The organism is Cupriavidus gilardii, from assembly GCF_013347325.1.
GTDB classification, from domain to species: Bacteria; Pseudomonadota; Gammaproteobacteria; order Burkholderiales; family Burkholderiaceae; genus Cupriavidus; species Cupriavidus gilardii.
Genome location: NZ_CP054626.1, coordinates 2128681 through 2244023, shown reverse-complemented (window position 1 = coordinate 2244023; position 115343 = coordinate 2128681). Strand labels below are relative to the sequence as shown.

The following is a 115343-nucleotide window of genomic DNA, read 5'->3' as shown; positions in this document are numbered from 1 at the left end:
CACAACGACAAGGCCGGACCACCGGCCAGCTGTACACCAAGGAGACCAGCCACGCCTTGTTTCGACTGGAAATGACGGGATCGATTTGCGCTCCAGGGGCCCGCGGGCTGCCCTGCGAGTCGCCGAGCGTTACCTGTGTCGCCGGCGCGCCCCAAGCGGGCCGCGCCGATTTCGGATGACGTTTCTCTTGTTGCCATGCAGAACACAAGCCGCCGTACCTTCGCGCGCCGCCTCGGCGCCGCCATGCTGACCGTTTCGCTGCCGCTGTGCGCCACCCAGGCGTTCGCCGACAGCTATCCCGCCAAGCCGATCCGGCTGGTGGTGCCGTTCCCGCCGGGCGGCCCGACCGATACCGCCGCACGCATCATCGGGCAGAAGCTCAGCGATTCGCTGAAGCAGCCGGTCGTCGTCGACAACCGCCCCGGCGCCTCGGGCACCATCGGCGCCGAAACCGTCGCCAAGAGCGCGGCGGACGGCTATACGCTGCTGGTGCTGGCCACGCCCACGCTGATCGCGCCGCACCTGATCAATCGCAAGGGCTACGATCTGTTCAAGGACTTCGCGCCGATCGGCGCCGCCTACGATCTGCCGATCGTGATGGTGGTCAATCCGAACGCGCTGCCCGACGTGACCACGCTGCAGCAGTACATCGCCAAGGCCAAGGCCAAGCCGGGCGAGATGAACTACACCAGCGCCGGCAACGGCAGTTTCGGCCATCTGTCGACCGAGCTGCTGCAGAACCTCGGCGGCTTCGACGTGCAGCACGTGCCGTACAAGGGCAGCGCGCCGGCGATCTCGGATCTGCTCGCCGGCCAGGTGCCGATGATGTTCTCCGACATGATCGCCGCGCTGCCGCACATCAAGGCCGGCAAGCTGCGTCCGATCGCGGTGGGCTCGGCCAAGCGCGTCAGCTTCACGCCCGAGGTCAAGACCGTGGCCGAGCAGGGCTTCCCAGGCTTCGAAGCGACCGCCTGGGGCGGCCTGCTGGCGCCGGCCGGCACGCCGAAGGAGATCATCGCGAAGCTGTCCGCCGAGCTGAAGGCGGCGCTGGCCGATCCGACCGTCCAGCAGAAGATGCTGGGCGCGGGCACCGTGGCGGCCTATATGCCGCCCGAACAGTTGGCCGCGCGGATGCGCGCCGACGACAAGAAGTGGGGCAAGGTCATCCAGGACAACGGCATCAAGGGCGACTGATACGCCCGCGCCCGTCATGGGCGCACCGTGGCTTGCCTGTCTTGGCGGGGTAGGGTGAGGGCCGGCGATCGTATGGTCGCCGGCCCTTGCTCTTTGTGGCGGCCATCGATGGTCGCCAGCGATGGCCGCCGTAAATGTCTGCGCTCGATGTCCGCGCTCGCCGACCGCGCTCGCTGGCTGCGCTCGATGGCTGCAGCCGATCGCGGTCTGCTCGGGTCCTTACTGCCGTGCCGACGAGCCCGCCAGCGCCTCGCCGCGCGCGAGAAAGTGCCGGTATTCCTCCGGTGGAACGAACAGGCCGCCGGTGGTCCAGACCAGATGCGTGGCGGTGCCCATCGCGTCGGCCAAGCCATGGCGGGCCAGATAGGCCTGCCCGGCCTCGGTGCCTGTCAGCATCGCCGGCCCGCTGAAGCCGGCGGCGGCCGAAGGCTCGATCTCGATGCCGGCATCGCGCCTGGCCAGGTACAGGTCGCGGAACAGCCGATCGTCCGCCACGGTGTAGACGCCCGACAGCAGTTCGCGCATCGCCGCCGCGGCCAGCTCGGAGGCGCGCGGCACCGCCAGGCCATCGGCCTCGGTGCGATTGCTGAGCCCGTAGTCGTAGACCGAGGGATTGCCGCCGGCACCGTTGACCTCGGCGCCGATCATCTGCACCAGGAAGCACGGCGACTGGGTCGGCTCGGCGAAGAAGCAGTGCGCGTGCGGACCGTACAGCTGCTTCAGGCCGAAGGCGATGCCGGCCGGGGCGCCGCCGACGCCGCAGGGCAGATAGACGAACAGCGGCCGCTTCGCGTCGGGCGCGATGCCATGCTGGCGCAATTGCGCATCGAGCCGCAGTACCGCGGCGCTGTAGCCCAGCAGCAGCGACAGCGAGCGCTCGTCGTCGACGAAGTGGCAGGCCGGGTCCTGCTGCGCCTGCGCGCGGCCGGCGGCCACCGCCTGCTGGTAGTCGCCGGCGTGCTCGATCACCTCGACGCCGCGCGCGCGCAGCCGGTCCTTCTTCCACGGCTTGGCGTCGGCCGACATGTGCACCACGGCGCGAAAGCCCAGCGCGGACGCCATCACGCCGATGCTCAGGCCCAGATTGCCGGTCGAGCCCACCGCGACCTGGTAGCGCGAGAAGACCGCGCGCGCCGCCGGTTCGGCCAGCCGGCGATAGTCGTCGGGGCCGGCATCGTTGGTCACCAGCCCATGTTGCACGGCCAGCCGTTCGGCGAATTCCAGCACCTCGTGGATGCCGCCGCGCGCCTTGATCGAGCCGGCCACCGGCAGGCTGTGATCGGCCTTGATCCACAGCGCGCCGCTGCCGGGCGGCAAGCCGATGGCGGACGCCAGCGCGGCGGCCGGCAGCACCGGCGATTCGATGGCGCCGGCGCTGTCCACCAGTTCCGGAAACAGCCGCTGCAGCAACGGGGCAAAGCGCCCGAAGCGGGCGTGGGCCGCGTGGACATCAGCTAGACTAATATCCTTCGCGCCCGCGCGGACCGCGGCCGGGGTTTGCGGCGCCAGCAGCGGATTGGTCCACAGGCATGGCCGGGCCGCGCCGAGCGCCGCCAGCAGCGTGGCATCGGCGGCGGGCACCGGAGCGCTTGCCGCCGCGGAATGGGTGTTTCCGCGTGGGGAAAATGCGGCGTTCTGGTTGGAGTCGTTCATTTCGGTGGTCGGCGGGGAACGCTACGGGAGGCGCGGTCGGCGTTGTTCTTCGGCGATCGGGCAGGCCGGCCCTCGGCCGGCGGCTTTTCCGCATTGTTCTCCCGGGCACCGATTCCGGCAAACCATTCGTGCTCGGCCACGCATTAGTTTGACTAATGAAAACGATGACAACGACGCTCTCCTCCTCGCTGCTGGCCTGGCTGCGCTGCTTCGAAGCGGCTGCGCGCCACCACAGCTTCACCCGCGCCGCCGAAGAGCTGTGCGTGACACAGGGCGCGGTCAGCCAGCAGGTCAAGCAGCTGGAGCAATGGTTGGGGCGCCCGCTGTTCGTGCGCACGCCGCGCGCGCTGACGCCGACGCCCGAGGGCGAGCGGCTGCGCCTGGTGCTGCGCGAGTCGTTCGAAGCGATCGCGGGTGCGCTGAGCCAGTTGCGCAGGCGCGGCGAGGCCGGGCCGGTCTCGCTGTCGTGCTCGCCGTCGTTCGCGATGCGCTGGCTGACGCCAAGGATGGGCAGCTTCTTTCGCGACCATGCCGATATCGGGCTGCGCGTGCAAGGCGAATTCCAGGCGCTGGACCGCGGCCGGATGCTGCGCGAGGGCATCGACGCCGCGGTGCGCTTCGACCCCGGCGCGTATCGCGACGTGCACGCGCGGCGCTTCCTCGACGAATGGCTGCTCCCGGTGGCGAGCCCCGCCTTCGTCGCCGCGCATCCGGAACTGCGCTGCCCGGCCGATCTGCGCGGCGAACTGCTGCTGCACGACGCCAGCCCCTGGGATGGTGCCGGCGAGTTCGACGAATGGGGTGCGTGGCTGCAGCAGGCCGGCGTCACGGTGCCGGATCTGGAGCAGGGCCAGCGCTTCAACCTGTCGCAACTGGCGATCGGCGCGGCGCTGGCGGGGCAGGGCGTCGCGATGGGACGGACCGCGCTGGTGCTGGAAGACCTCGAGGCGGGCCGGCTGGTCGACCTGTTCGGCCTGCATCTGCCGAGCCAGGCCGCCTATTACTTCGTTTCGGCGCAGGGGCAGCGGCCCGAGGTGGCCGCGATCGAGGCGTGGCTGGTGACGGAAGGGGCGGCATTCGGCGCGCAACGGGACCAGTGGCGCAAGGCCTCTGGCAAGGCGCGGACACCGGCGACGCACCCGTTCCGTACTCCCCGTACGCGACGGCCAGGGCAATGAGTCGTCGCGCCGCGGCGCTACCACAGTGCCGCGCGCCGCACTACCCCGCATCTGCCCGCTGTTGTAGAATCTAAGTCTTTGATTCTGTAGCGCTATTGATCGGCGTGCCCAGATATTGCCGATCTGGTTGCCGATCTCGGCGCGGCAGGGGCCTCGAAGCCGGTGCCGGAATGCGGCGCCAGCCCCTCATCCGCCCGATCAGCCCTTGCCGACCAGGCCAAGTACTGCGCGGCTACCGCCAGTTCCATTGCGTTCGATCGATGCGTGTCCGCTGGCGCCGGGTTCGCCTTCGCCAGACGCCGATACCATGACCACCACCACGAACACGAACACCACTGCCGTACCGACTCCCACCGACATCACCTTCGACAGCTTCGGGCTGGACCCGCGCGTGCTGCGCGCGCTGTCCGAGCAGGGCTATACCAAGCCGACCCCGATCCAGGCGCAGGCAATCCCGGTGGTGCTGCTGGGCAAGGACGTGATGGGCGCCGCGCAGACCGGCACCGGCAAGACCGCGGGCTTTGCGCTGCCGATCATCCAGCGCCTGCTGCCGCTGGCCAACGCGAGCGCCTCGCCGGCGCGGCACCCGGTGCGCGCGCTGATGCTGACGCCGACGCGCGAACTGGCCGATCAGGTCTACGACAACGTGGCCCGCTACGCGCGCCACACCGATCTGCGCAGCACCGTGGTGTTCGGCGGCGTCGACATGAACCCGCAGACCGACGCGCTGCGCCGCGGCGTCGAGATCCTGGTCGCGACCCCGGGCCGCCTGCTCGACCACGTGCAGCAGAAGTCGGTCAACCTGTCGCAGGTGCAGATGCTGGTGCTGGACGAGGCCGACCGCATGCTGGACATGGGCTTCCTGCCGGACCTGCAGCGCATCATCAACCTGCTGCCGGCCAAGCGGCAGACGCTGCTGTTCTCGGCGACCTTCTCGCCCGAGATCAAGAAGCTGGCGGCCAGCTATCTGCACCAGCCGGTGACGATCGAAGTGGCGCGCAGCAACTCGGCCAACGAGAACGTGCGCCAGACCGTGTACCAGGTGCAGGACGGCCAGAAGCAGGAGGCCGTGGTGCATCTGCTGAAGCAGCGTGCCGACCAGGGCCTGTCGCGCCAGTGCATCGTCTTCGTCAACAGCAAGATCGGCTGCTCGCGGCTCGCCCGCCATCTGGAGCGCGAGGGCATCAATGCCGCCGCGATTCACGGCGACAAGACCCAGACCGAACGGATGCAGACGCTGGAGGGCTTCAAGCAGGGCACCATCGACGCGCTGGTGGCGACCGACGTCGCCGCGCGCGGCCTGGACATCGCCGACATGCCCTGCGTGATCAACTTCGATCTGCCGTTCAATGCCGAGGACTACGTGCACCGGATCGGCCGTACCGGCCGCGCCGGCGCCACCGGCGATGCGCTGTCGATCTTCGTGCCCGGCGACGAGCGGCTGCTGGCCGATATCGAGAAGATGCTGAAGCGGCAGATTCCGCGCGCGCAGCTCGAAGGCTTCGATCCGTCGGCAGCGCGCTTCCGTGCCGCCGACGACGACCGCCGCCGCGGCCGCTCGAACGAGCCGCGCCGCCCGCGCGCCGACAGCGAGGACCGTCCGCGCAAGGCCGACCACGGCAATGCGCGCAATGCCTTCCGGGCCTCGGACGATCCGTTCTTCTCGCGGCCCTATGAACCCAGCCCGAGCGCGTCGTCGGCGTCGTCGACTTCCAGCGAGGCGACGCTCGATCCGCGTCAGGTCGGTCTGGCGCGCGCGCGGCCGAAGCGTCCGGTCGCCGCGCTGCTCGGCGGCGTACCGCGCAAGTCCTGATCGCGCCGCGGCGAGCCGATCCGTCTTTCCCGCCAACGCGGGAAGCCAGCGTCTTCCATTCCGCCGGGTCCCGCCTGCGCGGGGAGGCAAGACCGCTCAGCTCGCCCCCCACCGCGCCGCCCACTGCGCGGTCGCTTCGGCCAGCCAGCCTGCCACGTCGGCGCGGCCGCTGCGCAAGTCCAGATGCGCGCCGGCGGCGCGCAGCGCGTCCAGCGGCGCCAGCGCGTCGATCGCTTCGGCGCCGGTCTGCTTGCTCAGTTTTTCCCCGATCTCGTTGACCACGACCGGCACATGCAGATAGGCCGGCGTCGGCAATCCCAGCAGCCGCTGCAGATGGATCTGGCGCGGGGTCGAATCCAGCAGGTCGGCGCCGCGCACGATATGCGTGATGCCCTGCAGCCCGTCGTCGACCACCACCGCCAGTTGATACGCCCACAGGCCGTCGGCCCGGCGCAGCACGAAGTCGCCGAGCTCGGTGGCCAGGTCCTGGCATTGCCGGCCCTGCCAGCGGTCGTCGAAGCACAGCAGCGCCGCCTCGCCGTCCGGCACGCGTACGCGCCAGGCGCGCGGCAGCTTGCCGTGCAGGCCGCCGCGGCAGGTGCCGGGGTAGGCCAGCGTCTGATGGCGTTCCCGGACATGGCGCAGCGAGTCGGCGATCTCCTTGCGCGAGCAGCCGCAGGGATAGACCAGCCCGGCCGCCTCGAGCCGGTGCAGCGCGTCGGCGTACAGCGGCTCGCGCCGGCTCTGCCAGACCGGCGCCTCGTCCGGATGCAGGCCGAGGCGCTCGAGCGTATGCAGGATCTGCCGGTCGGCGTCGCGCACGCAGCGCGGATAGTCGATGTCCTCGATGCGGACCAGCCACTGGCCGCCGTGGGCGCGGGCATCGAGCCAGCTGGCCAGCGCGGTGACCAGCGAGCCAAGATGCAGCGGGCCGGTGGGGGAGGGGGCGAAGCGGCCGCGGTATTGCGGGTTTGACGGCCGACGATGGGTCGGCGGACGATCGGACGGCTGATCGGTCTGCCCGGGTACTGCGCTCATCTCTGGCTACTCCGGCGCGCCCGGTTGTTGCGATAGCAGGGCCTGCGCGAGCCGGGGATTCTGCAGCTTGTCGGTCCACCACTGCAGCGCCTTGCCGCGATTGCTGGTGCGCCAGGCGATCGTGAAGGTGCCGGGCGCGCGTACCTCGACGGTCTCGCGCACCTGCAGCACGCCGCTCTCGATATGCGGCTGCGCCATCGGCGCCGGCAGCCAGCCGCAGCCCAGGCCGCGGATCTGCGCATCGAGCTTGTCGCGCATGGTAGGCACCACCAGCATGTCCTGCCCGGCCAGCACGCCGTGCGTGCGGGCCGGCAGGTTGCGCGAGGTATCGCCGACCGCGACGATGCGGTGGCGGGCGATCTGCGTGCTGGTCAGCGGCCCCGGTTCGCTGGCGAGCGGATGGTGGGAGGCCACGGCGAACACGAAGGGCATCGCGCCGAGCGAACGGATCTGGAAGCCTTGGGTGCTGGGCGCATCGTAGGCGCCGCCGATCACCAGGTCGGCGCGGTTGCTGACCAGTGCGTCCCACGAGCCGCCCAGCACCTCCTTGGCGAAGCGCAGCCGCGTGGCGCTGTTTTCCGCGTAGAAATCCTGGATCACCGGCAACAGCGCGCGGAAATTGATCAGGTCGTCGACGACGATATTGAGGCTGGCCTCCCAGCCGGTGGCCAGCCGCTTGACGCGGCGCGCCAGGTCGTCGGCCGCGTGCAGCAGGTGGCGGCCCTCGTCGAGCAGCGCGCGGCCGGCCGGCGTCAGCTCGGCGCGGTGGCGGCGCCGGTCGAACAGCAGCACGTCGAGGTCTTCTTCCAGCCGGCGCACCACATAGGTCAGCGCCGACGGCACCTTGCCCATTTCATGCGCGGCGGCCGCGAAGCTGCCCTTGCGTTCGATCGCGTCGAGAACTTCCAGGGATTCGAGAGAGAGTGGCATATTCAGAAATTCTGAATGAGTGCTTGCAAATGGCCCGCCGCAAATATAGCGCAGCCGTCCTAAACTTCCTAGCATCGTTGCAGAACAGACGGTCCATATGCAAGTCCGGCTGGACGAAGCAGCGGACCACTCGCCAGGAAGGACATCAAAATGATTGAAATTCGCAAGTCCGCAGAACGCGGTTACGCCGACCATGGTTGGCTGCAGTCGTATCACAGCTTCTCGTTCGCCGACTACTTCGACCCGCGGCATGTGCAGTTCGGCCCGCTTCGAGTGATCAACGAAGACCGCGTCGCGCCCGGCATGGGCTTCGGCACCCATGGTCACCGCGACATGGAGATCATCAGCTATGTGCTGTCGGGCGAACTGGCGCACAAGGACAGCATCGGCAACGGCAGCGTGATCCGCCCCGGCGACGTGCAGCGGATGAGCGCCGGCACGGGCGTGCGGCACTCGGAGTACAACCACGCCGCGCACGACACCACGCACTTCCTGCAGATCTGGATCGTGCCCGATCGCAACGGCATCGAACCTGGCTACGAGGAGAAGCACTTCGACGCCGCCGACAAGCGCGGCCGGCTGCGCCTGGTCGGCAGCCCCAACGGTGCCGACGGCTCGGTGCGGATCCACCAGGACGTGCGTCTGTTTGCCGGCCTGTTCGACGGCGACGAGGCCGCCACGCTGGCGCTTGCCCCGGGACGGCGCGCCTATGTGCATGTCGCCCGCGGCGCCATCACGGTCAACGGCCAGGCGCTGGAGGCGGGCGACGCGGCCAAGCTCGAGGGCGTCGATGCGGTCAGCCTGGCACAGGGCGACGCCGCCGAGGTGCTGGTGTTCGATCTGCCGTGAGGCGATGCCGTGATGCGCGACGCGCCGTCCCCGAAGCGCGGTGGCGGCGAGTCGTAACGGAAGGAAAGGGCGAGTCAGGCGGCGGAAGCGCTGTGCTATCTTCTCGCTATAGATAAGCGCCCGGGCCAGCACATGGTCCGGGACGGCCCGGCAGCACGCGCCGCCGCCTATTTCCGATCCGAGATGACCTTCGTTTCCGTCCTTCTTGCGCTGATCGCCGAGCAGTTCCGCGCCCTGGGCCGCAACAATCCCATTTATGAAATGGTGCGGGCGCTCGCCGAACGCGCCGAGCGCGCCTTCGACACCGGCCGGCCGCGCGACGCGGCGCTGGCGTGGATGACGGTGGCGCTACCGCTGACGCTGGCGGCGCTGGCGGTCCACCATCTGCTGGCGACGATCAGCGTGGCGCTGACGCTCGCCTGGAACGTGCTGCTGCTGTACCTGACGCTGGGCTTCCGCCAGTTCAGCCACTACTTCACCGATATCCACGACGCGCTGAACCGCGACGACCCGGCCACCGCCCGTGCCCTGCTGCACGAGTGGACCGGGCTCGATACCGTCGACATGCCGGTCAGCGAGATCGTCCGTCACACGCTCGAGGCGGCCATCGTCGCGGTGCACCGGCATGTGTTCGGCGTGTTCTTCTGGTTCCTGCTGCCGATCGGCCCGGCCGGCGTGGTGCTGTACCGCGTCGCCGAATACCTGTCGCGGCAATGGAATCTGCCGTCGTCCGAGCGCAGCCCGGCGTTCGGCCGCTTTGCCGCGCGCGCCTTCCATCTGATGGACTGGGTGCCGTCGCGGCTCACCGCGATCGGCTTTGCGATCGTCGGCAACTTCGAGGATGCGGTCTACGCCTGGCGCAACCATGCGCGCAAGTGGCGCGACGAGACCAACGGCATCCTGCTGGCCAGCGGCGGCGGCGCGCTCGGCGTGCGGCTCGGCACGCCGCTGCCCGAGGACGACACCAGCGTGGTGCTGGCCACCCCGGGCACCGGCGCCGCGTTCGACTATGCGCCTGGCATGGAGGATGACGGCGCGCCGGAGCCGGCCGCGCCGGAGCTCGGCGCCGATCCCGGCGTACGGGCGCTGCAGTCGGCGGTCGGCCTGGTCTGGCGCGCGGTGGTGCTGTGGATGCTGCTGCTGGCGATGCTGTCGCTGGCCAGCTGGGTCGGCTGAGGTTCGCCCAGGGGTACGGCCAAGCTTGGGGGCAAGTTCCGGCAGGCCGGGAGGGCGGCCGGAACAGCGGCCGGAACAGGTCTCGCCTCCGATTCACGGCCGCGGGCTGCCGCACTGCCAGCAGGCGCCGAACTGCGCCTCGTGCCATTCCCCGCAGCGCGCGCAGTGCCAGCGCGGCCCCGGCGCCGGATTGGCCGCGGCATCGAGCACGGCCCACGCTTCCTCTTCGCGCGCATCGTCGAGCAGCCACACCTGCGGCGCGCTCTCCTGAAACGGAATATCGCCGGTCGCGCCGGCCAGCCACGTATTGCGCAATTGCGCGCGGATGCCCGCGGCCAGCAGCAGATTGCGGCAATGGGCCGCATGCACCAGCGAGGGCGTCGACAGCAGCAGTTTCATCGGCGTCACCGGCAGTGGGGATGCTTCAGACCTTAGCACGGGTGCGCCGACATGGCGCAAGACGTGGGTGTCCGCCCCTCTCCCGCAAGCGGGAGAGGGAGTCCCTCGTCGCTTCAACGAGCTCCGTTGCTGTCCGCCGAACGCGGCACTGCTACCACGGCTTCTGCTGCCGCGACTCGTGCAGCAGCTGCAGATACAGCTGATGCCGCCGCGGCGCGATGCCGCCGGCTTCGACCGACGCCAGCACGCCGCAGCCCGGCTCGTTGATATGGTGGCAGTTGTAGAAGCGGCATTCGGTCAGCCGCGGGCGGAATTCGGGGAAGGCGCGCTCGAGCATGCCTTCGGACAGATGGTGCAGGCCGAACTCCTGGAAGCCGGGCGAATCGATCAGGCTGCCGCCCTGGCCCCAGTCGTCGGGCAGGTGATACAGCCGCGTGAAGGTCGTGGTGTGCTTGCCCGAATCGAGCTTGGCCGAGATCTCGCGCGTCTGCGCCTCGACGCCGGGAATCAGCAGGTTCAGCAGCGACGACTTGCCCATGCCGGACTGCCCGATCAGGATCGTCGCGCGCCCCGCGGTCAGCGGACGCAGCTGCGCCAGCGCGTCGTCGGGATTGCCGTGCACCGACAGCTCGACGGTGCGATAGCCCAGCTGCCGGTACAGCGTCAGCCGGCGCCGGGCCTCCTCCAGCCGGTCGGTCAGATCGGTCTTGTTCAGCAGGATCAGCGGCGCGATCTCCAGCGCCTCGGCGGACACCAGCGCGCGGCCGAGCAGGTCCTCGGAGAAGCTCGGTTCGGTCGCCAGCACGATCGCGACCTGGTCGATATTGGCGGCCAGCAGCTTGGACTTGAACTGGTCGGAGCGGTGCAGCAGGTTGCGGCGCGGCTCGACCTCGACGATCACGCACTGGTCGGCCGCGGCGCGCTCCACGCGCACGCGGTCGCCGACCGCGCATTCGCTCTTCTTGCCGCGCGGAAACGCATGCATGCGCGTGCGCTCGCCATCGTCGAGCTCGATCACATAGTGGCGGCCGTGCGCGGCCACGATCAGCGCGGATTCGCGCGCGGCGGCGTTGGGCACGGCGGCGCCGGCGGGTCGGCGCTGGGCGTCGCCGCCGCGTAGTCGGGCGGGGCGGCTCATGCGTGCGCCAGCAGACGGTCGATGCGCTGCGCCGCGGGCGGGTGCGAGTAGTAGAAGGCGCTGTAGAGCGGATCTGGCGTCAGCGTCGAGGCGTTGTCCTTGTACAGCTTGACCAGCGCCGAGACCAGATGGCCCGCATCGGCATGCTCGGCGGCAAATGCATCGGCCTCGAACTCGTGCCGGCGCGAGGTCAGGCTCGACAGCGGTCCCAGCAGGAACGTGAATACCGGCAGCGTCAGGAAGAACAGCACCAGCGCCAGCGCGTGGCTGTCGGACATCAGGTTCGGCAGCACGCCCAGGCCGGTGTAGAACCACGCCTGCGTCGACAGCCAGCCGAGCAGCGCCAGGAAGGCCAGGCTCAGCGCGAACGTCACGACGATGCGCTTGACGATATGGCGCCGCTTGAAGTGGCCGAGTTCGTGCGCGAGCACGGCCTCGATCTCGTCGGCGTTCAGCCGCGACAGCAGCGTGTCGAAGAAGACGATGCGCTTGGCCGCGCCGAAACCGGTGAAGTAGGCGTTGCCATGCGCGCTGCGGCGCGAGCCGTCCATCACGAACAGGCCCTTGCTGGCGAAGCCGCAGCGGCGCATCAGCGCTTCGATGCGCTGCTTCAGCGTCTCGTCGGTCAGCGGCTCGAACTTGTTGAACAGCGGCGCGATCCAGGTCGGGAAGATCACCAGCAGCACCAGGTTGAAGCCCATCCAGACCACCCAGGTCCACAGCCACCACCATGCGCCGGTCCGGTCCATCAGCCACAGCACCGCCAGCAGCAGCGGCAGGCCCAGCACCGCGGCGACCACCAGCATCTTGATGGTGTCGACCAGCCACAGCCGCCACGTCATCCGGTTGAAGCCGAAGCGCTGCTCGATGCCGAACTGCGCGTACAGCGTGAAGGGCAGCTCGGCCAGCCCGCCGATCAGCGCGACGCTGGCGATCAGCGCGACGCCATAGGCATAGCCCGGGCCGAAGGTGCCATACCAGAACTGATTCAGCCAGTGCAGGCCGCCGAGCAGCGTGAAGCCGATCAGCACGGCGGCGCCGGCCAGTACCTCGAGCATCGACAGCCGCGTGCGCGCGATCGTGTAGTCGGCGGCCTTGCGGTGCGCGGCCAGCGAGATCGTGTCGGCGAAGCGGGGCGGCACGGTGTCGCGATGCAGGCCGACATGGCGAACCTGGCGCGCGGCCAGCCACAGTTTGGTGAGCACCATCACCACCAGGGCGACGAGAAAAAGCAGCGTGAACATCGGGTCCTTGCCTTGTGGGGCGGTCTAGTGCCTTCGATATGCGAGAATTATATGACTTCGCGCCGGGCCGCCGTCCGTGCCGCGAAGCCACCATCCCTCCCGAACGATCCTCACGCAGTCCGATGACAAGCTCCAGCCCCGCCGCCCCAGTCCCTGCGGCCCCCGCCGCTCCCGCCTCCGCCCCGGTTTCCGCCGCGCCCGTCAAGTCGGTCAAGAGCGAAAACAATCTGGTCTGGCTCGATATGGAGATGACCGGGCTGTCCCCGGAGAACGACCGCATCATCGAGGTGGCGGTGGTGGTCACCGATTCCGAGCTGCATATCCTGGCCGAGGGCCCGGTGCTGGTGATTCATCAGGACGACGCCGTGCTCGACGCGATGGACAACTGGAACAAGGGCACCCATGGGCGCTCGGGCCTGATCGACAAGGTCAAGGCCTCGACGCTGACCGAGGCGCAGGCCGAAGCCGAACTGCTTGCCTTCCTCAAGCGCTGGGTGCCGGCCGGCAAGTCGCCGATGTGCGGCAATTCGATCTGCCAGGACCGCCGCTTCATGGCGCGCTACATGCCCAAGCTCGAGGCGTTCTTCCACTATCGCAATCTCGACGTGTCGACGCTGAAGGAGCTGTGCAAGCGCTGGGAGCCGGCGATCCACAAGGGCTTCATCAAGCGGCAGCTGCATACGGCGCTGGCCGATATCCTCGAGTCGATCGAGGAGCTGCGCTACTACCGCACGCATTTCATTCGCAGCAGCCAGCAGGCGACGCCGGCGCAGGACGCGGCCGGCTCCACCGGCGCCGCCTGACGCCGCAGTTCGTCGTTCCCGCGAACGCGGGAACCCGGTGACTGGCGATGAGCCGCCGCGTTCCCGCCTGCGCGGGGACGACAGGCATCGCGCCTCGATTCGACCCTTCCTCCCCATCCCGCCATGCTTGAGCGCATCGTCTCGATCATCACGCCGGTCATCCTGATCATCCTGGTCGGCTGGCTGTACGGGCGCAAGGCCCATCCCGACATGGCGGGCATCAACCGCGCGACGCTCGACGTGATCGCGCCGCTGCTGGTGGTGTCCGCCTTCGTCAGCAAGGAGTTCGTGCTGGCCGATCAAGTGGCGCTGCTGGCCTGCGCGGTGGGCGTGGTGCTGGGCTCGGGGCTGCTGGCGCTGGGCGCGGCGCGGCTGATGGGCGCGGACCCGCGCACCTTCGTGCCGCCGATGATGTTCAACAACTCGGGCAACATGGGGCTGCCGCTGTCGGTGTTCGCCTTCGGGCCCGCCGGGCTGGCCCCCGCGGTGGCGCTGTTCGCGGCCTCCAACCTGATGCACTTCACGCTGGGGCTGAAGATCGTCAACCGCCATGCCTCGCTCGCGCAGATCTCGCGCAACCCGATGGTGCTGGCGACGATCGCCGGCGTCGGCCTGTCGCTGGCGCGGCCGTGGTTCGCGCTGCCCGATCCGGTCTATCAATCGATCAAGCTGCTGGGCGACGCCACCGTGCCGCTGATGCTGTTCGCGCTCGGCGTGCGGATGAAGGACGTCAATCTGCGCAACTGGGGCATGGGGCTGGCCGGCGCGGTGATCTGCCCGCTGACGGGCATCGCTTGCGCGCTGGCGCTGGCGGCGGTGGTGCCGCTGACCGAACTGCAGCGCGGCCTGCTGTTCGTGTTTGCCGCGCTGCCGCCGGCCGTGCTGAACTTCCTGGTGGCCGATCATTTCCGGCAGGAGCCGGACCAGGTCGCGTCGATCGTGCTGCTGGGCAATATTGCCGCGGTGGTGTTCGTGCCGGTCGGGCTCTACCTGGGTTTGCGGTAGGGCGATTCGCTCGGAGGGGGCTGCCCTCTCCCGGAAGCCCTCTTCCCGAAGCCCTCTCCCCAGGCCCTCTCGCAAGCGGGGCGGGGAGCGGGCGCCAGGCGCACGCGGCCAGCGCTTTCGGTGTGCCCCTGTGCCGCGTGCGGGTGAGGGGCAGGGGAGAGGGCAGCCTCGGCGCGCGCTCAGCCCTTCTGCCGGATCGCGTGCTTGGGCCGCCAGGCCTTGACCACGGCCTCGTCGGTCTCGATGTAGGGGCCGCCGATCAGATCGATGCAGTACGGCACCGCGGCGAAGATGCCTTGCACCAGCGGCTTGCCGTCGTCGCCGCGCAGCCCTTCGAGCGTCTCGCGGATCGCGCGCGGCTGGCCCGGCAGGTTGATGATCAGCGCCGCATGGCTCGGCGTTTCGCGGATCACCGCCACCTGACGCGACAGGATCGCGGTCGGCACGAAATGCAGGCTGACCTGACGCATCTGCTCGCCGAAGCCAGGCATCTGCTTGGTGGCGACCGCCAGCGTGGCTTCGGGCGTCACGTCGCGGCGCGCGGGGCCGGTGCCGCCGGTGGTCAGCACCAGATCGCAGCCGGCCACGTCGACCAGCTCGATCAGCGTGCGAGAGATCTGCGCCTGCTCGTCGGGGATCAGCCGTTCCACGCCCTGCCACGGCGAGGTCAGCGTGCGGCCGAACCAGTCGCGCAGCGCGGGGATGCCTTCGTCCTGATAGGTGCCCGCGGAGGCGCGGTCGGAGATCGACACGAAGCCGACCAGCAGCTCGTCGGGATGGTTGCGGGCAATAGGCTGGGTGAGATCGCTCATGCGGGCTCCTGGTCCTCTCCGGTTGACGGCGCCGCGGATGCCGCGCCGGGCTGTTCGCGCGCCTCGAGCGCGCTCTTGATGGCCTGGAACAGCTCGCGGAAATGCTTCGGGGGCTTGGCCAGCTGCTGCTCCTTGCGCGCGTTGCGGATCAGGCTGCGCAGCGCCTGCACGTCGACGGCCGGATGCTCGGCGAGGAAGCGCGTCAGCGCCTCGTCGTCCTTGAGCAGCAGCTCGCGCCAGCGCTCGATCAGATGCAGGCGTGCGGTCTCGGCCTTGCTGGTGCCCTTGAAACCGTCCAGGGCGCGCCGGATCGCATCGATCTCGTCGTCGTTCAGGCCGCGCATCACCTTGCCGACATACTGCATCTGGCGGCGCTTGCCTTCGTGGCTGGTAATGCGGCGGGCCTCGCGGATCGCGTCCTCGAGCACCTCGGGCATCGGCACGCGCGCCAGCCGGTCCTTGGGCAGCGCCTCGAGCTCGCTGCCCAGGTCCTGCAGCGCATGCATGTCGCGCTTGCGCTGCGACTTGCTCTTGGGCGTATCGTCTTCGGGCTCGGGGGCGAAGGCGCCGGGAAAGCCGGCGCCGGGGGAGTGGCGGGGATGTCGCGTCATGGGCGGCATTTTATCTTGCTATGATTCCCGTTTGGGTTTCCGTTTGCCCTTCCCGGCTCCCATGGCGCCCCGGCTCGCCGCCGGAATCGCCTCTGCTACGCCCCCGACCTTCGCCAGACCTACCAGGCCAGACTTACGCATGTCCGATCTCATGACCGACCAGAACGTCCACTTCACCTACACCCAGGCGCAACTGAGCGAAATGGCAGCCGACGTGCTGCGCGTCGCCCGCGAACTGGGCGCCACCGATGCCGCTACCGAGATTTCAGAGGGCAGCGGCCTGTCGGTCTCGGTGCGCAAGGGCGAGGTCGAGACGATCGAGCAGAACCGCGACAAGGTGGTCGGCGTGACCGTGATGATCGGCAAGCGGCGCGGCAATGCCAGCACGTCGGACTTCTCGCCGGCCGCGCTGCGCGCCACCGCCGAGGCCGCCTACAACATTGCGCGCTTCACCGCCGAGGACGACTGCGCGGGCCTGGCCGAAGAGGAGCTGCTCGAACGCGATCCGCTCGACCTGGACCTGTTCCACCCGTGGGCCATCGACGCCGAGCAGGCCATCGAGATCGCGCGCCGCGCCGAGGCCGCCGCCTTCGCGGTGTCGCCGCGCATCCGCAACAGCGACGGCGCCAGCGTGTCGGCGCAGCATTCGCAGTTCGTGCTGGCCACCACGCGCGGCTTCGTCGGCGGCTATCCGTATTCCCGCCATTTCGTCTCGTGCGCGCCGATCGCCGGCAGCGGCAGCGGCATGCAGCGCGACGACTGGTATTCGTCCAAGCGCGCGCCCGAGGCGCTGGCCGAGCCCGAAGCGATCGGCCGCTACGCCGCCGAACGGGCGCTGGCGCGGCTGCATGCGCGCAAGCTGTCGACGCGCCGCTGCCCGGTGCTGTTCGAAGCCCCGCTGGCGGCGGGGCTGCTCGGCGCCTTCGTGCAGGCGGTCTCGGGCGGCGCGTTGTATCGCAAGTCGACCTTCCTGTACGACACGCTGGGCAAGGCCGTGTTCGCGCCGCATATCGACATCCACGAGCGTCCTCACGTGCCGGGCGCGATGGGCAGCGCGCCGTTCGACGAGGAGGGCGTCAAGACCCGCGCGCGCGACGTGGTGCGCGACGGCGTGGTGCAGGGCTATTTCCTGTCGACCTATTCGGCCCGCAAGCTCGGCATGCAGACCACCGGCAACGCCGGCGGCTCGCACAACCTGGCGCTGACCAGCAAGCTGACGCAGCCGGGCGACGATTTCCCGGCGATGCTGCGCAAGCTGGGCACCGGCCTGCTGGTGACGGAACTGATGGGGCAGGGCGTCAACTACGTGACCGGCGACTATTCGCGCGGCGCCTCGGGCTACTGGGTCGAGAACGGCGTGATCCAGTACCCGGTCGAGGAGATCACGATCGCCGGCAACATGGCCGAGATGTTCCGCCAGATCGTCGCCATCGGCGCCGACACGCTGGTGCGCGGCACCAAGGAGACCGGCTCGATCCTGATCGAGCAGATGACGATTGCGGGGAATTGAGGGGGCAGCTCGGCAGCAGTCGGGAAACCCGGCCCTCTGCCCAACCCTCTCCCGTCAGCGGGAGAGGGGGGAAACCCAGATTACTCCGGCGCCCGTTCGTACGTCACGAACGCATAGTCGAAGCCGTTCGACTCCGAACGATGGCGCTCCCGTTCGGTGGCGATCCAGCGCCGCGGGTCGATCTCGGGGAAGTGCGCATCGCCCTCGATATCGGCGTCGATCTCGGTGACGATCAGCCGGTCGGCGCTGGGCAGCGCCTCGGCGTAGAGCTGCGCGCCGCCGATCAGGAACACCTGCTCGACACCGACGCACAGCCGCAGCGCATCCTCGAGCGAGCACGCGGTTTCCGCGCCATCGAGCCGCAGTCCGGGATTGCGGCTCACCACGATATTGCGGCGGCCCGGCAGCGGCCGGCCGATCGATTCCCAGGTCTTGCGGCCCATGATTACCGGCGCGCCCATCGTGGTGCGCTTGAAGTGCGCCAGGTCCTCGGGCAGCCGCCACGGCAGCGTGTTGTCGCGGCCGATCACGCCATTGCGCGCGCGCGCGACGATCAGCGTCAGCAGCGTCATACCGCGACCGGGGCCTTGATGGCCGGATGCGATTCGTAGCCGACCAGCGCGAAGTCCTCGTAGCGGTAGTCGAAGATCGAATCGGGCTTGCGCAGGATTTCCAGCTTCGGCAGCGCCATCGGCTCGCGCGCGAGCTGCGTGCGGACCTGTTCCTCGTGATTGCTGTAGATGTGGCAGTCGCCGCCGGTCCAGACGAAATCGCCGACTTCGAGGTCCGTCTGCTGCGCGATCATGTGCGTCAGCAGCGCGTAGCTGGCGATATTGAACGGCACGCCGAGGAAGATGTCGGCGCTGCGCTGGTACAGCTGGCACGACAGCCGGCCGTCGGCCACGTAGAACTGGAAGAACGCGTGGCAGGGCGGCAGCTTCATGCGCGGGATGTCGCCGACGTTCCAGGCCGACACGATCAGCCGGCGCGAATCCGGATTGCTGCGGATCTGTTCGATCAGCTGGGCGATCTGGTCGATATGCTCGCCGTTGGGCGCGGGCCAGGAACGCCACTGATAGCCGTAGATCGGGCCGAGCTCACCGTTCTCGTCGGCCCATTCGTCCCAGATCGTGACGCCGTGCTCCTGCAGCCAGCGCACATTGGTCGAGCCCTGCAGAAACCACAGCAGCTCATGGATGATCGACTTCAGGTGCAGCTTCTTGGTGGTGACCACCGGGAAGCCTTCGCGCAGGTCGAAGCGCATCTGATAGCCGAACACCGAGCGCGTGCCGGTGCCGGTGCGGTCCGCCTTGACGGTGCCATGCTCGTACACATGGCGCATGAAGTCGAGATACTGTTTCATCGGCGTCGGAAAGGAAAAAGGGCCGCAGCGCGGGGGCATGCGGGCCAGGCCGTCATTCTAGCCGATGCGCTCGCAAGGGGCGCCGGCATGAAAAAAGGGCGGCCCCGATGGAGCCGCCCTTTGCCCGGATCGTTGTCATTCCCGCCTGCGCGGGGACGACAGCTTGCCGCTTACTGGCTTTCCACTGCCGGCGCGCGGCGCTTCTGCACCATATAGCCGGCTCCCAGCACACCGCCGATGATCACGGCATACAGCAGCCAGGCCAGCGCCGGGTTGGCGGCGAAGAACGGCTTGACCAGCGGTTCGCCCAGGATCATCTTGGCCGCGGTGAAGGCCAGCACGCCGGCGCCCAGGTAGATGATGACCGGGTAGCGGGCCATCAGCTTGAGCACCAGGCGCGAGCCCCAGACGACGATCGGGATGCTGATCAGCAGGCCCAGCACCACCAGCAGGAAGCTGCCGTGCGCGGCGCCGGCCACGGCCAGCACGTTGTCGACGCCCATCACGGCGTCGGCGATGATGATCGTCTTCATCGCGCCGGCCAGCGTGGTCGCCGGGGCGCCATGTTCGTCCTCGCCGTTTTCGTCGGACAGCAGCTTGTAGGCGATCCACACCAGCGCGAGGCCACCGACCAGCATCAGGCCAGGAATCTTCAGCAGCCAGACGACACCGATGGTCATGGCCGAACGGACCACGACGGCACCGATGGTGCCCCAGACGATGGCCTTCTTTTGCAGATGCGGCGGCAGGTTACGCGCCGCCAGCGCGATCACGATGGCGTTGTCGCCAGCGAGCACCAGGTCGATGACGACGATCGACAGCAGTGCCGTCAGAAACTGCATCGTGAACAGATCGGTAAGCCACTCCATGAACTCTCCTGTTGGAAACGTGAAATATCGGTTCGCCTGGAGTCATGCAGCCGCGGACGGGAGCCTCTGCAAACCATGAATCCAGGTTGCAAAGGTCTTGCTCGACCGAACTGCGATATTGCCGATAACGCTGACATCGCCGGTACGGTCAGCACAACCGGAGGCCGCAATGGGGGCGCGGCGCTCGTAATGACGATTGTGCTAAGGGCGGGCTGCCCTGGAGCTACTCCCCTTTGAAGGGGCTTGGCCGTGGTCGGCCTTGCTTGGGCACGGATTATAAACGAGGTCGATGGCGATTGTCGCCTTTGCGGCAAATGGCGTTTACCCGGCCCCGTGCCACGCCCCCGGCCGCTTCTTGCCCCGCCATGGCCCGGGCAAAGCGCCCGGCGCGTGTCGGAGGCAGGCGGGCAGGCAGACGGGCCCGATAGCGCCTATTCTTACCGGATCGGCAGTGGCCGATGCGCCGCCGGACAGCGATGGCGGCGTGTCCTCTGCCCGCACCGGCCGTTTGTCGGCGTTTGCCCCGATGGCAGCGGCGGTGTGACCGGGGTTCGGGGTTGCGCAGCGCTCGACGCTCGATACGGAATGCGGACAGCGCAGTGCTCAGTGTCATCCAGCCACATCAACCGACCAGAAGGAACAAGAACCCTATGCCGGCTGACCCGATCGGTATGCCATCGCGCCACATCCGCCAGGACAACGGATCCGCGGCGCGCGCCACCTCTTCATCGTCCCCGTCTTCCGCATCGCCTTCACCGTCCTCATCGTCTTCCTCTTCCTCGTCTTCTCCGCCCGCGGCCGTGGCCTCATCGCTGGCCAGGGCACGCTCGCGCTTCGGCGATCCGCTCGCCTTCGTGCAGCAGTACCGCCACGACGACGAGGCCGAGCGCGCCGAGCTGATCGACGGTCTGCTGGCTCCGCACGCCAGCGTCCAGCCCAAGCACTTCTACGACGTGCTCGGCTCGCGGCTGTTCGAGGCGATCACCGCGTTGCCCGAGTACTACCCGACCCGCACCGAGGCCGAGATCTTCGCCGCGCACGCGAGCGCGATCGGCGCGCGCTGCGGCAGCGGCGGCGTGCTGATCGACCTTGGCGCCGGCAACTGCCAGAAGGCGGCGCGGCTGTTCGGCGTGCTGCGCCCCGCGCAATACGTCGCGCTCGATATCTCGGTCGAATTCCTGCGCGACACGCTGGCCGGACTGCAGCAGCAGCATCCGCAGATTCCGATGCTGGGACTGGGTGCGGACCTGTGTGCGCCGCTCGCGCTGCCGGCGCCGATCCGTCAGGGCCGGCGGCTGTTCTTCTATCCGGGCTCCAGCATCGGCAACTTCGCGCCCGATGCCGCGCTGGCGCTGCTGCAGCGGCTGCGCGCGGCGGCGCGCCAGGGTGACGGCGTGCTGATCGGCGTCGATCTGATCAAGGACGAGGCGCAGCTGGTATCGGCCTACGACGATGCGCTCGGCGTGACCGCGGCGTTCAACCGCAACGTGCTGCGCAACGTCAATCGCGCGATCGACGCCAACTTCGCGCTGGCCGACTGGCGCCATGTCGCCAGCTTCGACCGGCCCGGCTCGCGTATCCAGATGCATCTGCAGGCGGTGCGCGACGTCGAGGTCCACTGGACCGGCGGCGGCCGCGCCTTCCATGCCGGCGAACGCATCCATACCGAGGACTCGCACAAGTACCGCGTCGACGGGTTTGCCGCGCTGCTCGAAGAGGCGGGCTTTGCCGATCCGGTCTGCTGGACCGACGCGCGGCAATGGTTCGCGGTGTTCCACGCGCGCGTGCCGGCCTGAGGGTCGAACAGGCCGGCGCAAGGGAAGGAAAAAGCCGCGGTGTCATAATGGCCGCTGACATGCCGCTCGCGCTGCGCGCGGTTTCCCAGCGGCTTTTGACGAGGCGGGCAATCCGATGAGCGGCTTCACCATGCTTCCCGATCTGTATTTCGCCGGCGGCCGGCACGACTGGAGCGATCCGCGGCGGCTGCCGCGCGAAGGCGTGGCGCAGGCGCTGGTCGACAGCCGCAACCGCACGCTGGCCTGGCTGGCCGCGTTCGGCGCGTCCAGGCGCGGCTGGATCGTGCCGCGCCAGTACGATGCCGATCCGCCGCTATGGACGCTGGGCCATCTCGCCTGGCACGCCGAATGGTGGTGCCTGCGCGACGTCCAATGGCAAGAGCGCGGCGGCGTGCTGCTGCCGGTGCCGGCCGCGCCGGCGATGCTCGACGGTGCCGACGAATGGTTCGATCCCGAGCGCATCGGTCCCGATGCGCGCTGGGAAGCGGCGTTGCCCGATGTCGCCGCGCTCAAGCACTATGCGGCCTCGGTGCTCGACGCGGTGCTGCGGCGGATCGCGCTGCTGCCCGACGATGGCGACGACACGCTGTATCCCTTCCGTCGGGCCCTGCAGCACGAGGACGCGCAGATCGAACGGATCGCGGCGCTGCTGCAGGCGCTGGCGACGGCGCCCGACGATCCCGCGCTGACCCGCCCGCCGGTCAGCGTGCCCGACGCCGGCACGCTGCAGTTTCCCGGCGGCCGTTTCACGCAGGGCTGGGGCGAGCCCGACGGCTTCGCGATGCCCGACGAGCTGCCCGCGCAGCCCACCTATGTGCCGGCCTTCGAGATCGACGCCGCGCCGGTCACCAATGCGCAATTTCTGGAGTTCGTCGACGACGGCGGCTACGAGCGCCCCAACTGGTGGTCGCCGGCCGGCCGCCAGTGGCTGATGACGCAGGAGCGCTCGGCGCCGCGCTACTGGGAGCGCCATGCGCAGACGCGCGCCTGGATGGCGCAGCGCTTCGACACGCTGCGCACGCTCAATCCCGACGAGGCGGTGCGGCACGTGACGCTGTACGAGGCGCAGGCCTGGTGCGCCTGGGCCGGCCGCCGGCTGCCCGACGAGGCCGAGTGGGAAATGGCTGCGGTGCAGAACCGCGGCGGCTTTCGCTGGGGCATGGTGCGCGAATGGACCGCGACGCCGTACGAGCCCTATGCGGGCTTTGCCGACGTGCCGTCGCACCCCGGCCCCGGGGACAGCGCGATGCAGGCGCGGTTCGGCGTCTGCCAGGCCGTGCGCGGCGCCTGCTTCGTCGGCCCGGCGCGGCTGCGCCATGCGCGCGCGCGGCTGGCGCTGGCGCCGGAGGAAGACGCCGCCTTCGTGGGCTTTCGTACCTGCGCGCTGTGAGCCCGGCCGCGCCGATCGTCCGGCAATAAAAAAGGTTCATCGAGGAATACCGGGGAAGGCAGCGCGGATTTTGAGGAAGAAGTACTCCTCATCGCGATAGCCGTAAGCGCGCCGCTTGATGACCTTGATGGTGTTATTGATGCCTTCGACGACGCTGGTGTTCAGCGGGTGCCGGCACCGGGCCACAATGCCGTGCCAGTAGCCGCTCAAGCGATGGGCGAACTGCTGTAACGGACCAATACCGCTTTGCTGCGCTTGCTCAAACCAGTTGTGCCATGCCCGCTGCGCCCATCCCGGGCGGCGGTAGAACCACAGCCGCTTGAGTTCGTCGCGCAGGATGTAGACCGTCATCAACGGTCGGTTCGCAGCCAACACCTCGTTCAGATGAATGGCCTGACCCTCGCTCAGATTGGCCCGATTGCGCAGCAGCAGCCAACGCGTCGACTTCAGAACGCGTCGGGCCGGCCTGTCGTGGCGTAGCCGATTGGCTTGATCGACCCGAACCCGATCAATGACCTCGCGTCCATATTTGGCCACGATATGGAACAAGTCATAGACGACTTCGGCCTGCGGGCAATGCTCGCGGATCTCGAGTTCATATGCCGTCGTCATGTCGATGGCAACCGCTTCAATCCGCTCTGCCGCGCCCGCTGGCAGTTGCTCGAAGAAGGCGCGCGCCGTCTCGCGTGAACGGCCCTTGCCAATCCACAGCACCTGCCGGCCGATCGGGTCCACGACGACCGTGGCGTAGCGGTGGCCCTTATGCAGCGCAAATTCGTCCATCGCCAGATAGCGGATGTTGGCCCAGTCCGGCTCCGTCACCGCCTCGCGCAAGCGCGCCTTGTCGATGGACTTGATCGTGTGCCACCCAAGCTCATAGAACGCGGCGACAGCGCGCACCGAGCAGTCGCGCAACAGTCGACCACAAGCCTCGGCCAGGCGCGCTGTCACGCGCTGATAGCGCCCGAGCCAATCCAGGCGCTCCAGCCGCGGGCCGCCACATTGATCACACCAGACACGCCGGCGCGGCACGTGTAGAACGACGCGATAGTCGAAAATCGGCAGGTCTCGTACCCGCCGAACGGTGGTCTCGTGTACCTGCTTGCAGCGCGCACCGCATTCCTGGCAGTGCATGACCTTGCTGGTCGGCTTCAGATAAAGCGATAGCGTCCGACTGTCGCCTTCGGGCCAGACTACCCGCTCAAGACGGTATCCGGTCCAGCAACCCAGCGCCTGCAACGTCTTCCGATCCAGCATTCCCGCTCCTGACCCCTGAAATAACAGGCATCAAGCATACGAAAAACCGGAACCCTTCACGGAATTCTGCGAAGAACCATAAAAAAGCCCCGCCGAAGCGGGGCGCAGTTGCCGTTGGCTTGGTCGTCCCCGCGCAGGCGGGAACGGTAGCGACGTCAGTGAATCACCATCCGCGTGAACGGCTCCACATAGGCCTGCAGCGTGACGAACAGGCCGACCAGAATCGCCAGCACGATCGAGTGGAAAAACACGTAGCGCAGGATGTCGCCCTCGTGGCCGTACCACTTGGTCGCGGTCGAGGCCACCACGATCGACTGCGCATCGATCATCTTGCCCATCACGCCGCCCGAGCTGTTGGCCGACGCCATCAGCACCGGCGACAGCCCGAGCTGCTCCGCGGTGGTCTTCTGCAGCCCGCCGAACAGCACGTTCGACGCGGTGTCGGAGCCGGTCAGCGCGACGCCCAGCCAGCCGAGCATGGTGCCGAACAGCGGGTAGAACACGCCGGTGTGCGCAAAGGCCAGGCCCAGCGTCGCGTCCAGGCCCGAGTAGCGGGTCAGGTAGCCGACGCCGAACATCGCGCAGATCGTCAGCAGCGAGTAGCGCACCAGCTTGATCGTGTTCCAGTACTCGCGCAGCAGGCGCGGCACCGAATAGCCCATCAGCAGCCCGCCGACCACGGCGGCGACCAGGATGCCGGTGCCTGCCATCGACAGCACGTTGAAGTTGAACACCGCGGCCTCGGCGACCTGCTGCGGCACCACCGGCGGCACCTTCAGCACCGCCTTGTCCAGGCCCGGGATCGCGTACTTCCACGACCAGATCGCGTCGAACGCCTTCTTGATCTGCGGCACGCCCCAGATGAAGACGAACACGGTCAGGATCACCCACGGCATCCAGGCCTTGGCGGTCGAGATGCCGGCGGCAGCGGCGTTGGCGCGCGCCTCGGCGGCGACCGCCTCGGGATCGTCGACCTTCGACTCGTCGTGGCGGCCCAGGATCTTGGTGGTGGTCCAGATCTTCTTCGGCTTCCAGACCTTCAGGAACAGCGCCAGCGAGCCCATCGACACCAGCGCGGCGATCACGTCGACCAGCCACGGGCCGTGGTAGTTCGACACCAGGAACTGCGGGATCGCGAAGCTGACGCCGGCCACCAGGATCGCCGGCCAGACCTCGAGCATGCCGCGGAAGCCGGCAAACGCCCAGATCAGCCAGAACGGCACCAGCACCGAGAACAGCGGCAGCTGGCGGCCGATCATCGCCGACAGGTCGAGCAGATCGAGACCGGTCACCGCCGACAGCGCAATGATCGGCGAGCCGAGCGCGCCGTAGGCGACCGGCGCGGTATTGGCGATCAGCGCCAGGCCCGAGGCCGCCAGCGGCGAGAAGCCCAGGCCGATCAGGATCGCGCCCGTGACCGCCACCGGCGTGCCGAAACCGGCCGCGCCCTCGAAGAAGGCGCCGAAGCTGAATGCGACCAGCAGCAGCTGCAGGCGCCTGTCCTCGGTGATGCCGGCGATCGAACCTTGCAGCACCTTGAACGAGCCGTTCAGCGTGGTCAGCCGGTGCAGGAAGATGATGTTCAGCACGATCCAGCCGATCGGGAACAGGCCGGAAGCGATGCCCAGGCCGGCGGCCTTGCCGGCCATCGCGGCGGGCATGCCGAAGATCGCCGAAGCGACCACGATGCCCACCACCAGCGCCAGGCCGGCGGCCAGGTGAGCTTGCAGATGAAAGAACGCCAGTGCGCCCAACAGCACAGCGACCGGCACGCCCGCGGCGAGCGTGGACAGGGCCATGCTGCCAAGCGGGTCGTAGACTTGACTCCACACGATTGAATCCTCCTCAGTGATGGGCCGGCGAGCCATCCTTCTGCGGGCGATCCTCGCCGGTTTGCCTGCGCACGCGAGGGACGCGCAGGGGTGACCCAAGCTTCGCGCACGAGCAAGCGGACGATTTTAAGGACGGCTATACATCACCCGCGATACATCGCGTCATGGTGGGCGTGAACCGGATTCAGGAATCAGGGTTTGCCCGGGGCGCGCGTCCGGTGTGCAGCGTACTCCAATTGTTGCGGAACGGAAATGTCTGCTTGCCGGCACGGCGGCGATGGAACGGCGAGGAAAGGCCGCGCCGGGAGGCGGGCGGCCGGCATCGACGGCGGCGCCCAGGCGGTACGGATCGGCGCTTGCGCGGTGCTCAGGCGAGCGGCAGCACCAGGATGCCCGAGGCGGCCGGCCGCGCGCGCATCTTCGCCAGCCAGCGCTCCAGTTCCGGACGCGGCTCGCGCTGGATCGGCATGCCCATCCAGCGGTGCGCGGCGCAGGCCAGCGAGATGTCGGCCATGCTGAAGCGGTCGTCGCAGATGAACTCGCGCCCGGTCAGCGCCTTGTCGAGCAGCGCGGCAAGCGGCTCGGCGCGCGCGATCGAGCGGGCGACCGCATCGGCGTCGCGGCGCTCTGCCGGCGTGCGCACCGTCTGCACGAAGGCGTCGACCATGGCCGGCGTGAAGGCGGTGTTCTGCCAGTCCATCCAGCGGTCGGCGGAGGCGCGCGTGCGCACGTCCTCCGGCCACAGCGTGCCTTCGCCATACTGCGCGCACAGGTAGCGCACGATCGCATTCGATTCCCACAGCACGAACGGCTCGCCGCCGATATCGGTGCCGCGGAAGTCTTCGATCACCGGGATCAGCCGGTTCGGGTTCAGGCGGACGTAGGCCTCGGTGTCCAGGTCGCCGCGCGTGACGCCGATATCGATCCGCTCGTGATCGAGATGCAGTTCACGCGCGCACCAGACGACCTTCTGGACGTTGATCGAAGAGAGCCGGCCCCAGATGCGCAACATATCGGTCTTCCTTGTTCTGGACGGTGCCGCGGCCTGTCGATCCCGATCAGGCGGCCCTGGCCTGGCCGGCCTGCGCCGCGATGGCCTCGGCGAACAGCTTGCCGAGGATCGCCACCCCTTGCTCGATGCGCTCGGGGGGCACCGTGACGAAGGCCAGCCGCAGCGTATTCTGGCGCGGATTGGTGGCGAAGAACGGGGCGCCGGGCACATAGGCGACATGGCGCTTGACCGCCTCCTGCAGGATCGCCATGCTGTCCAGCCCCTCGGGCAGCGACATCCAGATGAACATGCCACCCTCGGGCTGGTTCCACTTGACGCCGGCCGGCATGTGGCGCGACAGCGCGTCCAGCATGTAGCGGCACTGGCTGCCGTACAGCTCGCGGATGGTCGGGATATGCGTATCGAGCAGGCCGTCGCGGATGGTTTCGTAGGCGACGCGCTGGGTGAAGCTCGGCGTATGCAGGTCGGAGGCTTGCTTGGCCTGGCACAGCTTGAAATGCAGATCGGGCGGGGCGATCACATAGCCCAGGCGCAGGCCCGGGGCCAGCACCTTGGAGAACGAGCCCATGTAGATCACGCCGTCCGGGTTCATCGACAGCAGCGTCGGCAGCTGGTTGCCGGTGTAGCTGAGCTCGCCGTAGGGATCGTCCTCGATCAGCAGCACGTTCAGTTCGCGGGCGCGCTGCACCAGCGCCTGGCGGCGCTCCAGCGGCATGCGGCGGCCGGTCGGGTTCTGGAAGTTCGGCAGCGCGTACAGGAAGCGCGCGCCCGCGGTCAGCTCGGCGGTCAGCGCCTCGGGCTGCAGGCCCTGGTCGTCGCTAGGCAGCGAGACGAACTCGGGCTCGAACAGCGAGAAGGCCTGCAGCGCGCCGAGATAGCTGGGCGTCTCGACCAGCACCGGGCTGCCCGGATCGATCAGCACCTTGGCCAGCAGGTCGAGCGCCTGCTGCGAGCCGGTGGTGATCAGCACGCGCTCGACATCGACGCCATGGCGGCGCGCGATGAATTCGCGCAGCGGCAGATAGCCTTCGGTGGCGGTGTACTGCAGCGCGGCGTGCGGGTTGTCGGCGAATACACGGGCCACCGCCTGTTCCATCGCGGCGACCGGGAAGGTCGCGGGCGACGGCAAGCCGCCGGCGAACGAAATGACTTCCGGACGCTCGGTGACCTTGAGGATTTCGCGGATGGCCGAGCTGGTCAGTTGTTGCGCCCGGCGGGAGATGGCCCAATGCATGATGGTCTCTTGTGTGGTTCTCGCGCGGCGGCGCCGCGCGATGTCGGTCAAATCGATGTGGCGATGCGCGGCGCGCACGCCTGAAACGGTGGGGCTGGTCTTATTGGGCGGCTTGCACCTCGACGATCATCTCGATCTCGACGCAGGCGCCCAGCGGAATCTGCGCGACGCCGAACGCGCTGCGCGCATGCTTGCCCTTGTCGCCGAACACTTCGGCCAGCAGCTCGGAACAGCCGTTGGTGACCAGGTGCTGCTCGGTGAAGTCCGGCGTCGAATTGACCAGGCTCATCACCTTGACGATGCGCGTCACGCGGTTCAGGTCGCCGACATGCGCGTGCAGCGTCGCCAGCAGGTCGATCGCGATCGCGCGCGCCGCCGCCTTGCCCTCTTCGGTGCCCAGCTGGTCGCCGAGCTTGCCGACCCACGGCTTGCCGTCCTTGCGGGCGATATGGCCCGACAGGAAGACCGTGTTGCCGGTCTGCGCGGCCATCACGTAGGCGGCGGCCGGGGCGCCGGCGGCCGGCAGTTCGATGCCCAGGCGGGCGAGGGTGTCGTAGACGGACATGAAGACTCCTGTTTCTCGAGAGTTCGGGGTGGTTCAGCGGGATCGTGCCGGCGGCAGGCCGGTGGACGCGGCGGCAGCGGCCGTAGCGGCAGCAGCGGGCGCGGCGCGTACCGCGGTGCGGCGGCCCAGCGCCACCACCGCGATCACCGCGACGGCGAAACCGATGGTGGGCGCGTCGAGCGGCTCGGCCAGCAGCCAGGCGCCGCCGGCCAGCGTCATGAACGGCTGCAGCAATTGTATCTGGCCGACGCGGGCCACGCCCCCTTTCGCCAGTCCGGCGTACCAGAAGACGAAGCCGATGAACATCGAAAAGAGCGAGACGTAGGCCATGCCCAGCCATGCGCGCGCCGACGCCGCGGCGATCTGCGGCAGCGTCTGCGCGGCCAGCCACGCGACCGTCGGCAGCACCACCGGCAGCGAGACCACCAGCGCCCAGCTGATCGTTTCGAGGCCGCCGAGCTCGCGCGACAGCTTGCCGCCTTCGGCGTAGCCGAGCGCGCCCAGTACCATCGCGGCGAACAGCAGCCAGTCGGCGTGCTGCAGCGCGCCGGCGCCTTGCCACAGCGCGAAGCCGACCACCAGCGCGCTGCCCGCGAGCGCCGCGGCCCAGAATGCGGTCGACGGCCGCTCGCGGCCGAACCAGGCGGCGAATACCGCGGTGGCCAGCGGCAGCAGCCCGATCACGATCGCGCCATGGCTGGCCGGCACCTCGCGCATCGCCAGCGACGAGAACAGCGGAAAGCCGATCACCACGCCCAGCGCGGTCACGGCGAGCCGCAACCATTGTCCGCCACGCGGGCGGCGCGCCGCCGACAGCGCGCCGCGTTGCCACAGCAGCGCCAAGGCGAGCAGCGTGGCGACCAGCGCGCGGGCCAGCGCGACGAAGGTGGCGTCGAGCTCGGCCACCGCCATCCGCGTGAACGGCAGCGTCTGGCTGAAGATCGCCACGCCGATGAAGCCGAGCAGCATGCCGCCGCTCGGGGTGTCGGCCGGCATGGCCGCGCGCGATGAACAGGTCGCGGCGGAGTCGCGTTGCGTCATGACAGGGTCCTGGTGGCGTTCATGCGGGGCCGCTTGTGCAGCGTCAAGAAATCGCGGGCCGCCCGGCGAAGGCGATCCACAGCGCGGTGGCCGCCAGCGCCAACCCCATCGCGCGGTTGAACCAGCGGATGCGCTGGCCGACCTGCAGCCACTGGCGCAGCGACGCGCCCATCGCGCCGTAGGCGCCGTTGCTCAGAAAGCCGAACACGCCGAACACCGCGCATACCAGCAGACCGCGCTGCAGCGGCGACGCGGCGCCCGACATGTAGGAGGCGGCGATCGCCAGCGCCAGCATCCAGGCCTTGATGTTGGCGTACTGCAGCGCCACCGATTGCCAGACCGACAGCGGCGCCAGCACCTGCCGCTCGCTGAGCGCGGCGCTGCGGCCGATCTTCGCGGCCAGCCACAGCAGATAGGCCACGCCGGCCAGATGGACGATCGTGGCCAGCACCGGGCTTGCCACGATCAGCGCGCCGACGCCGGCCGCGCACAGCGCGAGGATGCTGGCAAAGCCGAGCGCGACGCCGATGCAGTGCGGCAGCGTCGCGCGCAGGCCGAAATTGGCCCCGGTCACCGCGGCAATGGTGGTGTTGGGTCCGGGCGTGAACAGGCCGACCGTCATCAGCGACAGCAGCGCGGCAAACTGCGTCACGCTCAGCCCGGCGAGCCAGCCGGCCGGCGCGGCATCCATCGGCATCGCACTCATGCCGCGGCGCGCGCCGGCCTGGCGTCGGAGCCGGCCTGGGCAGCCGCGGCCTGTCCGGCCGCCTCGGCGAAGTTGACGACCACGCGCCGGTTGGTGCGGCTCTTCTTCTCGATCTTGGTCACCGCCACCGGGCCGATCTCGCCGACCGCGGCAACATGGGTGCCGCCGCAGGGCTGCCGGTCGATGCCGGGGATCTCGATGATGCGGATCTGGCTGGTGCCCGCGGGCGGCGCCGCGCCGATGGTGCGTACCAGTTCCGGCTCGGCCGCCAGCTGCTCCGGCGTGATGCGGTCGATCCGGACCGGTGTATTGGCGGCGATCAGCGCATTGAGCCGCTCGCTGAGCTCGGCCTTGTCCAGCGTCGATTCGGGCAGGTCGAAGTCGATCCGCGCCGTGTCCGGGTTGATGTTGCAGCCGGTCACCGGCACGGGGATCAGCGAGCCGAGCAGATGCAGGCAGGTGTGCAGCCGCACCAGCCGATGGCGGCGCGCCCAGTCGATCGCGACGGTGACGCGCTCGCCCGGGGCCAGCGCCGGCAGCGGCTGGTCGGGCGCGGGCACGTGCAGGATCGCGCTGCGGTCGGCCGCGTACAGGGTTTCGCCCAGCGCGATCGTGCTGCCGTCGGCCAGCGTCAGCGTCCCGGTATCGCCGGCCTGGCCGCCGCTGCGCGCGTAGCAGACGGTTTCGTCGAGCACGATGCCTTCGGGCAGTACCGCGAGCACGGTGGCGTCGCAGCGGTCGAGATAGGCGTCCTCGTCGAAGCGCTTGCGCGTCGGCGGCAACGGGGTGTCGGACATCGGGAGTCTCCTGTCGTGCGGGTGCGGGTTATCTGGATCGGTATGGGTCGTCCGCCGGGGCCTGTACCGGTGCGGCGGCCTGTCGCGGCATGGCCTTGCCGGCCGGACAGTCGGCGCCGGTGCGCCGGGTGACGCCGGACCGGCTTTTATCGTGTGTCGATGTTAGACAAGGTTGTCGGTACAGTACCGATACAGTTATTCTGCTGATCCTCAGTACAGTTTTCGGGGACCGTCCATGGAAACAGGAAATCAGGCCGGGTCGCCGCACGGCGAGACCGGGCAAGCGCCGCCGGCCGGGCAAGCGACCGAGGCGGCCGGCAGGCCGGCGCGCGCCGCCAGCCGCCGTCCGCTGCGGCTGGTCCTGCCGTCGGCCCCTCCGGCATCGGGCGAGCTGTCGGCCGCCGACAGCCTGCCGGACCCGGTGCCCTCGGCGCAGATGACGCTGGTCGGGCAGCTGACCGAATGGGCGCGGATGCGGATCGAGGAGCGGGTGTTCCGCCCCGGCATGCGCATGCCTTCGATCCGGCAGCTCGCCCAGGACAAGGGCATCTCGCGCTTTACCGTGGTCGAGGCCTATGACCGGCTGGTCGCGCTGGGCTATCTGGAATCGCGGCGCGGCTCCGGCTTCTTCGTGCGCGAGCGCGGGCCGTCGATCGGCCCCGGCCCGGGCACCGGCCTGCCAGCCGAGGGCGCCTCGACGGCGCCGCATGCGTCGCGCAACATCGACGTGCCCTGGCTGCTGCGCAACATGTTCCACCGTGCCGAGCCGCGCAAGGCGCCGGGCCTGGGCTTCCTGCCCAACGACTGGCTCGACGGCGAACTGATCGGCAGCGCGCTGCGCGGCCTGGCGCGCCAGCCGGGCAGCCATTTCCTGGCCAGCGGCACGCCCGAAGGCTTCCTGCCGCTGCGCCAGCAGCTGCGCACGCGGCTGGCGGAGCTGGAAATCGGCGCCGCGCCCGAGCAGATCGTGCTGACCTCGGGGATCACGCAGGCGCTGGACCTGATCGCGCGGCTCTATGTTCGTCCCGGCGATCCGGTGCTGGTCGGCGATCCGGCCTGGTTCGTGATGTTCGCGCGCTTCGCCGCCCAGGGTGCGCAGGTGATCGGCGTGCCGTACACGGCCGAGGGTCCTGACCTCGAAGCGCTGGAGCGCATCGTGCAGGCCCATCGTCCGCGGCTGCTGGTCCTCAATTCGGTGCTGCACAATCCGACCGGCACCTCGCTGTCGGCCGCCAAGGCCTTCCAGCTGCTGCGGCTGGCCGAGCAGTACGACTTCCTGGTGGTCGAGGACGACATCTACTGCGACCTGTGCCCGCCCGGCCATCCGGCCACGCGGCTGGCCAGCCTGGACCAGCTGCGCCGCGTGATCTACCTGGGCAGCTTCTCCAAGACGCTGGCCGCCAATCTGCGGGTCGGCTTCGTCGCGGCGCGCCCCGAACTGGCGCAGAGCCTGACCGACACCAAGCTGCTGGCCGGGCTGGCCACGCCGGAGATCAACGAGCGCGTGCTGTACAAGGTGCTGACCGAAGGCCACTACCGCAAGCACGTCGAGCGCGTGCGCAATCGCCTCGAGCGCGCCCGCGACGAGACCCGGCACGCGCTGGAGAAGCTGGGGCTGACGCTGTTCCCCGGCCAGCATGCCGGCATGTACCTGTGGGCCGATACCGGCCGCGATACCAACGCGATCGCCACCGCCGGACACGAGGAGGGCTATCTGTTCGCGCCCGGCAGCCTGTTCTCGCCGTCGCAGCTGCCGTCGGGCTGGATGCGCTTCAACGTCGCCTGCGGCCACGATCCGCAGATGCTGGATTTCCTGGCCCGCCAGCTGGACCGGCTGTAGCCCGCGGCCGCCCCGGGGCGGCCTCGAGCGCCGGGCCGCCACTTGAAAATCCGCCGGGGCGTCCCTATCTGGCCGCCACCGGCGCCGCCATGCCACCCACCCCGGCGCACCGGACCGAACGATGGGCGCTGCCGCCTTTGCGCGGCGGCGGCGCCGGGATTCATTGACGAGGAGAACCATGAACGCCACGCACGAGACGATGAGCTTCCAGGCGGAAGTCAAGCAGCTGCTGCATCTGATGATCCACAGCCTGTACAGCAACAAGGAGATCTTCCTGCGCGAGCTGATCTCGAACGCCTCGGATGCCACCGACAAGCTGCGCTTCGAGGCGATCGCCAATCCCGCGCTGCTCGAGAACGACGCCGACCTGGCGATCCGCATCGAGACCGACAGCAAGGCCCGCACCATCACGATCACCGACAACGGCATCGGCATGAGCCGCGACGAGGCGATCCGCAACCTCGGCACGATCGCGCGTTCGGGCACCAAGGAATTCTTCGAGCAGCTGTCGGGCGACCAGCAGAAGGACGCGGCGCTGATCGGCCAGTTCGGCGTCGGCTTCTACTCGGCCTTCATCGTGGCCGACCGCGTCACCGTCGAGACCCGCCGCGCCGGCCTGGCCGCCTCCGAGGGGGTGCGCTGGGAGAGCGCCGGCGACGGCGAGTTCACCGTCGATGCGATCGAGCGCACCGAGCGCGGCACCGCGATCACGCTGCATCTGCGCGAGGGCGAGGACGACTTCCTGTCGGCATGGAAGATCAAGGACATCATCCGCAAGTACTCGGACCATATCTCGCTGCCGATCCGCATGCCCAAGGAGGTCTGGGACGCCGACACCAGCGCGTACAAGCGCACCGACGAGTGGGAGAGCGTCAACCAGGCCAGCGCGCTGTGGACGCGGGCCAAGAGCGACATCACCGACGAGCAGTACGTCGCCTTCTACCAGCACATCGCGCACGACCACGAGAAGCCGCTGGCGTGGACGCACAACCGCGTCGAAGGCCGCAACGAATACACGCAGCTGCTGTACATCCCGGCGCGCGCGCCGTTCGACCTGTGGGACCGCAACCATCGCGGCGGCCTGAAGCTGTACGTCAAGCGCGTCTTCATCATGGACGATGCCGAGCAGCTGCTGCCGAACTACCTGCGCTTCGTCAAGGGCGTGATCGATTCGTCCGACCTGCCGCTGAACGTGTCGCGCGAATTGCTGCAGGAAAGCCGCGACGTCAAGGCGATCCGCGAAGGCAGCACCAAGCGCGTGCTGTCGATGCTCGAAGCGATGGCCGACAGCGAGGACCAGGCCGAGCGCGACAAGTACGCGAGCTTCTGGCAGCAGTTCGGCCAGGTGCTCAAGGAAGGCCTGGGCGAGGACACCGCGAACCAGGAGCGTCTCGCCAAACTGCTGCGCTTCGCCTCGACCCATCAGGATTCGGCCGAGCAGACCGTGTCGCTGGCCGACTATGTCGGCCGCATGAAGGAAGGGCAGGACAAGATCTACTACGTGACCGCCGACACCTGGAATGCCGCCAAGGCCAGCCCGCATCTGGAGGTGTTCCGCAAGAAGGGTATCGAGGTGCTGCTGCTGACGGACCGCGTCGACGAATGGATGCTGTCCTTCCTGAACGAGTTCGACGGCAAGGAGCTGGTGTCGGTCGCGCGCGGCGGCCTGGACCTGGGCGCCCTGGCCGACGAAGAGGAAAAGGCCGAGCAGCAGAAGGCCGAGGACGAATGGAAGGACGTGCTGACGCGCGCCAGGGAGGTGCTGGCAGACAAGGCCAAGGACGTGCGCGTGACGCTGCGCCTGACCGACTCGGCCTCGTGCCTGGTGTCGGACGAGGGCGAGATCAGCGGCTATCTGCAGCGGCTGCTGAAGCAGGCCGGCCAGAAGGCGCCGCAGACCAAGCCGATCCTCGAGCTGAACCCGTCGCACGCGCTGGTCGGCAAGCTGCGCCAGCTTGGCGAGAGCGATGCCGATGCCTTCGCCGATCGCGTGCACGTGCTGTTCGACCAGGCGCTGCTGGCCGAGGGCGGCATGCTGGAAGACCCCGCCGCCTACGTGCAGCGGATCAACAAGCTGCTGGCCTGATGCCGGCCCGGCGCGGCGGGTCAGTGGAGGCGGCACCGGCAGACCTGCAGCAGGGCCTGCCGCCGGTGATCGACCGCCATACCCGCGTGCTGATCCTCGGCAGCTTCCCGGGCGCGGCGTCGCTGGCCGCGCGCCAGTACTACGCGCATCCGCGCAACCAGTTCTGGCCGCTGCTGGGGGCGCTGCTCGGCGAGCCGCTGCCCGAGCTGCCCTATGCCGAGCGGCTGACGCGCGTGCTGGCGCATCGCGTCGGCATCTGGGACGTGCTGGGCGCCTGCGTGCGGCCCGGCAGTCTCGATTCCAATATCCGCCACCCGCAGGCCAACGACTTCGAGCGCCTGCGGCAGCTGGCGCCGGCGCTGCGCCGCGTCGGTTTCAACGGCGGCACCTCGGGCCGCTTCGCGCCGCAATTCGCCGCGGCCGGCTACGAGACCGTGGTGCTGCCCTCGTCCAGCCCCGCCCATGCCGCGCGCACCTTCGAGCAGAAACTGGAGCTGTGGCGCGCGCTTCTGTCACAATCGCGGCCGTGATTGACGCCGGACCGCCTCTTCGAATGGGGCGGTCTTTCCGTAGCCCGCCGCATTGCTGACTGCGTTGCGGACCGCATTGCCGACCGCATTGCCGACCCATGACCCTGTTGAAAAGAAAATCGATCGAAGCCGTGGCTTCGCGCCGCCCCGCGCGCGGCGAACGCGAGCGCGCCGAGCGCCGCCACGATCGCGACACGGCCGCCGACCGTGACCCGAGCGACGAGAAACGGATGACGCCGCGCTTTGCGCCGGTGACCTTCTCCGAGTGGAACGGCGTGCGCTATCTGCATTTCGGCACGGAGTGGGTGCAGGGCGCGATGCGGCTGCGCAAGCCCGATGCGATCGAGCTGGAGTACGCGCAGCAGATGATGGCCTGGCTGTTGTTCCTGTCGCCGTCGCAAGCCGATTTCCATATCGCGCAGCTGGGCCTGGGCGCGGCCTCGCTGACGAAGTTCTGCCACCGGCATTTCGCCAAGGCGCGTGTCACTGCGGTGGAGCTGAATCCCGCGGTGATCGTTGCCGGCCGCAGCATGTTCGGCCTGCGCGAGAACGATGCGCGTCTGACCGTGCGCGAGCAGGATGCCTGGGACTATGTGATGGACCCCGCCAACACCGCCGCGCACGACGTGCTGCAGGTCGACCTTTACGACGCCACCGCGCGCGGGCCGGTGCTCGACACCACGGCGTTCTACAAGGCCTGCCGGCGCGTGCTGAAGGCCCCTGGCGTGATGACGATCAACCTGTTCGGCGACCACGACAGCTTTCCGAAGAACATCGTGCGGATCTGCGAGGCCTTCGACGATCGCGTGCTGGTGTTCCCGGAGGTGCATGACGGCAACGTGATCGCGCTGGCGTTCAACGGGCCGCCGATCGATATCGACTGGGAGAGCCTGGACCAGCGCGCGCGCGTGGTGCAGGAAGCGACCGGCCTGCCGGCGCGGCAATGGGTCAAGGGCCTGCGCCGCGCAAACGCGCGGCAGGAGGCGCGCTTGCGGATTTGACGCGGCAGCGCGTTCGATCCGCCTGATGGTGTTCTCCCTCTCCCCTCAGGGGGAGAGAGTTGGGGAGAGGGAGGTGGTTTTCGACTGCGGTAGTGTCTGGACCGCCGTTGGCCTCTCCCCCAAGAGGGGCGCCTGCCCGCCTGATTCGGGAGCCGCCTGTCGCTATTCCTTGTGGAAGAACTGCGCCAGCGACCATTCGTCGGTGCGCGCTTCGTAGCGGATGCCCTTGCGCATCGCCCACATCGCCAGCTGGCTGTGCGACGGAATGATGGCGTGGTCGGCCAGCGCGAACTTCGCCGCGGCGCGGGCGTTCTCCTCGCGCGCCTTGTCGCTGCTGATTGTGGTCAGCGAGGTCTCGATCAGCTTGTCCAGCTGCGGATTGCTGTAGCGCCCCCAGTTCCACGTGCCGTAGCCGGTCTTGGGATCGGGCGTGCCCGTGATCGAGCGCAGCGCGACGTCGGCCGCTGCCGAGCCCCAGCCCAGCATCTGGAACGAGAAATCGCCCTGGCGCGCGCGCGTGAAGTAGGCCGCCACCGGCATCGTCTCCACCTTGGTCTGGATGCCGATGCGCGTCAGCATGCTGGCGGTGGCCTGCGCCACCTGCGCGTCGTTCAGGTAGCGGTTGTTGGTCGCATGCAGCGTCAGGCCGAAGCCGTCGGGGTAGCCGGCCTGCGCCAGCAGCTGCCTGGCGCGCTGCGGATCGTAGGCGTCGGGCCTGGTGCCCGGATGGCCGAAGATCTGCGGCGAGACGATCGACGAGGCCGGCACCGCCAGGCCTTCCATGATGCGCGAGACGATCGCGTCGCGGTTCAGCGCGTGACTGATCGCGGCGCGCACGCGCGCGTCCTTGAACGGGTTCTTGCCGAGCGGCTTGCCGGCGCGGTCGGTCACATAAGGCGGGTTGTCGCGCGACTGGTCCATCTGCCAGAAGATCGTGCGCCACGAGACCTGCTGCTCGATGCGAAAGCGTGCGTCCTTCTTCAGCTTCGCCACGTCGGCCGACGGCACGCTCTCGATCACGTCGACATCGCCGGCCAGCAGCGCCGAGGTGCGCGCGCCGCTGTCGGTGATGATGCGGAACACCGCGCGGTCCCACTCGGGCTTCGGCCCCCAGTAGTCCGGATTGCGCTCCATCACGATCTCGCTGCCGCGCGCGAAGCGGACGAACTTGAACGGCCCGGTGCCGATCATCGCCTTGCCGCTGTCGAAGTCCGTCTGGTTCAGCGTGGCGGCGATGCGCTTGGGCATGATCGGTACGCTGTTCAGGTCGTTGGCGAGGTTGGCGTAGTTGCGCACGTTCATCGTCAGCCGCACCGTCAGCGGGTCGGGCGTATCGATCCGCGCGATCGGCTTGGTGTAGCTGGTGAACGAGCCCGGCGCGTTGGTCAGCTTCTCGGGGCGCTGCAGCGACGCCTTGACGTCCTCGCTGGTGAACGGCGCGCCGTCGTGCCACTTGACGTTGGGACGCAGCTTGATTTCCCAGGTGGTGGCGTCGATCGGCTTCCACGACAGCGCGAGCCCCGGGATGTAGCGGGCGTTCTTGTCCATGAACACCAGCGATTCGAAGATATGCAGCGCGATCGCGTTGTTGGGCCCCGCGTTGTTCCAGTGCGGGTCCATCGACGTGACGTCGGCCGCCAGGCCGATGCGCAGGTCTTCGGCCTGCGCGGCGCCGGCCGGCAGCAGCGCGAAGGCCGCGCTCGCGCCCAGCGTGGCCAGCAGCGCGGCGCTGGCCTGCAGCCAGCCGCGGCGCGACGGCAGGGCAGGGGTGGTCTGGCGAGACGGGTGAAGAGGGCGTTGGCGGTGCGGCATCGTTCGTTGGCTCCTGGTACGGGCCTGCGCGGTGGCTGCTGCGGCTGCGGCCGAGGCGGGCAGGCGGGTTCGCGGATGGCTTTGTTGCGCATTGTGCCGATAAATCGCGGGGCGCGTGCGATGCGTGCGTCATATGCTTATGGCGGCCGCAGGCGTCCGGGCGGGCAGGCACAACGCACTCATCCGAAGGGCACCCACCGAAGCGCAGCCCCCGAAGCGAGATTGGCGAAGCGCGACCATCGAAGCGCACCGGCGGCAAAGCGTGTCGACCGGAGCGCGCCCGGTAGAATCGCGCCCATGTTCGCCAACTCCCGTCCGATCGCATCGGCCCAGACCGATGCCCACCAGCAGCTCGCCACCCGCGTCGCCCGTCATCTCGCCGAGCCGTTCCGCAAGCCGATCGGCGAGGTCAGCCGGCGCGCGCTCGATGCGGCGCTGGCCAGCTGGCAGGCGGCCGGCGGGGCGCCGCTGATTCTCGATGCCGGCTGCGGCGTCGGCGAAAGCACGCTGCGGCTGGCGCAGGCACATCCGGACCACTTCGTCATCGGCGTCGATCAGTCGGAAAAGCGGCTGACGGCCGGCAAGGACTGGTGGCACGACGCGCTGCCGGGCAACTTCGTCTGGGCGCGCGCCGATCTGGTCGATGTCTGGCGCCTGCTGCAGCGCGACCGCATTGCGGTGGCGCGCCACTACGTGCTGTATCCGAATCCGTGGCCCAAGATCGGTCACCTGGGACGGCGCTGGCACGGCCATGCGGTGTTTCCCGCGCTGGCCGCTTGCGGCGGCTACCTGGAGTGCCGCAGCAACTGGCCCGTCTATATCGACGAATTCGCGCAGGCGCTGGCGCTGGTGGGCCGGCCCGCGCGTACCGAGCCGTGGCATCCGGAACAGCCGATGACGCCGTTCGAGCGCAAGTACCGGGCCTCGGGCCACCCGCTGTGGCGCTGTGTCAGCGAGGGGCCGGCGCCCCAATGAAAACGGCCCGCATCGCTGCGGGCCGTGGACCTGTCTGTCGTCCCCGCGAAAGCGGGGTTCCAGTGACTGCAGTGGTTCGCAAGACGCTGGGTCCCCGCCTGCGCGGGGACGACCGGATGCGAAACCTCAGTGGAACAGCGGCTGCTGCGTCGGCGCGTCCTCGGGCAGCTCGGCGTGCACGATCTCGCCGGAGCGGTCGGCGTACAGCGGCGTGCCGCAGTCCTCGCAGTATTCGGGATCGAACAGCGACGCGTGGCGGAAGATGTCGTCGACGCCGGCGTTGCGCAGTTCCTCGCAGATCTGTTCGAGCGGATTGCCTTGCCCGCTGTCGTCGATCTCGCCTGACTCGCGGCCGTAGACCGGCCAGACGATGCCGTAGATCACGTCCTTCTCTCCGCGCATCGTGAACGCGACGCGGTATTCCTCGACCTCGTCCTCGCCGAAGGCCGCGGTGACCGCGGCCAGCTGGCCGGCGGTGATATCGAGCGTGCCGCACAGGTAGTTGACCGCCGCGCGCACCGTCAGCGGACGGATGCTCTTGTCCGACTCGCGGCACGACAGGAAGAAGGCGTCGGGCAGCAGCAGCTCGAACTCGCAGCCGGGCAGCAGCAGCGCCAGCGAGGGCTGGACCTGCGTGCGCCATTGCTCCAGGCACACCGAGCGCTCGGCGTGGTGTTCCTTCGATTCCTCCTGCCAGCGGAACAACGGCTGCTCGTGCTCGGCGACCACCACCGCCAGCAGATAGCGCGGGTCGGCCAGGATCGGCGCGGTCTCGGGCAGGTCGCGCAGATCGACCTTGGGCGCGACGCCGGCCAGCGCGGCCGAGATCAGCTTGTGGGTCAGCGCGAAGGTGTCGCTATGGGTGCGCGGCAGCTGGTCGATGCTGTACAGATACGGCGACAGCGCCATCCGCGCATTCGAGGCCAGCACATGGGCCTGCAGGTGCACGGCGAGCGTCTGCGCCTGCTCGGGCTTGAGCGCGCCCGACGGAATCGCGTAGCGGGTGTGGGCCAGGATCGGCGCCGCGATCAGCAGCGCGTCGTAACGCACGCCGTCGATTTCGACCGTGGCCGACTCTGCCAGCGTCTCGGCCTGCTCGGCCAGCACGTCGGAGGCGTCGACGTTGTGCTTGAACAGATGCTCGAGCGCGGCGTCCAGCGCGGATTGGCTGCCGTTTTTCAGCAGCCGGCCCAGGCGTTGCGATAGGCGCCGTTCCCAATACGCGTCCTCCATGCGGCTACCCGACGCATCCAGTGCGAGCGCATCGGCGACGAGACGCTCCGCGTCCGGCGACAGTCGTTGAGAGGCCTTGGGGCGAAAACCTGCCATATGCTGAGTTCATCCGTTTTTCGGTAAAACGGTATTCTACTCGTTGCGTTGACACGGCCCAGCGAACGCATGGGCAAACCCTGATGGGTCTGGCATGCGTCCGCATGATCGGCGTGTCGGCGTCGCCTGCATCTTCCCCGCATCCGTCGGGGCGTGCAGCGTGTCCCTGTTGGACCGGCGCGGTATCGCCGCGCGACGCATCGGAACGGTGTCCGCCTTGACACAAGCCCGTCAGGGCTGCCGGGTCACTTCTGGGTCTTGGCCTCGCCCGAGGCCGGCGCGTGCGTCTCGGTGCCGTGTTGCTCGCCACCCATCGAGACGTCGCCGCCTCCCTGCATCAGCAGCATCAGGGCGGCGCCGGCAATGACGATAAAGGCGATCAGGATCTTGGCCATGCTTTGTCTCCTAGGTCTCGTTGGCGGCCGCCGGGGCGGGGCCGCGCTGTTCTGTGGATGAGACCGAGTGTGGCAGCGCAGTCTTGCGTGGAACTTACATGGCGGCCTGGAGCAGCGCTGAAGCGGCCATGACGAACCATGACCGAAGCACGGCGGCTTCGTGACAAATTCATGACGGCGCCATGGCGCCCCGGTCAACCGCAACCGGGAGCCATGGCGCGGCGCTTACGCCACCAGCAACTGCCGCAGCACGAACGGCAGGATGCCGCCGTGGTTGAAGTAGTCGACCTCGATCGGCGTGTCGATGCGCAGCAGCAGCGGCACGCGCTGGGTCTGGCCGCCGTCGCGGTGGATCACCAGCGTGACGTCCTGTTGCGGCCGCAGCTCGCCCTCGATGCCTTCGATGTCGAAGGTCTCGGTGCCGGTCAGGCCCAGCGACTGCGCGCTGTCCTCGCCCTTGAACTGCAGCGGCAACACGCCCATGCCGACCAGGTTCGAGCGGTGGATCCGCTCGAAGCTGCGCGCGATCACCGCCTTGACGCCCAGCAGCTGCGTGCCCTTGGCCGCCCAGTCGCGCGACGAGCCGGTGCCGTATTCCTCGCCGCCGAACACCACCGTCGGCGTACCCTCGGCGATGTACCGCATCGCTGCGTCGTAGATCGACAGCTGTTCGCCCGACGGCTGGAACAGCGTGTAGCCGCCCTCGACGCGGGTGCCGTCTTCCCGCGGCGGGATCATCAGGTTCTTGATGCGGACATTGGCGAAGGTGCCGCGCATCATCACCTCATGGTTGCCGCGGCGCGAGCCGTAGCTGTTGAAGTCGGCCTTCAGCACGCCGTTCTCGAGCAGGTACTTGCCGGCCGGCGAGGTGTCCTTGATCGAGCCCGCGGGCGAGATATGGTCGGTGGTCACCGAGTCGCCGAAGATGCCGAGCGCGCGGGCGCCGCGGATGCTGCGCGCGCCGCTGTCGGGCTCCATCGTGAAGTTCTCGAAGAACGGCGGCTGCGCGATGTAGGTCGACTTCGGCCAGTCGTAGACCTGGCCCGAGGTGCCCTTGATCTTGCCCCACAGCGTGCTCGGCTTCTTGACCTTCTCGTAGTTGTCCTTGAAGGTCTCCTCGTCCATCGCGAAGCGCATCAGCGCGTTGACCTCGTCCGAGGTCGGCCAGATGTCGCCGATATAGATGTCGCGCCCGTTCCTGCCCTTGCCCAGCGGCTCGGTCATCAGGTCGCACAGGATGTTGCCGGCGATCGCATAGGCCACGACCAGCGGCGGCGACGCGAGGAAGTTGGCGCGGATGTTCGGATGGATGCGCGCCTCGAAGTTGCGGTTGCCGGACAGCACCGCGGCGGCCACCAGGTCGTTCTGCACGATGGCCTCGTTCAGCGACGGGGCCAGATCGCCGGCATTGCCGATGCAGGTGGTGCAGCCGTAGGCGGTGACGCCGAAGCCCAGCTTCTCCAGGTACGGCAGCAGGCCCGCGGCCTTCAGGTATTCGGTCACCACGCGGCTGCCGGGGGCCAGCGACGTCTTGATGTGCGGGGCCACGTTCAGGCCCGCCTGCACCGCCTTCTTGGCCAGCAGGCCGGCGGCCAGCATCACGCTGGGGTTGGAGGTGTTGGTGCACGAGGTGATCGCGGCGATCAGCACATCGCCGTTGCGCACCGAAATGCCGTCCGAGGTCTTGTAGACGCGCTCCAGGTCGGCCGGGTCCTTGCTGAAGCCGTTCTCGGCGACCGGCTTGCTGAACAGGTCGGCGAAGGTCTGCTTGACGTTGCCGATCTCGATCCGGTCCTGCGGACGCTTCGGGCCCGCCAGCGAGGGCGCCACCGTCGACAGGTCCAGCGTCAGCACCTTGGTGTAGTCGATCTCGCCGGCGCGCGGCACGCCGAACAGTTGCTGCGCGCGGAAATACGCCTCGAACGCGGCGATCTCCTCCGGCGTGCGGCCGGTGCCGCGGAAATAGTCGATGGTCTTCTCGTCGACCGGGAAGAAGCCCATGGTCGCGCCGTACTCCGGCGACATGTTGCCGATGGTGGCGCGGTCCGGCACCGACAGGCTGGCGGTGCCTTCGCCGAAGAACTCGACGAACTTGCCGACCACCTTCTCGCGGCGCAGCATCTCGGTGATCGTCAGCACCAGGTCGGTGGCGGTGACGCCCTCGCGCAGCCGGCCCTGCAGTTCCACGCCGACCACGTCCGGCGTCAGGAAGTAGACCGGCTGGCCCAGCATGCCGGCCTCGGCCTCGATGCCGCCGACGCCCCAGCCGACCACACCGATGCCGTTGATCATCGTCGTGTGCGAGTCGGTGCCGACCAGCGTGTCGGGGTAGTAGACGCCGTCCTTCTGATGGACGCCGCGCGCCAGGTATTCGAGATTGACCTGGTGCACGATGCCGAAGCCGGGCTGCACCACGCCAAAGGTGTCGAACGCCTGCATGCCCCACTTCATGAACTGGTAGCGCTCGTTGTTGCGCTGGAATTCGAGCTGCATGTTCAGGTCGAGCGCCTTCTTCTCGCGGAAGTGGTCGACCTGCACCGAGTGATCGACCACCAGGTCGACCGGCACCAGCGGCTCGATCTTCTTCGGGTTCTGGCCCATCTTCTCGGCGACGTTGCGCATCGCGGCCAGGTCGGCCAGCAGCGGCACGCCGGTGAAGTCCTGCAGCACCACGCGGGCGACCACGAACGGGATCTCGTCGACGCGCGCGCCGTTCGGGTCCCAGTTGGCCAGCTGGCGCACGTGTTCCTCGGTCACCTTCTTGCCGTCGCAGTTGCGCAGCACCGACTCGAGCACCAGGCGGATCGACACCGGCAGGCGCTCGATGGCGACGCCCAGGGCCTTGCCCAACTGCGGCAGCGAGTAGAACTGTCCCTTCGAGGAAGGGCCGATCTGGAATTCTTTGAGCGTGTCGTTCAAGTTGTGGGGCATTGCCTGACTCCAATCGAAGAGGTGCTGTTTGCGGGACTTCGTGCGGGACGTTGTGCGAACCTGGTGCGCGTCGGCTTCAGGTGGGGCGGCCACCGCGGCCACCGCGGGCCCGGCGTGACGGCATCAGCATTACTTTATGCGTCACCTTCGGCGCGGGCAACCCGCACGCCACTTGGGCCTTTGCGCATGCTATACCAGTAAAAGAGCGTAACAAATCACATCTTGGGGTGCTTACCCGAGGCGCCGGAACGGCGACCCCCAGGATGCCGCGTCGGCGCCGATACCGCTGTTGACGGCGCTATATGACGTACAGATCGACGTACTCGTGCACCGGCATGGCCTCCAGCGCCGCCTGGTCCAGCGACACGTCGAGAATCGCCTGCTGCTGTTTCGGCGGAAAGCGCCGCGCCAGGTTCGTGCGGAATTTCTCGACCAGCAGCGGGATGCCGTCCTCGCGGCGGCGCCGGTGCCCGATCGGATATTCGACCGCGACCTCGGGCAGTACCGTGCCGTCGGCCAGCTCCACCGTCAGCGCATTGGCGATCGAGCGCTTGTCCGGATCGTGATAGTCGGCGGTAAAGCCGGCATCCTCGACGCAGACGATCTTTTCGCGCAGCGCATCGATGCGCGGATCGGCGGCGACGCTGTCCTCGTAATCCTCGGCGGTCAGACGGCCGAACAGCAGCGGCACCGCGACCATGTACTGGATGCAATGGTCGCGGTCGGCGGGATTGGCCAGCGGCCCTTTCTTGTCGATGATGCGCAGGCACGCTTCGTGGGTCCGGATGGTCACGCGCCGGATCTCCGCCGCGCCGCGGCCCATGGCGTTCAGCAGCCCGTGCAATGTCATCGCGGCTTCGACCGCGGTCTGGGCGTGGAATTCGGCCGGGAACGAGATCTTGAACAGCACGTTTTCCATCACGTAGGAGCCGTACGGACGCTGGAAGCGGAAGGGCTTGCCGTCGAACAGCACGTCGTAGAAGCCCCAGGTCCTGGCCGTCAGCACCGAGGGATATCCCATTTCGCCGGTCCTGGCGATCAGCGCCAGCCGCACCCCGCGGCTGGTGGCATCGCCGGCGGCCCAGCTCTTGCGGCTGCCGGTGTTCGGCGCATGCCGATAAGTGCGCAGGCTCTGGCCGTCGACCCAGGCCAGCGACAGCGCATTGACGATCTCGTCGCGCGACAGGCCCAGCATCTGCGCGACCACCGCGGTCGTGGCGACCTTGACCAGCACCACATGGTCCAGCCCGACCTTGTTGAACGCATTCTCCAGCGCGATGCAGCCCTGGATCTCGTGGGCCTTGATCATCGCGGTCAGCACGTCCTTCATCGTCAGCGGCTTCCTGCCGCCCGCGACGCGCTGGCGCGACAGCCAGTCGGCGGTGGCCAGGATGCCGCCGAGGTTGTCGGACGGATGGCCCCATTCGGCCGCCAGCCAGGTGTCGTTGAAGTCCAGCCAGCGGATCATGGTGCCGATGTTGAAGGCGGCCTGTACCGGGTCGAGCTGGAACTGGGTGCCGGGGACCCGGGCGCCGTGCGGAACCACGGTACCCGGTACGATCGGGCCGAGCAGCTTGGTGCAGGCGGGGTAGGACAGCGCCTCGAGGCCGCAGCCGAGCGTGTCGATCAGGCAGTTGCGGGCGGTGTCGCAGGCGAGGGCGCTCTTGACCTGGTACCGGGTCACATAGTCGGCGATGTCGACCAGTACCCGGTCCGGCTCGGGGCGGAGGTCCGGCCCGGGATTGGAATGGAGATGCGGATTGGCTGCGGACACGACACTTCCCCTCGGTGTGGTGCTGCGTGGCCCCGCGGGCATGACCCACGGGGCCGGGTGCCGCGTCTTACTGGCGCGGCGCCGCTTGCTGCTCGGTGGCGCCGGCGGCCGGAGCCGCGGCTGCCGGCGCTGCCGGAGCGGCCGGGGCGGTCGCGCCTGGCTCGCTGCCCTGGGCCGGCGCCGACGGCGCAACCAGCAGCGGCTTGGTCACCGGGGCGCGCAGCGCGCCGGACTGGGTCGGCGCGGCGGCGCCGGCCAGCATCGCGGAGGTCTGGCACTCGTCCGCCAGGCGCTGGCCGTGGTTGCGGTCGAACAGCATGGCCTTGCTCGGGATCACCACCAGGTCCAGGCCCGATTGCGGGTCGAAATAGCGGTCGGCACCGGTCACCGTGGCCTGGCGCGGCAGGCGGTGGTTGCGGCCGTCCCAGTGCACGGTGATCACTTCGTCGCGCAGCATGTTGCCGGCGACGTACAGCGACTTGCCGAGTTCGCACTGCCACTTCTCGCCTTCCGGCACCACCGGGGCCGCGGCGGCCGCGGCCTTGGTCGTGCGTTTCTTGCTGCTGGCCTTGGCCTTCGGTTTGGCGGCGCTCTTCTTGGCCGTGCTGGCCTTCTTGGCGGTTTCCTGGGCGATGGCGGCGCTGCCTGCCGACAGCGTGAAGACGCCGAGGCAGGCGGCGAGCAGGAGGTGTTTCATCGGATACTTCCTCGAGATGATGGGTGGATGCGGAAATTGCAGGTCTGAGTCTGCGGATTCTGCGCTGTCGCGCTTGTTGTTGTTGGCCTTGGGGGCATGCCGGTCCGGATTCGCCCCGGACGCGGCGCCGCTATTCTCTCCGATTTGCCGGACCGCCGGCGCACCGTCTTTCGCGATGGCTGCGATGGCTCCGGTCGTGGGCCCGGCAGCCGGCTCAGCCGAAAAACAGTTCCGTCACATTGGCCGGCAGCGTGGCGCCGGTCGCGTGGGCACGCTGCAGCAGCGCCCAGTAGTAGCGGTAGCTGGCGCGGTCGTGCAGCTCGCCGTCGTGCCGGATCGGCGCCCAGTTGTTCTCGTGCGCGGCCAGCAGGATCGCACTGGCCAGGTCGATTTCCTCGTGGCCCGGCTGGAAGGCCCGCACGATCGGTCCGATCTGCGCCGGATGGATGCTCCACTTGCGCAGGAAGCCCAGTTCGGCGCGGGCGCGACGGGCGTCCTCGCCGGCGCGCTCGGGGTTCTGGATATCGGTGCTGACGTTGTGCGACGGCACCTTGCCGTGCCGATGGCAGGCGGCCGCGATCTCCAGCATCGCGCGGCGCACCAGCGGATGCTCGAACTGCTGCGGCGAGCGCATCGCCTCGCCGGGAATCGCGCCGTGATGCGCCGAGACGAAATCCATCAGGCCGAAGCTCAGGCATTCGACCTGCACCAGCGAGGCGATGCGGAACACCTGCTCGAGCGCCGCGTGGGTTTCGATCAGCACGTGGATCGGAATATGGCGGGCGATGCCGGCCGCGCGCGCGGCCTGGTTGACGCGGTCGGTCACGCGCGCGACCTCGACCACGTCGGTGACCTTGGGCACCGTCACGTAGGCCAGCCGCGCGCCGGCGCCGGCCACCAGGATATCGACGTCGTCGCCCCAGCTCGGATGGGCCGGGTCGTGGATGCGTACGCCGACGCGGTTGAACAGGTTCAGCGGGCTGTTGATCAGCTGCGCGCACAGCTGCGCGTGCTCGCGTTCGCTGCCGACCGCGGCGCCGTCCTCGCAATCGAGGGTCAGGTCGAACACCGGGCCGAGCTCCTGCTGCAGCGCCAGCGATTTGCGCATCAGCTTCTCGCTGCCGGCATAGTGGTCGCAGACCGGCAGCTGGACCGGTACGGCTTCGCCCTGGAACAAGACTTCGGATGGATGCACGTCGTCTTCGTCTTTAACGGTGTCAGAGGAAATCGGAAACTTCGGAAAGCGGGTTGGCCCGCCTCGCCGTCCCGCGGCAGGCGAGGGCAACGACGGCAAACGCCGAACAACCTTGACGGCAAACGCCGAACAACCCGTTTACAGCGAAGGCGGCGCGGCCGGTATCGGACGTACGCCTACGCGGGGACCAACAAAAAACCGGGGCCCGCTTCGATGGTTCGATGCGGTGCCCCGGTTTCGCATGCGGCGAAGGGAAGGGTATCAGCCCAGCAGGTGCTGCACGCCGGCGCGTTCCTCTTCCAGTTCCTTCAGCGTGATGTTGATCTTTTCCTGGCTGTAGGCGTCGATCTCGAGGCCCTTGACCAGTTCGTACTTGCCGTTGGCGGTGGTGACCGGGAAGCCGAACATCACGTCCTGCGGAATGCCGTACGAGCCGTCCGACGGGATGCCCATCGTGACCCACTTGCCGTTCGAGCCCAGCACCCAGTCACGCACGTGGTCGATCGCCGCATTGGCGGCCGACGCGGCCGACGACAGGCCGCGCGCCTCGATGATCGCGGCGCCGCGCTTGCCGACGGTCGGCAGGAACACGTCGTTGTTCCAGGCGTGGTCGTTGATCAGGTCCTTGACGCTCTGGCCGTCGACGGTCGCGTAGCGGTAGTCGGCGTACATGGTCGGGCTGTGGTTGCCCCAGACGAACAGCTTCTCGATCGACGACACCGGCTTGCCGGTCTTGGCGGCGATCTGCGACAGCGCGCGGTTGTGGTCCAGGCGCAGCATCGCGGTGAAGTTTTCCTTCGGCAGGTTCGGTGCCGACTTCATCGCGATATAGGCGTTGGTGTTGGCCGGGTTGCCGACCACCAGCACCTTGACGTTCCGGCTGGCGACTTCGTCCAGCGCCTTGCCCTGCACCGTGAAGATCTGCGCGTTCGCTTCGAGCAGGTCCTTGCGCTCCATGCCCTTGCTGCGCGGACGGGCGCCGACCAGCAGCGCGACGTCGGCGTCCTTGAACGCGACCTTGGGATCGTCGGTGATCACCACGCCGGCCAGCAGCGGGAACGCGCAGTCTTCCAGCTCCATCACGACGCCCTTGACGGCGTTCTGGGCCTGCGGCAGGTCCAGCAGCTGCAGGATGACCGGCTGGTCTTTGCCGAGCATGTCGCCGTTGGCGATGCGGAACAGCAGGGAGTAGCCGATCTGGCCAGCGGCGCCGGTCACTGCGACGCGCATGGGGGCTTTAGCCATCTGTAAGTCTCCAAACGAAGAAAGGGAAACCGGCCGGTGCGGCACGAGGCGCGGCGCGCGATCTGTCGCGCGATCGCGCCGGGGCACACCGGGAGGGAGGTTGTCGCCACGGGCGGCGGCGCACCGTCCGGCGCCGGGCTCGGCAGGGCGGGCGGGGGTGCGGCGGCTGCGAAAGACCGCGGATGACGACAAGGCGTAAGTCTACTGCGAAGCCGCGGACCGCATCCAGCCGTATTCCGGCGCAGGCGGGAGCGACAGCACCAAAGCGAGCGCCACGGCGCACCCCGGAGTGCGCACCGCGGGCGCACGACACGGCGCGAGTGTAGGCGCCGTGGCATGGGCTGTCAATTCATATGTCTTATATAAGACATAAGACATTTGATGCAGCGCTGGACGCGCTTTGCCGATCTGTGGTGAAATCCGCCTATGTCCACATTGCCCACGTCCCTCGCCGCCGCCGTGCCGGCCGCGCAAGATGGCGCCGCCACGCCCGGCGCCGGGACGTCGGCGTCCGCGCCCGCCAGTGCCCCGGCCGCCTCGAGCGCCGCCAGCGCGGGCGTCTCCCCGACCTTCAGCCCGCTGTACCAGCAGATCAAGTCGCTGATCCTGCAGAGCCTGCAGTCCGGCGAATGGAAGCCGGGCGAGATGATTCCCAGCGAGATGGAGCTGGCGGCCCGCTACAAGGTCAGCCAGGGCACGGTGCGCAAGGCCATCGACGAGCTCGCGGCCGAGAACCTGGTGGCGCGCCGGCAGGGCAAGGGTACCTTCGTGACGACCCATCACGAGGACGTGGTCAAGTTCCGATTCCTGCGGCTGGTCCCGGACGAGGGCGAGCCGCACTACGGCGCCAGCCGGGTGCTCGAATGCAAGCGCCTGCGGGCGCCGGCCGAGATCGCGCGGCTGCTCGATATCCGCACCGGCGACAGCGTGGTGCAGATCCGCCGCGTGCTGTTCTTCTCCGGCGAAGCCACCGTGCTCGACGACATCTGGCTGCTGGGCGCGAACTTCAAGGGCCTGACGGCGGAGAAGCTGACCGAGTGGAAAGGGCCGATGTACGCGCTGTTCGAGGCCGAGTTCGGTACGCGCATGGTCCGCGCCACCGAGAAGATCCGCGCGGTCAGCGCCGACGAGACCGCCGCCGCGCTGCTGTCGGTCGAGCCGGGCTCGCCGCTGCTGTCGGTCGAGCGGGTTTCATTCACCTATGGCGACCGTCCCGTCGAAGTACGGCGCGGGCTGTATGTGACCACGCGGCACTATTACCAGAACGATCTGAGCTGAACGGCCCCGCGCACCCACGCGCGAGAACGCCGCATGACGCGGACGATTGTTGCGCGCCTCGCCGTCAACGGCGGCCGGCATTGCGCGGGGCGATTGGAATGCGCGGCGAAGGTGGCGCAAGGTGCCGCGGACGCGCGGCGGCGGCGTGAAATCCGGTGCCGCCAGATCGTTGCGCGATCGTCGTCGAACGGCGTTGCGAGCGATTGTCGCGGCCGCCATGTTGGTGTGCGATAGTCGAAAATTATTGGTGCGCCGCGCAACAAAGGCGCTAAAATCACGTGGATTTGCACATTGTGCATTCGGCTCTTTCGTTTTTTTTCGCTAATGGGGTCTCGCATGGCTGAAGCCGTCAAACAAGCCAGGCCGGAGTTCCGGAATATCGGTATCGGGCAACTCGCACGCTACCGGTTGCCCTGGGCCGGCAAGGTGTCCATCCTGCATCGCGTCAGCGGTGCGCTGCTGTTCCTCCTCCTTCCTTTCATCCTCTACCTCTTCGAGCAGAGCGTCACTTCCGAACTGAGCTTCGCAAAGTTCTCGGCCCTTCTGTCCGGTGGCTTCGTCAAGCTGGTTCTGCTGGTTCTGATCTGGGGCTATCTGCATCACTTCTGCGCCGGTATCCGCTTCCTTCTGCTGGACATGCACGTCGGCGTGGACAAGCCGTCGTCGGCCAAGTCGGCCATCGCCGTGCTGATCGTCAGCCTGCTGCTGACCGCGGTGTTCGGCCTGAAGCTGTTCGGCGTGTTTTGAGGAGCATGCAAGGTGGCAAATAACAATATCGGTCCCAAGCGTCTGGTCGTCGGTGCCCACTACGGCATGAAGGAATGGCTGGTCCAACGCGTGACCGCCGTGGTGATGGTGATCTACACCGTCGTGCTGGCGGTGGCGTTCCTGTTGTCGAACGGTGCCTCGTATGAGGGCTGGGCAGGCCTGTTCGCCAATCAATGGATGAAGATCCTGACGTTCGTCACGATCCTGTCGCTGCTCTATCACGCCTGGATCGGCGTGCGCGACATCTGGATGGACTATGTGAAGCCGATGGCGGTTCGCCTCGTGCTGCAAGTTCTTACGATTCTGTGGCTCGTCGGATGCGCGGGCTACGCTGCTCAGATTCTCTGGAGGGTGTAATTCATGGTCGCAGTCAAGACTGGATTGCCGCGTCGGCGCTTTGACGTGGTCATCGTCGGGGCGGGCGGCGCCGGGATGCGCGCATCCCTCCAGCTCGCGGAAGCCGGCCTGAACGTCGCCGTGCTTTCCAAGGTGTTCCCCACGCGCTCGCACACGGTGGCGGCGCAGGGCGGCATCGGTGCCTCGCTCGGCAACATGAGCGAGGACAACTGGCACTATCACTTCTACGACACCGTCAAGGGCTCGGACTGGCTGGGCGACCAGGACGCCATCGAGTTCATGTGCCGCGAAGCGCCGAAGGTGGTCTACGAGCTCGAACACTTCGGCATGCCGTTCGACCGCAACCCCGACGGCACGATCTACCAGCGTCCGTTCGGCGGCCACACCGCCAACTACGGCGAGAAGCCGGTGCAGCGTGCCTGCGCCGCGGCCGACCGTACCGGCCACGCGCTGCTGCACACGCTGTACCAGCGCAATGTCCGCGCCAAGACCCACTTCTTCGTCGAATGGATGGCGCTGGACCTGATCCGCGACCAGGACGGCGACGTGCTGGGCGTGACCGCGCTGGAAATGGAAACCGGCGAGGTCTACATCCTCGAGGCCAAGACCACGCTGTTCGCCACTGGCGGCGCCGGCCGCATCTACGCCGCGTCGACCAACGCCTTCATCAATACCGGTGACGGCCTGGGCATGGCGGCGCGCGCGGGCGTGCCGCTGGAAGACATGGAGTTCTGGCAGTTCCACCCGACCGGCGTGGCCGGCGCGGGCGTGCTGATCACCGAAGGCGTGCGCGGCGAAGGCGGCATCCTGCGCAACAAGGACGGCGAGCGCTTCATGGAGCGCTACGCGCCGACGCTGAAGGACCTGGCGCCGCGCGACTTCGTCTCGCGCTCGATGGACCAGGAAATCAAGGAAGGCCGCGGCTGCGGCCCGAACGGCGACTACGTGCTGCTCGACCTGACCCACGTCGGCGCCGAGAAGATCATGAAGCGCCTGCCGTCGATCCGCGAGATCGGCCTGAAGTTCGCCAACGTCGACGCGATCAAGGAACCGATCCCGGTCGTGCCGACCATCCACTACCAGATGGGCGGCATTCCGACCAACTACTACGGCCAGGTCGTGGTGCCGAAGAACGGCAATCCGAACGAGGTCGTCAACGGCTTCTACGCGATCGGCGAATGCTCGTGCGTGTCGGTGCACGGCGCCAACCGCCTGGGCACCAACTCGCTGCTGGACCTGGTGGTGTTCGGCCGCGCCGCCGGCAACCACATCATCTCGACCGCGCTCAAGCAGAAGGAACACAAGCCGCTGCCGGCCGACGCCGCCGACCGCGCGCTGTCGCGCCTCGCGAAGCTGCAGTCGTCCTCGTCGGGCGAGTATGCGCAGGACGTCGCCAACGACATCCGCCGCAACATGCAGTCGCACGCCGGCGTGTTCCGCACGCAGAAGCTGATGGACGAAGGCGTGCAGCGCATCCTGGAAGTGGCCGAGCGCGCCGACAGCATCCACCTGAAGGACAAGTCGAAGGTGTTCAACACCGCGCTGGTCGAGGCGCTCGAAGTGGCCAACCTGGTCGAAGTGGCCAAGGCCACGATGATCTCGGCGGCGGCCCGCAAGGAATCGCGCGGCGCCCACGCCCACAGCGACTTCCCGACCCGCGACGACGAGAACTGGCTCAAGCACTCGCTGTTCTACAGCGAAGGCAACCGTCTCGACTACAAGCCGGTCAAGATGCAGCCGCTGACGGTGGAGAGCGTTCCGCCCAAGGCCCGCACCTTCTAAGCACCGCGTAGGCGACTACAGACGACTACAGGACCCACAGAAATGAAGCGTATTTTCGAAGTTTACCGCTACGATCCGGACAAGGACGCGGCGCCCCGCATGCAGACCTACGAGGTCGAGCTCGACGGTCACGAGCGCATGCTGCTCGATGCCCTGGTCAAGCTGAAGAAGCTCGACGAGAGCATCTCGTTCCGCCGCTCCTGCCGCGAAGGCGTGTGCGGTTCGGACGCGATGAACATCAACGGCAAGAACGGCCTGGCGTGCCTGACCAACATGCGCGAGCTGCCGGACCGCATCGTGCTGCGTCCGCTGCCGGGCCTGCCCGTCGTGCGCGACCTGATCGTCGACATGACGCAGTTCTTCAAGCAATACCACTCGATCAAGCCGTTCCTGATCAACGACGAGCCGCCCCCCGAGAAGGAGCGCCTGCAGACGCCGGAAGAGCGCGACGAGCTCGACGGCCTGTACGAGTGTATTCTGTGCGCGAGCTGCTCGACCTCGTGCCCGTCGTTCTGGTGGAACCCGGACAAGTTCGTCGGCCCGGCCGGCCTGCTGCAGGCCTACCGCTTCATCGCCGACAGCCGCGACCAGGCCACCGGCCAGCGTCTGGACGACCTGAACGACCCGTATCGCCTGTTCCGCTGCCACACCATCATGAACTGCGTGGATGTGTGCCCGAAGGGACTGAATCCGACCAAGGCGATCGGCAAGATTCGGGAATTGATGGTTCGCCGCGCGGTCTGAACCTGCTGGACCGGACGACGCCGCGCGGCGTCGTCCGTGAAGGCCAAGCCATATGACGGATCACCCCACCCCTTTCTCCCATCAGGCCGACCCGCACAAGCGGGCGCGACTGCGCTGGCGCGCGCGCCGCGGCCTGCTGGAGAACGACATCATCGTCGAACGTTTTTTCAACCGTTACGAGGAGAGCCTGTCCGACGAGGACGTGGCATCGCTGAGCCAGCTGCTCGAGCTCAGCGACAACGAGTTGATGGACCTGCTGCTTGCCCGCAAGGAGCTGGACGGTGAGCTCGACACGCCGCCGATGCGCAAGCTGCTTGGCCTGCTGCGCTCGGTGTGAGTTTGGTCAACACTATTATTCTTAGCATTTGAAGGAACCGACATGACGCCGTCCGATGTGAAAGCCACGCTATCGTTCTCCGATGGGTCCCCCAGCGTCGAGCTGCCGATCTACAAGGGTACCGTCGGCCCGGACGTGATCGACATCCGCAAGCTGTACGGCCAGACCGGCAAGTTCACCTACGACCCGGGATTCATGTCGACGGCCTCCTGCAATTCCCGCATCACCTATATCGACGGTGACAAGGGCGAACTGCTGTACCGCGGCTATCCGATCGAGCAACTGGCCGAGAAGTGCGACTTCCTCGAAGTCTGCTACCTGCTGCTCAAGGGCGAACTGCCCAACGCCAAGCAGAAGGAAGAATTCGTCGGCCGCGTGATGAACCACACGATGGTTCACGAGCAGATGCAGTTCTTCATGCGGGGCTTCCGCCGCGACGCGCACCCCATGGCCGTGCTGACCGGCCTGGTGGGCGGCATGTCCGCGTTCTATCACGACGCGATGGACATCAACGATCCGCACCAGCGCGAAATCTCGGCGATCCGCCTGATCGCCAAGATGCCGACCCTGGTCGCGATGTCCTACAAGTACAACATCGGCCAGCCGTACATCTACCCGCAGAACGACCTGTCGTACACCGGCAACTTCATGCGCATGATGTTCGCCACGCCGTGCGCGCCGTTCCAGGTCAACCCGGTGCTCGAGCGCGCGCTGGACCGCATCTTCATCCTGCATGCCGACCACGAGCAGAACGCGTCGACCTCGACCGTGCGCCTGGCCGGTTCGTCGGGCACCAACCCGTTCGCGGCGATCGCCTCGGGCGTGGCCTGCCTGTGGGGCCCGGCTCACGGCGGCGCCAACGAAGCGGCGCTGAACATGCTGGAAGAGATCGGCAGCGTCGACAACATCGGCGAGTTCATCAAGCAGGTCAAGGACAAGAACTCCGGCGTGCGCCTGATGGGCTTCGGCCACCGCGTCTACAAGAACTACGACCCGCGCGCCAAGCTGATGCGCGAGACCTGCCACGAGGTGCTCAACGAGCTGGGCCTGCACAACGACCCGCTGTTCAAGCTGGCGATGGAGCTGGAAAAGATCGCGCTGGAAGACGAGTACTTCGTCAGCCGCAAGCTGTACCCGAATGTCGACTTCTACTCGGGCATCGTGCAGCGCGCGCTGGGCATCCCGACCTCGATGTTCACCTGCATCTTTGCGCTGGCCCGCACCGTGGGCTGGATCTCGCAGTGGGAAGAGATGATCACCGATCCGGAGTACAAGATCGGCCGTCCGCGTCAGCTGTTCAACGGCGCCGCGACCCGCGACGTGCCGGAGATGGGCAAGCGCTGATCCGCGCCTTTCCTCCCGCGCCGAAGAACGCCCCGTGCCCCGCACGGGGCGTTTTTTTGCGCCGAACTTGCTCCGCGGATTTCTGAACGGGGATTTGCCCCTACTGATTTGTCCCTACTCAACCCCTTCGTCCGGCGCGCCGTAAATCGATGCAGCAATCGTCTGCTTCCGGCCCATAAAAAGAGAAGGGGTATTCACATGTTTGCCTCGCTGCGCGCGCGCATCGTTGGATTTTCGGTGGCCATCGTCGTCGTCGCGCTGGTCTGCAACGCCCTGGTCAATCATCTGGTTGCCTCCCGCTACAACGACGAAGCCATCCGCAACAACTTGCGCGCGGTGCAGGCCGGCCATGTCGACGCGATCGCAGAATGGGTGTCCGCCCACACGGCGAGCATGGCCGCGCTGCACGAGGCCGCGCTGCAGGACGACCCGGGTCCGGTGCTGAAGCTGATCGTCGAGGCTGGCGGGTTTCTGAACACCTTCGTCGGCTACCCCGACAAACGCCACCATTTTTCCAATCCCGAGAGCGTCAAGCCGGGCTTCGACCCGACCTCGCGGCCGTGGTACAAGCTCGCCTCGGCCGCGGGCAAGCCGGTGGTTACCCCGCCTTATGTGTCGGCCAGTACCGGCAAGATGGTGGTGACGTTCGCGGTGCCGATCGTCCGCGGCGGCAGCCTGCGGGCGGTGGTCGGCGGCAATGTGCCGATGGACGGCGTCGTCGAGAACGTGCGTTCGATCCATCCGACCCCGAGCAGCTTCGGCATCCTGGTGGCGCGCAACGGCCAGATCGTCGCGTATGGCGACGACAAGCTGATGCTCAAGCCGATCGGCGAACTGATTCCCGGCCTGGACGGCGACAAGCTGGCCGCGCAACTGGGCATCGACACGCCGATGGAGGTGATGGTCGGCGACGAGGCCAAGTTGCTGGGCGTGACGGCGGTGCCGGGCACCGACTGGATGGCGGTGATCGCGCTGGACAAGGCCGAGGCCACCGCCGGCATGCGCTCGGTGCTGCTCGCCTCGGTGATCTCGCTGGTGGTGGTGGCGCTGGCCGCCGCGCTGATCATGGCGGCCGTCACCGCGGTCTCGTTCCGTCGCCTGTCGTCGATCCGCGATGCGATGGCGGCCATCGGCAGCGGCGACGGCGACCTGACGCGCCGGCTGCCGGCGCAGGGCAAGGACGAGGTGGCGCAGATCGCCGGCGCCTTCAACGCCTTCGCCGACAAGCTGGTCGGCGTGATGCGGCAGATCCGCGATGCCAGCGAGGCGGTGCACGGCGCCGCCAACGAGATCGCCGCCGGCAATGCCGACCTGTCGCGCCGCACCGAATCGGCGGCCGCGAGCCTGCAGCAGACCGCCGCGTCGATGGAGCAGATCACGGCCACCGTCGGGCAGTCGGAGGCCTCGGCCCGCGCCGCCGAGCGCTCTTCGGTGCAGGCCAAGCAGGTCGCCGACGAGGGCGGCCACGCGATCCAGGCCGCGGTCCGGACCATGGGCGACGTGCAGCAGGCGGCGGTCAAGGTGTCGGACATCACCGGCGTGATCGACGGCATCGCGTTCCAGACCAATATCCTCGCGCTGAATGCGGCCGTGGAAGCGGCGCGCGCCGGCGAGCAGGGGCGGGGCTTCGCGGTGGTGGCGGGCGAGGTGCGCTCGCTGGCGCAGCGCAGCTCGCAGGCGGCCAGGGAGATCAAGACGCTGATCGAGTCGACGGTCAGCAGCGTCAACGCGGGCTCCGAGCAGGTGGAGCGCAGCGGCGGCACCATGCGCGAGATCGTCGGCAACGTGAACAGCGTGTCGCAGGTGATCTCGGAAATCCTGCATGCGGCGCAGGAGCAGACGCGCGGCATCCAGGAGGTCAACGCCGCGGTGGGGCAGCTCGACCAGATGGTCCAGCAGAACGCGGCACTGGTCGAGCAGTCGACCGCGGCGGCGACGATGCTGCAGGACCAGGCGGGCCGGCTGGCCGGCGTGGTGCGGACTTTCCGGCTCGATTGAAGGGGGGCGGGGGCGGCCTGCGCGGCGCCTTGTCGACGAAAACGCCGCGAAAAAACGGCGTTTTCGCCATCCGCGAAATCCCCCTTTCGCCAATCACATTACACCGGCGCCGGCGGCAAACCCTTGTTTCGCCGGGCTTTCCGGCATAATTCCCCCCGAAGTCAAGCAAACGCAGCCCCGCAGCCCCGCGCTGCCTTCGACGCTGCGAAGACCTCCTCCCCGCAACTTCTATCAGCGGTGCCGGCCCGCTTCGGCGAGGCTGTCGCCGCCCCCCGCGACATGGCCAAGACGCTCTACGACAAACTCTGGGACGACCATACCGTGCACGTCGAGGAAGACGGCACCACGCTGCTCTATATCGACCGGCACCTGCTGCACGAGGTGACCAGCCCGCAGGCGTTCGAAGGGCTGAAGCTGGCCGAGCGGCCGGTGTGGCGCATCAGCGCGAACCTGGCGGTGTCGGACCACAACGTGCCGACCACCGACCGCAGCCACGGCATCGCCGACCCGATCTCGAAGCTGCAGGTCGACACGCTGGACGCCAACTGCGACGCCTACGGCATCACGCAGTTCAAGATGAACGATCATCGCCAGGGCATCGTGCACGTGATCGGACCGGAGCAGGGCGCGACGCTGCCGGGCATGACGGTGGTCTGCGGCGACTCGCACACCAGCACGCACGGCGCCTTCGGCGCGCTGGCGCACGGCATCGGCACCTCCGAGGTCGAGCACGTGCTGGCCACGCAGACGCTGCTGGGCAAGAAGGCGAAGAACATGCTGGTCAAGGTCGAGGGCAAGCTGCCGCGCGGCTGCACCGCGAAGGACATCGTGCTGGCGATCATCGGCAAGATCGGCACCGCGGGCGGCACCGGCTACACGATCGAGTTCGCCGGCTCGGCGATCCGCGACCTGACGATGGAAGGGCGCATGACCGTCTGCAACATGGCGATCGAAGCGGGCGCGCGCGCCGGCCTGATCGCCGTCGACGACGTCACGCTGGAATACGTCAAGGGCCGCCCCTACGCGCCGCAGGGCGCCGAGTGGGAGCAGGCGGTCGCCTACTGGCGCACGCTGCATTCGGACCCGGGCGCGCATTTCGACCGCGTGGTCGAGCTGCGTGCCGAGGAAGTGCGTCCGCAGGTCACCTGGGGCACCTCGCCCGAGATGGTGATCAGCATCGAGGACCGCATTCCCGATCCCGACAAGGAGAAGGATCCGAACAAGCGCAACGCGATCGAACGCGCGCTGCAGTACATGGGCCTGCAGCCGAACGTGCCGATCCAGGACGTGCGCATCGACAAGGTCTTCATCGGCTCGTGCACCAACAGCCGGATCGAGGACATGCGCGCCGCCGCCTGGGTGGTGCAGAAGCTGGGCCGCCGCATCGCCTCGAACGTCAAGCTGGCGATGGTGGTGCCGGGCTCGGGCCTGGTCAAGGAGCAGGCCGAGCGCGAAGGGCTGGACAAGGTCTTCAAGGCCGCCGGCTTCGAATGGCGCGAGCCGGGCTGCTCGATGTGCCTGGCGATGAATGCCGACCGGCTCGATCCGGGCGAGCGCTGCGCCTCGACCTCGAACCGCAACTTCGAGGGCCGGCAGGGCGCCGGCGGCCGCACGCATCTGGTCAGCCCGGCGATGGCCGCGGCGGCCGCGATCGAAGGCCATTTTGTCGATATCCGCCAGCTCGGCTGACGCCTCGCCGACCCCGGAACCAAGGACGAGACCATGGAAAAGTTCACTGTACACAAGGGCCTGGTGGCGCCGCTCGATCGCGCCAACGTCGATACCGACGCGATCATCCCCAAGCAATTCCTCAAGTCGATCAAGCGCACCGGATTCGGTCCGAACCTGTTCGACGAATGGCGCTATCTCGATGTCGGCCAGCCGGGCCAGGACAACAGCAAGCGCCCGCTGAACCCGGACTTCGTGCTGAACCAGCCGCGCTACCAGGGCGCGTCGATCCTGCTGGCGCGCGACAACTTCGGCTGCGGCAGCTCGCGCGAGCATGCGCCGTGGGCGCTGACGCAGTACGGTTTCCGCGCGGTGATCGCGCCGAGCTTCGCCGACATCTTCTTCAACAACTGCTACAAGAACGGCCTGCTGCCGGTGGTGCTGACCGAGGCCCAGGTCGACCAGTTGTTCAACGAGACCAATGCCTTCAACGGCTACCAGCTGACCATCGACCTGGAGCGCCAGGCCGTGATCACGCCGTCGGGCGCCGGCTTCGAGTTCGACATCGCGCCGTTCCGCAAGTACTGCATGCTGAACGGCTTCGACGATATCGGCCTGACGCTGCGCCACGCGGACAAGATCCGCGCGTTCGAGGCCGAGCGCGTGGCGAAGATGCCGTGGCTGAACCACCGGCTGGTCGGCTGACGCCGGCGTAGCACCGCGCAGCGCGCTGCCTGCATTGCAGGCGAACCGCAACGAACCGAAACGACAACAAGGCAAACACAGCATGAAGATCGCAGTCCTGCCGGGCGACGGCATCGGCCCCGAGATCGTCGAACAGGCCGTCAAGGTCCTGAACGCGCTCGACGAGAAGTTCGAGATGGAAACCGCGCCGGTGGGCGGCGCCGGTTACGAGGCCAAGGGCCATCCGCTGCCCGAGGAGACGCTGAAGCTCGCGCAGCAGGCCGACGCGATCCTGTTCGGCGCGGTGGGCGACTGGAAGTACGACAGCCTGGAGCGCGCGCTGCGCCCCGAGCAGGCGATCCTGGGCCTGCGCAAGCATCTGCAGCTGTTCGCCAACTTCCGCCCGGCGATCTGCTATCCCGAGCTGACCGGCGCCTCGAGCCTGAAGCCGGAGCTGGTCGCGGGCCTGGACATCCTGATCGTGCGCGAGCTGAACGGCGACATCTACTTCGGCCAGCCGCGCGGCGTGCGCACGGCGACCGACGGGCTGTTCCCCGGCGCGCGCGAGGGCTTCGACACGATGCGCTACAGCGAGCCGGAAATCCGCCGCATCGCCCACGTCGCGTTCCAGGCCGCGGCCAAGCGCGGCAAGAAGCTGTGCAGCGTCGACAAGGCCAACGTGCTGGAGACCTTCCAGTTCTGGAAGGACATCATGATCGAGGTGTCGAAGGAATATCCGGACGTCGAGCTGTCGCACATGTACGTCGACAACGCCGCGATGCAGCTGATCAAGGCGCCCAAGAGCTTCGACGTGATCGTCACCGGCAACATGTTCGGCGACATCCTGTCGGACGAGGCCGCGATGCTGACGGGCTCGATCGGCATGCTGCCGTCGGCGTCGCTGGACGCCAACAACAAGGGCCTGTACGAGCCCTCGCACGGCTCGGCGCCGGACATTGCCGGCAAGGGCGTCGCCAACCCGCTGGCGACCATCCTGTCGGCCGCGATGATGCTGCGCTATTCGCTGAACAAGGCCGAGCAGGCCGACCGCATCGAAAACGCCGTCAAGACCGTGCTGGCCCAGGGCTACCGCACCGCGGACATCCTGACGCCGGGCTGCAGGCAGGTCGGCACCCGCGAGATGGGCGAGGCGGTGCTGGCGGCGCTGTAAGGAATCCGGGCGCGGGTTGCCCTCGCCCCGACCGTCTTCCGCGGGCGGGAGAGGGAGCACTCCAGCGGCACGCATCGATGCCTGCGGTGTTCTCTCCTCTGCCGCGCGCGGCAGAGGGGGCGGGGGAGAGCGGGCCAGGAGAGAGGGGCAGCCCCCGACCCTCGCCACAGCCCCAGCCCAACCCCGCAAAATCGTGTAGACTGCGCCGATGCCCCGAATCGCCCGATTCCTCCCGACGGAAATTGCCTCGCCGGCCGCTTTGCGTGCCACGGCGGGCGCGGGTACGCGCGGCGCCATCACCGCAACGACGATTAAAACCATTATCAAAACCACGATCGCCTAGATCGTTCGTCGTGCCTGCCCGTCTTCCCCGCGCAGCCACGCCGGGCGAGGAAAATGCGGGGAAGTTTTCAATCACATCCGAGGTTAGTCATGATTGTAGGTCTCGTCGGTTGGCGAGGAATGGTCGGCAGCGTGCTGATGCAACGCATGCAGGAAGAGCGCGACTTCGACCATATCGAGCCGGTTTTCTTCAGCACGTCCAACGCAGGCGGCAAGGCGCCGGCGATGGCCAAGAACGAAACCACGCTGCAGGACGCCAACGACATCGAAGCGCTCAAGCGCTGCGACGTCGTGCTGACCGCCCAGGGCGGGGACTACACCAACGAGGTCTTCCCGAAGCTGCGGGCCGCCGGCTGGAAGGGCTACTGGATCGACGCGGCCTCGTCGCTGCGGATGAAGGACGACGCGATCATCGTGCTCGATCCGGTCAACCAGGGTGTGATCAAGGACGCGCTGTCCAAGGGCGTCAAGAATTTCATCGGTGGCAACTGCACGGTCAGCTGCATGCTGATGGGCCTGGGCGGGCTGTTCCAGCACGACCTGGTCGAGTGGATGACCTCGATGACCTACCAGGCCGCCTCGGGCGGTGGCGCCCAGCACATGCGCGAGCTGCTGACCCAGTTCGGCACGCTGAACGCCGCGGTCAAGCCGCTGCTGGATGACCCGGCCTCGGCGATCCTGGAAATCGACCGCACCATCCTGGCGACCCAGCACGGCCTGTCCGCCGACGAAACGAAGCAGTTCGGCGTGCCGCTGGCCGGCAACCTGATTCCCTGGATCGACAAGGACCTGGGCAATGGCGTGTCGCGCGAGGAATGGAAGGGCGGCGCCGAGACCAACAAGATCCTGGGCCGCGGCGACGGCTTCCTCGGCGCCACCGGCGCCACGCCGATCGCGGTCGACGGGCTGTGCGTGCGCATCGGCGCGATGCGCTGCCACTCGCAGGCGCTGACCATCAAGCTGCGCCGCGACGTGCCGCTGGACGAGATCGAAGGCATGCTGGCCGCCCATAACCCGTGGGCCAAGGTCGTGCCGAACACCCGCGAAGCCAGCATGACCGACCTGACGCCGGCCGCCGTGACCGGCACGCTGACGATCCCGGTCGGCCGCCTGCGCAAGATGCAGATGGGCGGCGAATACCTGTCGGCGTTCACCGTCGGCGACCAGCTGCTGTGGGGCGCCGCCGAACCGCTGCGCCGCATGCTGCGGATCCTGATCGAGAGCTGATCGCTTGCCGATCGGCTGACGTGGCGTTGCGGCGAGCCGACATCCTGGCCGCCGCGCCGCCACCCGCTGGCCAACGACGCCGCGCCGATGCGCGGCGTCGTCGTTTCCGGACATTGTCCGGTCGGGGTCTTGGGTCACAATACCGTGCTTTCGCGCGATCGCCCGTCGAACCCCTACCCCGCATGAGGTACCAGTGAGCCACCATCGCCGCCTCCCCACGACAGAGCACCCACACCGCCCGCCTCGTCCGCACGGCCCAAGCCGGCCGCGCCGCCACGCGCTGGCGGCCGCCGTCCTCGGCGTGCTGCTGAGCCAGGCGCTGCTGCCTGCGCCCGCCGAAGCGGCGTCGCTGGGATCGCTGCAGGTGCGCTCGGCGCAGGGCCAGCCGCTGCAGGCCGAGATCGAGCTGCGCGACGTCGCGGCCGGGGAGGCCGAGGGCTTGACGCTGGCGCTGGCCTCGCCCCAGGCCTATGCGGCGGCGGGACTGACCTATCCGGCGGGGGCCGGCGGGCTGCAGATCCAGCTGGCGCGCAACGCCGACGGCCGCCATGTGGCCCTGCTGCGCTCGGCGCAGCCGATCGGCGAGAACTTCATCGATCTGCTGCTGGAGCTGCGCGGGCCGGGCGGGGCGACGGGGACGGGCGGGGCGATCGGGACGTCTGCCACGACAACGCGGGCCTACACCGTGCTGCTGGCCGCGCCACCGGCCGATCCCGCCATCGCGGCGCAGCCCGACACCGGCGCAGCGCCGCTGGTGCAGGCCGCCACGCCGGAGCCGGCCGCGCCGGCGGCCGCCACTGCCGTGGAGCAGCGGCCCGCGGCCGCGAACTCCGCAGCAAAGCCGGCCACGAAGCCGGCCACAACGCCGCCCGCGGTGGCCGGCGGCAGCTACACGGTCCGCCGCGGCGACCATCTGTACGGCATCGCGCGCGAACTGGTGCAGCAGCGCGACGCCGTCTCGCTCGATCAAATGGTGGTCGCGCTGTACCGCGCCAATCGCGACGCCTTCATCGCCGGCAACATGAACCGGCTGAAGGCCGGCGCGGTGCTGTCGCTGCCGTCGGCGCAGCAGGCCGGGTCGATCGCCGGGCCCGAGGCGCGCCGCGAGGTCGTCGCGCATACCCGCGCCTTCGATGCCTACCGCAACCGGCTGGCCGATGCGGCCGCGGCGATGCAGGTGCAGCCGCAGAGCGGCCAGCAGCAGCGCGGGCAGATCACCGCGCGGGTGCGCGACGCCGCCGTGCCGGAGCAGGCCCGCGATGAGCTGCGGCTCAGCAAGCCGGAGGCGGGCGCCGTGGCGCCCAGCGGCGAGAGCGCCGAGGCGAAGCTCGCACGCGAGCGCCAGTTGCGCGAGGCGGAGGAGCGCCTGACGCAGTTGCGCAAGAACGTCGGGGACATGCAGCGCCTGCTCGAGATGAAGAGCGCCGAGCTGGCCAGGCTGGGGCAGGACGGGCAGGGTGCTTCTCAGCCGCAGGCGCAGGCGCAAGCGCAGACGCAGACGCAGACGCAGACGCAGACGCAGGCGCAGGCGCAGACGCAGGCGCAGACGCAGACGCAGACGCAGGGCGCCAGCACGCCGGCGGCCCCCGCGGCAGTGGCATCAGCGACGCAGCCCGCCGCGGCTGCGCCGGCGATGTCCGCAACGGCCGCACCGGCCCCCGCCGCCTCGGCGCCCGCCAATTCGCCGCGGCACGCCTCGTCCTCGTGGTTCGACACGCTGCTGCAGAGCCCCTGGACGCTGCCCGGCGGGGGCCTGGCGATCGCACTGCTGGGCGGCTATGCGCTGTACCGCCGTCAGCGCCGGCCGCTGGCCGGGCAGGTGGGGGCGCCGGCGACGCCGGCCGGCGACGATATCCTGGCCGGTGCGCCGGTCGCGCTGACCGGACTGAGCCTGCCGCTCGACGCCTTCCCGGCGCCCGCCGGCGACCAGCCGATCGCCGCGCCGGCGTCCGCGGCGCAGGCGTTCGCCGAAGTTCCGACAGAGGCTGACGACGGTCAGGACATCGAGCCTGACGAGCCGCACGCCCCGCGCACGACCGCGCCCCGTCCGCTGGCCTTCGACCTCGGCGGGATCTCGCTCGATCTCGATGGCGGCGATGCCGGCAACCGTTCCGCCAAGGGCTCGCCTGATATCATGGCGCCCCCCGATACGTCCCCCGGCACGCCGCCTCGTCCGTGATCCTGCATCCATGACCCGTCTCGCTCTCGGCCTCCACTACGACGGCACCGCCTTCTCCGGCTGGCAGTCGCAGCCGCACCGCAATACCGTGCAGGACGTGCTCGAGGACGCCATCGCGCAGTTCGCCGGCGAGCGGCTGCCGACCACGGTGGCGGGGCGGACCGACGCCGGCGTCCATGCGCTGGGGCAGGTGATCCACCTCGATACCGTGCTGTCGCGCGAGCCGTTCTCGTGGGTGCGCGGCGTCAATGCCTTCCTGCCGCCGACCATCGCGCTGCAATGGGCCAAGCCGGTCGACGAGGCGTTTCACGCGCGCTTCGCCGCGTTCGAGCGGACCTATTACTACGCGCTCTACACCGGCCCGCACCGCGCGCCGCTGGTGCACGGCCGCGCCGGCTACCTGATGCTGCCGCCGGGCAAGCGGCTGGACGTGGAGGCGATGCGCGAGGCTGCCGCCTGCCTGATCGGCGAGCATGATTTCTCGGCCTTCCGCGCCGCCGAATGCCAGGCCAGGTCGCCGGTCAAGACCATGTACGAGATCCGCATCCACGCCGACCGCGACTGGGTGTTCCTGCGTTTTCGCGCCAGCGCCTTCCTGCACCATATGGTGCGCAACCTGATGGGTTGCCTGGTGGCGGTGGGGCGCGGGCGCTATCCCGCCTCGTGGCTGGCCGAGGTGCTGGCTTCGCGCCAGCGCAGCATGGCCGCGCCGACCTTCATGCCGGACGGCCTGTATCTGGCCGGCGTCAGGTATCCTGAGCCCTATGGCATCCCGGCCGCCGATCCGGCCGGCAGCCTGTTTCATGGAGTGTTTGCCGATGCCTTCGCCAACTAGCGTGCCCGGCGCCGAGGCGCAGTTCGTGCCGGTCCGCCCGCGCACCCGCATCAAGATCTGCGGGCTGACTCGCGAGGAGGATGTGCGCGCGGCCGTCGATGCCGGCGCCGATGCGATCGGGCTGGTGTTCTATCCCGGCAGCCCGCGCCATGTCGACGTGGCCCGTGCCGCCGCGCTGGCCGAGGCCGCCGGCCCCTTCGTCGCGGTGGTCGGCCTGTTCGTCAATGCCGACGCCGAGGAGGTCGCGCACGTGGCCGAACGCGTGCCGCTGTCGCTGCTGCAGTTCCACGGCGACGAGAGCGCGCAGGACTGCGCGCGCGCCGCCCAGCGCTGCCGGCTGCCGTTCCTGCGGGCCGCGCGCGTGCGTCCCGGCCTCGATTTGGTAGAATTCGGCGATCAATATCGTGACGCCGCGGCCATCCTGCTCGATGCCTTCGTCGAAGGCTATGGCGGCGGCGGTCACGCCTTCGACTGGACCCTGATCCCTCCCGGATGGATTGCGCCTGAACCCGGCACATCACCATGCAACGGCAATCGAACCGCAAGCGCCGCTCCTCGCATCGTTTTGAGTGGTGGGTTGAACGCGCAAAACGTGGCTGGCGCGATTGAGCGCGTGCGCCCCTACGCCGTCGATGTCAGCAGCGGCGTGGAGGCGGCCAAGGGCGTCAAGGATCCCGCCCGCATCGCCGACTTCGTGCGCGCGGTGCGCGCCGCGGATGCCAACCACGCCGCCTGAGCCTGGCGGCCGACCGGCGCCGATGACAGACATCGCGCCGGTCCCGCAAGCCACCCTGTTCCCCTGCCGCGGCCGATCCAACGAGGACGGCCGCGCCACCCGGAAGCCCCACTCATGTACAACCTGCCCGATTCCCGCGGCCACTTCGGCCCCTATGGCGGTACCTTCGTCTCCGAGACCCTGACCTACGCGCTGGACGAATTGCGCGAGGCCTATGCCAACCTGCGCACCGACGCCGAGTTCGAGGCCGAATTCCGGCGCGAGCTGAAGCACTTCGTCGGCCGTCCGTCGCCGATCTATCATGCGCAGCGCTGGAGCGAGACGCTCGGCGGCGCGCAGATCTACTTCAAGCGCGAGGACCTGAACCACACCGGCGCGCACAAGATCAACAACGTGATCGGCCAGGCGCTGCTGGCCCGCAAGATGGGCAAGCCGCGCGTGATCGCCGAGACCGGCGCCGGCCAGCACGGCGTGGCCACCGCGACCATCGCGGCGCGCTTCGGCATGGAGTGCGTGGTCTATATGGGCGCCGAGGACGTCAAGCGCCAGGCCGCCAACGTCTACCGGATGAAGCTGCTGGGCGCCACCGTGGTGCCGGTCGAGAGCGGTTCGAAGACGCTGAAGGATGCGCTGAACGAGGCGATGCGCGACTGGGTCACCAACGTCGAGAACACCTTCTACATCATCGGCACCGTCGCCGGCCCGCATCCATATCCCGCGATGGTGCGCGATTTCCAGTGCGTGATCGGCGAGGAGGCCAAGGTGCAGATGCCCGAGATGACCGGCCGGCAGCCCGATGCGGTGATCGCCTGTGTCGGCGGCGGCTCCAACGCGATGGGCATCTTCTATCCGTACATCGATCATCAGGACGTCAGGCTGATCGGCGTCGAGGCGGCCGGCGACGGCATCGATACCGGCCGGCACGCGGCCTCGCTGAGCGCCGGTTCGCCCGGCGTGCTGCACGGCAACCGCACCTATCTGCTGCAGGATCCGAACGGGCAGATCATCGAGACGCATTCGGTGTCGGCGGGGCTCGACTATCCGGGCGTCGGTCCCGAGCACGCGTGGCTCAAGGACAGCGGCCGTGCCGAATACGTGTGCATCACCGACGACGAGGCGCTGCGCGCCTTCCACGATTGCTGCCGCATCGAGGGCATCATCCCGGCGCTCGAATCGAGCCATGCGATCGCCTACGCGTGCAAGCTGGCGCCGACGCTGCCCAAGGACAAGCTGCTGCTGGTCAACCTGTCGGGCCGCGGCGACAAGGACATGCACACGGTCGCCGAACGTGCGGGGTTGACGCTCTGATGCGCACGCTTCCCGAAGCCGCACCGGGCGCCGCCGCCTCCGTTGCCGACAAGGCCACGCCGACGGTCGGCGGCGACGCGATCGCGCTGACCGCCGCGCCGGCGCTGCCGGCCCTGCTGTACCAGGAGGACGTGCTCGACGGCGTGCGCCGGCTGGCCGACGGTTCGATCGATCTGGTGGTCGCCGACCCGCCCTATGGACTCGGCAAGGACTATGGCAACGACTCGGACCGGCTGTCCGGCCAGGCCTATCTGGAATGGTCCGAGCGCTGGATCGACGCGGTGGTGCCCAAGCTGTCGCCGCGCGGCTCGCTGTACCTGTTCTGCACCTGGCAGTACTCGCCCGAGCTGTTCGTGATGCTCAAGCGCCGGCTGACGATGGTCAACGAGATCATCTGGGACCGGCGCGTGCCCAGCATGGGCGGTACCACGCGCAAGTATTCGTCGGTGCACGACAACATCGGCTTCTTCGCCAAGGCCCGCGACTATTACTTCGACCTGGACTCGGTGCGGGTGCCGTACGACGCCGAGACCAAGAAGGCGCGCAGCCGCCCGCGTTTCGAGGGCAAGAAGTGGCTGGAGGTCGGCTACAACCCGAAGGACCTGTGGAGCGTGCCGCGCATCCATCGGCAGGACCCGGAGCGCGCCGACCATCCGACGCAGAAGCCGCTGCAGATCGTCGAGCGGATGGTGCTGTCCAGTTGTCCGCCGGGCGGGCTGGTGCTCGATCCGTTCACCGGCAGCGGCACCACCGCGGTCGCCTGCGCGCGCCACGGGCGCCGCTTCGTCGGCTTCGAGATCAATCCGGCCTATGTCGACGTTGCCCGTGGGCGTGTGGCTTCGGTGATGCCACTCGCCCGGCCCGATGCGGCGCAGGCGGCGCAAGCCGCCGAAGCCGCCGCCGCCGCTTCGATCGCCGCCGTTCCGTCTACCCCGGCAGCCGCCAACGACGCCGGTCCGGCGGACGCGCTGCCTCACCTCGCATCCTGACCATGTCCCGCATCCAAACGACTTTCGCGGCGCTGTCCGCACAAGGCAGGAAGGGCCTGATCCCCTTCATCACCGCCGGCGATCCCGAGCCCGGCCTGACCGTCGCGCTGATGCATGCACTCGTCGAGGGCGGTGCCGACGTGATCGAGCTCGGCGTGCCGTTCTCCGACCCGATGGCCGACGGCCCGGTGATCCAGCGCGCCTCCGAGCGGGCGCTGGCCAACGGCGTCAGCCTGACCCAGGTGCTGGGCTGGGTGCGCGAATTCCGCCAACGCGACGCCGCCACGCCGGTGGTGCTGATGGGCTATGCCAATCCGATCGAGCGGATGGGCGAGCAGGCCTTCGCGCAGGCCGCCCGCGACGCCGGCGTCGACGGCGTGCTGGTGGTCGACTACCCGCCCGAGGAGTGCGAATCGTTTGCCAGGCTGATGCGCGAGCACGGCATCGACCCCATCTTCCTGCTGGCGCCGACCACCACCGATGCCCGCATCGCGCAGGTCGCCAGGGTGGCCAGCGGCTATCTGTACTACGTGTCGCTCAAGGGCGTGACCGGTTCGGGCGCGCTCGACCTGGACAGCGTCGCGGCGCGCCTGCCGGTGATCAAGCGCCACGCCAACCTGCCGGTCGGCGTCGGCTTCGGCATCCGCGACGCGCAGACCGCGCGTGCGATCGCCAGCGTGGCCGACGCGGTCGTGATCGGCAGCCGCCTGGTGCAACTGCTGGAGGAAGCGCCGCGGGAACAGGCGGTACAATCGCTGCGTTCGTTCATTGCGGAGATCCGCACGGCGCTGGACGCCAAGGCGTGATGTATTAGCCTCATATCGGCGATCATCGGCTAAGCTTCGGGGAGATTTCCCGGCCGGTGTCCGCCGATTCCTGCTTTCCGCAGCACAGAATCTCGGCCCCGGGTCGGCGCCCGTGGTACATTCGCCGCCTTGGCCGATGGCCGGGCCTGCCACCTGCGCGCGCGTAGGCAGTATCACGCTGCGATGCGCCGGGCCGCGGCCTTATCCGAAAGGAGCGTTTTGATGAGCTGGTTGGATAAACTCCTGCCCCCGAAGATTCAACAGACCGACCCCTCGTCCCGCAAGGGCATCCCCGAGGGCCTGTGGGTCAAATGCCCGTCGTGCGAGTCCGTGCTGTACCGGACCGACGTCGAGGCCAATCTGCATGTCTGTCCCAAGTGCGACCACCATATGCGCATCCGCGCGCGCGAGCGGCTCGATTCGCTGCTCGACGCCGAGGGCCGCTATGAGATCGGCCAGGAAATCGTGCCGGTCGACGCGCTCAAGTTCAAGGACTCGAAGAAATATCCGGACCGCATCAAGGCCGCGATGGACGAGACCGGCGAAACCGACGCGATGGTCGTGATGGGCGGCGCGATCCACACCATTCCGGTGGTGGTCAGCTGCTTCGAATTCGCCTTCATGGGCGGCTCGATGGGTTCGGTGGTCGGGGAGCGCTTCGCCCGCGGCGCGCAGGCGGCGCTCGAGCAGAAGGTGCCGTTCATCTGCATCAGCGCCACCGGCGGCGCCCGCATGCAGGAGAGCCTGCTGTCGCTGATGCAGATGGCCAAGACCACCGCGATGCTGAACAAGCTGTCGGCCGCCAGGCTGCCGTTCATCAGCGTGCTGACCGACCCGACCATGGGTGGCGTGTCGGCCAGCTTCGCCTTCCTGGGCGATGTGGTGATCGCCGAGCCGAAGGCGCTGATCGGTTTTGCCGGCCCGCGCGTGATCGAGCAGACCGTGCGCGAGAAGCTGCCCGAAGGCTTCCAGCGTGCCGAGTTCCTGCTGCAGAAGGGCGCCATCGACATGATCGTCGACCGGCGCAAGCTGCGTGCCGAACTGGCGCAACTGCTGGCGCTGCTGCAGAAGCAGCCGGCCGACGCGGTAGCCTGAACGGGCGCCGATCGCCGAAGGCTGGTTTGACGACGCGGACCTGGTCCGCGTTTTTCATTGCGTAGTATCGATTCACGGGTGCTGTTCGCCCTCTCCCCTCAGGGGCAGAGGGTCGGGGAGAGGGGGGCTCGAACCCGCCCAGGCCTGTCATCGCGGTTGCCCTCTCCCCCCGCCCCTCTCCCGCAAGCGGGAGAGGGGCGGTGTGCCCGAGAACTCCAGTTCATCACTGCAGCATCATGCCTATCTTCTCCTCCCTGCCCGAGTGGCTGGCCCACCTCGAAACCGCGCACCCGGTCGGCATCGACATGGGCCTGACCCGGATCAGCCGCGTCAAGGAAGCGCTGGGCCTGCGCATCGACGCGCTGGTCTTCACCGTGGGCGGCACCAACGGCAAGGGTTCGACCTGCGCAATGCTCGAGCGCATCCTGCTGGAAGCGGGCTACAAGGTCGGCTGCCATACCTCCCCGCACCTGCTGTCGTTCAACGAGCGCGCCCGCATCAACGGCGAGATCGCCACCGACGCCCAGCTGCTGCCGCATTTCGAGGCGGTCGAGCGGGCCCGCACCAGCTTTGCCGACCCGGTCAGCCTGACCTATTTCGAGTTCACCACGCTGGCGATCGTCCATGCCTTCGCCGCCGCGCAACTCGACGCGATCATCCTGGAGGTCGGGCTGGGCGGCCGGCTCGACGCGGTCAATGTGTTCGATCCCGACTGCGCGATCGTCACCAGCATCGATATCGACCATGCCCAGTACCTGGGCGACACCCGCGAGAAGATCGGCTTCGAGAAGGCCGGCATCTTCCGCCCGCACGTGCCGGCGATCTGCGGGGACCCGATGCCGCCGGCCTCGCTGGTCGAGCATGCCGAGACGATCGGCGCCGACCTGTGGCTGGTCGGCCGCGATTTCCAGCACCAGGCCGCCAAGGGCCAGGAGCGCCTGCAGTGGGACTGGAGCGGCCGCGGCCGCAAGCTCAATGGGCTCGGCTATCCGGCGCTGCGCGGCGCCAACCAGCTGCTGAACGCCTCGGCCGCGCTGGCCGCGCTGCAGGCGGTGCGCGACCGGCTGCCGGTCAGCGCGCAGGAGGTCCGCAATGGGCTTGCGTTCGTCGATCTGCCGGGGCGCTTCCAGGTGATGGCGGGCCGTCCGACGGTGATTCTCGACGTCGCCCACAACCCCCATGCCGCCGCGACGCTGGGCCAGAGCCTCGACAACATGGGGTTCTTCCGCTACACCTACGCGGTGTTCGGCGCGATGGCGGACAAGGACATCGCCGGCGTGCTGCGCCATCTGAGCGACAAGGTCGATCACTGGTGCCTGTGCGACCTGCCGACGCCGCGCGCGGCCAGCGCGCAGGACCTGCTCGAGCACCTGGAGCAGGGCGGCTTCCGGCCGGGTCCGGATGCCACCGCGGCGTGCTTTGCGAGCCCCGAAGCGGCCTATCGGGACGCCATCGAGCGTGCCACCGAGAATGATAGAATCCTGGTCTTCGGATCGTTCTATACCGTGGCCGGCGTGATGGCGTACCGCGCGACCCAGGCCAACTAGCCTGCCGGACTGTTTTCTCGGACACGACCCCGGGCAAATCCGGGGCACGCACCGCGGTCGAGCGACAAACTCAAGGGGCGGCCGCGCCTGCTGCCCGCACCGAACCAATCTATGGGCCTGCTTTCGCTGTTTTCCTTCCGCAAGGGCAAAGACGCGTCACCGGAGCGCGCACGGCGCGCCCGCAGCGACGCCGGCACGCGCGCCGGCAGCCGCGATACGCGCCGGGGTGCCGACCGAGGTGCCGACCGAGGTGCCGACGATTACGCGGACGACATGCTGGACCCGGAATTCCCGCAGAAGCAACGCGCGCGGCGCCGCCTGATCGGCGCGCTGGTGATGACGGTGGCCGCGGTCATCGTGCTGCCGATCGTATTCGAGACCGAGCCGCGTCCTGCCGCGGACCAGATCGCGGTGCGCCTGAGCGGCGGCCAGGGCGACGCGCAGGCCAGGCCCGAGCCGCGCAAGGCCGCGCCGCTGCCGCCTCAGCAGCAATCCCGCCTCGACGCGCAGGCGCTCGATGCCGGCGAGGAACTGGTCAGCGCGCCGGCAGCCCGTGGGGTCGACAAGCCGGCGGAAAAGCCCGCCGAGCGCACCGAAGCGGTGGCCAAGGCCGATCCCAAGCCGGAATCGAAGCCCGAATCCAGGGCGGAAGCCAAATCGTCCGGCAGCGGCAAATATGTGATCCTCGTCGGCGCCTTCTCGACCGAGGACAAGGCCAGGCAGTGGATGAGCAAGTTGAAGGCGAACAAGGTGCCCGCATATATCGAACGCAAGGCGCTGGCCGACGGCGAACGCATCCTGCTGCGCGCCGGCCCCTTTTCCGACCGCGATGCCGCCGACGCCGCCGAGAAGCGGGTCCGCGCGACCGGCCTGACGGCCCGCGTGGTCGAGCTCTGAGCGGCGGCGGACAGCGGTGCTGGCGGGAATGCAGCTGACGTTCTTCGACTACGCGGTCGTGTTCGTGCTGATCGCCTCGGGGCTGGTCGGCGCGCTGCGCGGCCTGATGCGCGAACTGCTGTCGCTGGTGGGCTGGATCGCGGCCTTCTTCGTGGCCTACAACTATGTCGGCGTCGCGGCGCAATGGATGCCCGAGTCGCTGCCCGGCGGAGCGCTCGCGCGCAGCGCCGCGGGATTCGCGGTATTGTTCTTCGGCACCGTGATCGGTGCGACGCTGGTCGGCGCGGTGATCGGCCAGCTGCTGGAGACCACCGGCCTGAAGCCGGCCGATCGGGGGCTGGGACTGGTGTTCGGAGTGGCGCGCGGCGCGCTGGTGGTGATGCTGCTGGTCACGTTGGCCGGCTTCACCAGATTGCCCGACGAACCTTTCTGGCGCGACGCGGTGTCGCGCCCCTATGTGATCGCCGCGATGGAGTCGCTGCGGCCCTGGTTGCCGCCGGAAATCGCCAAATACGTCAGAACTTGAGGCCGGGCACCCGCCCGGCATGAAATTTTCGCGCCTGGTCTGCCGTCGGCAGCGCGCAGGGCGCGCCGAATCAAAGCCTTTCCTGGGAGCTTGGCATGTGCGGTATCGTCGGTGTGGTGTCTGCCACGCCCGTCAATCAGTTGATTTACGACAGCCTGCTGCTGTTGCAGCACCGCGGTCAGGACGCCGCGGGCATCGCGACCGCCAACGGCAGCACCTTCCACATGCACAAGGCCAACGGCCTGGTGCGCGACGTGTTCCGCACGCGCAATATGCGCGGCCTGCCGGGCGCGGCGGGCATCGGCCAGGTGCGCTACCCGACCGCGGGCTCGGCCTCCAGCGAGGAAGAGGCCCAGCCGTTCTACGTCAATGCGCCGTACGGCATCATCCTGGCGCATAACGGCAACCTGACCAACTGGCAGCAGCTGCGCGAGGAGATGTTCCGGCGCGATCGCCGCCACATCAATACGCATTCGGATACCGAGGTGCTGCTGAACGTGCTGGCCGACGAGCTGCAGCGCGCCAGCAACGGCACCTCGCTCGATCCCGAGATCATCTTCGCCGCGGTGGCCGGCATGCACCGCCGCGTGCGCGGTTCGTACGCGATCGCCGCGCAGATCGCCGGCTACGGCATGCTGGCGGTGCGCGATCCGTTCGGCATCCGCCCGCTGTGCCTGGGCAGCATCGAGACGGCGACCGGCAAGGAATGGATGGTCGCGTCGGAATCCGTGGCGCTCGAAGGCATCGGCTACAAGCTCGAGCGCGACGTGGCGCCGGGCGAGGCGATCTTCATCGATCTGGACGGCAAGCTGTACACCAGGCAGTGCGCCGACAATCCGCTGCTGAACTCCTGCATCTTCGAATACGTCTACCTGGCTCGGCCGGATTCGTGCATCGACGGCGTGCCGGTCTACGATGCGCGGCTGCGCATGGGCGACTACCTGGCCGAAAAGATCCGCAGCGAGGTCAGCGCCGGCGATATCGACGTGGTGATGCCGATTCCCGATTCGAGCCGGCCGGCGGCGATGCAGGTCGCCAACAAGCTCGGCCTGAACTATCGCGAGGGTTTCTTCAAGAACCGCTATGTCGGCCGCACCTTCATCATGCCCGGCCAGGCGGTGCGCAAGAAGTCGGTGCGCCAGAAGCTCAACGCGATGGGCGTCGAGTTCAAGGGCAAGAACGTGCTGATCGTCGACGACTCGATCGTGCGCGGCACCACCTCGTTCGAGATCGTGCAGATGGCGCGCGATGCCGGCGCCAACAAGGTGATCTTCGCGTCCGCGGCGCCGCCGGTGAAATTCCCGAACGTCTACGGCATCGACATGCCGACCCGCAGCGAACTGGTCGCGCATGGCCGCAGCCATGACGAGATCTGCCGCATCATCGGCGCCGACCAGCTGGTCTACCAGGATGTCGAGGCAATGAAGCAGGCGGTGCGCGACATCAACCCGGCGCTGAAGGACTTCGAGGCCTCGTGCTTCGACGGCAAGTACATCACCGGCGATATCGACGAGGCCTATCTGGACCGCCTCGAGACCGCGCGCAGCCAGGCCGACCGAGAAGGCGGCGGCGATACCGAGCGCTCGCAGCTGCATCTGCAGCGCTCGGGCGGCAACGAGTAAGACTGCCGCCGCCGCAACGTTGCCGGCGGTTTGCTCCCCTCTTCCATTGATGGAGAGGGGCGTGAGAGAGGGCAGGGCGTTCGCCATGGCACGGACGTTGGCATTGCGGGCGTCGTTTGCCCTCTCCTCAACCCCTCTCCCGCAAGCGGGAGAGGGGAACACCATCGAACTACCATCTTCTGCGCGCCGCCTGGCGCTTCTCCGACCATGAACGAACCGCTCTACCTCGACTCCCTCGGCATTGATACGCTCGGCGTGCGCGCCGGCACGCTGCGCAGCGAGTTCATGGAGCATTCGGAGGCGATGTACCTGACGTCGAGCTTCTGCTTCGGCAGCGCCGCCGAGGCCGCCGAGCGCTTTGCCAACTCGGAACAGGGCTATACCTACTCGCGCTTCACCAATCCGACCGTCAGCATGTTCCAGCAGCGGCTGGCCGCGCTCGAAGGCGCGGAGGCCTGCATGGCGACCGCCTCGGGCATGAGCGCGATCCTGTCGGTGGTGCTGTCGTCGATGCAGGCGGGCGACCATCTGGTCAGCTCGCGCGCGATCTTCGGCTCGACGATGACGCTGTTCTCGAACATCTTCTCGAAGTTCGGCGTCGAGACCACCTTTGTCGACGGCACCGACCTGGCCGGCTGGCGCGCCGCGGTCAGGCCCAATACCAGGCTGTTCTTCCTGGAGACGCCGTCGAATCCGCTGACCGAGGTCGCCGACATCGCGGCGGTGGCCGAGATCGCGCACGATGCCGGCGCGCTGCTGGTGGTCGACAACTGCTTCTGCTCGCCGGCGCTGCAGCAGCCGCTGCGCTTCGGCGCCGACATCGTCGTGCATTCGGCGACCAAGCATATCGACGGCCAGGGCCGCGTGCTGGGTGGCGCGGTGCTGGGCAAGCACGACTTCATCATGGGCAAGGTGTTCCCCTTCGTGCGGACCGCCGGCCCGACGCTGTCGGCCTTCAACGCCTGGGTGATGCTCAAGGGCATGGAGACGCTGGCGATCCGCATGGAGCGCCATTCGGCCAGCGCGATGGCACTGGCCCAGTTCCTCGAATCGCATCCGGCGGTGGCGCGCGTCTATCATCCCGCGCTGAAGTCGCACCCGCAGCACGAGATCGCGATGCGCCAGCAAAGCGGCGGCGGTGCGATCGTGTCGTTCGAACTGAAGGGCGCGACGCCGGAACAGCAGCGCGCCAATGCCTGGCGCGTGATCGACAGCACGCGGCTGTGCTCGATCACCGGCAACCTGGGCGACACGCGCACCACGATCACCCATCCGTACACCACCACGCACGCGCGCGTCAGCCCCGAGGCCAAGGCCGCGGCCGGCATCGGCGAGGGCCTGATCCGCATGGCGGTGGGGCTCGAGTCGGTCGAGGACCTGAAGGCGGACCTGCTGCGCGGGCTGCGCGACTGATCCCGGCTCGCTGCGCCAGCAAGAACAAAAGCCGGCCTGGGGCCGGCTTCTTGCTTTCAGCCAGTCCGTCGTCTTCGCGCAGGCGGGGACCCAGCGGCTATCCACGACGCTGGGTTCCCGCCTGCGCGGGAACGACGCCGAAGGTGTCCCGCCTCAGCGCAGCATCCGCCGGCGCAGCAGCATCAGCGCCACCACCAGCGCGACCGCCGCATACGCGGCCAGCACCGCCAGATGCAACCCGACCTGCTCGACCGGGCGGTCCAGCATCAGCGGCCGGATCAGCGCCACCGCGTGCGCGAGGGGCAGCGCCTGCGTGGCGGACTGCACGCCGGGCGGCAGCTGTTCCAGCGGGAAGAACACGCCCGACAGCAGCAGCATCGGCGTCATCACCAGCGTCTGGTAGAACATGAAGAAGTCGTAGCTGGGCGCCAGCGCGGTGACGATCATCGCGAGGCTGGCGAAGGCGATGCCCGCCAGCGCGATCACCGGCAGCGCCAGCAGCGCGTTGGGCATCTGCGCGTAGCCGAGCGCGCTGGCCACCAGCATGATCGCCACGCCGGACAGCACCGCCTTGCTGGCGGCCCACAGCACCTCGCCGAGCACCACGTCGCCGAGCGTCAGCGGCGCGTGCATGATGGCCTCCCAGGTGCGCTGCACATGCATGCGGGAGAAGGCCGAATACATCGACTCGAAGCTGGCCGACATCATCACGCTGGAGGCGGTGGTGCCGGCGGCGAGGAAGGCGATGTAAGAGACGCCGTCGACGCGCCCGACCAGCAGTCCCAGCCCCAGCCCGAGGCCGAACAGATAGATCATCGGATCGGCCAGGTTGCCGATCATCGACGGGATCGCCAGCTTGCGCCAGACGCGGTAGTTGCGGTACCAGACCATGGTCCAGTTGCGCAGGTTCAGCGGCCACAGCGGCTGCGGATAGCGCCGCGCGGCGACGGTCGCGCCGCCGGGGGAGGCCGCCGCGGTGGCCAGCTTGCCGTCGTCGCCGGGGGCCGGATCTCGTTCGCTCATGGTTTCCTCGATGGTTCGGTGCGTGGCGGGGGCGGCGTGGCGGGACGGCCGCGGTCGACGGGATTCAATCGCGCATCTCGCGGCCGGTCAGCTTCAGGAACACATCCTCCAGATTGGCCGGACGATGCAGATAGCGGATGCCGCCATTGCCGTGCAGCGCGGCCAGCAGCGGCTCGGGCTCGCGCACGTAGCAGAACAGCGTCTCGCCGCTCTTCTCGGTGCGCTCGGCCAGCGGCGCGAGCCGCTCGCGCAGCGCGTCCAGCTCCTCGCCATAGACCTCGACCACGTCGCAGCCGATCTGCCGGTCGATCAGCTCGTGCGGCTTGCCTTCGGCGATCTTGCGGCCGCCATCGATCACGCACAGATAGTTGCACAGCCGCTCGGCCTCCTCCATGAAATGCGTGGTCAGCAGGATGGTCTTGCCGGCGGCCAGCAGCGACTTGAGCCGGTCCCAGATCAGATGGCGCGCCTGCGGGTCGAGCCCGGTGGTCGGCTCGTCCATCACCAGCAGGTCCGGGTCGTTGATCAGCGCACGCGCCACGGTCAGGCGCCGGCGCATGCCGCCGGACAGGTCGCGCACATGCGCGTCGGCGCGGTTTTCCAGGCGGGCGAATTCGAGCAGCATCGGTACGCGCCGTTCGATCTCGGCGGCCGACAGGCCGAAATAGCGGCCGAAGATGCGCAGGTTTTCGACCACGGTGAAGTCGGGGTCGAGATTGTCGAACTGCGGCACCACGCCGACGCGCATCCGGGCCTGCGGCGCGCGCGCGGGAACCGGTTCGCCGCACAGCGTCAGCTCGCCCGAGGCCGGCGTGGTCAGCCCCAGCAGCAGGCGCAGCGTGGTGGTCTTGCCGGCGCCGTTGGGGCCCAGCAGGCCGAAGCATTGGCCGCGCTGCACCTGCAGGCTCAGATCGTCGACGACGACGGTATCGCCGTATTGCTTGCGCACGTGGCGCAACTCGAGAATGGCAGTCAACGCAGCGTTCCGGTGAAGCGCGCCTGGCGCAATCCCGCCATTATGCCGATCCGCCTGCGATCGGTCCTTGGCGCGCCGCAGCACAAGCGGCGCGGTGCTGCGCCTGTCTGTCCCGTCGCGGTACCGGTCGCGGCTGCTAGGCCGTGCGTCCGGCCCGCAGGCGGCGCATCAGCGAACGCACCAGCCCGTGCAGCAGCCAGCCCAGCGCCAGGCCGAGCCCGTCGGCCAGCACGTCGATCGCGTCGGCGGAGCGATAGGGCGTCATCGACTGCAGCCACTCGATCAGTCCGCCATAGACCAGCAAGCCGATCGGCACGAGCCAGGGCCGCGACGGATAGGCGCGCCATCCGAGCACGCCGAGCGTGGCGAAGGCCAGCAGATGATTGCTCTTGTCCCAGCCGGTGGTCGGCATCGGCGTGGTCGGCGGCATCAGCGCCAGCGTCAGCACGGCGCACAGGCACAGCCAGAACGCGAGACGCCATGGCGACCGACCGATCGTCAGGCTGGATGACGGACGGAAAGGCGTGCGGGAAGACATGCGGAAACGGTTCCTGAGGCGAGACAACAGGAACGTAATGTAGCAGCCGGGGCAGGGGCCCGATATCGGCTTGGGGGATGGGTGGCGCAGCGGGTGTCGTCGGCCAGAAGGCTGGACGAGAGGGGCGCTCCCCGGAGGAGTGCGGCGCTCTCCCGGCGATGGGAGAACGATGGGACAACGACAGGGGGTCACGCGGCGGGCGATGCGCCGCGCCCGCGGGACTCCCGGCAGTCGACGATGCTCAGTACATCTTCTTCGGCAGCATCTGCATGCGCAGACGCTTGCGCAGGCGCGACTCGGCGGCCTTCTTCTTGCGCTTGCGCTCGGTCGTCGGCTTCTCGTAGGCCGTGCGGCTCTTCAGTTCGACGATCAGGCCATTTTGCAGAATGGCCCGGCGGAATCGCCGCATGGCGACATCAACCGGTTCGCCCGGCTTCAAAACGATCTTGGTCAAAGCGTGTCCTTCGGGGTGCCGCTGCTGCGGCGGGGTGGAACGGTGAGCCTCGGCAGCCTCGAGCCTGTGCTCGCTGCCGATACCCGCGGAGCTGGGTGTTGGCAAAACCCCGCAAGCGTGGCGGGGCAGTGGACCGGAAGGGTGGGCGTGCGAGTCGCGACGACGTCGGTCACGCAAGATGCCAGCGCACCAGTGAAAAGGCCCGCCATCTCGGATGGCGGGCCTTTTATTCTTTGGCTCCCCGACCTGGGCTCGAACCAGGGACCTGCGGATTAACAGTCCGTCGCTCTACCGACTGAGCTATCGGGGAACAGCTGAGAAAAGGATTATAGCCAGTTTCTCGTTACTTCGTCAACAACGTTTCGACATTTTGTTGTCGTTGCGTCATACGCCAAACGCTGCGCCGAAGTGTCCGGCTTGCCTGCCCATTCGTTGGGTCGGAAGCCCTGGGGCCATCCGGTGCCGCGAATGTGCGTTGGCGAGGGGCGCATTATAGACGGCGAGTGCCGCGAATGCCAAGAAGAATTTGCGGGGCGCAACAAAAAACCGCCCGAAGGCGGTTTTCTGATTCGTCATCGGATCGCGAAATCGCTCAGTCGAACACCGGCGATTCGACACCGAGGATCTTGTGCAGCTTCGGCGAGGTCGTCGTGTACTGCATGTGGATCTTCTTCTCGGGGAAGATGTACGGCGCGGCGCCGAAGGCGGCCAGCGCGGCCTCGTGGAAGCCCGACAGGATCAGCTTCTTCTTGCCCGGGTAGGTGTTGATGTCGCCGACCGCGAAGATGCCCGGAATGTTGGTCTCGAACTTCTCCGTATCGACCTTGATCTGCTTGCGCTCCAGATCCAGGCCCCATTCGGCGATCGGGCCGAGCTTCGGCGACAGGCCGAAGAACACCAGCAGATCGTCCAGCGGCATGCGGCGCGTCACGCCGTCGCCGCCGGTGACCTTGATCTCGGTCAGCACGCCGTCCTTTTCCTCGTAGCCGGTGACCTGGCCGACCATGAACTGCATTTCCATCTGCTCGCACAGTTCCTTCATCTTCGCCACCGAGGCGGGGGCGGCGCGGAAGCCGTCGCGGCGGTGGATCAGCACCACCGACTCGGCCTTGCCGACCAGATCCAGCGTCCAGTCCAGCGCCGAGTCGCCGCCGCCGACGACCACCAGGTTGCGGCCGTGGAAGCGGCTCGGATCCTTGACGCGGTAGAACAACTGCTTGCCGTCGAACTTGTCCAGGCCCTCGACCTTCAGCGTGCGCGGCTGGAACGAGCCGACGCCGGCCGCGATGAAGATCGTCTTGGTCAGGAAGCGGGTGCCGAGCGAGGTCTCGACGAAGAAGCGGCCGTCCTCCTGGCGCTCGACCACCGAGACTTCCTGGCCGAGGTGGAAGGTCGGCTCGAATGGCTCGATCTGCTTGAGCAGATTGTCGGTCAGCTCCTGGCCGGTGCAGATCGGCACCGCCGGAATGTCATAGATCGGCTTGTCCGGATACAGCTCGACGCACTGGCCGCCGACGACCTTCAGCGAGTCGATCACGTGCGCCTTGATCTCGAGCAGGCCGAGTTCGAAGACCTGGAACAGGCCGACCGGACCGGCGCCGACGATCAGCGCGTCGATTTCGAGGGGCTGGCCACCGCCAGCGTTGCCGCCGACCTGGTTGGTGGTGTCCGCGACGGGGTTGGGGATGCTCAAGTCCATATGCGTCCTGATACGTTTGGGGGCACGGTCTGTGCCCGGCATTGCGGGAAAGCGCGTGGGGACGGCTTTCTCTTTGTCGCTATCGGGTGGGTGCGGCTGGCGCGTCGGCTCAGCGCTCCAGGTATTGCAGCTTGCCGGTGGCGTCCTTCCATTCCTCGGCCTCGGGCAGCGGGGCCTTGGTCTTGGTGATCGAAGGCCAGCTGCGGGCCAGTTCGGCATTCAGTTCGATGAAGTGCTGCTGGTCGCCCGGCACGTCTTCCTCGGCATAGATCGCGTTGACCGGGCACTCGGCGACGCACACCGCGCAGTCGATGCACTCGTCCGGATCGATCGCGAGGAAGTTCGGGCCCTCGCGAAAACAATCGACCGGACACACGTCAACGCAGTCGGTGTAGCGGCAACGGATGCAGGATTCGGTGACAACGTGAGTCATTTCGGTTCCAGGAAAACGGATCGGCTTCGATGGGAGACTGTTTTTGGCCGCTTGTGTCGGTACTGGACGCCCATACAACGCACGCACGCGCGGGACGAGCGTCGACCGCGGCCTTTCAAAGATCGGTATTGTAGCCGACCCGTTCGTCCCGCACAGCGGCCCTATATAGCCGAATCAGATAGTTTTCTTATTTCTTTATGCGAGCCTGTTCGGCATTGGCGCACGGTCATCCGGTGCTGGTTTGCCGGTGCGCTCGGCAACCGCCGCGCATTGGCCCCATGCACGACGAGGTCGCCCGATGGGGTAGCATGTGGGCCTGATTCGGCACACTTGTGCGGGTTACGCGATGATCATCCAATCTCTGCTCGATACCGACCTCTACAAATTCACGATGATGCAGGTGGTGCTGCATCATTTCCCGGCGGCCCAGGTCGAGTACCGCTTCAAATGCCGCAATGCCGGCGTGGATTTGACGCCGTATGCGGATGAGATCCGCGCGCAGATCGAGCTGCTGTGCCAGTTGCGCTTCACCGAGGACGAGCTCGAATATCTGCGGGGCTTTCGCTTCATCAAGAGCGATTTCGTCGATTTCCTCGGGCTGTTCCAGCTCAACGCCAAATACGTATCGGTCAGCCCGTCGGCCACGCATCCCGGCGAGATCGACATCACGATCCGCGGCCCGTGGCTGCACACCATCCTGTTCGAGGTGCCGCTGCTGGCGATCGTCAACGAGGTGTACTTCCGCCATACCCAGCCGCAACCCGACTGGGAGGAGGGCCGGCGCCGCCTGGTCGACAAGCTGGCGCTGCTGCGCATGCCCGGCCGCGACGACTGCGTGATCGCGGACTACGGCACGCGCCGCCGCTTCTCGCGCGACTGGCAGGGGGAGGTGCTGGCCTCGATGCAGCAGCTGCTGGGACCGCAGCTGGCCGGCACCAGCAACGTGCATTTCGCCCGCCAGCACAATCTGACGCCGCTCGGCACGATGGCGCACGAATATCTGCAGGCCTGCCAGTCGCTGGGGCCGCGGCTGCGCGATTCGCAGGTGTTCGCGCTCGAGACCTGGGCGCGCGAATATCGCGGCGACCTCGGCATCGCGCTGTCGGACACCTACGGCTTCGATGCCTTCCTGAACGACTTCGATCTGTACTTCTGCAAGCTGTTCGACGGCGTGCGGCACGACTCCGGCGATCCGGTGGCCTGGGGCGAACGGATGCTGGCGCACTACACCAGGAACCGCGTCGATCCGCGCAGCAAGACGCTGATCTTCAGCGACAACCTCAATATCCCGCGCGTGATCGAGCTGTACGAACGCTTCGGCGGACGCTGCCGGCTGGCGTTCGGCGTCGGCACCAACCTGACCAACGACCTGGGCTACACGCCGCTGCAGATCGTCATCAAGATGGTCCGCTGCAATGGGCAGCCGGTCGCCAAGCTGTCGGACACGCCGGAGAAGACGATGTGCGACGACCCGGCCTACCTCGGCTATCTGCGCCAGGTGTTCGGCGTGGAGACCGCCTGAGCCAGGCGGATCCTGGCGCCGTTTTCCGTCGAAGGGCGCGGGCAGGGGGACTTATAATGCTCGCTGCTGCCGCCTCCCGACTCCGATCGTCCGAACCATGAATACCGATTCCGCTCGCGACCGCATCTTCGCCCGTATCCGTGCCGCCCAGGGGCGGCCGGCGCAGCCGACCCGGGGCGAGCGCAAGGCGGTGGCCGACTATCTGGCGCGCCATCCGCAGGGGCCGCGTCCCGGCGTGGCCGGCGATCTGGTCGAAGCCTTCAGCGTGCAGGCGCGCAAGATGGCGTCCACCGTCGAGCGCGTCGCCACGCTGGCCGACGTGCCGGCGGCGGTGGCGCACTACCTGAGCGGCCTGGCCTTGCCGCCGCGCGCGGTCGCCTGGCCGGCGCTCGGTGCGCTCGACTGGCAGGCGCAGGGCATCGCGGTCGAAGCGCGGCCGCCGCTGCGCGATCCGCAGGCCGACCGCGAGCATGGCGATCTGGTCGGCATCACCGGCTGCTTCTGCGCGATCGCCGAGACCGGTTCGCTGATGCTGCTGTCGGGACCGGAGACCTTCGCCTCCGGTGCGCTGCTGCCCGAGACCCATATCGCGGTGGTGCCGGCCGGCCGCATCGTCGCCGATCTCGAGGAAGCCTTCGCGCTGGTACGCGCCGAGCGCGGCGAGCTGCCGCGCGCGACCAACATCATCAGCGGCCCATCCCGTACCGGCGATATCGAACAGACCATCGTGCTTGGCGCGCACGGCCCGTATCGCGTGCACGTGGTGCTGGTCGAGCAGGCCTGAGGACGTCCGTCGCCTGGCACGCGCGGGCTGCGTGACGCGCGCGCCCGCACCCGCATCCATGCGCGGCCGCTTCCGCAAGGGGCGGCCGGCATCGCCCAATTCGAATATCAGGAGACCGAACACGATGCAGTCTGTCCTTGCGCGCACCATGCCGTGGCGAACCATCGCGCCGGCAGCCATGCTTTGGCTGGCGCCGTCGCTGGCCGGCGCCGCGGAGCTCGACGGCGCCACCCTGGGGCCGCTGTGGGCCTTGCCGTTCGCCGGCATCCTGCTGTCGATCGCGCTGTTCCCGCTGCTGGTGCCGCGCTTCTGGCATCACCACTTCGGCAAGGTCGCGGCCGCCTGGGGCCTGCTGTTCCTGGTGCCGTTCGCGCTGGCCTTCGGCACGCATGCGGCGGCGGCCAACGTCGTGCATGCGCTGCTGGCCGAGTACATTCCGTTCATCGTGCTGATCGGCGCGCTGTATATCGTGGCCGGGGGCATCTGCGTGCAAGGCAATCTGCATGGCACGCCGAAACTCAATACCGGCATCCTCGCGCTCGGCACGTGCCTTGCCAGCGTGATGGGCACCACCGGCGCGGCGATGCTGCTGATCCGGCCGCTGCTGCGCGCCAACGACAACCGGCGCCATGTCGCGCACGTGGTGGTCTTCTTCATCTTCCTGGTCGCCAATGCCGGCGGCTCGCTGACGCCGCTGGGCGATCCGCCGCTGTTCCTCGGCTTCCTGAAGGGCGTCGAGTTCTTCTGGACCACGCGCCACATCTTCCCCGAGACGCTGTTCCTGTGCGCCGCGCTGCTGGCGATCTTCTATTTCGTCGATCGTTACTACTTTCTCAATCGCGAAGAAGAGCTGCCGCCGCGGCTCGATCCGACGCCGGATTCGCCGGGCATCCGCATCGAGGGCAAGGCCAATTTCGCGCTGCTGCTGGCGGTGATGGCGCTGGTGCTGATGAGCGGCCTGTGGAAGCCGGGCATCGAATTCGACGTACTGGGCACGATGGTGCCGCTGCAGGCGCTGGTGCGCGACGTCGCGCTGGTGGTGGTGGCGCTGGTGTCGCTGGCCATCACGCCGCACAGCGCGCGCGCCGGCAACGAGTTCAACTGGGATCCGATTCTCGAAGTCGGCAAGCTGTTCGCCGGCATCTTCCTGACGATCATCCCGGTGATCGCGATGCTGAAGGCGGGCACCGACGGGGCCTTCGCCGGCGTGATCCACGCGGTCAGCGACAGCAACGGCCAGCCGATCGACGGCATGTACTTCTGGGCCACCGGCGTGCTGTCGTCGTTCCTCGACAACGCGCCGACCTACCTGGTGTTCTTCAATACCGCCGGCGGCGACGCGGCCACGCTGATGACGCGCGACGCCACCACGCTGGCGGCGATCTCGGCCGGCGCGGTGTTCATGGGCGCCAACACCTATATCGGCAATGCGCCGAACCTGATGGTCAAGGCGATCGCCGAGAATCGCGGCGTGCGCATGCCCAGCTTCTTCGGTTATATGCTGTGGTCCTGCGGCATCCTGGTGCCGCTGTTCGGGGTGATGACCCTGCTGTTCTTCCGCGTCTGAGGTACACGATGGCTTCGCAATCGCAATCGCAATCCGCTTCGCGCCCCGCCGTGCTGGTCACGCGGGCGATCTTCCCCGATGTGATCGAACGCCTCGCGCAGTATTTCGACGTCGATCACAACCAGCCCGACGTGCCGCTCGACGCCGCCGCGCTGAAGGCGCGCCTGGCCGGCAAGGCGGGCGTGCTGTCCAATGCCGCCGACCGCATCGACGCGGATTTGATCGGCGCGCTGCCGCAACTGCGCGCGGTCTGCAACATGGCGGTCGGCTACAACAATCTGGACCTGCCGGCGCTGACGGCGGCGGGCATCGTCGCCACCAACACGCCGGACGTGCTGACCGAGACCACCGCCGACTTCGGCTGGGCGCTGCTGATGGCGACCGCGCGGCGCGTCACCGAGTCCGAGCACTTCCTGCGCGCGGGCAAATGGGAGCGCTGGTCCTACGACATGTTCCTCGGCATGGACCTGCACGGCAGCACGCTGGGCATCCTCGGCATGGGCCGCATCGGACAGGCGCTGGCGCGCCGCGCCGCCGGCTTCGGCATGACGGTGCTGTATCACAACCGCAGCCAGCTGCCGGCCGAGATCGAGCAGGGGCTGGGCGCGCGCTATGTCGGCAAGGCCGAACTGCTGCGCGAGTCCGACCATCTGGTGCTGGTGCTGCCCTATAGCGAGCAGAGCCACCATGCGATCGGCGCGGCCGAGCTGGCGCAGATGAAGCCCACCGCGACGCTGATCAACCTGGCACGCGGCGGCATCGTCGACGACGCGGCGCTGGCCGCGGCGCTGCGCGAGAAGCGCATCTTCGCCGCGGGTCTGGACGTGTTCGAAGGCGAGCCGAAGGTCCATCCCGCGCTGCTCGAGGTGCCCAACGTCGTGCTGACCCCGCATATCGCCAGCGCCTCGGAGAAGACGCGGCGCGCGATGGCGAATCTGGCGGCCGACAATCTGATCGCGGCGCTGGGCGCCGGCCCCGACGCCGGCAGGCCGCCCTGCGCGCTGAACCCGGAAGTGCTGGCGCGCCGCTAGCGCACCGTCGCCGTCGCGGTCGCCCTGGCCGCGGCGGCGCCCTGTTTCACGACCCCGTCCCGATGTCCTCCTCCTCGCTGATCCTGCTCGCCCTGGCGGCAATCCTGCTGCTGACCCTGCTGACGCTCGTCCTGCTGCTGACGCGCGGGCGTGACGGGGGCACCGCCGAACTGCTGCAACGGCTGGCCGACTGGCGCGAACGGGGCGAACGCGACAGCGAACGGCTCGAACGCAGCCTGCGCGGCGAGGTTGCCGAGGCCGCGCGACTCGGGCGCGACGAGACCAGCGAGCAGATGATGCGCTTCCAGCAGACGCTGTCGGCGCAGATGACGCATATCGCCACGCTGCAGAACAACCAGATCGACATGTTCGCGCAGCAGCTGGCCAAGCTGACCGAATCGAACGAGCGGCGCCTGGGCGAGGTGCGCACCACGCTGGAGCAGAAGCTCAAGGACATCGAGGCCAACAACGCCGCCAGGCTCGACGAGATGCGGCGCACCGTCGACGAGAAGCTGCACGCGACGCTGGAGCAGCGGCTGGGCGAATCGTTCCGCATGGTGTCGGACCGGCTCGAGCAGGTGCACCGGGGCCTGGGCGAGATGCAGATGCTGGCGCAGGGCGTCGGCGACCTGAAGCGCGTGCTGACCAATGTGAAGACGCGCGGCACCTGGGGCGAGGTCCAACTGGAGATGCTGCTGCAGCAGATCCTGACGCCCGAGCAATACGCGCGCAACGTCGAGACCGTGCCGAATTCCGGCGCGCGGGTCGAGTTCGCGATCCGGCTGCCCGGCAAGGAAGTCGGCGTCGGCAGCGCCGCCGGGAATGGCAACGGCACGGTCTGGCTGCCGATCGACGCCAAGTTTCCGAAGGAGCAGTACGAGCGGCTGACCGACGCGCAGGAACATGGCGATGTCGACGGCGTGGCCGCCGCCGGGCGCGAACTCGAAGTCGCGATCAAGCGCGAGGCGCAGACCATCGCCGAGAAGTACCTGTCGCCGCCGGCCACCACCGACTTCGCGATCCTGTTCCTGCCGACCGAGGGACTCTATGCCGAGGTGCTGCGCCGGCCGGGACTGACCGACCTGCTGCAGCGCAATCACCGCGTGACGGTGGCCGGCCCGACCACGCTGACCGCGGTGCTCAACAGCCTGCAGATGGGCTTTCGCACGCTGGCGCTGGAAAAGCGCTCCAGCGAGGTGTGGGAGGTGCTCGGCGCGGTCAAGACCGAGTTCGGCAAGTTCGGCGACGTGCTGGCGCGCACCCGGGACACGCTCGAGCGCGCCGCCCGCAATATCGAGCAGGCCGAGGTGCGCAGCCGCCAGATGGCGCGCAAGCTGCGCAAGGTCGAGGCGTTGCCGTCGGAGGCGGCGGAGCAGCTGCTGGGCCTGCCGGAGGAGGACGACGGCGAGGCCGCGCCGAAAGATTCCGGCACGCCGGCCTGAGCCAGCGGCAGCGTCGTGGCAAGAAAGCAAAAAAGCGCATCCATCGGGATGCGCTTTTTTTGTCGGGCGAGGGACGAACTGCCGGGGCTTATTGCCCGTCGTTCGGCAGATTGCGGATCGTCACCTCGATGCCGCCGAAGCGGGCCGCCACCCAGTTGTAGGCCTTGCAGGCCAGCCACAGCAGGCCGAAGCCGACCAGCGCGTTCAGGATCAGCGCGGTGAACACCGTGATGCCGGGCAGATCGCCATAGCGGACAAAGGCCACGAACAACCCCATCGACACGATCGGCACCGAGAAGCACAGATAGACCAGGACGAGCGCGCGTGCGGTCTTGACGGGGTGGAGGTAAGCGATCTCCTGATTCATGACAGCGTGGCAGTGGGGCAGAGTTGGGTTGCGGCAAGTGTAGCGAATGGGTGGCGTGGCGCATAGCCTCGCCCCGCCGGGGCCGCCAAAAGCGCCGGCCGGCACGGCTTCGGTAAGCAAAAAAACGACAGTGGCGAGAGACGGTGCCGCCGGCCTGTCCTTGCGGGCGAGGGCGTGACAGCGCGCCCTTACAACAGCCCCTCGAACAGCATCACCTCGACCGGATCGCCGGCCGCGACGCCGCCTTGCTCGTGTCCCAGCACGATGAAGCAGTTGGCCTCGCTCATCGAGCGCAGCACGCCCGAGCCCTGCTGGCCGGTGATGCGCACCTCCCACTGGCCGTCGGCGCCGCGCGCCAGGATGCCGCGCTGGTATTCGGTGCGGCCCGGCTTCTTGCGGATCGCCTGGGCGCTGCGCACGCGCATCAGCGGCGGCGGCGCGATGTCGGCGCCCATCATCCGGTGCAGCGCCGCGCGGACGAAATGGTAGAAGGTCACCATCACCGCAACCGGATTGCCCGGCAGGCCGAACAGCAGCGCCTGATGGCCGTTCGAGGCGATGCGGCCGAAGGCCATCGGCCGGCCGGGGCGCATCGCGATCTTCCAGAAGGTCACGTCGCCGAGTTCGGCCATGATCTGCCTGGTGTAGTCGGCCTCGCCGACCGACACGCCACCCGAGGTGATCACCGCATCCGCGTTCTCGCAGGCGCTGCGCAGCGCGGCCTCGAGCGCGGCGGGATCGTCGCGCACCACGCCCATGTCGATCAGCTCGACATGCAGCCGCCGCAGCATGCCGTGCAGCGTGTAGCGGTTCGAGTCGTAGACGCAGCCCGCGTCGAGCGGCTCGCCGATCGAGCGCAGCTCGTCGCCGGTCGAGAAGAAGGCCACGCGCAGCCGCCGCCGGACCTTGACCTCGGCGATGCCCAGCGAGGCCAGCAGGCCGAGGTCGGCGGGCTGCAGCACGCGGCCCTGCCTGAGCGCGGGTTTGCCGCGCGCCAGGTCTTCGCCGCGCAGGCGGCGGTTGTCGCCGGCCCGCACCGCGTCGGCGGCAAAGCGTACGGTCTCGCCTGCTGCCTCGCCTGCTGTCTCGCCCGCTGCCTCGCCCGCCCCCTGCGCTACGCGCTGCGTGAATTCCTGCGGGATTACCGTATCGCAGCCAGCCGGCATCACCGCGCCGGTCATGATCCGTACCGCCTCGCCGGCGGCCGGGACCAGGCCGTGCGCCTCGCCGGCCAGCGCCGTGCCGATGACGCGCAGCGTCACCTCGCCGCCGGCCGCCGTCTGCAGCGCGGCGCTGGCGAAGGCATAGCCGTCCATCGCCGAATTGTCGTGCGCCGGCACGTCGAGCGGCGATACGACGTCCTCGGCCAGCACCCGGTCCAGCGCCGCGCGGATCGCGACCTGCTCGATGCCGCTGACCGGTTCGACCACGTCGGCGATGATCCGGTTGGCCTGCGCCACCGGCAGCGCGCTGGGATCGTAGTCGGACAGGCAGGAGATCACGGATTGCAGGGACGGCATGGCAGGGTTCGGGTAGGGATCAGATTCGGGGTTGGGTTCGGTTTGGGCGCAGCGGGTGCCGGTCGCAAAGCGGAGCCGCTGGCCGGCCGGGGCCGCGCTCTTTGCTCCGCTCAGCGCGCCTCGAAGGTGCGCAGTTCGTCCAGCGTGTTGATATTGGCGAACGGCGCCGCATCGTCGAACGGCACTTCGGCCAGCCGGTGCTGCGAGGCCCAGGCCTCGATCTTGCGGCCGCCGCCGTTCAGGAAGGCGACCAGGCTGTCCAGCGCGGTATGCGGCATCAGCAGGAACACCGGCTGGGTCTGGCGGCGGCCCTGCTCGTCGACGGTGACCGGCATCGCCATCTCGGCCCCTTCGCGCTCGATCGCCTGCGCCAGCCGCGCCACCAGATCGGTCGGCAGGAACGGCGAATCGCACGGCGCGGTGACCATCCAGCGCGTCTGGCACTGTTCCAGGCCGGCCAGCATGCCGGCCAGCGGGCCGGCGAAGTCGGGCACCGAGTCGGTGACCACCGGCACGCCGAACGATTCGTAGGCGGCCAGATTGCGGTTGGCGTTGATCAGCAGCGCGCCGGTCTGCGGCGAGAGCCGCATCATCGTGTGCATCGCCATCGGCGCGCCACGCAGCGACTGCAGGCCCTTGTCGGTGCCGCCCATGCGGCTGCCGCGTCCGCCGGCCAGGATCAGGCCGGTAATGTCTTCGCGTTCGATCATCGCGGTGCAGAGAAAAAGGGGGGAAGCGTTGAAGCGTTGATGGGATCGGAGCCGAGGCGGCGCGCCTAGCCGCCGATATAGGACATCTCGATCTTGCGCGCCGCGCGGGCCGCGCGCACCTGCTCGTCGCCGCGCTGCTCCGAATAGTTGTCGGTGCGCTCGCGCCAGACGCCGGCGATCGCGTTGGCGATCTCGAGGTCGCTGTGCCCGTCGCGCAGCAGCGTGCGCAGATCGTAACCCTCGGTGGCAAACAGGCACAGATAGAGCCGGCCCTCGGTCGACAGCCGGATGCGGCTGCAATCGCCGCAGAAGGCGTGCGTGACGCTGGAGATCACGCCGATCTCGCCGGCGCCGTCGCGGTAGCGCCAGCGCTGCGCGGTCTCGCCGCTGTAGTTGGCCGCGATCGGCTCGAGCGGAAACTCCGCGTCGATGCGTGCGACCACTTCGTCCGACGGCAGCACCTCGTCCATGCGCCAGTGGTTGCTGGCGCCCACGTCCATGAACTCGATATAGCGGACGATGATGCCGCTGCCGCGGAAATGGCGCGCCATCGGCACGATCTCGGCGTCGTTGGTGCCGCGCTTGACCACCATGTTGACCTTCAGCGGCGCCAGCCCGACCGCCTGTGCCGTCTCGATGCCCTTGAGCACGTCCGCCACGGCGAAGTCGACATCGTTCATGCGGCGGAAGGTGGCGTCGTCGATCGCATCGAGGCTGACCGAGACCCGCGTCAGGCCGGCGTCGCGCAGCGCGCGCGCCTTGCGGGCCAGCAGCGAGGCATTGGTGGTCAGCGTCAGGTCCAGCGGCTTGCCGGCCGGCGTCTCGATGCGCGCCAGCATTTCGACCAGCTTCTCGATGTTCTTGCGCAGCAGCGGCTCGCCGCCGGTCAGCCGGATCTTCTCGACGCCATGGGCGACGAACAGGCGCGCGACGCGCTCGATCTCCTCGAAGCTCAGCAGCTCGGAATGCGGCAGGAAGGTGTAGTCCTTGTCGAACACCTCCTTCGGCATGCAGTAGACACAGCGGAAATTGCAGCGGTCGGTCACCGAGATGCGCAGGTCGTGCAGCGGGCGTCCGCGGCGGTCGGCCAGCAGCCCGCCCGGCGTTTCCAGCCGCGCGGGAATCGCGGGCTTCATCGAGTGATAGCGATGCTCGCGCAGATCGAAGATGGGAATGACGGATTCGGTCATGTCGTGATAGGTCGCCGCCAGGCCGGCGCCGTTCTGCCGCCATTCTAGCCGAGCTTGCGCCAAGGGATCGCCGGGACGGGCGGCGCACGCGTGCAGGCAAAAAAAAGGGGACGGCGGTGCCGTCCCCTTTGGCTCACATCGTTTCCGCGCAGGCGGGAATGCAGCGTGCTGGAACGTCCCGGGTCCCCGCGCGCGGGGACGACGAGACGATCGCCACGCGTTACTGCTGCGCGGCCGACTGCTGCGCGTCCATCGTGACCTCGCGGCCGCCGGTCTCGACCAGCACCATCGGGCCCTGCGGCAGCGGCGGCAGCGGCTTGCGCTCGCGCGGCACATGCGGCGCCGGCACGATGCGCGCGGCGGCTTCCTGCGCGGCACGGTACTTGGCGCTGTCGGTGTGCACCCACTGCAGGCCGGCTGCGTTCAGCATCGGCTCGAGCGCATCGGCCGACAGCGGCGCCACAGCGGCGGCAGGGGCAGCCTGTGGCTGCTGTGCTGCCGGGGCGTTGACCGCCTCGGGGGCGGGTTTGGCGACCGCTTCCGCGGGGGCTTGCTGCACGGCTTCGGCGGCCGGTGCCGGCGCGGCTTCCCGGGCGAGCTCGGTCGGCACGTCGGCCGTTGCTTCGGCGGTGGCTTCGGCCGCAGCGTCGGCCGTCACCGCGGTGGCCGCTTGCGCGGGCACTGCGTCGGCGGCTGCCGTGGCAGGCGCTTGGGGTGCGGGGGCGGTCGGGGCGACGGCTTCGGCCGGCGACACCTGGGTCGCGGCCGAGCTGCCCGGCGCCAGTTCGGCGGCGATCACCGGAGCGGGGGCCGGCTCGGCCGGCACGGCCTGGGTCGGCATCCCGGCAGTCGGTGCGACGCCCGCGGTTTCCGCTTCCGCGGCCGCGACCGCGGCGACCGGCACCGGCGTTACGCCGGCAGCCTCGCCGGCTTCGGCCAGCGCCTGGCCGGTGGCCGGCATGGCGGCCATCGTGCCGCTGGTCTGGCCCTGGGCGCCTTCGGCGTCCGCAGCCTCGGCGGCTTCGGTGGCTTCCGTGGCGGCGCCTTCCTCGCGCTCGCGGCGATAGCGGTTGCGGCCGCGGCGATTGCGGCGGCGACGCTCTTCGCCTTCGCCGTTCTCGGCGGTGTCTGCGGTTTCCGGCAGTTCGGCGCGGACCGCGCCAGCCTCGTCGGTCAGTGCAGCGACCGGCACCGGCTGGGTCGGCACGCCCGCTTCCACGTCGGTCAGCTCGGCATCGGCGGCGCGCGCCTCGCTGCGCTCACGCTGCCGTTCGCGCTGGCGCTCGCGGCGTTCCTGGTTGCGTTCGCGGCGGTTCTCGCTGCGCTCGGTCCGTTCACCGCGTTCGCCTTGCACGGCGTCCGGCTGGCGGGCTTCGGCCTGCGCCGGCTGCGCCTCGCCTTGGCGCGGCTGACGGGGCTGACGCTCGGCGCGATCGCCACGCTCGCCGCGTTCCACCCGCTCACCGCGTTCGGCGCGCTCGCCGCGTTCGGCACGCTGGCCACGGCCGGCCTGGCGCTCGCCGCGCTCGGTGCGATCGCCACGCTCGCCGCGTTCACTGCGTTGGCCACGTTCGCCACGCTGGCCGCGCTCGCGCCGGCTGCCTTCGCCATTGCCGCCGGTACGGGCTTCCGTCGCGGCGGGCTTGGCCGGCTGCACCGGAGCCGGTGCAGGACGGGCGCCGAACAGGCCCTTGAGCCAGGCGATGAAGCCGCCGCTGCCGATCGGCTGCGTCGCCGCGGCCGGAGCGGCCGGCTTGGCCGCCGGGGCTTCCTGGCGCGGAGCGCGCTCGGGGCGGGGCACCGAAACCGGCGCCGGCTGCTCGGGGGTGATGCCCTTGACAGCGGCTTCCTGGCGCGGCTTGGCGTCTTCCTTCTTGCGGCTGCTGTAGCTGGTGTCCGCCTCCAGTTCCTTGGCGGCGGCCTCGGCCATCCGGTAGCTGGCGGTGCTTTCTTCCAGGCGCGGATCGTCGTGGCGCAGGCGCTCGAGCTTGTAGTGCGGCGTTTCCAGATGCTTGTTCGGGATCAGCAGCACGTTGACCTTGAAGCGCAGCTCGATCAGGTTGATGTCCTGGCGCTTCTCGTTGAGCAGGAAGGCGGCGACCTCGACCGGCACCTGGCAGTGGATCGCGGCGGTGTTTTCCTTCATCGCCTCTTCCTGGATGATGCGCAGCACCTGCAGGGCGGACGATTCGGTATCGCGGATATGGCCGGTGCCGTTGCAGCGCGGGCAGGTGATATGCGAGCCCTCGGACAGCGACGGACGCAGGCGCTGACGCGACAGCTCCATCAGGCCGAAGCGGCTGATCTTGCCCATCTGCACGCGCGCGCGGTCATGGCGCAGCGCGTCCTTCAGCCGCGTCTCGACGTCCTTCTGCGCCTTGTTCGACTCCATGTCGATGAAGTCGATGACGATCAGGCCGCCCAGGTCGCGCAGGCGCAGCTGGCGGGCGATCTCGTCGGCCGCCTCCAGGTTGGTGCGCAGCGCCGTTTCCTCGATGTCGGCGCCCTTGGTGGCGCGCGCCGAGTTGACATCGACCGAGACCAGCGCCTCGGTGTGGTCGATCACGATGGCGCCGCCGGAGGGCAGCATCACCATGCGGGAATACGCCGATTCGATCTGGTGTTCGATCTGGAAACGCGAGAAGAGGGGCACGTCGTCCCGATATTTCTTCACGCGGTTCATGTTGTCGGGCATCACCACGCTCATGAAGGCGCGGGCCTGCTCGTAGATGTCGTCGGTGTCGATCAGGATCTCGCCGATGTCCGGCTGGAAGTAATCGCGGATCGCGCGGATCACCAGGCTCGATTCGAGATAGATCAGCAGCGGCGCCTTGTTGTCGAGCGCGGCGCCGTCGATGGCCTTCCACAGTTGCAGCAGGTAGTTCAGGTCCCACTGCAGTTCCTCGGCCGAGCGGCCGATGCCCGCAGTGCGGGCGATGATGCTCATGCCGTCGGGCACGGTCAGCTGCGCCATCGTCTCGCGCAGCTCCTGGCGGTCTTCGCCTTCGATGCGGCGCGACACGCCGCCACCACGCGGGTTGTTCGGCATCAGCACCAGGTAGCGGCCGGCCAGCGAGATGAAGGTGGTCAGCGCCGCGCCCTTGTTGCCGCGCTCTTCCTTCTCGACCTGGACGATCAGTTCCTGGCCCTCGTGCAGCGCGTCCTGGATGCGCGCGTTGCGCACGTCGACGCCTTCCTTGAAGTAGGCGCGGGCCACTTCCTTGAACGGCAGGAAGCCGTGACGCTCTTCGCCGTAGTTGACGAAGCACGCTTCGAGCGACGGCTCGATGCGGGTGATCACGCCCTTGTAGATATTGCCCTTGCGCTGCTCGCGCCCGGCGGTCTCGATATCGATGTCGATCAGCTTCTGACCGTCGACGATGGCGACGCGCAATTCCTCCTGCTGCGTCGCATTGAACAGCATGCGTTTCATCGCAAACCCTCGTTCCAATGCCGCGGCCGGCACCAGGGGTGCCGCGCGGCGTTTCGAAAGCACGCGAGGAAGCGAGAGGTGGCGTGAGAATTGCCGAAGGCGCCGGGGCGAATGCAAGCCGCCGGCTGGGCGCGGGTGAAAGAGAGAGACGTCGGCGCGCTGCGCGGGTTCGGACCGCCATGCCGGCCATGCGCGAGCTGCGCGCAGGGTCAGGCGGCGATATCGGACGGAGGCCGGGGTACGGGGGAGGGCAGCGACGACAGGATGCCGCTTGCGCTTCGGCTCGCACCGGGGCCGGCCACGAACGGCCAGGACGCGTCAAAGAGCAAGGTTGTCGGACGCGGCGGCATGCCACCACGACCTGAGCGACCGACAAGGCAGGCGCACCTGCTGCTTGTTGGAGTTCTGCGACCGGGCGCCGCGATTGTCACCATGTCGTCGATCAGGCGAGGGGCCAGGCAACCGGCCGGCACCGATTTCCGGTGCGGCGGGACTTTCTCTCACCGAAGCGAATGCCGTATCGGCATCCGCCATCAAATTCTGTTCTACCTGAACACTCTGCTCCCACGTGAACCGAGTCCGCGCCGAACCCGCCTTTGGGCGGTTTTCCTGCGCACAGCCGGTACCGTGCGTGCTGCTTGTTACTTGATTTACTGCGACGGGCCGCCAGCGGAGCTGTCGGCCCGTACCGCCACTTTGCCCGTCCGGCGCCTGCGGATTACGCGATGGCGGGGGACCGGGCCGGGCCAGCGGTGACCCGAAGTGTAAAATGCGACAATTCGCTTACACCGCTTGCGCTGCCGGCTATGGCCGGGGTAGCGCGGAAATTATATTTGAAAATGAATGAGTTACGCCATCGAATTGAAAAAGAGGTGCGATCCGGCACGGATGCGCCCCAGGTGGCGTATGTGACCATCGGGGAAGACGCCGACGGTCAGCGGATCGACAACTACCTGCTGCGGGTGGCCAAGGGCGTGCCCAAGAGCCACGTCTACCGGATCCTGCGCTCCGGCGAAGTACGGGTCAACAAAGGCCGCGTCGACGCCACCTATCGGCTGAAGCTGGGCGACGTTGTGCGCATTCCGCCACTTCGTGTGGCGACGGCCGCCGCATCGGATACCTACGTGCCCGCGGCCTCGTTCCCGGTGCTGTTCGAGGACGCCCATCTGCTGGTGATCGACAAGCCGGCCGGCGTGGCGGTCCATGGCGGCTCCGGCGTGGCCTTCGGCGTCATCGAGCAGCTGCGCCAGGCACGCCCCGAGGCCCGCTTCCTGGAACTGGTGCACCGGCTCGACCGCGAAACCTCGGGCATCCTGCTGCTGGCCAAGAAGCGCGCCGCGCTGGTGCATCTGCACCAGCAGATCCGCGACAATGCGATGGACAAGCGCTATTTCGCCTGCGTCGCCGGCGAATTCGGCCACAACCGCCAGCACGCCCGCTTCCCGCTGTTCAAGTACACCACGCCGGACGGCGAGCGCCGCGTGCGCGTGCAGGCCGACGGCCAGCCCTCGCATACGGTGTTCAACCGCGTCGCCTCCTTCCCCGGCTACACGCTGCTGGAGGCCGAGCTCAAGACCGGCCGCACCCACCAGATCCGCGTGCATCTCGCTCAGCTCGGCTTTCCGATCGTCGGTGACGACAAGTACGGCGACTTCGCGCTGAACAAGGCGCTGGCCCGCGCCGGCGCCAGGCCGGGCCTGAAGCGGATGTTCCTGCACGCGCACCGGCTGACGTTCGTGCATCCAGGCAGCGGCCAGGCGCTGACGCTGAGCGCGCCGCTGCCGGACGAGTGCGAAACGTTCCTGCGGCAGCTCAGGCAGATCGGGCAGGCGGGACTGCCCAATCCGGCTTCCGCGACCCCATCCCCGTAGCCGGACGATATCGTTATCCCGTCCCGGCAGCCCCATTTTTTCGATCGAGAACCCCATGGCCCGGCAACGCTTCGACCTGATCGTCTTCGACTGGGATGGAACCCTGATGGATTCCACCCCGACCATCGCCAAGTGCATCCAGCTGGCGAGCCGCGACCTGGGCCTGCCGGTGCCCGACGAGGACGCCGCCCGCCACGTGATCGGCCTCGGGCTGAAGGACGCGCTCGAATATGCGATTCCGACGCTGGATCCGGTCGACTATCCGCGCCTGGCCGAGCGCTATCGCTACCATTTCCTGACGCGCGACGCCGAACTGGTGCTGTTCGAGGGCGTGCGGGACATGCTCGAGGCGCTGCGCGGCCAGCACTATTTCCTCGGCGTCGCCACCGGCAAGACCCGCGTCGGACTGCAGCGGGCGCTGGCCGCCACCGGTCTGACGGCGCTCTTCGACGCCACGCGCTGCGCCGACGAGACCTTCTCCAAGCCGCATCCGGCGATGCTGCACGAGCTGACCCGCGAGCTGGGCCAGGACATGGCGCGCACGGTGATGATCGGCGACACCACGCACGACCTGCAGATGGCGGTCAACGCCGGCGCCCACGGCATCGGCGTCTGCTATGGCGCCCACCCGGCCGATTCGCTGCGCGCGATGACGCCGCTGCACTGCGCCAGTTCGATCGCCGACCTCAGCGACTGGCTGCATACCCATGGCTGATTCCGGCCCTGACACCGGTCCGCTGGCGAATACCCCGGCCCTGCCGGTCCAGGCGCGCCGGCTGTGCGCGGCGGACGAACTGGTCGAAGGCGGCGTCGGCGTGCGCTTCACGGTTGCGGTCGGGGGCCGGGAGATCGGCGCCTTCGCGGTGCGCTTCGAGGGGCAGGTCCATGGCTATCTGAATCAGTGCGCCCATGTGCCGATGGAGCTCGACTGGCAGGAAGGCCACTTTTTCGAGTCGTCGGGCCTATACTTGATGTGCGCCACACATGGCGCGACCTATGCACCCGACAGCGGACTGTGCGTCGGCGGACCGTGCCGCGGCGCGTCGCTGGCCAAGCTGCGCGTCGAGGAGCGCGACGGCGCCGTCTACTGGATACCGGAGTCGCCGTACGACGATCCGCCCTCGCTGCCGTCGCCACCGCCCGTCCCGTAAGCGGGCACGCCGCGGCCGCGCATCGGCATCGCTTTTTTTGACGGGAAACCTTCGGGCTCCAGCGCAACGTCGGCCACGTCCGCGCAGCGGCGCCCGTTCGAGAGTATTTGCATGACAGATCAGAACAAACCGCCGGTGAATCCGAACGAGCCGGATGCCGAGCCGGGCCGCGGCGACGAGAGCCCGGGCGGGCGCGGCGCCGGCGAGCGGCTCGAAACCGCGCGCCACGCCGATTACCCGCTGGAGGCCGAGGTCCGCGATGCCGAGGCCGCCGCGCGTCGCGAGTCGGTCGAGCGCAAGGCGCGGCTCAAGGGCGAGTCGGCCGGGCCGGTCAAGACCGGCGCCGGCTGGGAGCGCGATGTGCTCGAACGCGTGCTGATGGCCACGCTGCGCGAGCAGCGGGCGGCGCGCCGCTGGAAGATCTTCTTCCGCCTGGCCGGCTTCGCGCTGTTCGCGCTGGTGCTGTTCTCGCTGTTCGACTTCAAGACCGACGGCGCCATTACCAGCGGCCGGCATACGGCGATGGTCACGCTGGAGGGCGAGATCGCCGCCGGCACGCCGGCCAGTGCCGAGTCGATCAACGCATCGCTGCAGGCCGCCTTCGCCGATGCCAACGCGGCCGGCGTGATCCTGAAGATCAATTCCCCGGGCGGCTCGCCGGTGCAGGCCGGCATCATCAACGACGAGATCCAGCGCCTGCGCTCGCTGCATCCGTCCAAGCCGCTGTATGTCGTGGTCGAGGAAATCTGCGCGTCGGGCGGCTACTACGTCGCCGCCGCGGCCGACAAGATCTATGTCGACAAGGCCAGCATCGTCGGTTCGATCGGCGTGCTGATGGACGGCTTCGGCTTCACGGGTCTGATGGACAAGCTCGGCGTCGAGCGGCGGCTGTACACCGCGGGCGCCAACAAGGGCATGCTGGACCCGTTCTCGCCGGAATCGCCGCAGCAGAAGGCGTTCGCCGAGCAGATGCTGCGCCAGATCCACGAGCAGTTCATCGCAGTGGTCAAGGAAGGGCGCGGCAACCGGCTGAAAGACGATCCGACGCTGTTCTCGGGCCTGTTCTGGTCCGGCGAGCGCAGCATCGAGCTGGGCCTGGCCGACGGGCTGGGCAGCGCCGAGTCGGTGGCGCGCGACGTGCTGAAGGCCGAGGACATCGTCGACTACACGGTCAAGGAGAACATCGCCGAGCGCGTCGCCAAGCGCTTCGGCGCCGCGGTCGGGACCGCGGCCGCCAAGACCCTGATGTGGAGTTCGCGGCTGCAGTCGCTGTATTGACGCCGGCCGGCGCGTGGGGCAGCGCGGCGTTCAGGCCGCCAGGATCGAGAAGATCGCCGGCCGCTTGTGCAATTCGAGCCGGCCCGGCTGCCAGGCCGACAGCGGCTGCGTGACGATGGTCTCGGTCGGCAGCGTCAGGTCCACCGCGATCGACAGCAGCGTGGTGCCCGCGCAGGTGGTCTTCAGCGCCGCCAGCAGCGCCTCGTTGCGATACGGCGTCTCGATCCAGACCTGGGTCTGCCGGTGCTTGCGCGACCATTGCTCCAGTTCCCGCAGGCGCTGCGTGCGCTCGGCCGGATCGACCGGCAGATAGCCGTTGAAGGCAAAGCTCTGGCCGTTCAGCCCCGAGCCCATCACTGCCAGCAGGATCGAACTGGGCCCGACCAGCGGCCGCACGCGCACGCCGCGCGCGTGAGCCAGCCGCACCAGATTGGCGCCGGGGTCGGCCACCGCCGGCACCCCGGCCTCCGACAGCAGGCCGCCGTCGCGGCCGGCCAGCACCGGGGCCAGCAGCTCCGCCAGCGCGGCCTCGGGCGTATTGACGTTCAGCTCGCGGATCTCGATCTGCTGGATCGGCCGCGCCAGCGGGCAGGTCTGCCCCAGCTTCTTCAGATAGGCGCGCGCGGTCTTGGCGTTCTCGGCGACCAGGTAGTCCAGGCTGGCGGCGATCTGCTGCACGTCGGCCGGGATCACGGCCGGCAGCGGGTCGGCCTCGTCGCGTTTGCCCAGCGTGTTGGGAATCAGGTATAGCGTGCCGCTCATGGGTCGATGTCCTCGACAGCGGAGAGGGAAGGCCCGCGGAATCAGGCCGTGAAGAAGGGATAGCCGGCGCGGCGCAGCATGCCGGTCAGCGCGATCAGCGGCAGGCCGACCAGCGCGGTCGGATCGTCGGCCTCGACGCGCGACAGCAGCGCAATGCCGAGTCCTTCCGATTTGGCGCTGCCGGCCACGTCATAGGGTTGCTCGAGCCGCAGATAGGCCTCCAGCTCGCTGTCGTCGAGCTCGCGAAAGGTCGCCAGCGTACGCACCTCCTCCAGGTGGACCTCGCCGCTGCGCCCGTCCAGCAGGCACAGCGCCGAATGGAACGTCACCGTGCGGCCGCGCATCCAGCGCAACTGCTCCAGTGCTCGCTCGTGCGAGCCCGGCTTGCCGACCTGGACGCCGTCCAGCGTGGCGACCTGGTCGGAGCCGATCACCAGCGCGCCGGGGTGACGGGCGGCGATCGCCTCTGCCTTGCGGCGCGACAGACGCAGCGCGGTCGCCTCCGGCGCCTCGCCGGCCAGCGGCGTCTCGTCGATGTCCGGCACGTCGATCTCGAACGGAATGCGCAGGCGCTCCAGCAGCTCGCGGCGATAGCGCGAGCTCGAGCCAAGAATCAGCCTGGGGGCCGCGGCCGGTGCCGAGGGAAGCGGTGCCGCGGATGGCGCGGCGGGTGTCACGGCGGAAGACATATAAGTGATTGAAGCGAAAGAGGAATGCGCAACAGGCAAAGCGCGGGCGACTTTGACTGCGGCTCAGATTTCGACGTATAATCACGCGTTTTACCGCGCAGGCATCCGCCGCGTGGCGTCCTGCCAGCGCCTCGTGCGGCGTAATGCGGAGGCCTCGTCACTCGATGGCCGCTGCGGCGACAGGACCAGCGTTCAGCAGCATTGCCAGCGCCCTGCATCACAGGCGCACCCAGCGACATGACTCAGCCCATCGACTTGCAAGCGTTCGATCTCTTCGAGTTCTGCCGGTCCTCGGGCTCGGCGGCCGGCGAGATCGCGGCGCGTGAATTGCCGCGCATCATAGCCGAGACCTCCGCCGAAGCGCCAGCCTCGGCCCCGGACGAACGGTTCCGCTACACGATGAGCGGTTCCGCCCAGGATGAAGCGGCCGAGCCCGGCAAGCCGGCGCGCCGGCGCCTGTTTCTCGATCTGGCGGTGCAGGGCAGCATGTGGCTGAACTGTCAGCGTTGTCTGGCGGTCTACGCCGAGCCGATCTCGACCGCGACCCGGTTCGAGGTGGTGGCCAGCGAAGCCGAGGCCGATGCCGCGCCGATGGACGACGACGAGATCGATGTCATCGCGGGCTCGCGCCGGTTCGATCTGCTGGCGCTGATCGAGGACGAGATCCTGCTGTCGCTGCCGGTGGCGCCGAAGCACGAGGTCTGCCCCGAAGTCCATGAGAGCCTGGTCACCGGAGCCGACGGCAGCGTCGAGCCGGAACCCGAGGACGAGCAGGAAGAAGAAAAGCGGCCGTCGCCCTTTGCGGCGCTGGCCAGTCTGAAGACGAAGCACTGACGCGCGGACCAGGTCCGCGGCGGCGCGCTTCGGCAGTAACAACGTCGTACCGTAATCAGCATCCGGCCGGGCCCGGCTACGCCTCGTGCAGGATGCGTGTGTTAATATCCGCAAATTCTCCAAGGAGTCATCATGGCTGTTCAACAGAACAAGAAGTCGCCGTCCAAGCGCGGCATGCATCGTTCGCACGATCACCTGTCCGTCGCGCCGCTGGCAGTCGAGCCGACCACCGGTGAAACGCACCTGCGTCACCACGTCAGCCCGAACGGCTACTACCGTGGCCGCAAGGTCGTCAAGACCAAGAACGACTGACGCATTCGCTCGGCGTGACGCTGCGTCCCGCACGCGCTTGCAGGTAGAAGACATACAAAGAAGCGGCAAACTCCTTGCCGCTTTTTTGTTGGCCGCGGCAAGCGTGAACGCTGGCGCCGCTTTCCCTGCGAGGCCTCCGCAGCGCGGATTCGGCGCCTCGCGCATCAGCAAACAATGACGATCAAACTCGCTATCGACTGCATGGGTGGCGATCACGGCGTGTCCGTGACGGTGCCGGCGGCGATCAGTTTTCTTGCCGCCCACGAGGATGCCGAGATGGTGCTCGTGGGGCGGCCGGATGCCATCGAGCCGCAGCTGCGCAAGCTGCACGCGCTGAACCATCCGCGCGTGACCGTGGTGGCCGCCACCGAAGTGATCACGATGGACGACCCGGTCGAGGTCGCGCTGCGCAAGAAGAAGGATTCCTCGATGCGCGTCGCGGTGACCCAGGTCAAGGAAGGCCGCGCCGACGCCTGCATCTCGGCCGGCAATACCGGCGCGCTGATGGCCGTGTCGCGCTATGTGCTCAAGACGCTCGAAGGCATCGAGCGCCCGGCCATCGCCACCACCATTCCGAACGAACAGGGCTGGGGCACCACGGTGCTGGACCTGGGCGCCAACGCCGACTGCGAACCCGAACATCTGCTGCAATTTGCCCGCATGGCCGAGGCCATGGTCGCGGTGGTCGACCACAAGGAACACCCGACGGTCGGCCTGCTGAACATCGGCGAGGAGGTGATCAAGGGCAACGAGGTGGTCAAGCGCGCCGGCGAGCTGCTGCGCGCCTCGGAGCTGAACTTCTACGGCAACGTCGAGGGCAACGACATCTTCAAGGGCACCACCGACATCGTGGTGTGCGACGGCTTCGTCGGCAACGTGGCGCTCAAGAGCACCGAGGGCTTGGCCAAGATGATCGGCAGCATGATCAAGGAGGAATTCACGCGCTCCTGGTTCACCAAGCTGCTGGCCGGCATCGCGATGCCGGTGCTGACGCGGCTGGCGCGCCGGCTCGATCCGGCCCGCTACAACGGCGCCTCGCTGCTCGGGCTGCGCGGGCTGGTGATCAAGAGCCACGGTTCCGCCGATGCCCACTCTTTTGAGTGGGCTATCAAACGCGGGTATGATGCGGCCAGGAATGGCGTCATCGCCCGGATTTCGCAGGCGTTCGCCAACAAGACGAGCACCGCGGGCACCGCATCCGCGGGCCAGGAGACAGACCCGCCCGACGCGGGTCGCAGCGCACACGCCGCATGATCCTGCCCAGCATTACCGAGGCAGCGGCGATGCCGGTGCCCCTGGTCCCACGCCTCGTGCGCCAGCACCGGCCAGGCCGGCATGCCGCCGCGCCGGGGTCGCGCTGAGTCCGGCAATACGATCCGACACCACATGACAAGCTACGCAAAAATCATCGGCACGGGGAGCTACCTGCCTCCGCGGCGCGTCACCAATCACGAGCTCGCGGCGCAGCTGGCCGAGAAGGGCATCGAGACCAGCGACGAGTGGATCGTCTCGCGCAGCGGCATCTCGGCGCGCCACTGGGCCGAGCCCGATGTCACCAGCAGCGATCTGGCGGTCAAGGCGGCCGAGCGCGCGCTGGAAGCGGCCGGCATCGACCGGCAGCAGATCGACCTGATCATCGTCGCCACCTCGACGCCGGACTACGTATTTCCGAGCACCGCCTGCCTGGTGCAGCAGAAGCTCGGCATCACCAACCACTGCGCGGCGTTCGACCTGCAGGCGGTCTGCTCCGGCTTTGCCTATGCGCTGGCCACCGCGGACAAGTTCATCCGCAGCGGCTCGCATCGCAACGTGCTGCTGATCGGCGCCGAAGTGTTCTCGCGCATCCTCGACTTCAACGATCGCACCACCTGCGTGCTGTTCGGCGACGGCGCCGGCGCGGTGGTGCTGACCGCGTCGGACGAGCCCGGCGTGATGTCCTCGGCGATGCATGCCGACGGCAGCCACGTCGATATCCTGTGCGTGCCGGGCAATGTCGCGGCCGGCAATATCACCGGCAATGCGTTCCTGCACATGGATGGCCAGGCGGTGTTCAAGCTCGCCGTCAGCGTGCTCGACAAGGTCGCGCGCGAGACGCTGGCCGCGGCCGATTTTCCGGCCGAGAAGCTCGACTGGCTGATTCCTCACCAGGCCAATATCCGCATCATGCAGGGCACCGCGAAGAAGCTGGGCCTGCCGCTCGAGCGCATGATCGCGACCGTGCACGAACACGGCAACACGTCGGCCGCATCGATTCCGCTGGCGCTCGACGTCGCGGTGCGCGACGGGCGCATTCGCCCCGGCCACCACGTGCTGATGGAAGGCGTGGGCGGCGGTTTCACCTGGGGCGCGGTGCTGCTGCGCATGTAATTCGCAAGCCGGTGCCAGCCATCGGCGCGCGGCACGATGATGTGCGCGGCCGATGCGCGATGGCGCCGACGATTCCATTTTCAAACCGATCGGAAACCGATGAAATTCTCATTCGTCTTCCCCGGCCAAGGCTCGCAGTCGGTCGGAATGCTCAATGCCTTCGCCGACAACCCGGTGGTGCGCGCGACGCTGCAGGAAGCGTCCGACGCGCTGGGCCAGGACCTGGCGCGCCTGATCGCCGAAGGGCCGGCCGAAGAGCTGAACCTGACCACCAACACCCAGCCGGTGATGCTGACCGCCGCGGTGGCGATCTACCGTGCCTGGCGCGAGGCCGGCGGCCCGGCCCCGGCGCTGGTGGCCGGCCATAGCCTCGGCGAGTATTCCGCGCTGGTCGCCGCCGGCGTGATTGCCTTTGCCGACGCGGTGCCGCTGGTGCGCTTCCGCGCCCAGGCGATGCAGGAAGCGGTGCCGGTGGGCGAGGGCGGCATGGCCGCGATCCTCGGCCTGTCCGACGACGACGTGCGCGCCGCCTGCGCCGAGGCCTCGGCGGCCGGCGTGGTCGAAGCGGTCAATTTCAATGCGCCGGCGCAGGTCGTGATCGCCGGCGGCAAGGCAGCGGTCGAGAAGGCCTGCGAGATCGCCAAGGCCAAGGGTGCCAAGCGTGCGCTGCCGCTGCCGGTGTCGGCACCGTTCCATTCGTCGCTGCTCAAGCCCGCATCGGACCGCCTGCGCGAGCGCATGGCCGGCCTGACGTTCTCGGCGCCGTCGATTCCGCTGATCAACAACGTCGACGTCGCCATCGTCGACGATCCCGAGGCGATCAAGGATGCGCTGGTGCGCCAGGCCGCGGCGCCGGTGCGCTGGGTCGAGTCGGTGCAAAAGATGGCCGCCGACGGCGTCACCCATGTGATCGAGTGCGGTCCGGGCAAGGTGCTGGCCGGGCTGACCAAGCGCATCGACGGCAATCTGGTCGGCGGCGCGATCGTCGATCCGGCCTCGCTGCAGGACACGCTGGCGCTGGTGCGCGGCTGATCCGCACGCACCGCAACAAGGAGAAACAACGGGATGAGCAAGACCCTGGACAATCAGGTCGCGCTGGTGACGGGCGCCTCGCGCGGCATCGGCCGCGCGATCGCGCTGGAACTGGCCCGGCAGGGCGCGCTGGTGATCGGCACGGCCACCAGCGAAAAGGGCGCCGCCGCGATTGGCGAGTACCTGGCCGCCGAGCAACTCAAGGGCGCCGGCGCGGTGCTCGACGTCAACGACGCGGCGCGCTGCGAGGCGCTGATCGACGAGATCGTCAAGAATCACGGCGGCATCCACATCCTCGTCAACAATGCCGGCATCACGCAGGACCAGCTGGCGATGCGGATGAAGGACGAGGACTGGAGCGCGGTGATCGATACCAACCTGACGGCGGTGTTCCGCCTGTCGCGCGGTGTGCTGCGGCCGATGATGAAGGCGCGCGGCGGACGCATCATCAACATCACCTCGGTGGTCGGTTCGACCGGCAACCCGGGCCAGATGAACTATGCTGCGGCCAAGGCGGGCGTGGAAGGCATGACGCGGGCGCTGGCCCGCGAAATCGGCAGCCGCAACATCACCGTCAATTGCGTCGCACCGGGGTTTATCGATACCGATATGACCAAGGTGCTGTCGGAAGAGCAGCATGCCGCGCTCAAGACCCAGATTCCGCTCGGCAGGCTCGGTCAGCCGGAGGACATCGCCAACGCGGTGGCTTTCCTGGCCGGTCCGCAGGCGGCTTATGTGACCGGCACCACGCTGCATGTCAACGGTGGCATGTATATGAACTGAGGGGGGCGCGACGCCTTGGCGTCACCCCCTTTTTTAGAAGAACGGGCGCATTTCTTGCGAAAGACTGCGGACGGCATTTTCAGAGGCCAAACCTGCTAAAATGCGCCCACTTTTTTGTCGAACTTCCCTGGAGGGCTAAATGGACAATATCGAACAACGCGTCAAGAAGATCGTGGCAGAGCAACTCGGCGTCGCCGAAGCCGACATCAAGAACGAATCCTCGTTCGTGAACGACCTCGGCGCCGACTCGCTCGACACGGTCGAACTCGTGATGGCGTTGGAAGATGAATTCGGCATGGAAATTCCCGATGAGGAAGCCGAAAAGATCACGACCGTGCAGCAGGCCATCGACTACGCGTCGGCGCACGTCAAGGCCTAAGCCTGTCGTATCCGGATTCCGGGCCACAGAAAACGGGCAGAGGGGTCGCCAGATCCCGTTGTGCCGTTTTCTGTGGCTTTCGTTTGTTCGAGCAAGCGGAGTTGCGGTGGGGCCGAACCTGGCTCCATCATCGGCCATCGTGCCGCCGAACTGCCGGCCGGGATTCGCGCCGTCGGTCCGGCCGGCAGATTGGCCGGTGCGCCGGCCTGCCGGCGCGGCGGAATCGCCTTGGCGCCTTGACGGTGCCGCGGGCTTCCCGCCCGTTCCGCCTTGCCTCATCCACCCGTAGGAAATCATAGTGAGCCGTCGTCGCGTCGTCGTCACCGGGCTCGGCCTTGTGTCTCCGGTCGGAAACACGGTTGCCGAAGGCTGGGCCAATCTGGTTGCCGGCAAGTCCGGCATTGCCACCATCACCAAATTCGATCACTCCGCGCTGGCCGTGCATTTCGCCGGCGAAGTGAAGGGCTTCAACGTCGAGGATTACATTCCCGCCAAGGAAGCCCGCCATATGGATACCTTCATCCACTATGGCATCGCGGCCGGCACCCAGGCCCTGCGCGACAGCGGCCTGGAAGTGACCGAGGCCAACGCCGATCGCATCGGCGTGCTGGTCGGCTCGGGCATCGGCGGCCTGCCCATGATCGAGGACACGCACGCGGAACTGACCAATCGCGGTCCGCGGCGGATTTCGCCGTTCTTCGTGCCCGGTTCGATCATCAACATGATCTCCGGCCACCTGTCGATCAACCACAACCTGAAGGGCCCGAACCTGGCCGCCGTGACCGCCTGCACCACCGGCTTGCACAGCATCGGCCTGGCCGCGCGCCTGATCGAGGCCGGCGACGCCGACGCGATGCTGGCCGGCGGCGCGGAATCGACTGTATCGCCGCTCGGTATCGGCGGTTTTGCCGCGGCCCGTGCGCTGTCGACCCGCAACGACGATCCGGCGGCCGCCTCGCGTCCGTGGGATGTCGACCGCGACGGCTTTGTGCTGGGCGAGGGCGCCGGCGTGATGATGCTCGAGGAATACGAGTCGGCCAAGGCGCGCGGCGCCAAGATCTATGCCGAGCTGTCGGGCTTCGGCATGAGCGGCGATGCGTTCCACATGACGGCGCCGAATACCGACGGTCCGCGCCGCTGCATGGTCAATGCGCTGAAGAACGCGGGCGTCAATCCGGACGAAGTCGATTATCTGAACGCGCACGGCACCTCGACGCCGCTGGGCGACAAGAACGAGTCCGACGCGATCAAGCTGGCCTTCGGCGAACACGCCTACAAGATCGCGGTGAACTCGACCAAGTCGATGACCGGCCATCTGCTGGGCGGCGCCGGCGGCCTGGAGTCGGTCTTCACGGTGCTGGCCCTGCATCATCAGGTCGCGCCGCCGACGATCAACATCTTCAATCAGGACCCCGAGTGCGATCTCGATTACGTGCCGAACACCGCGCGTGAAATGAAGATCGACGTAGCCGTCAAGAACAACTTCGGCTTCGGCGGTACCAACGGCACGCTCGTCTTCCGTCGTGCCTGAAGCCGGCTCCCGCCGGCCGCTCCCTTGCTTCCCGTTCCCGGGGCGTCATCCGCAGCGTTGGCTGCTGATGGCGTTCCTGGGCTGCGAGCTTGCCGCGTTGCTGTGGCTGCTGTGGCGGGCGGAACAGGGATGGCGGGCGGGGGAGACGGCGCCGCTGTGGTGGGCGGTGCTCGCGGCGGCGGCCACGCTCTCGGGTGTCCGCGCGTGGCGAGCCGCATGGCTGGCGGCGGCATGCCGCCTTGTCCGGATCGCGCCGGGCGGTTCGGCGACGGAGATCGTGGTCGCGTTGCCCGAGGGCGCCGAAGCGCGGGCCCGGGTCATGGCGTGCTGGCAGTTGGGTAGTGTCGCCGCGGTGCTGCGCCTGGCGCCCGCGCAGGCCGCGCAAGCCGACGTGCCGCGCGTGCTGCTGATGGGGAGCGCTGGCGTTCCCGATGGCCGCGATGAAGCGGCCGATGCCTCGCGGCGGGCGCTGCTACGCGCACTGCATGGGGCGCCGGGATCGCTTTGAACGCGGCAGGCGACACGATTGGCGGCCCAAGCGGTGCCGCTTAATGCATACTGACGCCCGGTGGCATTCGCCACCGCTGTCAATACGCTTTTCGCTCCGCGGTCGTTTCGCGGGGTGCGGCGTAGGTAAAATACAACGTTTGTTTTGACGGCGATACCAAGAGATACACTGCAGGTGAACTATTCGTGAGCGAACGCGAAGCCGACCAGCTCCTTGTTGAACGCGTCCAGCAGGGCGACAAGCGGGCCTTTGAACTGCTGGTGGCCAAATACCACCGCAAGATCATCCGGTTGATCTCGCGTCTGGTCAGGGACCCCGCTGAAGTCGAGGATGTGGCGCAGGATGCCTTTATCAAGGCATATCGCGCCTTGCCCCAATTCCGCGGGGAATCGGCGTTCTACACCTGGCTGTACCGGATCGCTGTCAACACGGCCAAGAACTACCTGGCCACGCAGGGCCGGCGGCCCGAAGCGTCCAGCGACATCGATGCCGAAGAGGCTGAAACTTTTGCGGATGGTGAGCAACTAAGGGATATCAATACGCCGGAGTCGATGCTCCATACGCGCCAGGTGGCGGACACCGTCAACCGCGCCATGGAGGCCCTGCCGGAAGAATTGCGAACCGCCATCACGCTGCGCGAGATCGAAGGCCTCAGTTACGAGGAAATCGCCGAAGCGATGGGGTGTCCGATCGGTACGGTCAGATCGCGCATTTTCCGGGCACGCGAAGCGATTGCGGAAAAATTGCGCCCGCTGCTGGGAACGGCGGAGGGCAAGCGGTGGTAGAAGTCAAAGACATGTCGTGCGGCCAGCGTTGCAGCCTGCTCCTGCATCGAGAAGCGACAGTATTGTGACGGGATTGTTCGGTGTTCGATGGTTATCGAGGGGTTGGAAATGGGTCAGGCTCACAGGCAATCGGTTCATGCGCCCGAGGCAGCGGAGCAGATTTCCGCATTGATCGACGGCGAACTGGCGCCGCATGAATTCGAGGCCGTGCTGGCGCTCGCCAAGAGCGAGCCGGGCCAGGAGCAATGGTCGGTGTTCCAGTTGATCGGCGACACGCTGCGTTCCGAGGATCTCGCCCATGCCGGCTCGACCGCGGCTTTCGTGTCGCGCTTTGCGAGCCGTCTCGAAGACGAGCCGCACCTGCTGGCGCCGGCCGCGCTGGCCGATGCGCCGGTCCGCCGCCATCGCCTTCTGCTGCGCCCGTCGTGGGTGCGCCGCGTGATGCCGGGCACCGCGATCGCGGCTGCCGTCGCGGCAGTCAGCTGGGTGGTCGTGCCGCAGATGCGCGATGCCGATCCGGCCGCGCCCGGCGCCATCGTGGCCAGCACCAGTGAAGGCGTCCCCGCGGCGCCCAAGGCCAGCGGCGTGCTGACCGTCGCGGCCGACGCCGGCCAGATGATTCGCGATCCGCGCCTGGACGAGTACCTGCGGGCTCACCGGGTGTCCGTGACGACCAATGCCATGGTGCCCACCATGCGCAACGTCGCCAATAGTGCAAGCTTCTCTCAGGACAACACGCAGGAATAATGCCGGACATGCAAAAAGGATGGGCGCCCGCCCATGCAGCGGGCGCACAAGGAATAAGGGCCCTGAGGAGGTCCTTTTTTCTCGCCTTGTGCCTGACGGCCGCGGTGGCGACGGCGCAAACGCCCGAGCCCACGCTGGCGCGCCGCGATGCCGCGGCCTGGCTTGGCAAGATTCACCGCGCCGCGCAGCGCGAAAACTACGTCGGTACTCTGATCTACCAGCGCGGCAGCGTCATGCATGCCTCGCGCATCCAGCATTTCAGCGACCTGGTGCACAACGAGTACGAGCGGCTCGAGACGCTCGACGGCAAGCCGCGCGAGGTGCTGCGCCAGAACGACATCGTCCATAGCCTGATCCCCGAGGCCAAGCTTGTCGTGGTGGAGCGCCAGGACGCCAAGGACCGCTTCCCGGCATTGCTGGCCACCAACAAGGGCGACGTGCTCGATCTCTACGAGATGCGCAGGCTCTCGCCCGAGCGCGTGGCGGGCATGGAATGCGAAGTGTTCTCGCTGGTGCCGCACGACGGTGCCCGCTATGCGGTCCGCCTCTGGGCCGAGAAGCACTCGGGCCTGCTGATGCGCGCGCAGACCATCGGCGAGGGCGGCAAGGTGCTCGAGCAGGTCGCGTTCTCGCAGATCGAGATCGGCGTGCCGTCCGAAAAGCAGAAGATCCTCGGCGCGATCAAGAATGCCAGCAACTGGCAGCGCTACGAGATCAACTATCAGCCGGCCAATATCGCCGAAGAGGGCTGGCTGATCGCGGTGCCAGTCAAGGGCTTCCAGAAGATTCGCGAGGTGCGCCGCCCGCTGGGCGATTTGCGCAGCCCGCAAGGCAGCGGCCGCGAACAGGTGTTCGAGGTGCTGCAGGTCGTCTACAGCGATGGCCTGACCGGGCTGTCGGTCTTCATCGAGCCGGTATCGGATCAGCGGGTGCGCCGCGAGGGCGTTGCCTCGCTGGGCGCGACCCAGGTGGTGGTGCGCAAGGTCGCCGATTTCTGGATCACCGTCGTCGGCGAGGTGCCGGCGGCCACGGTCAAGCAGTTCGCGGCCGCGGTGGAATACCGCGCGCCCAAGCCACGCTGAGCCGGGATGCGGCGCGCGCCGGCGCGCCCGCCCGCACACGCCCGGGCGCATTCTCCGGACATTGTCCGGACATTCTCCGGAAGTTCTTCGGACGGTTCCGTGGACAGCCTCCGGGCTGGCCCCGACTGGACCGGGCGCCCCGGCTTGCTTACCCTGTTACGCTGAACTCGCGGGAGTCGACCATGTCGTCAAACTATTACGCCGTGGCCAGGACCATGGCATTGGCCGCCGTGCTGGCGGTGGGTCCCATGCTGGCCACGCCGGTCCATGCGCAGGCCGCCGCCTCGAACTACAGCCTGCCCGACTTCACCGACCTGGTGGAGCGCGTCAGCCCCGCCGTGGTCAACATCCGCACCACCGAGCGCGTGCGTTCGCGCGGCATGACGCCCGAGGACGAGGAGATGGCCGAGTTCTTCCGGCGCTTCTTCGGCATCCCGATGCCGGGCGCGCCCACGCCGCCTGGAACGCCGCGCCGCGGCCAGCCGCCGCAGGGCGAGGAGCAGAGCCGCGGGGTCGGCTCCGGCTTCATCATCAGCGCCGACGGCTACGTGATGACCAACGCCCACGTGGTCGCCGACGCCGAAACCATCTACGTGACGCTGCCCGACAAGCGCGAGTTCAAGGCCAGGCTGATCGGCACCGACCGGCGCACCGACGTCGCGCTGCTCAAGGTCGATGCCAACGGCCTGCCGCGCCTGCAGATGGGCGATTCGAACAAGATCCGCGTCGGCGAATGGGTGCTGGCCATCGGCTCGCCATTCGGCCTGGACAATAGCGTGACCGCCGGCATCGTGTCGGCCAAGGGCCGCGACACCGGCGACTACCTGCCGTTCATCCAGACCGACGTCGCGGTCAACCCCGGCAACTCGGGCGGGCCGCTGATCAATCTGCGCGGCGAGGTGATCGGCATCAATTCGCAGATCTACAGCCGCAGCGGCGGCTACATGGGCATCTCGTTCGCGATTCCGATCGACGAGGCGCTGCGCGTCAGCGAGCAGCTGAAGTCGACCGGCAAGGTCACGCGCGGCCGGATCGCGGTGGCGATCGGCGATGTCACCAAGGAGGTCGCCGATTCGCTGGGCCTGGGCCGCGCGCGCGGCGCGCTGGTCGGCAGCGTCGAGCCCGGCGGTCCGGCCGAAAAGGCCGGCATCGAGGCGGGCGACATCATCCTGAAGTTCAACGGCCGCGATATCGAGCGCGCTTCGGACCTGCCGCGCCTGGTCGGCGAGACCAAGCCGGGCTCGCGGGTGCCGATGCAGCTGTGGCGCAAGGGCGGGACCCGTGAGGTCACCATCACCGTGGCCGAGCTCGAGCCGGATGCCAAGCCGCGTCCGCGCGCCGGCACCACGCCGGGCGATGACGGCGCGGCAGGCGCCAAGCCCAATGCGCTGGGCCTGGTGGTCGGCGATCTGTCCGAGGCACGGCTGCGCGAGCTGAAGATCAAGTCGGGCGTCGAGGTCCAGGCGGCCGAAGGGGTCGCGGCGCGCGCGGGCATCCGTCCGGGCGACGTGATCCTGCGTCTGGGCGACACCGATGTGACCAGTGCCCGCCAGTTCAACGAGCTGGTGCGCGGCCTGGACAAGAGCCGCATGGCGGCAATCTTCGTTCGCCGCGGTGACGCCACCCAGGTGTTGACGCTGCGCCCGAACGGCGGCGCCGCCCGCTGATCGACGACGCTGCCTCGTCTCCGCGTCCCCGTGCAAGCGGGGAGCCGGCGTCTTTCCGCGCGCACATCGTGCGCGTCGCCGGGTTTCCCGCTGCGTGGGGCGACGAGATAACCCTGCCGATTTCGGCTGCCCCGCATTTTCCCGTTCCGCCGCGCGATTGAGCTGCGGGACCCCCTTGAAAATCCGGTAAAATCGCCGTCTGGCGCGAAAGCCGCCGACCGTGGAAACGGTCGGGCGCAAGCGTGCCACCAACCTGCGGCCGGGCCCAGGCGCGCCCGGCGGGCCGCCCGTCCCTCCGCCCATGACATGCTGTGCCGCGGCCGGATGCGCGTACGTCGCCATCGCCCGTTGCCAATGCGCTGCCGCGGCGCTCCCCTGACCAACCGATGGACCATATCCGTAACTTTTCGATCATTGCCCATATCGACCACGGGAAATCGACCCTGGCCGATCGCATCATCCAGCTGTGCGGGGGCCTTTCCGACCGCGAAATGGAGGCCCAGGTCCTGGATTCGATGGATATCGAAAAGGAGCGGGGCATCACGATCAAGGCCCAGACCGCGGCGCTCAGCTACAAGGCGCGCGACGGCAAGGTCTACAACCTGAACCTGATCGATACCCCGGGACACGTCGACTTCAGCTACGAAGTCAGCCGCTCGCTGTCCGCCTGCGAAGGTGCGCTGCTGGTGGTCGATGCCTCGCAGGGCGTCGAGGCCCAGACCGTGGCCAACTGCTATACCGCGATCGAGCTCGGCGTCGAAGTGGTGCCCGTGCTCAACAAGATCGATCTGCCGCAGGCCGATCCCGACAACGCGATCCAGGAAATCGAGGACGTGATCGGCATCGACGCGCATGACGCGACGCCGTGCTCGGCCAAGACCGGCCAGGGCGTCGAGGACGTGATCGAGGCGCTGATCGCCAAGGTGCCGCCGCCCAAGGGCGATCCGGACGCACCGCTGCAGGCGCTGATCATCGATTCGTGGTTCGACAACTACGTCGGCGTGGTGATGCTGGTGCGCGTGGTCAACGGCACGCTGCGTCCCAAGGACAAGGTGCTGCTGATGGCCAACGGCTCGCAGCATCTGGTCGAGCAGGTCGGCATCTTCTCGCCCAAGTCGATCCAGCGCGAAGCGCTGTCGGCCGGACAGGTCGGCTTCGTGATCGCCGGCATCAAGGAACTGAAGGCGGCCAAGGTCGGCGACACCATCACCACGGTGGCGCGCAAGGCCGAGGCGCCGCTGCCCGGCTTCAAGGAAGTCAAGCCGCAGGTGTTCGCCGGCCTCTATCCGGTCGAGGCGAACCAGTACGAGGCGCTGCGCGAATCGCTGGAAAAGCTGCGCCTGAACGACGCCTCGCTGCAGTTCGAGCCGGAAGTCTCGCAGGCGCTGGGCTTCGGTTTCCGCTGCGGCTTCCTCGGCCTGCTGCATATGGAGATCGTGCAGGAGCGGCTCGAGCGCGAGTTCGACATGGACCTGATCACCACCGCGCCGACGGTGGTCTACCAGGTGCAGATGCGCGACGGCACCATGGCCCAGGTCGAGAACCCGGCCAAGATGCCCGACCCCAGCAAGATCGACGCGATCCTGGAGCCGATCGTCACGGTCAATCTGTACATGCCGCAGGACTACGTCGGCGCCGTGATCACGCTGTGCACGCAGAAGCGCGGCACGCAGGTCAACATGAGCTACCACGGCAAGCAGGTGCAGCTGACCTACGAGATTCCGATGGCCGAGATCGTGCTCGATTTCTTCGACCGGCTCAAATCGGTTTCGCGCGGCTATGCGTCGATGGATTACGAGTTCAAGGAGTACCGCGTTTCCGATGTGGTCAAGGTCGATATCCTGATCAACGGCGACAAGGTCGATGCGCTCTCGATCATCGTGCACCGCTCCAATTCGCAATACCGGGGCCGCGAAGTCGCCGCCAAGATGCGTGAAATCATTCCGCGCCAGATGTACGACGTCGCCATCCAGGCGGCGATCGGCTCGAACATCATCGCGCGCGAAAACGTCAAGGCGCTGCGCAAGAACGTGCTGGCCAAATGCTATGGCGGCGATATTTCGCGCAAGAAGAAACTGCTGGAAAAGCAGAAGGCCGGCAAGAAGCGCATGAAGCAGGTCGGCACGGTCGAAATTCCGCAGGAAGCGTTCCTGGCCATTCTGCAGGTGGAAGAGAAATGACGCGCCGGACGGCAAGCG

Annotated in this window: 102 protein-coding genes and 1 tRNA gene; 62 read left to right on the top strand and 41 right to left on the bottom strand. The window is 68.2% G+C overall.

Annotated features, from left to right (window positions below; translation table 11 throughout):
• Nucleotides 1–195: 195 nt before the first annotated feature.
• Entirely contained in the window at nt 196–1194 is a 999-nt protein-coding gene (locus FOB47_RS20295; protein WP_174781944.1) for a Bug family tripartite tricarboxylate transporter substrate binding protein, read from the top strand.
• A 219-nt stretch (nt 1195–1413) separates the two neighbouring features.
• On the opposite strand, the gene FOB47_RS20290 is transcribed toward FOB47_RS20295, so the two are convergent.
• On the bottom strand, nt 1414–2847 hold the full coding sequence (locus FOB47_RS20290; protein WP_174781943.1) for a D-serine ammonia-lyase: 1434 nt from the start codon (nt 2845–2847) through the stop codon (nt 1414–1416).
• Between the two features lie 164 nt (nt 2848–3011).
• Here FOB47_RS20290 and FOB47_RS20285 point away from each other — a divergent pair, with 164 nt between their 5' ends.
• Together FOB47_RS20285 and FOB47_RS20280 are read left to right on the top strand one after the other, a co-directional pair.
• Nucleotides 3012–4025, top strand: a complete 1014-nt coding sequence (locus FOB47_RS20285; RefSeq protein ID WP_174781942.1) for a LysR substrate-binding domain-containing protein — start codon at nt 3012–3014, stop codon at nt 4023–4025.
• 307 nt (nt 4026–4332) lie between these two features.
• Nucleotides 4333–5838: a DEAD/DEAH box helicase gene (locus tag FOB47_RS20280; RefSeq protein WP_174781941.1), complete on the top strand. Its 1506-nt coding sequence runs from the start codon at nt 4333–4335 to the stop codon at nt 5836–5838.
• Between the two features lie 96 nt (nt 5839–5934).
• Here the strand turns inward: FOB47_RS20280 and gluQRS are convergent, their stop codons facing one another.
• Both gluQRS and FOB47_RS20270 read right to left on the bottom strand, forming a co-directional pair.
• Complete coding sequence (gluQRS, locus tag FOB47_RS20275; protein ID WP_174781940.1) at nt 5935–6876, bottom strand: tRNA glutamyl-Q(34) synthetase GluQRS; 942 nt, start codon at nt 6874–6876, stop codon at nt 5935–5937.
• Nucleotides 6877–6882: 6 nt separating this feature from the next.
• Entirely contained in the window at nt 6883–7806 is a 924-nt protein-coding gene (locus FOB47_RS20270; RefSeq protein ID WP_053822220.1) for a LysR family transcriptional regulator, read from the bottom strand.
• Between the two features lie 150 nt (nt 7807–7956).
• Here FOB47_RS20270 and FOB47_RS20265 point away from each other — a divergent pair, with 150 nt between their 5' ends.
• Together FOB47_RS20265 and FOB47_RS20260 are read left to right on the top strand one after the other, a co-directional pair.
• A complete protein-coding gene (locus FOB47_RS20265; RefSeq protein ID WP_174781939.1) occupies nt 7957–8655 on the top strand; it encodes a pirin family protein in 699 nt (232 codons plus the stop codon).
• 183 nt (nt 8656–8838) lie between these two features.
• Complete coding sequence (locus tag FOB47_RS20260) at nt 8839–9831, top strand: CobD/CbiB family protein (protein ID WP_174781938.1); 993 nt, start codon at nt 8839–8841, stop codon at nt 9829–9831.
• Between the two features lie 93 nt (nt 9832–9924).
• Here the strand turns inward: FOB47_RS20260 and FOB47_RS20255 are convergent, their stop codons facing one another.
• The 3 genes from FOB47_RS20255 to FOB47_RS20245 all read right to left on the bottom strand — a co-directional run bounded on the left by FOB47_RS20255 (nt 9925) and on the right by FOB47_RS20245 (nt 12612).
• Entirely contained in the window at nt 9925–10230 is a 306-nt protein-coding gene (locus FOB47_RS20255) for a putative signal transducing protein (protein ID WP_053822218.1), read from the bottom strand.
• 151 nt (nt 10231–10381) lie between these two features.
• Nucleotides 10382–11368 (bottom strand): ribosome small subunit-dependent GTPase A, encoded by a 987-nt coding sequence (gene rsgA / locus FOB47_RS20250; protein ID WP_174781937.1) that lies wholly within the window; start codon nt 11366–11368, stop codon nt 10382–10384.
• Nucleotides 11365–12612: a M48 family metallopeptidase gene (locus tag FOB47_RS20245; protein ID WP_053822217.1), complete on the bottom strand. Its 1248-nt coding sequence runs from the start codon at nt 12610–12612 to the stop codon at nt 11365–11367. Before FOB47_RS20245 ends, rsgA begins: the two co-directional genes overlap by 4 nt.
• 242 nt (nt 12613–12854) lie before the next feature.
• On the opposite strand from FOB47_RS20245, the gene orn reads away from it, so the two are divergent.
• Nucleotides 12855–13415 carry an oligoribonuclease gene (gene orn, locus FOB47_RS20240; protein ID WP_244959485.1) on the top strand — a complete coding sequence of 187 codons (561 nt, stop codon included), beginning with the start codon at nt 12855–12857 and terminating at the stop codon, nt 13413–13415.
• A gap of 123 nt (nt 13416–13538) precedes the next feature.
• Nucleotides 13539–14420, top strand: a complete 882-nt coding sequence (locus FOB47_RS20235) for an AEC family transporter (RefSeq protein ID WP_174781935.1) — start codon at nt 13539–13541, stop codon at nt 14418–14420.
• A 179-nt stretch (nt 14421–14599) separates the two neighbouring features.
• On the opposite strand, the gene mog is transcribed toward FOB47_RS20235, so the two are convergent.
• Together mog and yjgA are read right to left on the bottom strand one after the other, a co-directional pair.
• The gene (mog, locus tag FOB47_RS20230) at nt 14600–15232 is read right to left on the bottom strand and encodes a molybdopterin adenylyltransferase (RefSeq protein ID WP_053822215.1); all 633 of its coding nucleotides are present in this window, start codon (nt 15230–15232) and stop codon (nt 14600–14602) included.
• Nucleotides 15229–15843, bottom strand: coding sequence for a ribosome biogenesis factor YjgA (gene yjgA / locus FOB47_RS20225; protein ID WP_276534986.1), 615 nt, complete (start codon nt 15841–15843; stop codon nt 15229–15231). The genes mog and yjgA overlap by 4 nt, the downstream gene beginning before the upstream one ends.
• Nucleotides 15844–15982: 139 nt before the next feature.
• On the opposite strand from yjgA, the gene pmbA reads away from it, so the two are divergent.
• Complete coding sequence (gene pmbA / locus FOB47_RS20220) at nt 15983–17353, top strand: metalloprotease PmbA (RefSeq protein WP_174781933.1); 1371 nt, start codon at nt 15983–15985, stop codon at nt 17351–17353.
• 80 nt (nt 17354–17433) lie between these two features.
• Here the strand turns inward: pmbA and FOB47_RS20215 are convergent, their stop codons facing one another.
• The 3 genes from FOB47_RS20215 to FOB47_RS20205 form a co-directional block, all read right to left on the bottom strand.
• Complete coding sequence (locus FOB47_RS20215) at nt 17434–17925, bottom strand: dihydrofolate reductase (RefSeq protein ID WP_053822212.1); 492 nt, start codon at nt 17923–17925, stop codon at nt 17434–17436.
• Nucleotides 17922–18716 carry a thymidylate synthase gene (locus FOB47_RS20210; RefSeq protein ID WP_174781932.1) on the bottom strand — a complete coding sequence of 265 codons (795 nt, stop codon included), beginning with the start codon at nt 18714–18716 and terminating at the stop codon, nt 17922–17924. Before FOB47_RS20210 ends, FOB47_RS20215 begins: the two co-directional genes overlap by 4 nt.
• Nucleotides 18717–18886: 170 nt before the next feature.
• The gene (locus FOB47_RS20205; protein WP_053822210.1) at nt 18887–19585 is read right to left on the bottom strand and encodes a TerC family protein; all 699 of its coding nucleotides are present in this window, start codon (nt 19583–19585) and stop codon (nt 18887–18889) included.
• Nucleotides 19586–20385: 800 nt separating this feature from the next.
• Between FOB47_RS20205 and egtD the strand changes: the two genes are divergently transcribed.
• On the top strand, nt 20386–21381 hold the full coding sequence (egtD, locus tag FOB47_RS20200; protein WP_082371511.1) for an L-histidine N(alpha)-methyltransferase: 996 nt from the start codon (nt 20386–20388) through the stop codon (nt 21379–21381).
• 115 nt (nt 21382–21496) lie between these two features.
• Nucleotides 21497–22771, top strand: a complete 1275-nt coding sequence (locus FOB47_RS20195) for an SUMF1/EgtB/PvdO family nonheme iron enzyme (protein WP_174781931.1) — start codon at nt 21497–21499, stop codon at nt 22769–22771.
• 36 nt (nt 22772–22807) lie between these two features.
• Here FOB47_RS20195 and FOB47_RS20190 read toward each other — a convergent pair whose 3' ends face one another.
• The 8 genes from FOB47_RS20190 to FOB47_RS20155 form a co-directional block, all read right to left on the bottom strand.
• Nucleotides 22808–24028, bottom strand: a complete 1221-nt coding sequence (locus FOB47_RS20190) for an ISL3 family transposase (RefSeq protein ID WP_174781215.1) — start codon at nt 24026–24028, stop codon at nt 22808–22810.
• Between the two features lie 155 nt (nt 24029–24183).
• Entirely contained in the window at nt 24184–25860 is a 1677-nt protein-coding gene (locus FOB47_RS20185; protein WP_053822208.1) for an L-lactate permease, read from the bottom strand.
• A 367-nt stretch (nt 25861–26227) separates the two neighbouring features.
• Complete coding sequence (locus tag FOB47_RS20180) at nt 26228–26872, bottom strand: glutathione S-transferase family protein (protein ID WP_053822207.1); 645 nt, start codon at nt 26870–26872, stop codon at nt 26228–26230.
• A gap of 46 nt (nt 26873–26918) precedes the next feature.
• Nucleotides 26919–28106, bottom strand: a complete 1188-nt coding sequence (locus FOB47_RS20175; RefSeq protein ID WP_174781930.1) for an aminotransferase-like domain-containing protein — start codon at nt 28104–28106, stop codon at nt 26919–26921.
• Nucleotides 28107–28206: 100 nt separating this feature from the next.
• A complete protein-coding gene (locus FOB47_RS20170; RefSeq protein ID WP_053822206.1) occupies nt 28207–28671 on the bottom strand; it encodes a RidA family protein in 465 nt (154 codons plus the stop codon).
• Nucleotides 28672–28704: 33 nt separating this feature from the next.
• Nucleotides 28705–29640 (bottom strand): DMT family transporter, encoded by a 936-nt coding sequence (locus tag FOB47_RS20165; protein ID WP_144425897.1) that lies wholly within the window; start codon nt 29638–29640, stop codon nt 28705–28707.
• 115 nt (nt 29641–29755) lie between these two features.
• Nucleotides 29756–30409: a LysE family translocator gene (locus FOB47_RS20160; RefSeq protein ID WP_174782510.1), complete on the bottom strand. Its 654-nt coding sequence runs from the start codon at nt 30407–30409 to the stop codon at nt 29756–29758.
• Between the two features lie 5 nt (nt 30410–30414).
• The gene (locus FOB47_RS20155) at nt 30415–31215 is read right to left on the bottom strand and encodes an alanyl-tRNA editing protein (protein ID WP_390884859.1); all 801 of its coding nucleotides are present in this window, start codon (nt 31213–31215) and stop codon (nt 30415–30417) included.
• 235 nt (nt 31216–31450) lie between these two features.
• Here FOB47_RS20155 and FOB47_RS20150 point away from each other — a divergent pair, with 235 nt between their 5' ends.
• The 4 genes from FOB47_RS20150 (at nt 31451) to FOB47_RS20135 (ending at nt 36672) form a co-directional block, all read left to right on the top strand.
• Entirely contained in the window at nt 31451–33055 is a 1605-nt protein-coding gene (locus tag FOB47_RS20150) for an aminotransferase-like domain-containing protein (protein ID WP_082371508.1), read from the top strand.
• A 178-nt stretch (nt 33056–33233) separates the two neighbouring features.
• The gene (htpG, locus tag FOB47_RS20145; RefSeq protein ID WP_174781929.1) at nt 33234–35141 is read left to right on the top strand and encodes a molecular chaperone HtpG; all 1908 of its coding nucleotides are present in this window, start codon (nt 33234–33236) and stop codon (nt 35139–35141) included.
• Nucleotides 35141–35671, top strand: coding sequence for a DNA-deoxyinosine glycosylase (locus tag FOB47_RS20140; protein ID WP_053822203.1), 531 nt, complete (start codon nt 35141–35143; stop codon nt 35669–35671). Before htpG ends, FOB47_RS20140 begins: the two co-directional genes overlap by 1 nt.
• A gap of 98 nt (nt 35672–35769) precedes the next feature.
• Nucleotides 35770–36672, top strand: coding sequence for a class I SAM-dependent methyltransferase (locus FOB47_RS20135; RefSeq protein WP_174781928.1), 903 nt, complete (start codon nt 35770–35772; stop codon nt 36670–36672).
• Between the two features lie 162 nt (nt 36673–36834).
• Here FOB47_RS20135 and FOB47_RS20130 read toward each other — a convergent pair whose 3' ends face one another.
• Nucleotides 36835–38484, bottom strand: coding sequence for an ABC transporter substrate-binding protein (locus FOB47_RS20130; protein WP_174781927.1), 1650 nt, complete (start codon nt 38482–38484; stop codon nt 36835–36837).
• A gap of 297 nt (nt 38485–38781) precedes the next feature.
• Here FOB47_RS20130 and trmB point away from each other — a divergent pair, with 297 nt between their 5' ends.
• The gene (gene trmB / locus FOB47_RS20125; protein ID WP_174781926.1) at nt 38782–39459 is read left to right on the top strand and encodes a tRNA (guanine(46)-N(7))-methyltransferase TrmB; all 678 of its coding nucleotides are present in this window, start codon (nt 38782–38784) and stop codon (nt 39457–39459) included.
• Nucleotides 39460–39585: 126 nt separating this feature from the next.
• On the opposite strand, the gene FOB47_RS20120 is transcribed toward trmB, so the two are convergent.
• The 7 genes from FOB47_RS20120 to FOB47_RS20090 form a co-directional block, all read right to left on the bottom strand.
• On the bottom strand, nt 39586–40788 hold the full coding sequence (locus FOB47_RS20120; RefSeq protein ID WP_053822200.1) for a DUF2863 family protein: 1203 nt from the start codon (nt 40786–40788) through the stop codon (nt 39586–39588).
• A gap of 245 nt (nt 40789–41033) precedes the next feature.
• Nucleotides 41034–41183, bottom strand: coding sequence for a hypothetical protein (locus tag FOB47_RS20115; RefSeq protein ID WP_170265902.1), 150 nt, complete (start codon nt 41181–41183; stop codon nt 41034–41036).
• 225 nt (nt 41184–41408) lie between these two features.
• Entirely contained in the window at nt 41409–44114 is a 2706-nt protein-coding gene (gene acnA, locus FOB47_RS20110; RefSeq protein ID WP_174781925.1) for an aconitate hydratase AcnA, read from the bottom strand.
• Between the two features lie 298 nt (nt 44115–44412).
• Entirely contained in the window at nt 44413–45888 is a 1476-nt protein-coding gene (locus FOB47_RS20105; protein WP_174781924.1) for a bifunctional 2-methylcitrate dehydratase/aconitate hydratase, read from the bottom strand.
• A 67-nt stretch (nt 45889–45955) separates the two neighbouring features.
• Complete coding sequence (locus FOB47_RS20100) at nt 45956–46585, bottom strand: hypothetical protein (RefSeq protein ID WP_151022589.1); 630 nt, start codon at nt 46583–46585, stop codon at nt 45956–45958.
• A gap of 214 nt (nt 46586–46799) precedes the next feature.
• Nucleotides 46800–47780 carry an HpcH/HpaI aldolase/citrate lyase family protein gene (locus tag FOB47_RS20095; RefSeq protein ID WP_174781923.1) on the bottom strand — a complete coding sequence of 327 codons (981 nt, stop codon included), beginning with the start codon at nt 47778–47780 and terminating at the stop codon, nt 46800–46802.
• A 261-nt stretch (nt 47781–48041) separates the two neighbouring features.
• On the bottom strand, nt 48042–49025 hold the full coding sequence (locus tag FOB47_RS20090) for a malate dehydrogenase (RefSeq protein ID WP_006578853.1): 984 nt from the start codon (nt 49023–49025) through the stop codon (nt 48042–48044).
• 426 nt (nt 49026–49451) lie between these two features.
• On the opposite strand from FOB47_RS20090, the gene FOB47_RS20085 reads away from it, so the two are divergent.
• The 24 genes from FOB47_RS20085 (at nt 49452) to FOB47_RS19970 (ending at nt 76678) form a co-directional block, all read left to right on the top strand.
• On the top strand, nt 49452–50303 hold the full coding sequence (locus tag FOB47_RS20085) for a GntR family transcriptional regulator (protein ID WP_053822196.1): 852 nt from the start codon (nt 49452–49454) through the stop codon (nt 50301–50303).
• A gap of 336 nt (nt 50304–50639) precedes the next feature.
• Nucleotides 50640–51050, top strand: coding sequence for a succinate dehydrogenase, cytochrome b556 subunit (gene sdhC, locus FOB47_RS20080; protein ID WP_006578084.1), 411 nt, complete (start codon nt 50640–50642; stop codon nt 51048–51050).
• A gap of 66 nt (nt 51051–51116) precedes the next feature.
• A complete protein-coding gene (sdhD, locus tag FOB47_RS20075) occupies nt 51117–51428 on the top strand; it encodes a succinate dehydrogenase, hydrophobic membrane anchor protein (protein WP_052511249.1) in 312 nt (103 codons plus the stop codon).
• 3 nt (nt 51429–51431) lie between these two features.
• Nucleotides 51432–53210, top strand: coding sequence for a succinate dehydrogenase flavoprotein subunit (gene sdhA, locus FOB47_RS20070; RefSeq protein WP_053822195.1), 1779 nt, complete (start codon nt 51432–51434; stop codon nt 53208–53210).
• A gap of 42 nt (nt 53211–53252) precedes the next feature.
• Complete coding sequence (locus FOB47_RS20065; RefSeq protein WP_006578087.1) at nt 53253–53954, top strand: succinate dehydrogenase iron-sulfur subunit; 702 nt, start codon at nt 53253–53255, stop codon at nt 53952–53954.
• A gap of 52 nt (nt 53955–54006) precedes the next feature.
• A complete protein-coding gene (locus tag FOB47_RS20060) occupies nt 54007–54291 on the top strand; it encodes an FAD assembly factor SdhE (RefSeq protein ID WP_053822194.1) in 285 nt (94 codons plus the stop codon).
• A gap of 42 nt (nt 54292–54333) precedes the next feature.
• Nucleotides 54334–55635 (top strand): citrate synthase, encoded by a 1302-nt coding sequence (gene gltA / locus FOB47_RS20055; RefSeq protein WP_006578089.1) that lies wholly within the window; start codon nt 54334–54336, stop codon nt 55633–55635.
• 198 nt (nt 55636–55833) lie between these two features.
• Complete coding sequence (locus tag FOB47_RS20050; protein WP_174781922.1) at nt 55834–57633, top strand: methyl-accepting chemotaxis protein; 1800 nt, start codon at nt 55834–55836, stop codon at nt 57631–57633.
• A gap of 279 nt (nt 57634–57912) precedes the next feature.
• Nucleotides 57913–59322 carry a 3-isopropylmalate dehydratase large subunit gene (leuC, locus tag FOB47_RS20045; RefSeq protein WP_053822192.1) on the top strand — a complete coding sequence of 470 codons (1410 nt, stop codon included), beginning with the start codon at nt 57913–57915 and terminating at the stop codon, nt 59320–59322.
• Between the two features lie 33 nt (nt 59323–59355).
• Entirely contained in the window at nt 59356–60006 is a 651-nt protein-coding gene (leuD, locus tag FOB47_RS20040) for a 3-isopropylmalate dehydratase small subunit (RefSeq protein ID WP_023263465.1), read from the top strand.
• An 82-nt stretch (nt 60007–60088) separates the two neighbouring features.
• Nucleotides 60089–61156, top strand: a complete 1068-nt coding sequence (leuB, locus tag FOB47_RS20035; RefSeq protein ID WP_174781921.1) for a 3-isopropylmalate dehydrogenase — start codon at nt 60089–60091, stop codon at nt 61154–61156.
• 432 nt (nt 61157–61588) lie between these two features.
• Nucleotides 61589–62725, top strand: coding sequence for an aspartate-semialdehyde dehydrogenase (gene asd, locus FOB47_RS20030; protein ID WP_006578096.1), 1137 nt, complete (start codon nt 61589–61591; stop codon nt 62723–62725).
• Between the two features lie 301 nt (nt 62726–63026).
• Nucleotides 63027–64904, top strand: coding sequence for a type IV pilus assembly protein FimV (locus FOB47_RS20025; RefSeq protein WP_174781920.1), 1878 nt, complete (start codon nt 63027–63029; stop codon nt 64902–64904).
• A gap of 10 nt (nt 64905–64914) precedes the next feature.
• Nucleotides 64915–65739 (top strand): tRNA pseudouridine(38-40) synthase TruA, encoded by an 825-nt coding sequence (gene truA / locus FOB47_RS20020; protein WP_151022595.1) that lies wholly within the window; start codon nt 64915–64917, stop codon nt 65737–65739.
• Nucleotides 65723–66475 carry a phosphoribosylanthranilate isomerase gene (locus tag FOB47_RS20015; protein ID WP_174782508.1) on the top strand — a complete coding sequence of 251 codons (753 nt, stop codon included), beginning with the start codon at nt 65723–65725 and terminating at the stop codon, nt 66473–66475. The genes truA and FOB47_RS20015 overlap by 17 nt, the downstream gene beginning before the upstream one ends.
• 114 nt (nt 66476–66589) lie before the next feature.
• Nucleotides 66590–67783, top strand: coding sequence for a tryptophan synthase subunit beta (trpB, locus tag FOB47_RS20010; protein ID WP_053822188.1), 1194 nt, complete (start codon nt 66590–66592; stop codon nt 67781–67783).
• Entirely contained in the window at nt 67783–68772 is a 990-nt protein-coding gene (locus FOB47_RS20005; protein ID WP_082371507.1) for a DNA-methyltransferase, read from the top strand. The genes trpB and FOB47_RS20005 overlap by 1 nt, the downstream gene beginning before the upstream one ends.
• Nucleotides 68773–68774: 2 nt before the next feature.
• On the top strand, nt 68775–69578 hold the full coding sequence (trpA, locus tag FOB47_RS20000; RefSeq protein WP_174781919.1) for a tryptophan synthase subunit alpha: 804 nt from the start codon (nt 68775–68777) through the stop codon (nt 69576–69578).
• Between the two features lie 222 nt (nt 69579–69800).
• Nucleotides 69801–70673 carry an acetyl-CoA carboxylase, carboxyltransferase subunit beta gene (accD, locus tag FOB47_RS19995; protein WP_006579934.1) on the top strand — a complete coding sequence of 291 codons (873 nt, stop codon included), beginning with the start codon at nt 69801–69803 and terminating at the stop codon, nt 70671–70673.
• A 236-nt stretch (nt 70674–70909) separates the two neighbouring features.
• Nucleotides 70910–72220, top strand: a complete 1311-nt coding sequence (gene folC / locus FOB47_RS19990; RefSeq protein ID WP_174781918.1) for a bifunctional tetrahydrofolate synthase/dihydrofolate synthase — start codon at nt 70910–70912, stop codon at nt 72218–72220.
• 111 nt (nt 72221–72331) lie between these two features.
• Nucleotides 72332–73117 carry an SPOR domain-containing protein gene (locus FOB47_RS19985; protein WP_053822185.1) on the top strand — a complete coding sequence of 262 codons (786 nt, stop codon included), beginning with the start codon at nt 72332–72334 and terminating at the stop codon, nt 73115–73117.
• A gap of 28 nt (nt 73118–73145) precedes the next feature.
• Complete coding sequence (locus FOB47_RS19980) at nt 73146–73643, top strand: CvpA family protein (RefSeq protein ID WP_174781917.1); 498 nt, start codon at nt 73146–73148, stop codon at nt 73641–73643.
• A gap of 95 nt (nt 73644–73738) precedes the next feature.
• Nucleotides 73739–75265, top strand: a complete 1527-nt coding sequence (gene purF / locus FOB47_RS19975; protein WP_174781916.1) for an amidophosphoribosyltransferase — start codon at nt 73739–73741, stop codon at nt 75263–75265.
• 207 nt (nt 75266–75472) lie between these two features.
• Nucleotides 75473–76678 carry an O-succinylhomoserine sulfhydrylase gene (locus FOB47_RS19970; protein WP_174781915.1) on the top strand — a complete coding sequence of 402 codons (1206 nt, stop codon included), beginning with the start codon at nt 75473–75475 and terminating at the stop codon, nt 76676–76678.
• Nucleotides 76679–76831: 153 nt separating this feature from the next.
• On the opposite strand, the gene FOB47_RS19965 is transcribed toward FOB47_RS19970, so the two are convergent.
• The 7 genes from FOB47_RS19965 to fdxA all read right to left on the bottom strand — a co-directional run bounded on the left by FOB47_RS19965 (nt 76832) and on the right by fdxA (nt 81801).
• Nucleotides 76832–77701 carry an ABC transporter permease gene (locus FOB47_RS19965; RefSeq protein WP_174781914.1) on the bottom strand — a complete coding sequence of 290 codons (870 nt, stop codon included), beginning with the start codon at nt 77699–77701 and terminating at the stop codon, nt 76832–76834.
• A 64-nt stretch (nt 77702–77765) separates the two neighbouring features.
• On the bottom strand, nt 77766–78677 hold the full coding sequence (nodI, locus tag FOB47_RS19960; protein WP_053822181.1) for a nodulation factor ABC transporter ATP-binding protein NodI: 912 nt from the start codon (nt 78675–78677) through the stop codon (nt 77766–77768).
• Nucleotides 78678–78813: 136 nt separating this feature from the next.
• The gene (locus FOB47_RS19955) at nt 78814–79215 is read right to left on the bottom strand and encodes a VanZ family protein (protein ID WP_170265984.1); all 402 of its coding nucleotides are present in this window, start codon (nt 79213–79215) and stop codon (nt 78814–78816) included.
• 241 nt (nt 79216–79456) lie between these two features.
• Entirely contained in the window at nt 79457–79669 is a 213-nt protein-coding gene (rpsU, locus tag FOB47_RS19950) for a 30S ribosomal protein S21 (RefSeq protein ID WP_006578041.1), read from the bottom strand.
• A 234-nt stretch (nt 79670–79903) separates the two neighbouring features.
• Nucleotides 79904–79979, bottom strand: a tRNA-Asn gene (locus FOB47_RS19945).
• Between the two features lie 282 nt (nt 79980–80261).
• The gene (locus FOB47_RS19940; protein ID WP_006578042.1) at nt 80262–81368 is read right to left on the bottom strand and encodes an NAD(P)/FAD-dependent oxidoreductase; all 1107 of its coding nucleotides are present in this window, start codon (nt 81366–81368) and stop codon (nt 80262–80264) included.
• A 109-nt stretch (nt 81369–81477) separates the two neighbouring features.
• Complete coding sequence (gene fdxA / locus FOB47_RS19935; protein ID WP_053822180.1) at nt 81478–81801, bottom strand: ferredoxin FdxA; 324 nt, start codon at nt 81799–81801, stop codon at nt 81478–81480.
• 346 nt (nt 81802–82147) lie between these two features.
• Between fdxA and pncB the strand changes: the two genes are divergently transcribed.
• The 5 genes from pncB (at nt 82148) to FOB47_RS19910 (ending at nt 88147) form a co-directional block, all read left to right on the top strand.
• Nucleotides 82148–83323, top strand: coding sequence for a nicotinate phosphoribosyltransferase (gene pncB, locus FOB47_RS19930; protein WP_053822179.1), 1176 nt, complete (start codon nt 82148–82150; stop codon nt 83321–83323).
• A gap of 97 nt (nt 83324–83420) precedes the next feature.
• On the top strand, nt 83421–84107 hold the full coding sequence (locus FOB47_RS19925; RefSeq protein ID WP_174781913.1) for a LutC/YkgG family protein: 687 nt from the start codon (nt 83421–83423) through the stop codon (nt 84105–84107).
• A 148-nt stretch (nt 84108–84255) separates the two neighbouring features.
• Nucleotides 84256–85674: a sodium:proton antiporter gene (locus FOB47_RS19920; RefSeq protein ID WP_174782507.1), complete on the top strand. Its 1419-nt coding sequence runs from the start codon at nt 84256–84258 to the stop codon at nt 85672–85674.
• Between the two features lie 8 nt (nt 85675–85682).
• Nucleotides 85683–86705, top strand: a complete 1023-nt coding sequence (locus FOB47_RS19915; protein ID WP_174781912.1) for a 2-hydroxyacid dehydrogenase — start codon at nt 85683–85685, stop codon at nt 86703–86705.
• Nucleotides 86706–86767: 62 nt separating this feature from the next.
• Entirely contained in the window at nt 86768–88147 is a 1380-nt protein-coding gene (locus FOB47_RS19910) for a DNA recombination protein RmuC (protein WP_174781911.1), read from the top strand.
• A gap of 88 nt (nt 88148–88235) precedes the next feature.
• Here FOB47_RS19910 and FOB47_RS19905 read toward each other — a convergent pair whose 3' ends face one another.
• The 5 genes from FOB47_RS19905 to FOB47_RS19885 form a co-directional block, all read right to left on the bottom strand.
• Nucleotides 88236–88514, bottom strand: coding sequence for a hypothetical protein (locus tag FOB47_RS19905; RefSeq protein WP_151022601.1), 279 nt, complete (start codon nt 88512–88514; stop codon nt 88236–88238).
• Nucleotides 88515–88702: 188 nt separating this feature from the next.
• Nucleotides 88703–90034 carry a molybdopterin molybdotransferase MoeA gene (gene moeA / locus FOB47_RS19900; RefSeq protein ID WP_174781910.1) on the bottom strand — a complete coding sequence of 444 codons (1332 nt, stop codon included), beginning with the start codon at nt 90032–90034 and terminating at the stop codon, nt 88703–88705.
• A 110-nt stretch (nt 90035–90144) separates the two neighbouring features.
• Nucleotides 90145–90744: a molybdenum cofactor guanylyltransferase MobA gene (mobA, locus tag FOB47_RS19895; RefSeq protein WP_053822175.1), complete on the bottom strand. Its 600-nt coding sequence runs from the start codon at nt 90742–90744 to the stop codon at nt 90145–90147.
• A 65-nt stretch (nt 90745–90809) separates the two neighbouring features.
• Nucleotides 90810–91934 (bottom strand): GTP 3',8-cyclase MoaA, encoded by a 1125-nt coding sequence (gene moaA / locus FOB47_RS19890; RefSeq protein ID WP_053822174.1) that lies wholly within the window; start codon nt 91932–91934, stop codon nt 90810–90812.
• A 220-nt stretch (nt 91935–92154) separates the two neighbouring features.
• Nucleotides 92155–95367 (bottom strand): Rne/Rng family ribonuclease, encoded by a 3213-nt coding sequence (locus FOB47_RS19885; protein ID WP_174781909.1) that lies wholly within the window; start codon nt 95365–95367, stop codon nt 92155–92157.
• 839 nt (nt 95368–96206) lie between these two features.
• On the opposite strand from FOB47_RS19885, the gene FOB47_RS19880 reads away from it, so the two are divergent.
• From FOB47_RS19880 to FOB47_RS19865, 4 genes are all read left to right on the top strand, one after another.
• A complete protein-coding gene (locus FOB47_RS19880) occupies nt 96207–97238 on the top strand; it encodes an RluA family pseudouridine synthase (protein ID WP_174781908.1) in 1032 nt (343 codons plus the stop codon).
• A gap of 55 nt (nt 97239–97293) precedes the next feature.
• Nucleotides 97294–97953, top strand: a complete 660-nt coding sequence (locus FOB47_RS19875; RefSeq protein WP_053822171.1) for an HAD-IA family hydrolase — start codon at nt 97294–97296, stop codon at nt 97951–97953.
• On the top strand, nt 97946–98389 hold the full coding sequence (locus tag FOB47_RS19870) for a Rieske (2Fe-2S) protein (protein WP_053822170.1): 444 nt from the start codon (nt 97946–97948) through the stop codon (nt 98387–98389). Before FOB47_RS19875 ends, FOB47_RS19870 begins: the two co-directional genes overlap by 8 nt.
• A gap of 111 nt (nt 98390–98500) precedes the next feature.
• Nucleotides 98501–99667: a S49 family peptidase gene (locus tag FOB47_RS19865; protein WP_151022603.1), complete on the top strand. Its 1167-nt coding sequence runs from the start codon at nt 98501–98503 to the stop codon at nt 99665–99667.
• Between the two features lie 30 nt (nt 99668–99697).
• Here FOB47_RS19865 and FOB47_RS19860 read toward each other — a convergent pair whose 3' ends face one another.
• On the bottom strand, nt 99698–100429 hold the full coding sequence (locus tag FOB47_RS19860) for an SAM-dependent methyltransferase (RefSeq protein WP_053822169.1): 732 nt from the start codon (nt 100427–100429) through the stop codon (nt 99698–99700).
• A 41-nt stretch (nt 100430–100470) separates the two neighbouring features.
• The gene (locus FOB47_RS19855) at nt 100471–101118 is read right to left on the bottom strand and encodes a Maf-like protein (RefSeq protein ID WP_244959341.1); all 648 of its coding nucleotides are present in this window, start codon (nt 101116–101118) and stop codon (nt 100471–100473) included.
• Between the two features lie 237 nt (nt 101119–101355).
• Here FOB47_RS19855 and FOB47_RS19850 point away from each other — a divergent pair, with 237 nt between their 5' ends.
• From FOB47_RS19850 to lepA, 14 genes are all read left to right on the top strand, one after another.
• A complete protein-coding gene (locus FOB47_RS19850) occupies nt 101356–101952 on the top strand; it encodes a DUF177 domain-containing protein (RefSeq protein ID WP_053822168.1) in 597 nt (198 codons plus the stop codon).
• A 132-nt stretch (nt 101953–102084) separates the two neighbouring features.
• A complete protein-coding gene (rpmF, locus tag FOB47_RS19845; RefSeq protein ID WP_006577657.1) occupies nt 102085–102264 on the top strand; it encodes a 50S ribosomal protein L32 in 180 nt (59 codons plus the stop codon).
• A 174-nt stretch (nt 102265–102438) separates the two neighbouring features.
• Nucleotides 102439–103518, top strand: a complete 1080-nt coding sequence (gene plsX / locus FOB47_RS19840) for a phosphate acyltransferase PlsX (protein WP_053822167.1) — start codon at nt 102439–102441, stop codon at nt 103516–103518.
• A gap of 132 nt (nt 103519–103650) precedes the next feature.
• On the top strand, nt 103651–104631 hold the full coding sequence (locus FOB47_RS19835) for a beta-ketoacyl-ACP synthase III (protein ID WP_006577659.1): 981 nt from the start codon (nt 103651–103653) through the stop codon (nt 104629–104631).
• A gap of 99 nt (nt 104632–104730) precedes the next feature.
• The gene (gene fabD / locus FOB47_RS19830) at nt 104731–105663 is read left to right on the top strand and encodes an ACP S-malonyltransferase (protein WP_174781907.1); all 933 of its coding nucleotides are present in this window, start codon (nt 104731–104733) and stop codon (nt 105661–105663) included.
• A 33-nt stretch (nt 105664–105696) separates the two neighbouring features.
• Nucleotides 105697–106446 carry a 3-oxoacyl-ACP reductase FabG gene (fabG, locus tag FOB47_RS19825; protein ID WP_053822165.1) on the top strand — a complete coding sequence of 250 codons (750 nt, stop codon included), beginning with the start codon at nt 105697–105699 and terminating at the stop codon, nt 106444–106446.
• A 139-nt stretch (nt 106447–106585) separates the two neighbouring features.
• Nucleotides 106586–106825: an acyl carrier protein gene (acpP, locus tag FOB47_RS19820; protein WP_006577662.1), complete on the top strand. Its 240-nt coding sequence runs from the start codon at nt 106586–106588 to the stop codon at nt 106823–106825.
• A gap of 298 nt (nt 106826–107123) precedes the next feature.
• Nucleotides 107124–108356 carry a beta-ketoacyl-ACP synthase II gene (gene fabF / locus FOB47_RS19815; RefSeq protein ID WP_053822164.1) on the top strand — a complete coding sequence of 411 codons (1233 nt, stop codon included), beginning with the start codon at nt 107124–107126 and terminating at the stop codon, nt 108354–108356.
• A 67-nt stretch (nt 108357–108423) separates the two neighbouring features.
• Nucleotides 108424–108864 (top strand): hypothetical protein, encoded by a 441-nt coding sequence (locus tag FOB47_RS19810; RefSeq protein ID WP_174781906.1) that lies wholly within the window; start codon nt 108424–108426, stop codon nt 108862–108864.
• 185 nt (nt 108865–109049) lie between these two features.
• Nucleotides 109050–109649, top strand: coding sequence for an RNA polymerase sigma factor RpoE (gene rpoE, locus FOB47_RS19805; RefSeq protein ID WP_006578764.1), 600 nt, complete (start codon nt 109050–109052; stop codon nt 109647–109649).
• A gap of 108 nt (nt 109650–109757) precedes the next feature.
• Complete coding sequence (locus FOB47_RS19800) at nt 109758–110396, top strand: sigma-E factor negative regulatory protein (RefSeq protein ID WP_053822162.1); 639 nt, start codon at nt 109758–109760, stop codon at nt 110394–110396.
• An 8-nt stretch (nt 110397–110404) separates the two neighbouring features.
• Nucleotides 110405–111478, top strand: a complete 1074-nt coding sequence (locus FOB47_RS19795; protein WP_174781905.1) for a MucB/RseB C-terminal domain-containing protein — start codon at nt 110405–110407, stop codon at nt 111476–111478.
• Nucleotides 111479–111660: 182 nt separating this feature from the next.
• Complete coding sequence (locus FOB47_RS19790; RefSeq protein WP_053822161.1) at nt 111661–113145, top strand: DegQ family serine endoprotease; 1485 nt, start codon at nt 111661–111663, stop codon at nt 113143–113145.
• A 386-nt stretch (nt 113146–113531) separates the two neighbouring features.
• The gene (lepA, locus tag FOB47_RS19785) at nt 113532–115325 is read left to right on the top strand and encodes a translation elongation factor 4 (RefSeq protein ID WP_006578556.1); all 1794 of its coding nucleotides are present in this window, start codon (nt 113532–113534) and stop codon (nt 115323–115325) included.
• Nucleotides 115326–115343: the final 18 nt, after the last annotated feature.

Coding starts and splice junctions, on each gene's coding strand:
- moeA (WP_174781910.1), bottom strand. CDS start 90,034: ATGCCGTCCCTGCAATCCGTGATCTCCTGCCTGTCCGACTACGATCCC.
- leuD (WP_023263465.1), top strand. CDS start 59,356: ATGGAAAAGTTCACTGTACACAAGGGCCTGGTGGCGCCGCTCGATCGC.
- FOB47_RS20180 (WP_053822207.1), bottom strand. CDS start 26,872: ATGTTGCGCATCTGGGGCCGGCTCTCTTCGATCAACGTCCAGAAGGTC.
- mobA (WP_053822175.1), bottom strand. CDS start 90,744: ATGATCGAACGCGAAGACATTACCGGCCTGATCCTGGCCGGCGGACGC.
- FOB47_RS20290 (WP_174781943.1), bottom strand. CDS start 2,847: ATGAACGACTCCAACCAGAACGCCGCATTTTCCCCACGCGGAAACACC.
- FOB47_RS19855 (WP_244959341.1), bottom strand. CDS start 101,118: ATGTCTTCCGCCGTGACACCCGCCGCGCCATCCGCGGCACCGCTTCCC.
- FOB47_RS19790 (WP_053822161.1), top strand. CDS start 111,661: ATGTCGTCAAACTATTACGCCGTGGCCAGGACCATGGCATTGGCCGCC.
- FOB47_RS19870 (WP_053822170.1), top strand. CDS start 97,946: ATGGCTGATTCCGGCCCTGACACCGGTCCGCTGGCGAATACCCCGGCC.
- FOB47_RS20175 (WP_174781930.1), bottom strand. CDS start 28,106: ATGCATTGGGCCATCTCCCGCCGGGCGCAACAACTGACCAGCTCGGCC.
- FOB47_RS19860 (WP_053822169.1), bottom strand. CDS start 100,429: ATGAGCGGCACGCTATACCTGATTCCCAACACGCTGGGCAAACGCGAC.
- FOB47_RS20270 (WP_053822220.1), bottom strand. CDS start 7,806: ATGCCACTCTCTCTCGAATCCCTGGAAGTTCTCGACGCGATCGAACGC.
- FOB47_RS20245 (WP_053822217.1), bottom strand. CDS start 12,612: ATGTTCACGCTGCTTTTTCTCGTCGCCCTGGTGGTGATGGTGCTCACC.
- FOB47_RS20190 (WP_174781215.1), bottom strand. CDS start 24,028: ATGCTGGATCGGAAGACGTTGCAGGCGCTGGGTTGCTGGACCGGATAC.
- FOB47_RS20205 (WP_053822210.1), bottom strand. CDS start 19,585: ATGGAGTGGCTTACCGATCTGTTCACGATGCAGTTTCTGACGGCACTG.
- FOB47_RS20115 (WP_170265902.1), bottom strand. CDS start 41,183: ATGGCCAAGATCCTGATCGCCTTTATCGTCATTGCCGGCGCCGCCCTG.
- FOB47_RS19980 (WP_174781917.1), top strand. CDS start 73,146: ATGCAGCTGACGTTCTTCGACTACGCGGTCGTGTTCGTGCTGATCGCC.
- leuC (WP_053822192.1), top strand. CDS start 57,913: ATGGCCAAGACGCTCTACGACAAACTCTGGGACGACCATACCGTGCAC.
- FOB47_RS20060 (WP_053822194.1), top strand. CDS start 54,007: ATGACGGATCACCCCACCCCTTTCTCCCATCAGGCCGACCCGCACAAG.
- pncB (WP_053822179.1), top strand. CDS start 82,148: ATGATCATCCAATCTCTGCTCGATACCGACCTCTACAAATTCACGATG.
- FOB47_RS20015 (WP_174782508.1), top strand. CDS start 65,723: ATGCCTTCGCCAACTAGCGTGCCCGGCGCCGAGGCGCAGTTCGTGCCG.
- FOB47_RS19910 (WP_174781911.1), top strand. CDS start 86,768: ATGTCCTCCTCCTCGCTGATCCTGCTCGCCCTGGCGGCAATCCTGCTG.
- purF (WP_174781916.1), top strand. CDS start 73,739: ATGTGCGGTATCGTCGGTGTGGTGTCTGCCACGCCCGTCAATCAGTTG.
- FOB47_RS20165 (WP_144425897.1), bottom strand. CDS start 29,640: ATGCTGCTCGGCTTCATCGGCGTGGCGATCTTCAGCCAGACGCTGCCG.
- FOB47_RS19810 (WP_174781906.1), top strand. CDS start 108,424: ATGGCGTTCCTGGGCTGCGAGCTTGCCGCGTTGCTGTGGCTGCTGTGG.
- sdhA (WP_053822195.1), top strand. CDS start 51,432: ATGGTCGCAGTCAAGACTGGATTGCCGCGTCGGCGCTTTGACGTGGTC.
- FOB47_RS20090 (WP_006578853.1), bottom strand. CDS start 49,025: ATGGCTAAAGCCCCCATGCGCGTCGCAGTGACCGGCGCCGCTGGCCAG.
- rpmF (WP_006577657.1), top strand. CDS start 102,085: ATGGCTGTTCAACAGAACAAGAAGTCGCCGTCCAAGCGCGGCATGCAT.
- yjgA (WP_276534986.1), bottom strand. CDS start 15,843: ATGACGCGACATCCCCGCCACTCCCCCGGCGCCGGCTTTCCCGGCGCC.
- FOB47_RS20140 (WP_053822203.1), top strand. CDS start 35,141: ATGCCGGCCCGGCGCGGCGGGTCAGTGGAGGCGGCACCGGCAGACCTG.
- FOB47_RS20150 (WP_082371508.1), top strand. CDS start 31,451: ATGGAAACAGGAAATCAGGCCGGGTCGCCGCACGGCGAGACCGGGCAA.
- fdxA (WP_053822180.1), bottom strand. CDS start 81,801: ATGACTCACGTTGTCACCGAATCCTGCATCCGTTGCCGCTACACCGAC.
- FOB47_RS19795 (WP_174781905.1), top strand. CDS start 110,405: ATGCAAAAAGGATGGGCGCCCGCCCATGCAGCGGGCGCACAAGGAATA.
- FOB47_RS19835 (WP_006577659.1), top strand. CDS start 103,651: ATGACAAGCTACGCAAAAATCATCGGCACGGGGAGCTACCTGCCTCCG.
- rsgA (WP_174781937.1), bottom strand. CDS start 11,368: ATGAGCCGCCCCGCCCGACTACGCGGCGGCGACGCCCAGCGCCGACCC.
- trpB (WP_053822188.1), top strand. CDS start 66,590: ATGTACAACCTGCCCGATTCCCGCGGCCACTTCGGCCCCTATGGCGGT.
- FOB47_RS20280 (WP_174781941.1), top strand. CDS start 4,333: ATGACCACCACCACGAACACGAACACCACTGCCGTACCGACTCCCACC.
- FOB47_RS19925 (WP_174781913.1), top strand. CDS start 83,421: ATGAATACCGATTCCGCTCGCGACCGCATCTTCGCCCGTATCCGTGCC.
- FOB47_RS20050 (WP_174781922.1), top strand. CDS start 55,834: ATGTTTGCCTCGCTGCGCGCGCGCATCGTTGGATTTTCGGTGGCCATC.
- FOB47_RS20260 (WP_174781938.1), top strand. CDS start 8,839: ATGACCTTCGTTTCCGTCCTTCTTGCGCTGATCGCCGAGCAGTTCCGC.
- FOB47_RS20085 (WP_053822196.1), top strand. CDS start 49,452: ATGTCCACATTGCCCACGTCCCTCGCCGCCGCCGTGCCGGCCGCGCAA.
- FOB47_RS20135 (WP_174781928.1), top strand. CDS start 35,770: ATGACCCTGTTGAAAAGAAAATCGATCGAAGCCGTGGCTTCGCGCCGC.
- FOB47_RS20160 (WP_174782510.1), bottom strand. CDS start 30,409: ATGCCGATGGATGCCGCGCCGGCCGGCTGGCTCGCCGGGCTGAGCGTG.
- FOB47_RS20065 (WP_006578087.1), top strand. CDS start 53,253: ATGAAGCGTATTTTCGAAGTTTACCGCTACGATCCGGACAAGGACGCG.
- accD (WP_006579934.1), top strand. CDS start 69,801: ATGAGCTGGTTGGATAAACTCCTGCCCCCGAAGATTCAACAGACCGAC.
- acnA (WP_174781925.1), bottom strand. CDS start 44,114: ATGCCCCACAACTTGAACGACACGCTCAAAGAATTCCAGATCGGCCCT.
- moaA (WP_053822174.1), bottom strand. CDS start 91,934: ATGACCGAATCCGTCATTCCCATCTTCGATCTGCGCGAGCATCGCTAT.
- fabG (WP_053822165.1), top strand. CDS start 105,697: ATGAGCAAGACCCTGGACAATCAGGTCGCGCTGGTGACGGGCGCCTCG.
- FOB47_RS20215 (WP_053822212.1), bottom strand. CDS start 17,925: ATGACGCTGCTGACGCTGATCGTCGCGCGCGCGCGCAATGGCGTGATC.
- truA (WP_151022595.1), top strand. CDS start 64,915: ATGACCCGTCTCGCTCTCGGCCTCCACTACGACGGCACCGCCTTCTCC.
- FOB47_RS20235 (WP_174781935.1), top strand. CDS start 13,539: ATGCTTGAGCGCATCGTCTCGATCATCACGCCGGTCATCCTGATCATC.
- mog (WP_053822215.1), bottom strand. CDS start 15,232: ATGAGCGATCTCACCCAGCCTATTGCCCGCAACCATCCCGACGAGCTG.
- lepA (WP_006578556.1), top strand. CDS start 113,532: ATGGACCATATCCGTAACTTTTCGATCATTGCCCATATCGACCACGGG.
- FOB47_RS19885 (WP_174781909.1), bottom strand. CDS start 95,367: ATGAAACGCATGCTGTTCAATGCGACGCAGCAGGAGGAATTGCGCGTC.
- pmbA (WP_174781933.1), top strand. CDS start 15,983: ATGTCCGATCTCATGACCGACCAGAACGTCCACTTCACCTACACCCAG.
- FOB47_RS20255 (WP_053822218.1), bottom strand. CDS start 10,230: ATGAAACTGCTGCTGTCGACGCCCTCGCTGGTGCATGCGGCCCATTGC.
- FOB47_RS20195 (WP_174781931.1), top strand. CDS start 21,497: ATGAGCGGCTTCACCATGCTTCCCGATCTGTATTTCGCCGGCGGCCGG.
- trpA (WP_174781919.1), top strand. CDS start 68,775: ATGTCCCGCATCCAAACGACTTTCGCGGCGCTGTCCGCACAAGGCAGG.
- plsX (WP_053822167.1), top strand. CDS start 102,439: ATGACGATCAAACTCGCTATCGACTGCATGGGTGGCGATCACGGCGTG.
- gluQRS (WP_174781940.1), bottom strand. CDS start 6,876: ATGAGCGCAGTACCCGGGCAGACCGATCAGCCGTCCGATCGTCCGCCG.
- FOB47_RS20005 (WP_082371507.1), top strand. CDS start 67,783: ATGCGCACGCTTCCCGAAGCCGCACCGGGCGCCGCCGCCTCCGTTGCC.
- FOB47_RS19880 (WP_174781908.1), top strand. CDS start 96,207: ATGAATGAGTTACGCCATCGAATTGAAAAAGAGGTGCGATCCGGCACG.
- sdhD (WP_052511249.1), top strand. CDS start 51,117: ATGAAGGAATGGCTGGTCCAACGCGTGACCGCCGTGGTGATGGTGATC.
- FOB47_RS19800 (WP_053822162.1), top strand. CDS start 109,758: ATGGGTCAGGCTCACAGGCAATCGGTTCATGCGCCCGAGGCAGCGGAG.
- FOB47_RS19915 (WP_174781912.1), top strand. CDS start 85,683: ATGGCTTCGCAATCGCAATCGCAATCCGCTTCGCGCCCCGCCGTGCTG.
- acpP (WP_006577662.1), top strand. CDS start 106,586: ATGGACAATATCGAACAACGCGTCAAGAAGATCGTGGCAGAGCAACTC.
- trmB (WP_174781926.1), top strand. CDS start 38,782: ATGTTCGCCAACTCCCGTCCGATCGCATCGGCCCAGACCGATGCCCAC.
- asd (WP_006578096.1), top strand. CDS start 61,589: ATGATTGTAGGTCTCGTCGGTTGGCGAGGAATGGTCGGCAGCGTGCTG.
- FOB47_RS20100 (WP_151022589.1), bottom strand. CDS start 46,585: ATGAAACACCTCCTGCTCGCCGCCTGCCTCGGCGTCTTCACGCTGTCG.
- FOB47_RS20265 (WP_174781939.1), top strand. CDS start 7,957: ATGATTGAAATTCGCAAGTCCGCAGAACGCGGTTACGCCGACCATGGT.
- FOB47_RS19865 (WP_151022603.1), top strand. CDS start 98,501: ATGACAGATCAGAACAAACCGCCGGTGAATCCGAACGAGCCGGATGCC.
- FOB47_RS19940 (WP_006578042.1), bottom strand. CDS start 81,368: ATGGACTTGAGCATCCCCAACCCCGTCGCGGACACCACCAACCAGGTC.
- leuB (WP_174781921.1), top strand. CDS start 60,089: ATGAAGATCGCAGTCCTGCCGGGCGACGGCATCGGCCCCGAGATCGTC.
- folC (WP_174781918.1), top strand. CDS start 70,910: ATGCCTATCTTCTCCTCCCTGCCCGAGTGGCTGGCCCACCTCGAAACC.
- FOB47_RS19905 (WP_151022601.1), bottom strand. CDS start 88,514: ATGAATCAGGAGATCGCTTACCTCCACCCCGTCAAGACCGCACGCGCG.
- FOB47_RS20285 (WP_174781942.1), top strand. CDS start 3,012: ATGACAACGACGCTCTCCTCCTCGCTGCTGGCCTGGCTGCGCTGCTTC.
- sdhC (WP_006578084.1), top strand. CDS start 50,640: ATGGCTGAAGCCGTCAAACAAGCCAGGCCGGAGTTCCGGAATATCGGT.
- FOB47_RS19875 (WP_053822171.1), top strand. CDS start 97,294: ATGGCCCGGCAACGCTTCGACCTGATCGTCTTCGACTGGGATGGAACC.
- FOB47_RS19970 (WP_174781915.1), top strand. CDS start 75,473: ATGAACGAACCGCTCTACCTCGACTCCCTCGGCATTGATACGCTCGGC.
- FOB47_RS20295 (WP_174781944.1), top strand. CDS start 196: ATGCAGAACACAAGCCGCCGTACCTTCGCGCGCCGCCTCGGCGCCGCC.
- FOB47_RS20210 (WP_174781932.1), bottom strand. CDS start 18,716: ATGAAACAGTATCTCGACTTCATGCGCCATGTGTACGAGCATGGCACC.
- FOB47_RS19955 (WP_170265984.1), bottom strand. CDS start 79,215: ATGTCTTCCCGCACGCCTTTCCGTCCGTCATCCAGCCTGACGATCGGT.
- FOB47_RS20120 (WP_053822200.1), bottom strand. CDS start 40,788: ATGGCAGGTTTTCGCCCCAAGGCCTCTCAACGACTGTCGCCGGACGCG.
- FOB47_RS19985 (WP_053822185.1), top strand. CDS start 72,332: ATGGGCCTGCTTTCGCTGTTTTCCTTCCGCAAGGGCAAAGACGCGTCA.
- FOB47_RS19965 (WP_174781914.1), bottom strand. CDS start 77,701: ATGAGCGAACGAGATCCGGCCCCCGGCGACGACGGCAAGCTGGCCACC.
- gltA (WP_006578089.1), top strand. CDS start 54,334: ATGACGCCGTCCGATGTGAAAGCCACGCTATCGTTCTCCGATGGGTCC.
- FOB47_RS20130 (WP_174781927.1), bottom strand. CDS start 38,484: ATGCCGCACCGCCAACGCCCTCTTCACCCGTCTCGCCAGACCACCCCT.
- FOB47_RS20155 (WP_390884859.1), bottom strand. CDS start 31,215: ATGTCCGACACCCCGTTGCCGCCGACGCGCAAGCGCTTCGACGAGGAC.
- htpG (WP_174781929.1), top strand. CDS start 33,234: ATGAACGCCACGCACGAGACGATGAGCTTCCAGGCGGAAGTCAAGCAG.
- fabD (WP_174781907.1), top strand. CDS start 104,731: ATGAAATTCTCATTCGTCTTCCCCGGCCAAGGCTCGCAGTCGGTCGGA.
- FOB47_RS19920 (WP_174782507.1), top strand. CDS start 84,256: ATGCCGTGGCGAACCATCGCGCCGGCAGCCATGCTTTGGCTGGCGCCG.
- FOB47_RS19850 (WP_053822168.1), top strand. CDS start 101,356: ATGACTCAGCCCATCGACTTGCAAGCGTTCGATCTCTTCGAGTTCTGC.
- FOB47_RS20170 (WP_053822206.1), bottom strand. CDS start 28,671: ATGTCCGTCTACGACACCCTCGCCCGCCTGGGCATCGAACTGCCGGCC.
- orn (WP_244959485.1), top strand. CDS start 12,855: ATGGAGATGACCGGGCTGTCCCCGGAGAACGACCGCATCATCGAGGTG.